Origin of the sequence: Pseudomonas sp. MYb118, assembly GCF_040947875.1 — a bacterium.
Lineage (GTDB): Bacteria > Pseudomonadota > Gammaproteobacteria > Pseudomonadales > Pseudomonadaceae > Aquipseudomonas.
In genome coordinates this window covers 1,026,245-1,139,466 of record NZ_JBFRXN010000001.1, presented here as the reverse complement: position 1 = coordinate 1,139,466, position 113,222 = coordinate 1,026,245, and the positions used below count along the sequence as shown (strand labels likewise).

Annotated in this window: 108 protein-coding genes (2 of these 108 running past the window's edge); 44 read left to right on the top strand and 64 right to left on the bottom strand. The window is 60.9% G+C overall.

The genetic code is table 11. The annotated features are described in order from the left end of the window. From ABVN20_RS05350 to ABVN20_RS05340, 3 genes are all read right to left on the bottom strand, one after another. Nucleotides 1-1,570, bottom strand: the 5' portion of a protein-coding gene (locus tag ABVN20_RS05350) for an efflux RND transporter permease subunit (RefSeq protein WP_368554453.1). Its footprint begins 1,622 nt before the window's first position; the window shows 1,570 of its 3,192 coding nt (coding positions 1-1,570); it begins with the start codon at nt 1,568-1,570; its stop codon lies beyond the left edge, outside the window. 11 nt (nt 1,571-1,581) lie between these two features. Continuing rightward, nucleotides 1,582-2,826 (bottom strand): multidrug efflux RND transporter periplasmic adaptor subunit MexE, encoded by a 1,245-nt coding sequence (mexE, locus tag ABVN20_RS05345; RefSeq protein ID WP_368554452.1) that lies wholly within the window; start codon nt 2,824-2,826, stop codon nt 1,582-1,584. 131 nt (nt 2,827-2,957) lie between these two features. Beyond that, entirely contained in the window at nt 2,958-3,236 is a 279-nt protein-coding gene (locus ABVN20_RS05340; RefSeq protein WP_368554451.1) for a LysR family transcriptional regulator, read from the bottom strand. A gap of 172 nt (nt 3,237-3,408) precedes the next feature. Between ABVN20_RS05340 and ABVN20_RS05335 the strand changes: the two genes are divergently transcribed. After that, entirely contained in the window at nt 3,409-3,981 is a 573-nt protein-coding gene (locus ABVN20_RS05335) for a TetR/AcrR family transcriptional regulator (protein WP_368554450.1), read from the top strand. Nucleotides 3,982-3,985: 4 nt separating this feature from the next. Here the strand turns inward: ABVN20_RS05335 and ABVN20_RS05330 are convergent, their stop codons facing one another. Further along, nucleotides 3,986-4,444 (bottom strand): GNAT family N-acetyltransferase, encoded by a 459-nt coding sequence (locus ABVN20_RS05330; RefSeq protein ID WP_368554449.1) that lies wholly within the window; start codon nt 4,442-4,444, stop codon nt 3,986-3,988. 140 nt (nt 4,445-4,584) lie between these two features. Between ABVN20_RS05330 and ABVN20_RS05325 the strand changes: the two genes are divergently transcribed. Continuing rightward, the gene (locus tag ABVN20_RS05325; RefSeq protein ID WP_368554448.1) at nt 4,585-6,711 is read left to right on the top strand and encodes a TonB-dependent receptor family protein; all 2,127 of its coding nucleotides are present in this window, start codon (nt 4,585-4,587) and stop codon (nt 6,709-6,711) included. 13 nt (nt 6,712-6,724) lie between these two features. Here ABVN20_RS05325 and dsdA read toward each other — a convergent pair whose 3' ends face one another. From dsdA to ABVN20_RS05280, 9 genes are all read right to left on the bottom strand, one after another. Then, nucleotides 6,725-8,086: a D-serine ammonia-lyase gene (dsdA, locus tag ABVN20_RS05320; protein WP_368554447.1), complete on the bottom strand. Its 1,362-nt coding sequence runs from the start codon at nt 8,084-8,086 to the stop codon at nt 6,725-6,727. Nucleotides 8,087-8,104: 18 nt separating this feature from the next. Then, nucleotides 8,105-9,625 carry an amidase gene (locus ABVN20_RS05315; RefSeq protein ID WP_368554446.1) on the bottom strand — a complete coding sequence of 507 codons (1,521 nt, stop codon included), beginning with the start codon at nt 9,623-9,625 and terminating at the stop codon, nt 8,105-8,107. 113 nt (nt 9,626-9,738) lie between these two features. Next, complete coding sequence (locus ABVN20_RS05310; protein WP_368554445.1) at nt 9,739-10,659, bottom strand: LysR family transcriptional regulator; 921 nt, start codon at nt 10,657-10,659, stop codon at nt 9,739-9,741. 94 nt (nt 10,660-10,753) lie between these two features. Continuing rightward, a complete protein-coding gene (locus tag ABVN20_RS05305; protein WP_368554444.1) occupies nt 10,754-11,989 on the bottom strand; it encodes an MFS transporter in 1,236 nt (411 codons plus the stop codon). A gap of 257 nt (nt 11,990-12,246) precedes the next feature. Continuing rightward, nucleotides 12,247-12,405: a DUF2986 domain-containing protein gene (locus ABVN20_RS05300; RefSeq protein WP_368554443.1), complete on the bottom strand. Its 159-nt coding sequence runs from the start codon at nt 12,403-12,405 to the stop codon at nt 12,247-12,249. A 58-nt stretch (nt 12,406-12,463) separates the two neighbouring features. Further along, nucleotides 12,464-13,075 (bottom strand): hypothetical protein, encoded by a 612-nt coding sequence (locus ABVN20_RS05295; RefSeq protein ID WP_368554442.1) that lies wholly within the window; start codon nt 13,073-13,075, stop codon nt 12,464-12,466. A 38-nt stretch (nt 13,076-13,113) separates the two neighbouring features. Continuing rightward, a complete protein-coding gene (locus tag ABVN20_RS05290; protein ID WP_368554441.1) occupies nt 13,114-13,584 on the bottom strand; it encodes a hypothetical protein in 471 nt (156 codons plus the stop codon). Between the two features lie 120 nt (nt 13,585-13,704). Further along, entirely contained in the window at nt 13,705-14,706 is a 1,002-nt protein-coding gene (locus ABVN20_RS05285) for an LLM class flavin-dependent oxidoreductase (RefSeq protein WP_368554440.1), read from the bottom strand. 155 nt (nt 14,707-14,861) lie between these two features. Beyond that, a complete protein-coding gene (locus ABVN20_RS05280) occupies nt 14,862-15,785 on the bottom strand; it encodes a LysR family transcriptional regulator (RefSeq protein ID WP_368554439.1) in 924 nt (307 codons plus the stop codon). A gap of 192 nt (nt 15,786-15,977) precedes the next feature. Between ABVN20_RS05280 and ABVN20_RS05275 the strand changes: the two genes are divergently transcribed. Continuing rightward, nucleotides 15,978-17,084 carry an alkene reductase gene (locus ABVN20_RS05275; RefSeq protein WP_368554438.1) on the top strand — a complete coding sequence of 369 codons (1,107 nt, stop codon included), beginning with the start codon at nt 15,978-15,980 and terminating at the stop codon, nt 17,082-17,084. A gap of 18 nt (nt 17,085-17,102) precedes the next feature. On the opposite strand, the gene ABVN20_RS05270 is transcribed toward ABVN20_RS05275, so the two are convergent. Continuing rightward, complete coding sequence (locus tag ABVN20_RS05270) at nt 17,103-17,900, bottom strand: alpha/beta fold hydrolase (RefSeq protein WP_368554437.1); 798 nt, start codon at nt 17,898-17,900, stop codon at nt 17,103-17,105. Nucleotides 17,901-18,064: 164 nt separating this feature from the next. Between ABVN20_RS05270 and ABVN20_RS05265 the strand changes: the two genes are divergently transcribed. Beyond that, entirely contained in the window at nt 18,065-18,304 is a 240-nt protein-coding gene (locus ABVN20_RS05265) for a hypothetical protein (protein WP_368554436.1), read from the top strand. A 39-nt stretch (nt 18,305-18,343) separates the two neighbouring features. Here the strand turns inward: ABVN20_RS05265 and ABVN20_RS05260 are convergent, their stop codons facing one another. Beyond that, nucleotides 18,344-19,270, bottom strand: coding sequence for a Gfo/Idh/MocA family protein (locus tag ABVN20_RS05260; protein WP_368554435.1), 927 nt, complete (start codon nt 19,268-19,270; stop codon nt 18,344-18,346). Between the two features lie 216 nt (nt 19,271-19,486). Between ABVN20_RS05260 and ABVN20_RS05255 the strand changes: the two genes are divergently transcribed. Continuing rightward, nucleotides 19,487-20,587, top strand: coding sequence for an acyltransferase family protein (locus ABVN20_RS05255; protein ID WP_368554434.1), 1,101 nt, complete (start codon nt 19,487-19,489; stop codon nt 20,585-20,587). Between the two features lie 585 nt (nt 20,588-21,172). Here the strand turns inward: ABVN20_RS05255 and ABVN20_RS05250 are convergent. Further along, nucleotides 21,173-21,625, bottom strand: a complete 453-nt coding sequence (locus ABVN20_RS05250) for a winged helix-turn-helix transcriptional regulator (protein WP_368554433.1) — start codon at nt 21,623-21,625, stop codon at nt 21,173-21,175. A gap of 100 nt (nt 21,626-21,725) precedes the next feature. Here ABVN20_RS05250 and ABVN20_RS05245 point away from each other — a divergent pair, with 100 nt between their 5' ends. Together ABVN20_RS05245 and ABVN20_RS05240 are read left to right on the top strand one after the other, a co-directional pair. Next, complete coding sequence (locus ABVN20_RS05245) at nt 21,726-22,943, top strand: MFS transporter (protein ID WP_368554432.1); 1,218 nt, start codon at nt 21,726-21,728, stop codon at nt 22,941-22,943. Then, nucleotides 22,940-23,836, top strand: coding sequence for an EamA family transporter (locus ABVN20_RS05240; RefSeq protein ID WP_368554431.1), 897 nt, complete (start codon nt 22,940-22,942; stop codon nt 23,834-23,836). Before ABVN20_RS05245 ends, ABVN20_RS05240 begins: the two co-directional genes overlap by 4 nt. 55 nt (nt 23,837-23,891) lie before the next feature. On the opposite strand, the gene ABVN20_RS05235 is transcribed toward ABVN20_RS05240, so the two are convergent. The 9 genes from ABVN20_RS05235 to ABVN20_RS05195 all read right to left on the bottom strand — a co-directional run bounded on the left by ABVN20_RS05235 (nt 23,892) and on the right by ABVN20_RS05195 (nt 32,826). Next, complete coding sequence (locus tag ABVN20_RS05235) at nt 23,892-25,097, bottom strand: CaiB/BaiF CoA transferase family protein (protein WP_368554430.1); 1,206 nt, start codon at nt 25,095-25,097, stop codon at nt 23,892-23,894. A 99-nt stretch (nt 25,098-25,196) separates the two neighbouring features. Further along, entirely contained in the window at nt 25,197-25,994 is a 798-nt protein-coding gene (locus tag ABVN20_RS05230) for an enoyl-CoA hydratase (protein ID WP_368554429.1), read from the bottom strand. A 46-nt stretch (nt 25,995-26,040) separates the two neighbouring features. Continuing rightward, a complete protein-coding gene (locus tag ABVN20_RS05225) occupies nt 26,041-27,120 on the bottom strand; it encodes an ABC transporter ATP-binding protein (RefSeq protein WP_368554428.1) in 1,080 nt (359 codons plus the stop codon). Then, entirely contained in the window at nt 27,117-28,889 is a 1,773-nt protein-coding gene (locus ABVN20_RS05220; protein WP_368554427.1) for an ABC transporter permease, read from the bottom strand. Before ABVN20_RS05220 ends, ABVN20_RS05225 begins: the two co-directional genes overlap by 4 nt. A 57-nt stretch (nt 28,890-28,946) precedes the next feature. Then, entirely contained in the window at nt 28,947-29,987 is a 1,041-nt protein-coding gene (locus ABVN20_RS05215) for an ABC transporter substrate-binding protein (protein WP_368554426.1), read from the bottom strand. Nucleotides 29,988-30,049: 62 nt separating this feature from the next. Beyond that, a complete protein-coding gene (locus ABVN20_RS05210; protein WP_368554425.1) occupies nt 30,050-30,799 on the bottom strand; it encodes an SDR family oxidoreductase in 750 nt (249 codons plus the stop codon). Next, nucleotides 30,796-31,251 (bottom strand): MaoC family dehydratase, encoded by a 456-nt coding sequence (locus ABVN20_RS05205; RefSeq protein ID WP_368554424.1) that lies wholly within the window; start codon nt 31,249-31,251, stop codon nt 30,796-30,798. The genes ABVN20_RS05210 and ABVN20_RS05205 overlap by 4 nt, the downstream gene beginning before the upstream one ends. Continuing rightward, the gene (locus ABVN20_RS05200) at nt 31,248-31,649 is read right to left on the bottom strand and encodes a Zn-ribbon domain-containing OB-fold protein (protein WP_368554423.1); all 402 of its coding nucleotides are present in this window, start codon (nt 31,647-31,649) and stop codon (nt 31,248-31,250) included. The genes ABVN20_RS05205 and ABVN20_RS05200 overlap by 4 nt, the downstream gene beginning before the upstream one ends. A gap of 10 nt (nt 31,650-31,659) precedes the next feature. Next, entirely contained in the window at nt 31,660-32,826 is a 1,167-nt protein-coding gene (locus tag ABVN20_RS05195; RefSeq protein WP_368554422.1) for an acetyl-CoA acetyltransferase, read from the bottom strand. Nucleotides 32,827-32,982: 156 nt separating this feature from the next. Between ABVN20_RS05195 and ABVN20_RS05190 the strand changes: the two genes are divergently transcribed. From ABVN20_RS05190 to ABVN20_RS05180, 3 genes are all read left to right on the top strand, one after another. Next, the gene (locus ABVN20_RS05190) at nt 32,983-33,927 is read left to right on the top strand and encodes a LysR substrate-binding domain-containing protein (protein WP_368554421.1); all 945 of its coding nucleotides are present in this window, start codon (nt 32,983-32,985) and stop codon (nt 33,925-33,927) included. Nucleotides 33,928-33,958: 31 nt separating this feature from the next. Further along, nucleotides 33,959-34,408 (top strand): thioesterase family protein, encoded by a 450-nt coding sequence (locus tag ABVN20_RS05185; RefSeq protein ID WP_368554420.1) that lies wholly within the window; start codon nt 33,959-33,961, stop codon nt 34,406-34,408. Between the two features lie 148 nt (nt 34,409-34,556). Beyond that, nucleotides 34,557-35,504: an alpha/beta fold hydrolase gene (locus tag ABVN20_RS05180; protein WP_368554570.1), complete on the top strand. Its 948-nt coding sequence runs from the start codon at nt 34,557-34,559 to the stop codon at nt 35,502-35,504. Nucleotides 35,505-35,512: 8 nt separating this feature from the next. Here the strand turns inward: ABVN20_RS05180 and ABVN20_RS05175 are convergent, their stop codons facing one another. Next, complete coding sequence (locus tag ABVN20_RS05175) at nt 35,513-36,325, bottom strand: molybdate ABC transporter substrate-binding protein (protein ID WP_368554419.1); 813 nt, start codon at nt 36,323-36,325, stop codon at nt 35,513-35,515. Nucleotides 36,326-36,345: 20 nt separating this feature from the next. After that, on the bottom strand, nt 36,346-37,116 hold the full coding sequence (locus ABVN20_RS05170; RefSeq protein WP_368554418.1) for a type 1 glutamine amidotransferase domain-containing protein: 771 nt from the start codon (nt 37,114-37,116) through the stop codon (nt 36,346-36,348). A 176-nt stretch (nt 37,117-37,292) separates the two neighbouring features. On the opposite strand from ABVN20_RS05170, the gene ABVN20_RS05165 reads away from it, so the two are divergent. Continuing rightward, nucleotides 37,293-38,195: a LysR family transcriptional regulator gene (locus ABVN20_RS05165; protein ID WP_368554417.1), complete on the top strand. Its 903-nt coding sequence runs from the start codon at nt 37,293-37,295 to the stop codon at nt 38,193-38,195. Nucleotides 38,196-38,410: 215 nt separating this feature from the next. Here ABVN20_RS05165 and ABVN20_RS05160 read toward each other — a convergent pair whose 3' ends face one another. Further along, a complete protein-coding gene (locus ABVN20_RS05160) occupies nt 38,411-39,430 on the bottom strand; it encodes a hypothetical protein (RefSeq protein ID WP_368554416.1) in 1,020 nt (339 codons plus the stop codon). A 265-nt stretch (nt 39,431-39,695) separates the two neighbouring features. On the opposite strand from ABVN20_RS05160, the gene ABVN20_RS05155 reads away from it, so the two are divergent. The 5 genes from ABVN20_RS05155 (at nt 39,696) to ABVN20_RS05135 (ending at nt 45,177) form a co-directional block, all read left to right on the top strand. Continuing rightward, nucleotides 39,696-40,856 carry a nucleoid-associated protein gene (locus ABVN20_RS05155; RefSeq protein ID WP_368554415.1) on the top strand — a complete coding sequence of 387 codons (1,161 nt, stop codon included), beginning with the start codon at nt 39,696-39,698 and terminating at the stop codon, nt 40,854-40,856. After that, nucleotides 40,849-41,979, top strand: coding sequence for a hypothetical protein (locus ABVN20_RS05150; RefSeq protein ID WP_368554414.1), 1,131 nt, complete (start codon nt 40,849-40,851; stop codon nt 41,977-41,979). The genes ABVN20_RS05155 and ABVN20_RS05150 overlap by 8 nt, the downstream gene beginning before the upstream one ends. Before the next feature lie 106 nt (nt 41,980-42,085). Next, nucleotides 42,086-42,778 carry a hypothetical protein gene (locus ABVN20_RS05145; RefSeq protein WP_368554413.1) on the top strand — a complete coding sequence of 231 codons (693 nt, stop codon included), beginning with the start codon at nt 42,086-42,088 and terminating at the stop codon, nt 42,776-42,778. Between the two features lie 659 nt (nt 42,779-43,437). Continuing rightward, entirely contained in the window at nt 43,438-44,238 is an 801-nt protein-coding gene (locus ABVN20_RS05140) for a retron St85 family effector protein (RefSeq protein ID WP_368554569.1), read from the top strand. 66 nt (nt 44,239-44,304) lie between these two features. Beyond that, nucleotides 44,305-45,177: a retron St85 family RNA-directed DNA polymerase gene (locus ABVN20_RS05135; RefSeq protein ID WP_368554568.1), complete on the top strand. Its 873-nt coding sequence runs from the start codon at nt 44,305-44,307 to the stop codon at nt 45,175-45,177. 182 nt (nt 45,178-45,359) lie between these two features. On the opposite strand, the gene ABVN20_RS05130 is transcribed toward ABVN20_RS05135, so the two are convergent. After that, the gene (locus tag ABVN20_RS05130) at nt 45,360-45,686 is read right to left on the bottom strand and encodes a hypothetical protein (RefSeq protein WP_368554412.1); all 327 of its coding nucleotides are present in this window, start codon (nt 45,684-45,686) and stop codon (nt 45,360-45,362) included. Nucleotides 45,687-46,421: 735 nt separating this feature from the next. On the opposite strand from ABVN20_RS05130, the gene ABVN20_RS05125 reads away from it, so the two are divergent. Together ABVN20_RS05125 and ABVN20_RS05120 are read left to right on the top strand one after the other, a co-directional pair. After that, entirely contained in the window at nt 46,422-46,706 is a 285-nt protein-coding gene (locus ABVN20_RS05125; protein WP_368554411.1) for a DUF3077 domain-containing protein, read from the top strand. Nucleotides 46,707-47,754: 1,048 nt separating this feature from the next. Continuing rightward, on the top strand, nt 47,755-50,769 hold the full coding sequence (locus tag ABVN20_RS05120; protein WP_368554410.1) for an RNA-directed DNA polymerase: 3,015 nt from the start codon (nt 47,755-47,757) through the stop codon (nt 50,767-50,769). A 184-nt stretch (nt 50,770-50,953) separates the two neighbouring features. On the opposite strand, the gene ABVN20_RS05115 is transcribed toward ABVN20_RS05120, so the two are convergent. The 9 genes from ABVN20_RS05115 to ABVN20_RS05075 all read right to left on the bottom strand — a co-directional run bounded on the left by ABVN20_RS05115 (nt 50,954) and on the right by ABVN20_RS05075 (nt 59,835). Further along, on the bottom strand, nt 50,954-51,700 hold the full coding sequence (locus ABVN20_RS05115) for a 2-keto-4-pentenoate hydratase (protein WP_368554409.1): 747 nt from the start codon (nt 51,698-51,700) through the stop codon (nt 50,954-50,956). Further along, a complete protein-coding gene (hydA, locus tag ABVN20_RS05110; protein WP_368554408.1) occupies nt 51,697-53,133 on the bottom strand; it encodes a dihydropyrimidinase in 1,437 nt (478 codons plus the stop codon). Before hydA ends, ABVN20_RS05115 begins: the two co-directional genes overlap by 4 nt. A 106-nt stretch (nt 53,134-53,239) precedes the next feature. Beyond that, nucleotides 53,240-54,373, bottom strand: coding sequence for an aminotransferase class V-fold PLP-dependent enzyme (locus ABVN20_RS05105; protein ID WP_368554407.1), 1,134 nt, complete (start codon nt 54,371-54,373; stop codon nt 53,240-53,242). A 100-nt stretch (nt 54,374-54,473) separates the two neighbouring features. Beyond that, complete coding sequence (locus ABVN20_RS05100; RefSeq protein ID WP_368554406.1) at nt 54,474-55,370, bottom strand: allantoinase PuuE; 897 nt, start codon at nt 55,368-55,370, stop codon at nt 54,474-54,476. A 54-nt stretch (nt 55,371-55,424) separates the two neighbouring features. Beyond that, nucleotides 55,425-56,294 carry a MurR/RpiR family transcriptional regulator gene (locus tag ABVN20_RS05095; protein WP_368554405.1) on the bottom strand — a complete coding sequence of 290 codons (870 nt, stop codon included), beginning with the start codon at nt 56,292-56,294 and terminating at the stop codon, nt 55,425-55,427. A 35-nt stretch (nt 56,295-56,329) separates the two neighbouring features. Further along, a complete protein-coding gene (locus ABVN20_RS05090; RefSeq protein ID WP_368554404.1) occupies nt 56,330-57,565 on the bottom strand; it encodes a cysteine desulfurase-like protein in 1,236 nt (411 codons plus the stop codon). Nucleotides 57,566-57,586: 21 nt separating this feature from the next. Beyond that, nucleotides 57,587-58,321 (bottom strand): amino acid ABC transporter ATP-binding protein, encoded by a 735-nt coding sequence (locus ABVN20_RS05085; protein ID WP_368554403.1) that lies wholly within the window; start codon nt 58,319-58,321, stop codon nt 57,587-57,589. Next, nucleotides 58,318-58,995 carry an amino acid ABC transporter permease gene (locus ABVN20_RS05080; protein ID WP_368554402.1) on the bottom strand — a complete coding sequence of 226 codons (678 nt, stop codon included), beginning with the start codon at nt 58,993-58,995 and terminating at the stop codon, nt 58,318-58,320. Before ABVN20_RS05080 ends, ABVN20_RS05085 begins: the two co-directional genes overlap by 4 nt. 63 nt (nt 58,996-59,058) lie before the next feature. After that, nucleotides 59,059-59,835, bottom strand: coding sequence for a transporter substrate-binding domain-containing protein (locus ABVN20_RS05075; protein WP_368554401.1), 777 nt, complete (start codon nt 59,833-59,835; stop codon nt 59,059-59,061). 280 nt (nt 59,836-60,115) lie between these two features. On the opposite strand from ABVN20_RS05075, the gene ABVN20_RS05070 reads away from it, so the two are divergent. Continuing rightward, on the top strand, nt 60,116-62,242 hold the full coding sequence (locus ABVN20_RS05070) for a c-type cytochrome (RefSeq protein ID WP_368554400.1): 2,127 nt from the start codon (nt 60,116-60,118) through the stop codon (nt 62,240-62,242). A gap of 9 nt (nt 62,243-62,251) precedes the next feature. On the opposite strand, the gene ABVN20_RS05065 is transcribed toward ABVN20_RS05070, so the two are convergent. Next, nucleotides 62,252-63,289 carry a GlxA family transcriptional regulator gene (locus ABVN20_RS05065; RefSeq protein WP_368554399.1) on the bottom strand — a complete coding sequence of 346 codons (1,038 nt, stop codon included), beginning with the start codon at nt 63,287-63,289 and terminating at the stop codon, nt 62,252-62,254. A gap of 108 nt (nt 63,290-63,397) precedes the next feature. On the opposite strand from ABVN20_RS05065, the gene ABVN20_RS05060 reads away from it, so the two are divergent. From ABVN20_RS05060 to ABVN20_RS05040, 5 genes are all read left to right on the top strand, one after another. Further along, nucleotides 63,398-64,447 carry an ABC transporter substrate-binding protein gene (locus ABVN20_RS05060; protein WP_368554398.1) on the top strand — a complete coding sequence of 350 codons (1,050 nt, stop codon included), beginning with the start codon at nt 63,398-63,400 and terminating at the stop codon, nt 64,445-64,447. 15 nt (nt 64,448-64,462) lie between these two features. Then, entirely contained in the window at nt 64,463-65,530 is a 1,068-nt protein-coding gene (locus ABVN20_RS05055; RefSeq protein WP_368554397.1) for an ABC transporter ATP-binding protein, read from the top strand. Next, nucleotides 65,527-66,369 (top strand): ABC transporter permease, encoded by an 843-nt coding sequence (locus ABVN20_RS05050; RefSeq protein ID WP_368554396.1) that lies wholly within the window; start codon nt 65,527-65,529, stop codon nt 66,367-66,369. Before ABVN20_RS05055 ends, ABVN20_RS05050 begins: the two co-directional genes overlap by 4 nt. After that, nucleotides 66,366-67,154, top strand: a complete 789-nt coding sequence (locus ABVN20_RS05045; protein WP_368554395.1) for an ABC transporter permease — start codon at nt 66,366-66,368, stop codon at nt 67,152-67,154. The genes ABVN20_RS05050 and ABVN20_RS05045 overlap by 4 nt, the downstream gene beginning before the upstream one ends. Nucleotides 67,155-67,226: 72 nt before the next feature. Then, complete coding sequence (locus ABVN20_RS05040) at nt 67,227-68,240, top strand: proline racemase family protein (RefSeq protein WP_368554394.1); 1,014 nt, start codon at nt 67,227-67,229, stop codon at nt 68,238-68,240. Nucleotides 68,241-68,431: 191 nt separating this feature from the next. Here ABVN20_RS05040 and ABVN20_RS05035 read toward each other — a convergent pair whose 3' ends face one another. Further along, nucleotides 68,432-69,175 carry an SDR family oxidoreductase gene (locus ABVN20_RS05035; protein WP_368554393.1) on the bottom strand — a complete coding sequence of 248 codons (744 nt, stop codon included), beginning with the start codon at nt 69,173-69,175 and terminating at the stop codon, nt 68,432-68,434. A gap of 114 nt (nt 69,176-69,289) precedes the next feature. Here ABVN20_RS05035 and ABVN20_RS05030 point away from each other — a divergent pair, with 114 nt between their 5' ends. After that, nucleotides 69,290-70,219, top strand: coding sequence for a LysR family transcriptional regulator (locus ABVN20_RS05030; RefSeq protein ID WP_368554392.1), 930 nt, complete (start codon nt 69,290-69,292; stop codon nt 70,217-70,219). A 3-nt stretch (nt 70,220-70,222) separates the two neighbouring features. Here the strand turns inward: ABVN20_RS05030 and ABVN20_RS05025 are convergent, their stop codons facing one another. After that, nucleotides 70,223-71,446, bottom strand: a complete 1,224-nt coding sequence (locus tag ABVN20_RS05025; protein ID WP_368554391.1) for an MFS transporter — start codon at nt 71,444-71,446, stop codon at nt 70,223-70,225. A gap of 104 nt (nt 71,447-71,550) precedes the next feature. Here ABVN20_RS05025 and ABVN20_RS05020 point away from each other — a divergent pair, with 104 nt between their 5' ends. The 8 genes from ABVN20_RS05020 (at nt 71,551) to ABVN20_RS04985 (ending at nt 78,075) form a co-directional block, all read left to right on the top strand. Next, nucleotides 71,551-72,483, top strand: coding sequence for a LysR substrate-binding domain-containing protein (locus ABVN20_RS05020; RefSeq protein ID WP_368554390.1), 933 nt, complete (start codon nt 71,551-71,553; stop codon nt 72,481-72,483). A 107-nt stretch (nt 72,484-72,590) separates the two neighbouring features. Next, on the top strand, nt 72,591-73,151 hold the full coding sequence (locus ABVN20_RS05015) for a carboxymuconolactone decarboxylase family protein (protein WP_368554389.1): 561 nt from the start codon (nt 72,591-72,593) through the stop codon (nt 73,149-73,151). Beyond that, complete coding sequence (locus ABVN20_RS05010; RefSeq protein ID WP_368554388.1) at nt 73,148-73,930, top strand: ABC transporter ATP-binding protein; 783 nt, start codon at nt 73,148-73,150, stop codon at nt 73,928-73,930. The genes ABVN20_RS05015 and ABVN20_RS05010 overlap by 4 nt, the downstream gene beginning before the upstream one ends. After that, the gene (locus ABVN20_RS05005; RefSeq protein WP_368554387.1) at nt 73,927-74,763 is read left to right on the top strand and encodes an ABC transporter permease; all 837 of its coding nucleotides are present in this window, start codon (nt 73,927-73,929) and stop codon (nt 74,761-74,763) included. Before ABVN20_RS05010 ends, ABVN20_RS05005 begins: the two co-directional genes overlap by 4 nt. An 8-nt stretch (nt 74,764-74,771) precedes the next feature. After that, nucleotides 74,772-75,710: an ABC transporter substrate-binding protein gene (locus ABVN20_RS05000; protein WP_368554386.1), complete on the top strand. Its 939-nt coding sequence runs from the start codon at nt 74,772-74,774 to the stop codon at nt 75,708-75,710. Between the two features lie 333 nt (nt 75,711-76,043). Next, a complete protein-coding gene (locus tag ABVN20_RS04995; RefSeq protein ID WP_368554385.1) occupies nt 76,044-76,742 on the top strand; it encodes a hypothetical protein in 699 nt (232 codons plus the stop codon). 13 nt (nt 76,743-76,755) lie between these two features. Further along, entirely contained in the window at nt 76,756-77,424 is a 669-nt protein-coding gene (locus tag ABVN20_RS04990; RefSeq protein WP_368554384.1) for a hypothetical protein, read from the top strand. A gap of 105 nt (nt 77,425-77,529) precedes the next feature. Further along, the gene (locus tag ABVN20_RS04985; protein WP_368554383.1) at nt 77,530-78,075 is read left to right on the top strand and encodes a hypothetical protein; all 546 of its coding nucleotides are present in this window, start codon (nt 77,530-77,532) and stop codon (nt 78,073-78,075) included. A 43-nt stretch (nt 78,076-78,118) separates the two neighbouring features. On the opposite strand, the gene ABVN20_RS04980 is transcribed toward ABVN20_RS04985, so the two are convergent. Both ABVN20_RS04980 and ABVN20_RS04975 read right to left on the bottom strand, forming a co-directional pair. Beyond that, nucleotides 78,119-78,754 carry a hypothetical protein gene (locus ABVN20_RS04980; RefSeq protein ID WP_368554382.1) on the bottom strand — a complete coding sequence of 212 codons (636 nt, stop codon included), beginning with the start codon at nt 78,752-78,754 and terminating at the stop codon, nt 78,119-78,121. Nucleotides 78,755-78,989: 235 nt separating this feature from the next. Beyond that, the gene (locus tag ABVN20_RS04975; protein WP_368554381.1) at nt 78,990-80,078 is read right to left on the bottom strand and encodes an NADH:flavin oxidoreductase; all 1,089 of its coding nucleotides are present in this window, start codon (nt 80,076-80,078) and stop codon (nt 78,990-78,992) included. Between the two features lie 267 nt (nt 80,079-80,345). Here ABVN20_RS04975 and ABVN20_RS04970 point away from each other — a divergent pair, with 267 nt between their 5' ends. Beyond that, nucleotides 80,346-81,620: an MFS transporter gene (locus tag ABVN20_RS04970; protein WP_368554380.1), complete on the top strand. Its 1,275-nt coding sequence runs from the start codon at nt 80,346-80,348 to the stop codon at nt 81,618-81,620. Nucleotides 81,621-81,701: 81 nt separating this feature from the next. On the opposite strand, the gene ABVN20_RS04965 is transcribed toward ABVN20_RS04970, so the two are convergent. The 3 genes from ABVN20_RS04965 to ABVN20_RS04955 form a co-directional block, all read right to left on the bottom strand. Then, nucleotides 81,702-82,469, bottom strand: a complete 768-nt coding sequence (locus ABVN20_RS04965) for an SDR family NAD(P)-dependent oxidoreductase (RefSeq protein ID WP_368554379.1) — start codon at nt 82,467-82,469, stop codon at nt 81,702-81,704. Nucleotides 82,470-82,516: 47 nt separating this feature from the next. Then, the gene (locus tag ABVN20_RS04960; protein WP_368554378.1) at nt 82,517-83,215 is read right to left on the bottom strand and encodes an NADPH-dependent F420 reductase; all 699 of its coding nucleotides are present in this window, start codon (nt 83,213-83,215) and stop codon (nt 82,517-82,519) included. A gap of 178 nt (nt 83,216-83,393) precedes the next feature. After that, on the bottom strand, nt 83,394-84,317 hold the full coding sequence (locus tag ABVN20_RS04955) for an NADPH-dependent F420 reductase (protein WP_368554377.1): 924 nt from the start codon (nt 84,315-84,317) through the stop codon (nt 83,394-83,396). Between the two features lie 12 nt (nt 84,318-84,329). On the opposite strand from ABVN20_RS04955, the gene ABVN20_RS04950 reads away from it, so the two are divergent. Further along, nucleotides 84,330-85,229 carry a LysR family transcriptional regulator gene (locus ABVN20_RS04950; protein WP_368554376.1) on the top strand — a complete coding sequence of 300 codons (900 nt, stop codon included), beginning with the start codon at nt 84,330-84,332 and terminating at the stop codon, nt 85,227-85,229. Nucleotides 85,230-85,332: 103 nt separating this feature from the next. On the opposite strand, the gene ABVN20_RS04945 is transcribed toward ABVN20_RS04950, so the two are convergent. The 4 genes from ABVN20_RS04945 to ABVN20_RS04930 all read right to left on the bottom strand — a co-directional run bounded on the left by ABVN20_RS04945 (nt 85,333) and on the right by ABVN20_RS04930 (nt 90,346). Next, on the bottom strand, nt 85,333-86,739 hold the full coding sequence (locus ABVN20_RS04945; RefSeq protein WP_368554375.1) for an APC family permease: 1,407 nt from the start codon (nt 86,737-86,739) through the stop codon (nt 85,333-85,335). An 82-nt stretch (nt 86,740-86,821) separates the two neighbouring features. After that, nucleotides 86,822-87,616: an SDR family oxidoreductase UcpA gene (gene ucpA / locus ABVN20_RS04940; protein WP_368554374.1), complete on the bottom strand. Its 795-nt coding sequence runs from the start codon at nt 87,614-87,616 to the stop codon at nt 86,822-86,824. 82 nt (nt 87,617-87,698) lie between these two features. Continuing rightward, complete coding sequence (locus tag ABVN20_RS04935) at nt 87,699-88,697, bottom strand: helix-turn-helix domain-containing protein (protein WP_368554373.1); 999 nt, start codon at nt 88,695-88,697, stop codon at nt 87,699-87,701. 188 nt (nt 88,698-88,885) lie between these two features. After that, complete coding sequence (locus ABVN20_RS04930) at nt 88,886-90,346, bottom strand: PLP-dependent aminotransferase family protein (RefSeq protein ID WP_368554372.1); 1,461 nt, start codon at nt 90,344-90,346, stop codon at nt 88,886-88,888. A gap of 99 nt (nt 90,347-90,445) precedes the next feature. Between ABVN20_RS04930 and ABVN20_RS04925 the strand changes: the two genes are divergently transcribed. Further along, nucleotides 90,446-91,075, top strand: a complete 630-nt coding sequence (locus ABVN20_RS04925) for a LysE family translocator (protein WP_368554371.1) — start codon at nt 90,446-90,448, stop codon at nt 91,073-91,075. 41 nt (nt 91,076-91,116) lie between these two features. On the opposite strand, the gene ABVN20_RS04920 is transcribed toward ABVN20_RS04925, so the two are convergent. From ABVN20_RS04920 to ABVN20_RS04900, 5 genes are all read right to left on the bottom strand, one after another. Beyond that, nucleotides 91,117-92,274 (bottom strand): CynX/NimT family MFS transporter, encoded by a 1,158-nt coding sequence (locus ABVN20_RS04920; RefSeq protein WP_368554370.1) that lies wholly within the window; start codon nt 92,272-92,274, stop codon nt 91,117-91,119. 176 nt (nt 92,275-92,450) lie between these two features. Continuing rightward, nucleotides 92,451-93,575, bottom strand: coding sequence for an alkene reductase (locus tag ABVN20_RS04915; RefSeq protein ID WP_368554369.1), 1,125 nt, complete (start codon nt 93,573-93,575; stop codon nt 92,451-92,453). A gap of 108 nt (nt 93,576-93,683) precedes the next feature. Further along, a complete protein-coding gene (locus ABVN20_RS04910) occupies nt 93,684-95,138 on the bottom strand; it encodes an aldehyde dehydrogenase family protein (protein ID WP_368554368.1) in 1,455 nt (484 codons plus the stop codon). Between the two features lie 197 nt (nt 95,139-95,335). After that, nucleotides 95,336-96,013 (bottom strand): type 1 glutamine amidotransferase domain-containing protein, encoded by a 678-nt coding sequence (locus ABVN20_RS04905; RefSeq protein WP_368554367.1) that lies wholly within the window; start codon nt 96,011-96,013, stop codon nt 95,336-95,338. 26 nt (nt 96,014-96,039) lie between these two features. Further along, on the bottom strand, nt 96,040-96,636 hold the full coding sequence (locus tag ABVN20_RS04900) for a TetR/AcrR family transcriptional regulator (RefSeq protein WP_368554366.1): 597 nt from the start codon (nt 96,634-96,636) through the stop codon (nt 96,040-96,042). A 204-nt stretch (nt 96,637-96,840) separates the two neighbouring features. Here ABVN20_RS04900 and ABVN20_RS04895 point away from each other — a divergent pair, with 204 nt between their 5' ends. Then, nucleotides 96,841-97,779 (top strand): GlxA family transcriptional regulator, encoded by a 939-nt coding sequence (locus ABVN20_RS04895; RefSeq protein ID WP_368554365.1) that lies wholly within the window; start codon nt 96,841-96,843, stop codon nt 97,777-97,779. Nucleotides 97,780-97,835: 56 nt separating this feature from the next. On the opposite strand, the gene ABVN20_RS04890 is transcribed toward ABVN20_RS04895, so the two are convergent. Then, nucleotides 97,836-98,594 carry an SDR family NAD(P)-dependent oxidoreductase gene (locus ABVN20_RS04890; protein WP_368554364.1) on the bottom strand — a complete coding sequence of 253 codons (759 nt, stop codon included), beginning with the start codon at nt 98,592-98,594 and terminating at the stop codon, nt 97,836-97,838. 119 nt (nt 98,595-98,713) lie between these two features. Then, nucleotides 98,714-99,364, bottom strand: coding sequence for an NADPH-dependent F420 reductase (locus ABVN20_RS04885; protein WP_368554363.1), 651 nt, complete (start codon nt 99,362-99,364; stop codon nt 98,714-98,716). 144 nt (nt 99,365-99,508) lie between these two features. On the opposite strand from ABVN20_RS04885, the gene ABVN20_RS04880 reads away from it, so the two are divergent. The 3 genes from ABVN20_RS04880 to ABVN20_RS04870 all read left to right on the top strand — a co-directional run bounded on the left by ABVN20_RS04880 (nt 99,509) and on the right by ABVN20_RS04870 (nt 102,420). Then, on the top strand, nt 99,509-100,093 hold the full coding sequence (locus ABVN20_RS04880; RefSeq protein WP_368554362.1) for a TetR/AcrR family transcriptional regulator: 585 nt from the start codon (nt 99,509-99,511) through the stop codon (nt 100,091-100,093). A 268-nt stretch (nt 100,094-100,361) separates the two neighbouring features. Next, entirely contained in the window at nt 100,362-101,378 is a 1,017-nt protein-coding gene (locus ABVN20_RS04875; protein ID WP_368554361.1) for a nitrilase-related carbon-nitrogen hydrolase, read from the top strand. Nucleotides 101,379-101,457: 79 nt separating this feature from the next. Beyond that, complete coding sequence (locus tag ABVN20_RS04870; RefSeq protein WP_368554360.1) at nt 101,458-102,420, top strand: AraC family transcriptional regulator; 963 nt, start codon at nt 101,458-101,460, stop codon at nt 102,418-102,420. A 27-nt stretch (nt 102,421-102,447) separates the two neighbouring features. Here ABVN20_RS04870 and ABVN20_RS04865 read toward each other — a convergent pair whose 3' ends face one another. After that, on the bottom strand, nt 102,448-102,684 hold the full coding sequence (locus ABVN20_RS04865) for a cytoplasmic protein (RefSeq protein ID WP_368554359.1): 237 nt from the start codon (nt 102,682-102,684) through the stop codon (nt 102,448-102,450). A gap of 31 nt (nt 102,685-102,715) precedes the next feature. Then, nucleotides 102,716-103,528: a YggS family pyridoxal phosphate-dependent enzyme gene (locus ABVN20_RS04860; protein WP_368554358.1), complete on the bottom strand. Its 813-nt coding sequence runs from the start codon at nt 103,526-103,528 to the stop codon at nt 102,716-102,718. 110 nt (nt 103,529-103,638) lie between these two features. Between ABVN20_RS04860 and ptsJ the strand changes: the two genes are divergently transcribed. Continuing rightward, the gene (ptsJ, locus tag ABVN20_RS04855; protein ID WP_368554357.1) at nt 103,639-104,934 is read left to right on the top strand and encodes a transcriptional regulator PtsJ; all 1,296 of its coding nucleotides are present in this window, start codon (nt 103,639-103,641) and stop codon (nt 104,932-104,934) included. Nucleotides 104,935-104,948: 14 nt separating this feature from the next. Beyond that, the gene (locus ABVN20_RS04850) at nt 104,949-105,671 is read left to right on the top strand and encodes a type 1 glutamine amidotransferase (protein WP_368554356.1); all 723 of its coding nucleotides are present in this window, start codon (nt 104,949-104,951) and stop codon (nt 105,669-105,671) included. Nucleotides 105,672-105,728: 57 nt separating this feature from the next. Here ABVN20_RS04850 and ABVN20_RS04845 read toward each other — a convergent pair whose 3' ends face one another. Next, nucleotides 105,729-107,762: a TonB-dependent receptor gene (locus ABVN20_RS04845; RefSeq protein WP_368554355.1), complete on the bottom strand. Its 2,034-nt coding sequence runs from the start codon at nt 107,760-107,762 to the stop codon at nt 105,729-105,731. A gap of 247 nt (nt 107,763-108,009) precedes the next feature. On the opposite strand from ABVN20_RS04845, the gene yghU reads away from it, so the two are divergent. Continuing rightward, a complete protein-coding gene (gene yghU, locus ABVN20_RS04840; protein WP_368554354.1) occupies nt 108,010-108,876 on the top strand; it encodes a glutathione-dependent disulfide-bond oxidoreductase in 867 nt (288 codons plus the stop codon). A gap of 14 nt (nt 108,877-108,890) precedes the next feature. Beyond that, on the top strand, nt 108,891-109,499 hold the full coding sequence (gstA, locus tag ABVN20_RS04835; RefSeq protein WP_368554353.1) for a glutathione transferase GstA: 609 nt from the start codon (nt 108,891-108,893) through the stop codon (nt 109,497-109,499). A gap of 39 nt (nt 109,500-109,538) precedes the next feature. Here the strand turns inward: gstA and ABVN20_RS04830 are convergent, their stop codons facing one another. The 4 genes in view from ABVN20_RS04830 to ABVN20_RS04815 are tightly spaced (at most 22 nt apart) and all read right to left on the bottom strand, a layout consistent with a single transcriptional unit that may run on beyond the window. Next, nucleotides 109,539-110,450 carry a LysR substrate-binding domain-containing protein gene (locus ABVN20_RS04830; protein ID WP_368554352.1) on the bottom strand — a complete coding sequence of 304 codons (912 nt, stop codon included), beginning with the start codon at nt 110,448-110,450 and terminating at the stop codon, nt 109,539-109,541. Between the two features lie 15 nt (nt 110,451-110,465). Further along, nucleotides 110,466-111,554 (bottom strand): NADH:flavin oxidoreductase, encoded by a 1,089-nt coding sequence (locus tag ABVN20_RS04825; RefSeq protein WP_368554351.1) that lies wholly within the window; start codon nt 111,552-111,554, stop codon nt 110,466-110,468. 22 nt (nt 111,555-111,576) lie between these two features. Next, on the bottom strand, nt 111,577-113,091 hold the full coding sequence (locus tag ABVN20_RS04820) for an efflux transporter outer membrane subunit (protein WP_368554350.1): 1,515 nt from the start codon (nt 113,089-113,091) through the stop codon (nt 111,577-111,579). Next, nucleotides 113,088-113,222, bottom strand: partial view of an efflux RND transporter permease subunit gene (locus tag ABVN20_RS04815; protein ID WP_368554349.1) — the 3' end only. It continues 3,066 nt past the right edge of the window; the window shows 135 of its 3,201 coding nt (coding positions 3,067-3,201); its start codon lies beyond the right edge, outside the window; the stop codon is at nt 113,088-113,090. The genes ABVN20_RS04820 and ABVN20_RS04815 overlap by 4 nt, the downstream gene beginning before the upstream one ends.

The window sequence follows — 113,222 nt, the reverse complement described above, 5'->3', positions numbered from 1 at the left end:
GTTTGAACAACCAGCCGCCCAGCAGGCGATCGAGCACTTTGGAAAAGCGGTCCTTGGGTGCGCTGTGGGCCTTGAGCAATACCGCCGCCAGCGCCGGCGACAAGGTCAGCGAGTTGAACGCCGAGATCACCGTCGAGATGGCAATGGTCAACGCGAACTGCTTGTAGAACTGCCCGGTCAGGCCGGAAATGAACGCTGCCGGTACGAACACCGCGCAGAGCACCAGCGCCGTGGCGATGATCGGCCCGGTCACCTCGCCCATGGCCTTCTGTGTGGCCTCGGCCGGTTCCAGCCCGGACTCGATGTTGCGCTCGACGTTCTCCACCACCACGATCGCGTCATCGACCACGATGCCGATGGCCAGCACCAGGCCGAACAGTGACAACGCGTTGAGCGAGAAACCGAACAGGTGCATCACCGCAAAGGTGCCGATCAGCGACACCGGCACCGCCACCAGCGGAATGATCGACGCGCGCCAGGTCTGCAGGAACAGGATCACCACCAGCACCACCAGCACCAGTGCTTCGAACAGCGTGTGCACCACCGCCTCGATGGAGCTGCGCACGAAGATCGTCGGGTCATAGACGATTTCGTAGTCCATGCCTTCCGGGAAGTTCTTTTTCAGCTCGGCCATCTTCGCCCGCACCTGGTCGGAGATGTCGATGGCGTTCGAGCCCGGACGCTGGAAGATCGGCATCGCCACCGCTTCCTGGTTATTGAGCAAAGCGCGCAAGGCGTATTGATTGGAACCCAGCTCGATGCGGGCGATGTCTTTCAGGCGGGTGATTTCGCCGTTCGGGCCGCTGCGGATGATGACGTTTTCGAATTCCTCTTCGCTGACCAGCCGTCCCTGGGAGTTGATCGACATCTGGAAGCTCGTGGCATTCGGTGCCGGCGGCGAGCCCAGCTGCCCTGCCGCGACCTGACGGTTCTGCTCGCGCACCGCGTTGACCACGTCGGTGGCGGTCAGGTTGCGCGAGGCCGTCTTGTTCGGGTCGAGCCAGATGCGCAGCGAGTAGTCGCCGATGCCGAACATCTTCACATCGCCGATGCCGTTCAGGCGCGCCAGTTCGTCCTTCACATTGAGGATGGCGTAGTTGGACAGGTAGAGCATGTCGTAGCGTTTGTCCGGCGACACCAGGTGCACCAGCAACGTCAGCTCGGGCGAGGCCTTGTCCACGGTGATACCGATGCGCGTGACTTCCTCGGGCAACTTCGGCTCGGTGCGGGTCACGCGGTTCTGCACCTGGACCTGGGCGTTGTCCAGGTCAGTGCCCAGGGCGAAGGTCACCGTCAGGGTCAATCGACCATCGGCAGTGGACTGCGAGGACATGTACAACATGTTCTCGACCCCGGTGATTGCCTGCTCCAGCGGCGCGGCGACGGTTTCACCGATGACCTTGGGGTTGGCGCCGGGATAGTTGGCGTGCACCACCACGGTCGGTGGCACCACCTCCGGGTATTCGCTGATCGGCAATTGAAACAGCGAGATCGCGCCGGCGATCAGAATCAACAACGACAGCACGGCGGCGAAGATCGGGCGCGTGATAAAGAACCGGGAGAACTTCATGTCGGGGCTCCTTATCCGCGAGGCGCAGCGGCAGATTCGGCTTTCACCAGGGCGGGTGCCTGACCGGCGACCGGCTGATTGCCGGCCTCGATGGCCTGACGCTGACGCGCCAGGGTCGCGACGGTTTCCGGGCTGGCCATCGGCGCGTCCTGGACCTCGACGACGGCACCGGGGCGCACGCGCTGCAGGCCATTGATGATGATGCGGTCATCCTTGTGCAGGCCGCTGCGCACGATGCGTAACCCTTCGAGCTTCGGCCCCAGCTCGACACTGCGATAAACCGCCTTGCGCTCCTGATCGACCACCAGCACGAACTTCTTGCCCAGGTCGGTGCCGACGGCTTCGTCCTTGATCAACAGACCGGGATAGGCGGCGCTGCCCACCAGCTTCAGGCGCGCATACAGGCCCGGGGTGTATTGGCCGTCCGCGTTGTCGAACACCGCGCGGCCACGGATGGTGCCGGTTTTCGGGTTGACCTGGTTGTCGACGAAGTTCATCCGGCCCAGGTGGCTGTTGCCCTCCTCGTTCGACAGGCCCATGTACACCGGCGTGGTCTGCCCGCGTTGACCCTGGCGGGAAAGCTGGTGGTACTTGAGAAACAGGCGTTCGTCAGCGTCGAAATAGGCATAGACCTTGTCGGTGGACACCACGCTGGTGAGGGGCGTGGTGTCGGCGGTGACGAGGTTGCCGGCGGTGATTTCCGCGCGGCTGACCCGGCCGGAAATCGGCGCGGTGACGCGGGTGAAACTCAGGTTCAGGCGGGCCAGGTCCAACTGCGCCTGGATGGCATCGACCCCGGCCCTGGCTTCCTGGGCGGTGGTGGTGCGGGTGTCGGCCAGCTCGGCGGAAATCGCGTTGCTGCTCAACAGACGCTGACCGCGCTGGGCTTCATTGCCGGTGCGCACCAGGGTCGCACGGGCCTGCTGCAACTGCGCCTCGATGCGATGCACTTCGTGTTCGAAGGGTCGCGGGTCGATCTGGAACAGCAGATCGCCCTTCTTCACCAGCGCACCGTCGGTGAACGCCACGCGCTCGATCTGACCGGAAACCCGCGGGCGGATCTCGACGGTTTCCGGCGCTTCCAGGCGCGCGGTGACTTCGTCCCATTCGGTGATGGGCTGCTCGAGCACCTGCGCCACGGTGACATGCGGTGCACCCGGCGCCTGGGCGGTATCGGGTGTGCGTTCGCACGCGGCCAGCAGGGTCAATGCCAACGCAGCGAGGGGGTAACGCAAGGGTTTGAGTGACTGTTCCATGGGGTGGGTCCGCCAGACGGTTGAAGAGTTTCCGGATTCTCGAACTCGCGCGCGATGGCGACGAATCGAATGGAGTGAACGTGGACATCATCATTAATGATGGCTGTCATGTTTAAGGTCAAAAAAAGGGATCAGACGCGTTTGCAGGCCAGCACCGTGCACACTGAGTCCAGTACCGGCCCCAGGATCTGCGCAGCCTTCAAGGCCCGCGCGGTGGGCACCATGCGGTGGCCGATGCGCTCGAACAACGGGTCGTCAAACAGCTTGCGCAAGCGCACCAGCGCCCCGCTCACGGCGGGCTGGCCCAGCGACAGCCTGGCGGCGGCGCGGGAGACGTTGCACTCCTGGATCAGTGCTTCGAACACCACCAGCAGGTTCAGATCGACGCTGCGCAGGTCATTACGGTTCATGGGTCCGGTCCACGTTGAGATTTATGACTTGAGCCACAGGCTCGGGATCCGCCAGACTTGCGCCGATACGCACAAAGCCGTTGCAACGACTTTATATGACGAGCATCATCAATACCAGCTTTCCGGCAAAGCTTTTTCCAGGCACCGCCGACCTGGCCACAGGAGCAGTCTCATGAAAGTCACGAAAGACCAGGCCGCCGCGAACAAGGAAGCGATCCTCAGCGCCGCGTCCCGCCTGTATCGGGAGAAAGGCATCGACGGCATTGGCATCGGTGAACTGTCGCGCTCCGTGGGCCTGACCCACGGCGGTTTTTACGGACAGTTTCCAGGCGGCAAGGAACAGCTGGCCGCAGAAGCCGTCAGTCGCACCTTCGAGACCAATATCCAGGACTGGCGCGACGCCCGGTCCATTCCCGAACTGATCAAGGGCTACCTGACCCAGGCGCATCTGGACAACTGGACCCAGGGTTGCCCCATTCCGGCCCTGGGCGCCGATGTGGCCCGGGCCGGCGGCACCGTCAGCGGTTCGTTCACCCGGGGTGTGGAGGAATTGATCGACACGCTGATGCCGCTGGTCGAAGGCGAAACCCACGACGAGAAACTTCAGGAAGCGCTGCGCATCCTGTCAGCGATCACCGGCGCCATCCTGATCGCCAGGGCGCTGAACAACCGGACACTGGCCGGACAGTTCCTCGACTCGGTGATCAATGGCTGGCCCGTCGTCGCGCACGAAGAGCCGGCGTGAACGCTCACAGGGTCTTTTCAAAGTAGACCCGATCAAAGCCGTCCTCCGAGCGCCGCGCGATCTCGACGTATCCGAGTCGCGGATAAATCGCCAGATTGGCGCTCATTTTCGCGTTGGTGTAGAGCTGCACACTGGCCAGCCCCAGGCGCAGCGCCGCCGCCTCGCAACATCGCACCAGCGCCTTGCCGATGCCCTTGCCCTGCCCGGCCGCTGACACCGCGACGTTTTCCAGCAGCATGTGCCGGCCCTCGGCGTAGAACACGATGAAGCCTTGCAACTCGTCTTGCTCGCTGGCGGCGACGTAGACCTGGCCGGCGGCGATCTGCGCGCGGTAGTCAGCCAGCATCGGTGCAGGCTTGCGGCCGATCAGCTCGACGTATTGCCGATAAGCCTGTTCGGCGCAAGCGCGTATGGCAGCTTCATCGCTGGCGACAGCTGGGCGGATCCGGGGCAATTCACTCATGGCGACTCCTGATGAACCTGCGTCTGCGGCCAATCACGCCGCCGAGCCAGGCAAAAAAACAAAATTACCATGTGTTTCCTTCGTCCCTCCCTACGTCGCAGTTTTTCACTGCCTTTTCCCGCACGTCTGGAGTTTTCTCAATGCCCTCGCCCAAATCCTTGCCCGCCGCGCTGCTGGGCCTGGCGCTCGTGTGTCCGACCCTGGTCGAAGCCCAGGGCCTGGAACTGGGCGAAGTGCTGATTGGCGCGGAAGGTCCGGACAGCGAAGAGCAATCCATCGCAGACGCCAAGGCCCGATTGGCCGAAGTGCCCGGCGGCACCAACGTGGTGGACATGCGTCGCCCGCTGCAAGGTCGCGTGGCCAGCAACCAGGATGTGCTGGCCTATCAGCCGGGTGTGTACGCGCAATCAGCGGGTAACGAGGGGGTGAAGATTTCCATCCGTGGCTCGGGCATCAACCGCGCGCCGGGCGCCCACGCCTCAGGGTTGTACACGATGCTCGACGGCCTGCCGCTGACCGGCCCCGGCGGCACGCCCTACGAATTGCTCGAACCGCTGTGGGTCGATCACGTGGAAGTGCTGCGTGGCGCCAACGGCTTCGATCGCGGCGCCCTGGCGCTGGGCGGGGCCATCGACTACGTCAGCCACACCGGCTACACCGCACCGCGCCTGCAAGTGCGCTACGCCATGGGCAGCCACGGCTACCAACAGCGCCAGGTCAGCTCCGGCCAGGTGCTGGGCAACTTCGACTACTACCTGTCGCTGACCGATTCGAATGCCGACGGTTATCAGGATCACACCGCCAGCGAGAGCCAGGGTGTCGTCGCCAACTTCGGTTATCGCTTCAACCCGAACCTGGAAACGCGCTTCTATTTCCGCTACCGGCAGACCGACAACGACCTCGCCGGACGGGTCACCAAGCACTCGATCGAACACGACCCACGGGCGGCCAACCCCGCCTACGTTTCGCGCGACGACAGCCGCAAGCAGCCGGGCAGCACCTTCATTGGCAACAAGACCACGTTCTACCTCGATGACGATTCGAGCATCGAGACCGGCCTGGTCTATCACGACTACCCGATGGACCTGCGCGAAGGCCCCAACCGCCTGAAAGTGGCGTACACCGACGTCAGCGGCACGTTCGACTACAAGCGCCGCGATACCCTGTGGGGCCTGCAAAGCCGCAGCACCCTGGGCCTGCGCGTGACCAAGCACCTGCCCAACGCCGGCGCCAGCGAGCTGGTGCGCATCCCCGGCGGCAACACGGCCGGCTATGCGCCAGGCACGCACATGCGCAACTTCACCTACCAGGGCTCGGACACCGTGTTGCACGTGGGCAATGACCTGGAAATCGCCGACGACCTGTGGCTGACCACCGGCCTGGCCGCCATCTACACCCGTCGTGAAAGCGCCGTGACCTACCCCGACGGTGGCGGCAAGACCAGCCTGGGTGACTGGGACTACGCCCCGCGCCTGGGCCTGCGCTACCAGGTGACACCGGACCTGCAAGTATTCGGCAACCTCAGCCGCTCGGTCGAAGGGCCGCACCCGTGGTCGCTGATCTACAGCGCCAACCAGCGCTTCCCCGCCGGCAGCGGCCCCGCCACCGGCACCCAGCGCGACCCGGTAGAATTGCAAAACCAGACCGCCACCACCCTGGAACTCGGCGGCCGTGGCGACAGCGCCATGGGTCAATGGACCCTTGCCTGGTACTACTCGCAAGTGCGCCACGAATTGCTGTCGGTGTTGCCGGACGCCAACGCCACCACGCCCTACGAACTCAACGCCAGCCCCACGGTGCACCAGGGTGTGGAAGCCAGCCTGCACAGCCGTTTGTGGACGCGTGACGATGGCGGCGAGCTGAGCCTGCGCCAGAGCTACACCTTCAGCGATTTCCATTACCGCGACGACGAGCGTTTCGGCGACAACCGCCTGCCCGGCCTGCCGATGCACTACTACCAGGGCGAATTGCGCTACGACTGGCCGCAAGGCTTCTTTGCCGCCGTCAACACGCAGTGGGCGTCCAAGGTCGCGGTGGATTACGCCAACAGCTACTACGCCGATCCATACGCCATCTTCGGCGCCACCCTGGGCTACAACGCGCCCAAGGATGACTGGCAGACCTGGCTGGACATCCGCAACCTGACCGACAAACGCTACGCCGCCACGGTGACGCCGGGCTACGACGACAAGGGCGTGGACGTCGCCCGCTCCACGCCGGGCGAAGGCCTGGCGGCCTACGTCGGGGTGTCGTGGAGCTGGCGTTGACCGGCCAGCAGACTCAGTCGCCGACTACCAACGAACGCCCGCTGGCCAGGTACTTGTCCATTTCCGCGGGCGGCACCATGCCGCCGCCGGTGGCCCAGATCAGGTGCGTGGCGTTGTCCATCACCTGAGCACTCAGGCCCATGCGCTGGCGGTAACCCTGCTGCTCCTGCAACACCCGGGCGAACCCCGGCGCGCCGGCCAGTGCCGACGGCTCCAGGGCAATGCCCTCGGTCGATTGCATCAGGTACAGCAAGGCGAACATCTCGTCATCGCCCAGGGTGTAGTAGCCGTCGAGCATGCGCTGCATCGAACGCCCGACGAACCCTGAAGGCCGGCCCACTGCCAGGCCATCCGCCGCCGTCTGGTTGCTGATGCCGAAATCCTGCACCGCCAGCTCGTCGTGCAACCCGGTGTAGACGCCCATCAACATGCAGGGCGACTGGGTCGGCTCGGCAAAGATGCAATGCACGTGGTCGCCGAACGCCAGCTTCAAGCCAAACGCGATCCCGCCGGGGCCACCGCCGACACCGCAGGGCAAGTAGACGAACAACGGATGCGCGGCATCCACCGTGATCCCACGCTGCTCGAACTGCGCCTTGAGGCGTTCTCCCGCCACGGCGTAACCGAGGAACAGGGTGGTGGAGTTCTCGTCATCAATGAAATGACAGGCCGGGTCGGCCTGCGCCTCTGCCCTGCCCTGTTCCACCGCCTGACCGTAGTCGCCGGCGTACTCGATGACGCTCACGCCATGGGCACGCAGCTTGTCCTTCTTCCACTGGCGGGCATCGGCCGACATGTGCACCGTGGTCGCAAACCCCAGGCGCGCACTGGCGATGCCGATGGACAGGCCGAGGTTGCCGGTGGAACCGACGGCAATCTTATGCGAGGCGAACAACGCCTGGCACTCAGGCTCGGCGAGCTTGCGGTAGTCATCGGCGATATCCAGCAAGCCGTGACGCAGCGCCAGTTGCTCGGCGTGAAACAGCACCTCGTAGATCCCGCCCCGCGCCTTGACTGAGCCGGAGATCGGCAAATGGCTGTCTTTCTTCAGCAGCAGCTTGACCGGTTGGCTGACGTCGTAGCGCTCACGCAAAGCCTGGGCAAACTCCGGCACCGCCAGCAGCTGCGACTCGATGATGCCGTTGCTCGCCGCCACCTCCGGGAAGGCCTGGGCGAGGAACGGTGCAAAGCGCTGCAACCGGGCGCTGGCGTCGGCGACGTCGGCGGCGCCCAGCACGATGTCGTCCAGCGCGGTGGCAAGGGGCGCAATCGCCGGGTTGAACCAGCTGACCGGCTTGAGTTCGAGCAACGACGCCATCAGGGGAAATTCACGTTTCCAGCTTTTCAGGTCTTTCTGGTAAACCTTGGTGATCATCTCGGTGCCTCGACAGGTTCAGACGGCGGACAGGCCAGCGCTGCTGCTGACGCCATGGGCCAGCGGCGGATGGGTCACCGGCGTGTGCAGGTCGACGGCGCTGTTAAGCAGCGCGCCGATGTCCGGCAGCGGGCGGCGCAACTCGGCGCTTTGCTCGCAATGGCTTTCCAGGGCACGGGCGGCCATCAGCAGTTCCAGGTCGCCGCGGAACTTGCCGATGACCTGCATGCCGAACGGCATGCCCAGGTGATCGACGCCCAGGGGCATGGACAGCGCCGGGTTGGTGGCCAGGGTCACCACGTAGGTCAGCGCCAGCCAGCGGTAGTAGTTTTCCAGCTCCACGCCGTTGATGTGGGTGAGGTATGGCTGCTCCCAGGCAAACGCCGAGACCGGCGTGGTCGGCGACAGGATCAGGTCGTACTGGCTGAACAATTGCTGGAAGCGGCGGAAGATGCGGGTCTGCTCGGCGCCGGCCCACACGCAGTCCTTGAGCGACATTTTGGCGCCCATTTCATAGTTGGCCCGTGGGTTCGGCCCCAGTGCATCCGGGTCTTTCTCGTAAGCGGCCTGCAGGCTGCCGACGAACGCCTCGGCGCGCACCACGTCGAAACAGCGGTGCGCGTGCTGCATGTCGACCTGCACTTCTTCGCACACGGCGAACACGCCCTTGAGGGCCGCGATCTTGTTGCGGAACACCTGGCGGATATCGTCATCGACGTCGCACACACCGAAGTCCTCGGTGTAACCGACCCGCAGCTTGGACAGGTCCACGCCGCCGCTGATCGCGCCGGGCATGCTGAACTCGTAACTCAGTGGGTCGGTGGCGGCGATGCCGGCGGTCGCTGCCAGTTGCAGCCAGGTATCGTCGACATTGCGCCCCATCGGGCCGACCACGGAAATCGGCGTCCAGCCCAGCAATTTGCGCTCGCTGGGCACCAGGCCCGGCGAAGTGCGCAGGCCGACGATGCCGCACTTGGCGGCCGGGATGCGCAGCGAACCACCGGTGTCCGAGCCGCTGCACAACGGCACCATGTCCGCTGCCAGTGCGGCCGCCGCGCCGCCGGAAGAACCACCGGCATTCAGGCGCGGGTTGAACGGGTTGCCAGTCGCGCCCCAGACCGGGTTGCGGGTATTGGCCCCGGCACCCATTTCCGGCACGTTGGTTTTACCCACTACCACGGCGCCCGCCGCACGCAAACGGCGCACCAGTTCGTTGTCCTTGGCCGGCACGTTGCCGCGAAACAGTGGCGAGCCATAGGTGGTCAGCACGCCTTCGGTTTCTTCCAGGTCCTTGATGCCAATCGGCAGGCCGCTGAGCAAACCGCGGGGCTGGCCTTTCATGATTGCCTGCTCCACCGCCACGGCTTCATCGCGGGCACGCTCAAACGATGTGGCGCAAAACGCGTTGATCTTCGGGTTCAACTGTTCGATGCGCGCAATGCAGGCATCGAGCAGCTCGACAGGAGAAATGACGCGAGTGTCCATCAACTGCTTGAGTTCGACGGCGCTTTTTTCGACCAGCTCATTGTGCGTTTGCATAAGGGTTCTCAACCAGGATTCCGGGGCCAATATAAAAATGCGCCCGAGCGCCAACAACCGACATTTTTAGAAGGCAGCGATGCCTTTTAAACATGCCGGGTGCACACGTTCGCTCAGTGCAATTGATGGGTGTCTGGCAGTACGCACTTCATGTATTGGATGAAGGCTTGCAGGTGCTCCGATAACGGCCGCTTGGCCATCGTCTGGATCTCGATGGAGCGCTCGCTGCCGCACATTTCCGGCACGGTCAGGGCCACCAGTTGGCCCTGGCGCAAACGCTCACGCACGAACACTTCGCCGCAGAAGGTCACCGCCGCCCCCGACATGCAGAACGTCAGCAAGGCTTCCAGGTGATCGCTGTCGAGCACGCTTTTGTAATTGAGCCCCTCGCGGCTGCAATACACGTTCAGCAGCTGGCGGATGGTGGTGTCCGGCCCGGGCAGCGCCAGCGGGTGGCGTACCACATCCTTGAGCGGCTGGCTGCCACTGGCGGCCAGCGGGTGATGGGGCGCCACCACCGCGAGGATCGGTGCCGGCTGGCTGAACATCACGCTGATGTCCTTGGCGACCCCGAGGCTGAAGGAAAAGCCGATGTCCACTTCTGCCTCGCGGACCATGCGCGTCACTTCCAGCGCCGAAGCGACCACGATGCGAAAACTGCTCGACGCGCCGCTGTTGCGAAAGCCGACGATGGCGCCCGGCAAGCATTGCGAGGCAAACCCTTCGGTGCAGGCAATGCTAATCAACGACTCGGATTGCTCGCGCAACGCACCGATTTCCTGGCTGACCTGCTCGGCGTCGAGCAAGGTCCGCCTGGCATAGGCGGCCAGCAATTCGCCGGCCGGGCTCAGGCTGACGCCGCGGGACTGGCGCTCGAACAGCACCGCCCCCAGTTCGCTTTCGAGGCGGCTGATCTGCCGGCTCACCGCCGACGGCACCACGTGCAGGCGGGCAGCGGCTTCGCTGATGGAACCGCTGTTGACCACTTGCAGGAAGTAGCGCACGGCGGTTTCACTCAAGGTTCGAGCGCTCATGGGTATAGATGTCCCTGTCCGGTGAGCGGTCGAGCTTACTGCATTGCCATCTGGCTTGCCGAGGAGTCGGGCCATGGACTGTCTCCCGTGTCGATCAGGCTTCGTGGGCGTTGGCTAGTTGCACCGCGCGAATCTTGCTGGCGCTCAGCGTCATGCTGATCAGGGTGGCCACCGCCGTGGCGCCGATCAGGAACAGGAACGCCGAGTTGTACGTCTCGTAGTAGGACACCAGGAAACCGATGACCATGGGCGAAACGAAACCGGCCAGTTGCCCGCCGAAGTTGACCATGCCGATGCCGGTGCCCACCAGGCGCTGCGAGAGGATCTTGGTCGGCAAGGCGAAGGCCGCGGCGAACACGAACGACTTGAAGAAGTAGACCACGGCCTGGTACGCGATGACCTGGGTGGTGGTCTGCGCGGTGTACATGCCGTAGAGGAAGATCCCGGTGAGGATGCAGCTACCCATCATCAGGTACTTTTCCCGGCCGTCGAAGTATTTGACCATCAGCCAGCCGCCCATCGCCGTGGCAATCGCTGCGCTGATGAATGGCAGCGGCACCAGCAGGCCCACGGTTTTCAGGTCCAGGCCACGGGCGGTCAGCAGGTACATCGGCATCCAGGCATCCAGGCCCTTGTTGACCAGACCGAGTGCAAACCAGATGGCGACGATCTTCCACAGCAGGGGCATGCGCAGCAGTTCGCGGGTGCGGGCCTTGCCGGCCGAGCCACCGTTTTCCAGCTGATAGTTGCCATAGGCTTCAGGGCGTTTGACCACCACGGCGTAGATCACCGCGAAAATGATCCCGGCCACACCGATGGCGAGGAACACGTCACGCCAGCCCAGCCAGAGGATCAGCGGTGCGATGATCAGCGGAGCGATGAAGCTGCCGGTGTAATTGGAGGAAATCATCAGGCTGGCCATTTTCGGCCGGTCCTTGCGGGCATAGATCTCCGCCACGCCCTTGATCGCCGAGGACGGATAACTGCCCTCGCCCAGGCCGAATAGAAAGCGGATCACCAGCAACGATGCCAGCGACCAGGCCAGGCCCGTCATCAGGGTGAACACCGACCAGAGGGCGATGGACACGATCACCACTTTCTTCGCGCCGAAGCGATCCGACAACCAGCCGCCGGGAATCTGCATGGCGGCGTAACCCAGGTAAAACGCACTGAGCACCACGCCCAGTTCGGCGGGCCCCAGGTTGAAATCCTTGCCGATGTGCGACAACGCCAGGGAGATGGCCGAGCGGTCGATGTAGGAGATGACGTAACCGAGGTACAACAAAACAAAGACAACGAGAGGACTGTGCAGCGCTTTTTTAATTTTCATTGTTAGCCGCCTGTTCTATGGCTGGATGATTCGTGACCTCATCCTAGGAGCAGCAAAAACAGCGAACAAGTGACGGTTTTAGAGCCAAGCCTTCGCAAAAAATCAAAGCACGGCGACGGTGCAAAGGCCCCGATAAGGGGCGCTATGCGGGCCAGTGAACAGGCGGGTTGCGCACCGATCGAGGGCAATCTGGCCGCCTCGAATCGCCGCAACCGCTCTAGCCTGCGGGTGAAAAAAACAAGGTGGGACCGCCCCGCTCAGCTTTCAGTCGAGGTCGCCACGTCTTCGGCGCCTTGCTCCGCCAGCTTCAAGCGGTCAGCCTTGCTGATGTACTTGGGCTTTTTCGGCGCCAGCTTGGCATTGGCCTTCTTGGCGTGGGCCTCCAGCAGTTGCTTGATTTTCTTGCGGCGGTTCATGTTTTTTACTCAGGTCTTCAAGGTAGGAAACAAGCGGGCGAACCCGCATTGTCCCGCGTTATTGCACCTTGCACAGCCCCTTTCCGAAAACATCCTTGGCTTTCTCATTGGGCCAGCCGGGAAATTGCAGGTTCTCGGACAGGTCGGTGATCGCCACGTTGGCCAGGAACGGGTGGGCTTTCTTGACGTCGGCGACCGCCCTGGCAAAGTCATCGCGGTTGGCCAGGCACATGGTCAGCGCGTTGCCATGGAAGCTGCCGATGTAGACCGCGTCCCCAGGCTTGACGGTGAACAGCAGCGGCTTTTTCAGATCGACGCTCATGCCGTCATAAAAACGGTAGAACCAGTGGGTGACTTCATAGGTGCCGGCCGGCACTTCATAGACGAAGCTGTTGCCCATGATGTTGCGGCTGTCCTGGACTTCGTTGTTCTGGTCCAGCGTGGTCAGCGCGATGCGCGTGGCGGTCGCCTGGGGATTGGGATCCTGATACTTGAGCATCACGTGCAGGCCGTGGGGCTGGGTGAGAAAACCCTCCGACACGTAGCCGACAATGATGGCTTTCTGCGGGTTGATGGGTTTGTTCTCGTCGGCCCGCTCGATCATGTTGGAGGGGCTGACGCAGCCACCCAATGACAGTAGCGCGACGAGCGCCAGTATCCACTTGTTCATCCGTTGTTTCCCTGTGGTGATGTTGCGTATGCTTTTGATCAATCGTTGGTCATGAACATGGTGGTCTGCTGACCTTCCTGTACCACGACGCGCCGGATGATCGAATTCATCTCGACGTAGCCCCAGATGAAGTAGGCCCCGGCAGGCACCGCATCGAACCTGAACTCGCCAGTGCTGGTGCTGAACGTGCGGCGGGTAAGCTTGTCAATCCGCGGGTCCATCTGGTCAGTCAGGCGGATGCCGGCACGCTCGGCCGCCTGGCGTTTTTCCGTGTACGGCGTGGCGGGCCACATCAACATGTTGCTGCCGTTGCCGGGCACCACTCGCCCGCGGCGATCGGTGAAATACAGCTTGCCGGAAATCGAGCCGACACCTGCGCTGGCCTGCGTGGCCATCAGTTGCGCGTATTCGGCTTCGGGCATCGGGGAGATGGGTTTTTCCGAGGGGGTGCTGGCGCAACCGGCCAGGGTCAGGGCCAGCCAGAAAGCGCTAAAGCGGCGTACAGCCATTGGTAACTCCATGTATCGCTCAAATATCGTGCTGGGCTCAGCGGGCGAGATGATACAGGGCTGCGTGGAGAAACCAACCGGCAGGTGAAAGCTTTTTGCCATCATCGCCGGCGCGGTTGTTTATTGCGGTGCCTTCACAACGGTCAAGGCATCACCCATGGCCTCCGCCAGGTATTGATGCGACTTCAAGCGTGCCTGAGGGTCGTAGATCCGGCAGTCGATCATCAGCTCGTCGACCTGAGTCTGCTCGACGAAGTCACGTACCCAGCGGCCCACAACCTCTTTGTCCCCCGCCACCGTGCACGCCATGACCTGGTTGAGCACAGCCGCCTCCTGGGCCGACAGGCTTTCGACATAGCCTTCGCGCGGCTTGGGCAACAACCCCGTTCGACCGACGTGCAGGTCGGTCATCCACTGGCGATGCGAACTGGCATGGTAGTCCGCCTCGGCGCTGGTATCGGCGACGAAGACGTTGGCACCTGCCATGACATAGGGTTTGTCGAGAACCTGCGAAGGCCGGAAGTGCTTGCGATAATGCTCGATGGCTTGCGGCAGGTAGCGCGGCGCGAAGTGCGAAGCAAAGGCGTAAGGCAGACCCAGGGCCGCCGCCAGTTCAGCGCCGTACAGGCTCGACCCCAGAATCCACAACGGCACATCGTGTTGGCCGGGCGTGCCACGTACGGGACGCCGGCGGTTGTCGGCCAGATAATCCGCCACTTCGATCACGTCCTGGGCAAAGTCGCGTTCCGGAGCGCCACGACGCAGGGCCTGGATGGTCGGGCCGCCCGTGCCGGGAGCGCGCCCCATGCCCAGGTCGATTCGCCCCGGATACAGGGTATCGAGGGTGCCGAACTGCTCGGCGACCACCAAGGGCGAATGGTTGGGCAGCATGATCCCGCCCGCACCGACCCGGATCGTTGAAGTGGCAGAGGCCAGGTGACTGATGATCAGCGAAGTCGCCGCCGAGCCGATGCCCGGCATGTCGTGGTGCTCGGCAATCCAGTAACGGCTGTAGCCGTGTTGCTCGACATGCTGCGCCAGCTGGCGCGACTCATCGATGGCATCGGACAAGGTCTTCTCCTCGCCAATCATGACGAGGTCCAGCACAGATAAAGCGGTCATATCCTCTCCCGGTTCAATCAGGTGGCGGCCCAAACGGGCGACGGCAGCGCTGCGACGCAATTCGCCGTAAACGTTGCGCGAAGTCTGATTGAGTCCAGGAGAGAGAAAAACCACTGCGCGGGACCGTGACCAGGTCCAGCTATTCCCCAATCAGATCAGCCGGGCGTGAACGCTTCCCACGGCACACCCGATTGCCAGCGCTCGACCAGCAAGTCGATGAAGGCACGGGTGCGCGGAGACAGATGACGCTTGCTGGGATACAGCAGGCGAATCGGATCTGGGGCAGGACGGTAAGGCTGCAGCACCTCGACCAGGCGACCGGATTGCAGGTCGGCGCCGGTAATGTAGGTGGGCAGGTGAATCAGCCCGAAACCGGACAGCGCGGCGTCGCGCAAACCTTCCGAATTGTCCATGTGCAGGCGTCCCGGCCCTTCGAAAAACTGCGGCCCCTGCGGCAACTGGAACTGCCAGGGCTTGGCCTGTTGCCCGCCCATGAAAAACAGGGTGTCGTGCCCGGCCAGGTCGCCGGGTACCTGCGGGATGCCGCGCCGTTGCAGGTACTCCGGGGAAGCGCAGGTGGCGAATTGCTGCCAGCCGATGGTGCGCGACACGATCAACGAGTCTTCCTTGACGCCGCCAATGCGGATGGCCATGTCGACGCTGTCCTCGACCAGATCGACATAACGGTCAGTGAACGAGATGTCCGCGCGCAACTGCGGCCACTCCTTCAAGAACGCCTCCACCAGCGGCAGGACATGACGCTGGCCGAAGGACAGTGGCGCGGTCAGGCGCAGGGTGCCGGTGGGCGTGCCCTTGCGCAGCGCCATGGTCGCGTCCACTTCGTCCAGGTCTTCGAGGATCTGGCTCCAGCGTTCGTACACCACAAAGCCTTCGTCGGTCAGGCTGAGTTTGCGCGTGGTGCGATTCAACAGACGCAAGCCCACGCGGCTCTCCAGGCGCACGATGCTTTTGCCGACCGCCGAGCGCGTGAGCCCCAGGGATGCCGCCGCGGCGGTAAAACTCCCCGTTTTCACGGCGGCCAGGAAGGCGCTGATGTCACCGAGTCGGTTGGGTTCCATGGTGCCTGACTGCCCTCTTCTCTTTACAGCTGTGAAATGCCGGCCGGCATCCTGACAAGCCAGGGCCGCGAACGCCAGCGCTGACTCGGGAATGACACGACTGAATCTGGGGAATCCGTTTCCCTAATGTAACCGGTAAGGTGCGCACCTGAATTTATAGCGCATCCAATCCATCCGAAACCAGGTATTGCCATGACACTCGACACATTATTCACCCCCCTGACGATTGGCCCCTTGACCGTGCCCAATCGCATTTTCATGGCGCCGCTCACCCGCCTGCGCAGTACCGAACCGGGTGACGTGCCCACCGCAATGATGGCCGAGTATTACCAGCAGCGCGCCAGTGCCGGGCTGATCATTGCCGAGGCCACGCAGATTTCCTTCCAGGCCAAGGGCTATTCCGGCTCGCCGGGCATTCACACGCCGCAGCAGATCGAAGGCTGGAAAGCCGTCAATGCTGGCATCCACGCGGCTGGCGGTCACAGTGCCATCCAGGTCTGGCACACCGGGCGTATCTCCCATGTGTCGCTGCAACCGGATCAACAGGCACCGGTCGCGCCTTCGGCGATTTCGGCCCAGACCCGTACGACCATTCGCGATGAGAACGGCGAAGTGACCCGGGTCGACACCTCCATGCCTCGTGCGTTGGCCATCCCGGAGATCCAGCAGATCGTCGCTGACTTCGCCCAGGCCGCCGTGAACGCGCAGGAAGCGGGCTTCGACTTCATCGAACTGCACGCGGCCCACGGCTATCTGCTGCATCAGTTCCTCTCGCCGGGTTCCAATACCCGCACCGACGCCTACGGTGGCAGCGTGGAAAACCGCGCACGCATCGTCCTCGAGACCGTGGACGCGACCATCGCCCAATGGAGCGCTGACCGGGTCGGCATCCGTATTTTCCCGCTCGGCCCGTTGAACGGCGTCGACAATGGCGAGGATCAGGAAGAAGCAGCCCTGTACCTGATCAAGGAACTGGCCAAGCGTAACCTGGCCTATCTGCATATCTCGGAACCGGACTGGGCAGGTGGCAAGTCCTACAGCGACGCGTTCCGTGTCGCGATCCGCCAGGCCTTCCCTGGCGTGATCATCGCTGCGGGCGCCTACACCCCGGAGAAGGCACAAGACCTGATCAGTCGAGGGCTGATCGACGCCGTCGCGTTTGGCCGCAGTTACATCGCCAACCCTGACCTGGTCGAGCGCCTGCGCTTGAGCGCACCGCTGAACGAGCACTTGCCGCAGTACGATTACGCCAACGGCCCACGGGGTTACACGGATTATCCGCTGCTCGCCTCAAGCTGATTCGCCCAAGGGTGCCGATCAGTTGAGCTGACGTCCCTCATCCAGAAAAGCGACGACCTTGGCCAGCACCGTTTCCGGGTATTCGCGATGAGGGACATGCCCGCAATCGTTCAGGGTTTGCAGGCTTTTACGGGCGCTGACCTTCGCCGCCATGCGCTCCAGATGAGCCAACGAACCGTACTCATCCCGGTCCCCATGCAGGGCCAGCATCGGGCTGCGGATCCGCGATAACTGGGCGTCCAGCGTCCAGTCGCTGAAGGCCTCCGACAGCCAGGTGTCGACCCAGGCCTTGAGCACCCAGTCGGCCTTGTCACCGTGATATTTGTGCAATCGCTCGATCTGCCCTGGCTCGGCGAATTGCCGATCGGCCTGGCGGATACCTTCCAGCGTCAGCGCTTCGACGAAGGTTTGCGCCGACTCGGTGATGACCCCTTCGCAGCGCTGCGGATAAGCCGCCGCACAGCCAATCGCCATGCCGGCGCCAACGCTGTGGCCCAGCACCACGAAGCGGTTCAGATCGAAGTGCCGGCAAACCGCGTCGAAACTGCCCAGCGCTTCATCCTCGACGAAGGTCAGCGGCAGCTTGCTCGAACAGGCCGATGAACGTCCGAAACCCACGCGGTCATAGGCAATCACCGTGCGCCCGGTCGCCTGTGCCAGCCGCTCGGGAAAATCGCGCCACAGCGCCACGCAGCCGAGGGAATCATGCAGCAGGACGATGGCGGTCCCCTGCGCTTCGTGTGGGGTCCAGGACTGCGCGAACACCTGTGCGTTGGCGCTATCAATCCAGTGTTGTTCAGTGGCAATGGGCAGCATCGACCGGCTCCGTTGACGTATCTGCGACACCGCATCATGCCACGGCGACTAACCCTAAAGCAGAACTTGCGTTTCGGCATGCCCGGGATTATTTCTAGCAATACTTGCGCGCCGCCCCTGCGGATGCACAGACAATAAAACCAGGATTTGCCGAGGACCTCTGCTTGAGAACGTTTGACTTGATCCGTGACGCCGTCTTGCCCCAATACCGTGATCGGGTGGCCGAGTACCTGGTCGACTACGAAACCATTCTGGTCAGCGACCGTTCTGCCGATCCCGAGCTGGTGCGGGCGACCGCCAATCAATTGCGCGGCTACCTGCGCGGCTTGAACACCACGCGGGTGTTGGGGATGGCAGACTGGGAGGAACTGGATCGCCGGGTCTTGAACACCTGGCTCGAATGACCGCAGCAGGCCGATGCCTGCCGCAGCCCTCCGTAGCCGTCAGTCGTAGAACGGCGCCACTTGCGTGCGACTGCCGACAAAAAAGCTGTCAGCCACCAGTCGCAGCGGTTGCAGATCCAGGTCGCTGGCCTTGTCGCCAATCAACTGCTGGAAGTGCCGGTACACCGCCGCGTACTCACCCTCCTGCGACACGACCTGGCGCTCACCGTCGATGCTTAACAGCGCACCGCCGTTATCCAGGCGCAAGGTGCCTTCGGTGCAGCGAATCTCGATGCTCCACAGTTCGTCGTGGCCGTGGTCGAAGTCGAATTCGGCGCGAACATCGAGCTGGCGCGCGTCAGACATTTTGATGGATGCGGCAATCGGCGACTGGCAGTTGTCCGGCACGCGCAACTCGGCAGACTCGACGAACAGCGGCAACGGCAGCAGATGCGTGACGATCGACAGGGCATTGATGCCCGGATCGAACACGCCCAGTCCGCCCGGTTGCCAGATCCAGGCCTGGCCGGGGTGCCATTTGCGTACGTCTTCCTTCCAGTCGATCTGCACGCTTTGCAGGGTGCGGCTGGCCAGCCAGTCACGGGCGGCCTCGATGCCGGGGGCGTAGCGCGAATGCCAGGCGAACAAGGCGCTGACACCCTGCTGTCTGGCCTGATCGACCAATGCCATGGCCTCACCCAACGTGGCGCAGGGCGGTTTTTCCACCAGCACGTGTTTGCCGGCGGCGAGCGCCTGTTGCACCAGGGCGAAGCGGCCTTGCGGCGGCGTGCAGAAGGCGATTGCATCGACGGGCGGGCCGTTTTCCAGCAGTTCCCCCAGGGACTTGAAGTTCTCCACCCCGGCGCAGGGCTGCCCCTGAGTGGCGACGGACACCAGCTGGAATGCGGGATTGGCCTTGATCGCCGGCACGTGTTGATCCTGGGCAATCTTGCCGTAACCCACCAGACCGAGACGAATCGGTTGCATTCGATGAACTCCTTGTTGTTTGTCTTGTTTGGATCGGCGAACGGGCACGATACGTCTGTCTCGCGGGGAAGTCATCGCTGGCGTGCCGGGTTTTGCACAAAAGCGCGATGAGTGCCGTCTTGCCGACTTGACAGGCGCTGGCAACTGCTAAGCTTTGGGCTCAGTGGTCGCATTACGACATCACAGAATCCGTGGCGGGGAAAGGGAGTAGCGGGAATGACGGTAATCACCACTGACGACAAGCATCGCCTTGCCTTGGTTGACGCCCTGCGCTGTTTCGCCGCCTTTTGGGTGGTGCTGTTTCACTTGTCCGAAGGTACTCACATCCCCACCCTGCTCGCTGCCCTGCCGCAATGGGTGAAGCTGGCCGTGTTCGATGCCGGACATCTGGGCGTGCCGATCTTTTTCGTGCTGAGCGGCATTGTCATGGCGACCACCACGGCGCGTGTGACCATGAACAATGCCAACGCCGCCAACTTCGTCGCCCGCCGCCTCGTGCGCCTGGCGCCGCCCTACTACGCCGCCATCGCCCTGGGGGTGGCGGTGATCGCCGCCAAGCGCCTGCTCGGCCAGCCTGACATCGAGATTCCGGGGGCTTCGAGCATTCTTGCGCACACGCTGTTCCTGCAGGATTTCCTCGGTATCCGCAACATCATCACGGTGTTCTGGACCCTGTGTATCGAGGTGCAGTTCTACATCGCCTTTGCCCTGCTGATGTGGCTGGCGGATCAGGCCGCCGGCAGCGAGCTGTTCTCCAGCCGCAACCATTTCATCTGGGCGAGCGCGTTGCTGGCGCTGCTCTGGCCCACCGAAATCATTCACTCGATCGGCTGGAAAGGCGGGTTCATTGGGTTCTGGTACAGCTTCATGACCGGTGTGTTGTGCGCCCAGACCTTGTCGGGCACGGCGCAGAGTCGCTATATCGCCATGGGGTACAGCGCCGTGGTGCTGTTGATCGGCGTGCTCGGTGATGATTCGTTTGCCATGGCGGCGGGGTTGACCGGTCTGTCGTTCTGCCTGCTGCTCAATCGGTCGGTTACCCTGGGTTTTCTGACCAGCTATCCGGTGCAGAAGATGGCACTGATTTCCTACAGCCTGTACTTGTTCCATTCCCCGGTGACCGGGACGTTCATGCGTGTTTACCGGCGCTTCATGCCCGAGGGTTTGGCCTCGGACATCCTGGCGACGGTGCTGATCATCGTCTGCTGTATCGTCACGGCCGCCATCGCCTACCTCCTGTTCGAGCGCCCCGCCATCGCCTGGAGCCGGCGCATCAAATTCAAACGCACCGACACCCCGGTACCGGCCCCCCTATAGGAGCGAGTTTACTCGCGATCAAATTCACAGGTACCGGGGGCATCCAGACAGCCCGCGTCATCGTTGAAGACCATCGCGGGCAAGCCCGCTCCCACAGAGAGGATCTCTGGCGGACTTATATTCTGTGTTCACATTGGCTCATTGTGGGAGCGGGCTTGCCCGCGAAAGCGGTGCATCAGCCACATCAACGGTGACTGACACGGCCCCTTCGCGAGCAAGCCCGCTCCCACAGAGGGAATCTCAGGCGGACTTACATTCTGTGTTCACACAGGCCCATTGTGGGAGCGAGCCTGCTCGCGATCAGTTTCACAGACACCGCGGGCATCCAGACAGCCCTGCGTCATCGTTGAAGACCATCGCGAGCAGGCTCGCTCCCACAGAGTGGACCTCAGGTGGATTCACATTCTGTGTTCACATCAGTCCCACAGAGGGGATCTCAGGCGGACTTACATTCTGTGCTCACATTGGCCCATTGTGGGAGCGAGCCTGCTCGCGATCAGTTTCACAGGCACCGCGGGCATTCAGACAGCCTTGCTTCATCGTTGACGACCATCGCGAGCAGGCTCGCTCCCACAGTGGGGGGGATCACTCCGTGACGATCCTCACCCGGTGGCAGTCCGTCGGGCCGAGTTTGCGGCCGTTGGCTGAGCGCACTTCGATTGGCATGACCGGCTGGTTCTGTTCGTCATCGAGCAGCAGGGAGCGCGTTTCGCCGGGGGCGAACAGGAAGCGTTCGCCCCATTGGCGCAAGCTGACGACGATCGGGAAAACTTCCCGCCCCTTTTCCGTCAGGACGTATTCCTTGTAGGCGCTGCCGTCCGACGCCGGTCGTACCTCGAACACCCCCACTTCAACCAGCGCTTTCAACCGCGCAGTGAGGATGTTCCTGGCCACCCCCAGATTCTTCTGGAATTCGCTGAACCGGCGGATGTCGTCGAACGCATCGCGGATGATCATCAGCGACCAGCGATCACCAATGACTTCCAGCGTCCTGGCCACCGGGCACTCGCTGGCTTGCGGTGAGGTGTCTTCCACCATCGCTCTCTCCTCGCACAAATGTAGTTGCATTTTGAAACCTGATCCAGCACCCTGCCAATCAAGTTTTGAATTGAAACCAGTTTAACCGACGGAGCCGCACATGACAGCTCATACCGCCCTCCGACCCGCCAATTCGTCTGTGGGGCTTTCGCCATCACTGACCCTGCTGTTTTCCATGACCTGTGCGCTCGCGGTCGCCAACGTCTACTTCGCACAGCCCCTGCTCGACACCATGGCCCAGGACCTGAAGGTCGAGCCGTCGCGGATCGGCATGGTGGTGACCGCGACCCAGGTGGGTTATGCCTTGGGCCTGTTGTTCATCGTGCCATTGGGCGACCTGCTCGACCGCAAGCGGCTGGTTCTGATGCAAGTGCTGCTATCGGCGGTGGCGCTGACGCTGGTCGGCTCGGCCACACAATGGTTGCTGCTGTTGGCCGCGATGATCGCGGTCGGCCTGCTCGCCGTGGTGGTGCAGGTGCTGGTGGCTTATGCCGCCGTGCTGGCGACACCCGCACAACGTGGGCAGGCGGTGGGCACCGTCACCAGCGGCATTGTCCTGGGCATCCTGATGGCCCGGTTCACCTCCGGGCTGATCGCCGATCTTGCCGGTTGGCGCGCGGTGTATTTCGTTTCATCCGGGCTGATGCTGGTGCTTGCGGTGGTGCTCTACAACAGGACCCCCAACGCTGCGATCCCGCAGGGCAAACACAGCTACCCGTCGCTGATCCGCTCGCTGTTCATGCTGTTTCTGAGCGAACAGACCCTGCGGATCAGAGGCCTGTTCGCCCTGTTCATCTTCGCCGCCTTCTCGGTGCTGTGGACCGCGATGGTCCTGCCCTTGAGCGCCCCGCCGCTGTCGCTTTCGCACACCGCCATCGGCCTGTTCGGCCTGGCCGGCATTGCAGGTGCCCTGGCCGCCAGACGATCCGGCCGCTGGGCCGATCAAGGTTACGGGCAGCGGGTGACCGGACTGTCGTTGGCGCTCCTGACCCTGTCCTGGCTGCCCATCGCCTTCGCCGAAACGTCGCTGCTCGCGCTGATTGTCGGGGTGATCCTGCTCGACTTCGCCGTGCAAGCGGTACACGTCACCAACCAGAGCCTGATTTTCGCCGCACGCCCCGACGCCCAGAGCCGCATGGTGGGCGCCTACATGTGCTGTTACTCGGTGGGCAGTACGCTCGGCGCCGCTGCCGCGACCCAGGCGTATGCAATGTGGGGCTGGCCGGCCGTCAGCCTGCTCGGCGCCCTGATCAGTGCCAGCGCGCTGGGACTCTGGTGTTTCACCTCTTCGACAACCGCTCAAGGACCTTCAGCATGAAGACACGGCACCTGCTGCTCGCCATCTCGATCACCGCCATCTGGGGCCTGAACTTCTCGGTGATCAAACTGGGCCTGAGCACCGTCGACCCGCTGATCCTCGCTGGCCTGCGCTTCACCCTCTGCGCCCTGCCGGCAATCCTGTTCATCGGCAAACCCGATGTGCAATGGCGCTACATCATCGGCTACGGGCTGGTGTTCGGCATCGGCCTGTGGGGCGTGGTCAACCTGGGGATCAAGGCCGGTCTCTCCGCGGGCATCGCCTCGCTGGTGCTGCAGTTCAGTGCGTTTTTCACCATCCTGCTCGGCGCGTGGGTGTTCAAGGAAAAGGTCTCGCGCTCGCAACTGGCGGGCATGGCAATCGCACTGGGCGGCCTGTTGAGCATCCTCTCCATCGTCGATGGCACCGTCACCGCCGCCGGGCTGATCCTGGTGCTGCTGGGCGCACTGGCCTGGAGTGCCGCCAACATCATCAACAAGAAAGCCCGCACCACCCAGGTGTTCGCCTTCCTGGTGTGGTCCAGCGCGTTCTCGCCGATCCCGCTGTTTGCACTGGAGTACGCGGTGAATGGCTCGGCGGGCTACAGCGCACTGCTGCACCAACTGGACTACCGCGCCGTGTTGTCGATCCTGTTCCAGGTGTACCCCAACACGCTGTTCGGTTACTGGGTGTGGAATTCACTGCTCAAGCAATACCCGGTGTCCACCGTCGCGCCGCTGTCGTTGCTGGTGCCGGTGTTCGGCCTGCTGGGCTCGGTGATGATTTTTGACGAGCATTTGTCGTTGAACAAAGTCATCGCCGTGGTGCTCATCGTCGCCGGGCTTGGGGTTGGCCTGTATGGGCAGCGCCTGCTGGGTGCGGTGCGCAAGCGCTGGAGCCGTTGCGCGGCGTGATGCCGCAGCAACGAGCGAAAGGAACAAGGGACCGGAGTCCCTTTTTCCCCAGGCCTCAAATCACCCCTCGAGCCTTGTACGAAACGATCTGCTCCTCGCTGTAGCCCAACTCACTCAACACACTGGCGCTGTGTTGTCCCAGGCTTGGCGAGGGTTGTTCATCGACCATCTCGGTGTAGGGCATGTGCAGGGGATGCTTCACATAGCAATTACCCGATTGCGCCGGCACTTCGACGATCATCCCGCGGTGCTGCACCTGCGGGTCGGCGATGGCTTCGGCCACGGTGTTGATCGGGCTGCACGGCACGTCCGCTGCTTGCAGGGTCTTGAGCCAATGTTCGCGGCCGTAATCGGTCAATCGGGTTTTCATCAAGGGCTCAAGGTGCGCATGGTTCTGCGCCCGCAGCGGGCCGTCGCGCAGCAGCGGGTCGTCGATCCACACTGCGCGATCCATGGCCACGCACATGCGCTGCCACTGTTCTTCGGTGTCCACACAAATGGCAATCGGCTCATCCGCCGTCGGGAAGGCCTGGAACGGTGCAATCAGGGCATGGCGACTGCCGAGGCGCTTGGGCACGTCACCGACTTGCAGATACCGCGCGACGGCGTTTTCCATCATCGCCAACTGGCAATCGAGCATCGAGATGTCGATGAACGCGCCGGTGCCGCCGTTGCGCTCCTTGTCGACCAAGGCCGCCAGCACGCCCACTGTGGTGAACAGGCCCGAGCCGATGTCACCCAGGGAAATCCCCACTCGCGCCGGCGGCCCGAACTCTTCACCGGTGATGCTCATCATGCCGGACATGGCCTGGGCCACCACGTCGAACGACGGCAGATGCTTGTACGGCCCGTCCTGGCCAAACCCGGAGATGGACGCATAGACCACGCCCGGGTTGTATTCACGGACGGCTTCATAACCGAAGCCCAGGCGCTCCATGGCGCCGGCGCGGTTGTTTTCCACGAACACGTCGGCGGTCGACAACAATTGGCGCAGCACCGCCTTACCCTCTTCATCCTTCAGGTTGAGGGTCAGGCTGCGCTTGTTGCGGTTAACGCTGTTGAAATACACGCTGCCATCATCCTTGAACGGTGCGACACCGCGGGTGTAATCGCCGCCATTGGGCCGTTCGACCTTGATCACTTCGGCGCCCAGGCTGGCCAGCAACCAGGTGGCATAGGGACCGGCCAGCATATGCGTGGCGTCGATCACGCGTATGCCATTGAGCGGGCCTTTATTGGAGTTTTGCGTTTTCGTGGACATGACTTCACCCCGCCGGGCAAAAAAGATCACCCGGGCACATTAGGTAGTTGAGTTAGAGAACCAGGTTCCCTGTGTTATGAATCCATCGAGCCGAGTGCGTTAGCGCCCTTGCCAGGCAGGCGCACGCTTTTGCTGAAAGGCCGAAACGCCTTCGCGGAAATCCCCGGACTGGTAGCAGCCCAGCAGCACGTCTTCATCCTGGACATTGGCCACCTGCGCATCGCGCAGACGCCGCAGCACCGTCTTGGTCGCCCACAACGTCAGCGGCGCCAATTGCGTCAATTGTTCGGAAACCCGCTCGGCGGCGGCCTCCAACTGATCCTCCTCGACCAGCTCGCGAAAGGCACCGCTGGCCATCAAGCCGGGCGCATCCACCAGCCGTGCGCTGAACACCATTTCCTTGGTCATCGCCGGGCCGAACAGGTCGATCAGGCGCTGATAATTCAACGCGCTCAGACAGTTGCCGACCGTTCGGGCGATGGGGAAACCGAAGCGCGCCGAAGGACTGATCAGGCGCACGTCGCAGGCCGCGGCGATCAAGGCGCCGCCGCCGACACAAGGCCCGGCAATCGCCGCCAGCGTGGGAAACTTCAGCGCTTCGAGGGCGGCGATCAGGGTTTCGCTGTGGCCTTCGAGCTCGAGAAACTCGGCCTCGGTTTTGGCATCTTCCAACGCACCGAAATCGGCGCCCGCCATGAACGAAGGCCGCTTGCCGGTCGCCCCGGTCAGCACCAGCGCCTTGACCGAGTCGTCCCGGGCCAGGTCGAGAAAGATCCCGGTCAGGGTTTCTTCCATGGCCGGCGACATCGCGTTGAGCGCATCGGGCCGATTGAAAATCACCCATTCGACGCAGCCCCGGCGTTGTCGAACGATCTCTGTGGTTTCACTCACTTTCATCACTGCACCTTGTTCTTGTACCTGACATTTGAATGTGGCGGCGCCTTCAACTGGTGACGCGGCTGCCCGGTTGCAGCAGGTGGCAGTCGTCTTGCGGCAGTTGCAACAACACCACCTGCCCCACCTGATAGTCGATATGCGGCGGGGTGAACGCCCGCACCGTGGCGCCGTTGCCGATGTCCACCAGCACGTCGCAGTACTCACCCAGATACGCCGTGCGCAACACCGTGCCAGGCAAGACGTTGTCCGCGCCCTGCCCCGGCCCGACCACCCGGACTTTCGAAGGACGGATGCACAGGGTGACCTCGTCGCCAGGTTTGACCCCGCTGCGATCGACGCCCTTCAACGCTTGTTCGCCGAACTGCGCGGTTCCACCGGGCGTCATGCGTGCGGGAATCACGTTGTTGCTGCCGATGAAGGCGGCCACAAAAGCGTTCGCCGGTCGCTCGAAGATCTCCCGGGGCGAGCCCAGTTGCTGGACGCTGCCGCCGTTCATGACCGCCACCTGGTTGGCCGTGACCAGCGCCTCGCCCTGGTCGTGGGTCACGTACACCGTGGTCAAGCCGAGCAGGTCGTGCACGCGGCGGATTTCGAAGCGCATTTCTTCCCGCAGGTGCGCATCGAGGTTGGACAGCGGCTCGTCGAGCAAGAGGATGCTCGGCTCGACGATCAGCGCCCGCGCCAGGGCTACACGTTGCTGCTGGCCGCCGGACAATTCGGACGGATAGCGGTCGGCCAGGTGATCGAGGTGCACGGTCTTCAGGGCTTTCTTCAGCTTCTGCTCCAGCTCCGCGCGCGGCACCTTGCGGATCTGCAAACCGAAGGCAACGTTCTCGGCCACGGTCTTGTGCGGCCACACCGCGTAGTTCTGGAACACCAGGGAAATGTCCCGGCGCTCGGGGGGCACCACGCCCTGGGGACTGGAGATCACCCGGTCGTTGACGCGGATCTCGCCACCGCTGGGGGTTTCGAAACCGGCCAGCAGTTGCAGGGTGGTCGACTTGCCGCAACCGGAAGGGCCGAGCAAGGCCAGCAGCGTGCCGTCCTCGACCGTCAGGTCGATGCCCTTGAGCGCCTGGAACTGGCCGAAGCTTTTTTGCAGGTTGCGAATGTGGATCTGGCTCATTGGGCAGCTCCTGGTTGGGTACTGGTGAGCCCAGTACTTGCGCGTTTGTGTTTGGCCAGCTTGACGTTCAGCAGTTGCGCGAGCGCCACCACCAGCATGGTCACCACCAGCAGCAACACGCTGGCCGCAGCCACCGCTTCGTAGTTGCCGCCGTCCTTGTAATTGTAAATCAGCGTGGTCATGACGTTGGTGCTCGGGGTGATCAGGAACACCGCCACCGACAGTTCGCGCATCACCGGAATGAACACCAGCAGCCAGCCGGAGATCAGCCCCGAGCGCATCAGCGGTGCGGTGATGCTGGTGAAGGTTTTCGCCTCGCTCGCCCCCAGGATCCGCGCCACCCGCTCAAGGTCAGGGCTGATGCCTTTGAGGATCGCCCCGCCATGGGAATAGGCAATCGGCAGGAACGTGGCGACGAACGCTGCGACGATGATCGCCGAGGTGCCATACAGGCTCAGCGGCGGCTGCGTGTAGGCGGCGAAGAAGCCCACCGACAACACGATCCCCGGAATGATGATCGGCAGGTTGGTCAGGCCGGCGATCAGGGTCGTGCCCGCCACCAGCCGACGCTCGACGATGTAGGCGATCACCGCACCGAGCAGCACACAGATCGTCGCCGCGCCCGCGGCATAGGACAACGAGTTGAGGATCGCCGCCTGGGTTTCGCCGTTTTCCAGGATCGCCCAGCGGTACCAGTGGAAGGTCAGGTTGGCGAGCGACGGCCCCTGGCCCCAGGCCTTGGACAGCGACACCACAATCAGCGCGAAGTACGGCAGCAGCACCGCCGTCACCGGCACGATCAAGGCGAACGCCAGCCCGCCCCAGCGCCAGCCCTTGAGGTCGATGCGCCGGCCTGCGCGGCTCTTGCCGCCGATCATGACGAAGCGTTTGCGCCCCAGGATCTTCCGGCGCACCCAGAACAAGCCGCCGGTCAACAGCAACAACGGCATGCAGTAGGCCGCCGCCATGTACAGCTCAGGCGGGAACAACTGATAGAACTCGGCCAGTTTGGTGGTCACCACCGCCGTGCCCGAAGGCGTCAGCAGGAAGGCCGGCACCCCGAACAACGTCATGCCCTGGATGAACGACAGGATGAAACCGACGATCACTGCTGGCATGACCATCGGGATGGTCACGCTGAACATCGTACGCAGCACCCCGGCACCGAGGGTCGTCGCCGCATCCTCGAGTTCCACCGCCATGTCATCCAGGGCACTGGCGACGATGGTGAAGGTGTACGGCACGGTGTAGATCGCACAGACGAAGATCGCGCCCCCCATCGAGTAGATGTTCAGCAGCGGTTGCGTGCTGTCGAACAGGTAGCGATACAGCGAGTTGAGCCAACCGGCATTCGGTGCGGCCAACAGGATCCAGCCCAGCGCACCGATGAACGACGGCGTGACGAACGCGCCGAGGGTCAACATGCGGATCAGCCCGCGCCCCGGCATGTTGGTGCGAGCCACCAGCCAGGCCAGCGGCACACCGAGCAGGGTCGAGAACAGCGCCGTGGAAAACGCCAGGATGATCGAGTTGCCCAGCGGCGCCAGCATGCCCTTGGCGGTCACCAGCCGTGCGTAGTTGTTCAGCGTCCACTGCTGTGTCGCGTCATCGTGCAGGCTGTTGTAGACAATCCAGCCCACCGGTTGCGCGACCAGCGCAAACAGGCACAACAGCACCAGCGAGACCACGGTCCAGCGCACCCAGGGTCGGTGTCGCCGGATGCCGGCCCTGGAGGCGGCCGGCGATGAATCTATTGCAAAAACGCCCATGAAGGGTCACTCCTGAATCTGACGACGGTCAATCTGCAGGCCGAAGCCTGCATGGGTTCAACCAATGATTTCTTTCCATTTGGCGATACCCTCGGCCACTTCTGCCGCCAGGTCTTCCGGTGGGTTGCGGTACCACTGGATCTGATCCAGGCTGCGGCCTTCGGCCCAGGGCACATCGGTGCGCAGGGTCGGCCAGAAGTTGGCGGCCAGGATCTGCGAGACCTCCAGGTCGTAGAGGAAATCGGAGAACAGCTTGGCCGCATTCGGGTGGGGCGCCTTGAGCGGAATGGCGTTGAGCCCCAGGTTGAGAATGGTGCCGTCAGTTGGTGGCTGCACATTGATGGGGTTGCCCGCCGCCCTTTGCGTCAGCGAGAAACTGAACGGCGCACCCAGGCCCACCAGACGTTCGCCGGAGAGAATGTCGGTGACGGTATCGACGTTCGACTGGCCGACCTTCGGGTTGAGCTTGCTCAGCTCCTTGAGGTAGTTGTCGCCGTATTTCTTGCGCATCGCCACCAGCCAGGAGGCCACGTCACCGGAAAACGCCGGGCTGCCCACGGTCAGCTTGTTGGCCCACTGGCCGTCGAGTGCCGCCTCCCAGGTGGCCGGGGCCGAGGTGACCTTGTCCGACTGGAAGTTCAGGCACGTCAGGCTGATGGCGCCGACCTGGTACATGTCGTCCTTGTCCAGGCCCTGGAATTCGCTCGGCAGGAACTCGGTGCCGGCCGGTTTGTAGGGCAACAGCGCGCCGATTTTCTTCAGTTCCAGGTAATGCAGGATGTTGGTGCTGCCCAGCGAGTCGCAGTTGGGCGCGTTGTTCTGCAACTCCAGGCGCAAGCGCGTGTAGATGGTCTGCGAGGCCTGGCGCAGCAGGTTGACCTTGATGCCCGGATAACGCTTGATGAAGGCGTCGCGAATGGCTTCGATGGTCTTCTGCTCGTACGAGCCCCAGTACAGGTTGAGCGCCCCTTCTTTGCGGGCGGCTTCATACAGCGATGAGTCGGCGGCAAATGAAGGCCGGATCAAGCCTCCCGCCATCAAGCCCACGCCGGCGATACCGCTGGCCTGCAAAAATTTGCGCCGTGTAAATTCGACCATCTTGAGACTCCTTCGCGTTCAGTGACTGCGATATTTTTAATGGTTATGTGGAATCGGCAGGATCAGTAGTCGCCCGTGGTCGCCCCGCCATCGACGATCAGCACTTGCCCGGTCATGTAACTGGCATCGTTGGACGCCAGGAAAGCCACGACTGCAGCAATTTCCGAAGGTTGTGCCGGTCGCCCCAAGGGCATTCTGGAAATCCATTTCTCCTTTATCCCCTCCGGCACGCTGGCCAGAATCGGTGTTTCAACAATGCCCGGTGCAATGGCGTTGACCAGTACACCATGACGCGCCGCCTCGAGCGCCACGGTGTGGGTCAAGCCCACCACCCCGGCCTTGGCACTCGAATAGTTTGCTTGACCGAACGTACCGAAAATCGCCGTGGAAGCGATATTGATAATTCGCCCCCAGCCCTTCCCGTTCATGGCTGCCAGGCCAAACTGGCAACCCAGCCAGGAGCCCTTGAGGTTGACATCGATGACCGACTGCCACTCTTCGTCACTCATCTTGACCAGTGAACGATCGCGAACGATCCCGGCCACGTTGACCACGATGTCCAGCGCTTCGAAGCCTTGCGGCAGCTCCGCCACAGCGGCCTGCCAACTGGCGCGGCTGGAGACGTCGAGGCTGACCGCGCAGGCCTGGTGCCCCTGCGCAACCAAGGCTTGGGCCAGGGTCTGCGCACCCGGCCCCAGATCGGCGATCACCACTTTTGCGCCGTCTTCGGCCAGACGCTGGCAGATAGCCGAACCAATGCCACCGGCACCGCCCGTGACCAACGCCACATGGCCCTGCAAACGCCCGGTCATGATGACTGCCCTCCCCGGCACGCCACAGCGAAGACATCTTCGCCTTCCTGCACCAGCTCATCGTTCTGATTGAGCAGGCGCATCGACACCCTGGCAATGCCCCGGGCCGGATTGGACTGGCTGCGCCGCAGCTCCTGCACCTGGGCCACGTAATGCAGGGTGTCGCCGGCGAACACCGGCCCCGCGAAACGGCGGCGGGTCTCCATGAAGGCCAGGATCGCCCAGTCATCAATGCTCGAACGCAGGCCGGTGCTCATCGAGTGCGCCAGCATGCCGTGGGCGATGCGCCGCCCGAACAGGTTCTGTTGCGCGGTCTGTTCATCCATGTGCAGCGGGTTGAAATCCCCGGTCAGCCCTGCGAACAACACGATATGGGTTTCCGTCAGGGTAATGCGTGAAGACGTGATCGACTGGTCAGCCGCCAGGTCGTCGAAATACAGCGTTGCACTCATGAGTGGCTCCGAGCCTGGAACACAGGCAATGAGGTGGAAGAATCCAGGGCGGCGAACGCAACCATTACCGGCATGCCGATCGAAATGTCCTCGACGGCCACATCGCGCAGTTGCGACAACATCAGCGGCCCCTCTTCGAGCTCGATCACGGCGCAGACGTAAGGTGCATCCAGGCGCGTGTGCCCGCGATGAATCACCGTGTAGCTGAACACCGTACCGCGCCCGGACACCTGCACCCATTCTGGGGCAACGTCGAGGTCGTCGACGCAATGGGCCCTGGGGTACCACTGCCAGGCGCCGGAAACCGGGTTGCGCTGGATCAGCAGGCGTTGTTGCTGGTTGGCGTCCCACCAGGTGGCGGAGAGGTTGTCGCGCGTCACGGAACTGAAAGTGGCCATGCACAAGTCCTCAAACGGTCAGTATCAGGGTGGCGGCGGCGCAGAACGTGCCGCCCAGGCCATGCACGAGGGCCACTTCGGCGCCCTCGACCTGCACGCCCGGCCCTTCGTTGCGCAACTGGCGCACCCCCTCGATCAGGGCGAGCAGCCCACGCTTGCCGGGGTGATTCGACGCCAGCCCGCCGCCATCGGTATTGCACGGCAACGACCCGCCGATTTTCAGGTGGCCATCGGCGACAAAACGACCGCTCTCGCCCCGCGGGCAAAAGCCCAGGTCTTCCAGCGCCAGCAGCGGCGTGATAGTGAAGGCGTCGTAGAGTTGCGCGACGTCCACGTCCGCCTGCGTCAGCCCCGCCATCTCGAAAGCCCGCGGCCCGGTGCGCGCCGCCGGCGTGATCAATTCACGGGACATCTGGCTGATCTGCGTACGCTGGGTGGCCATGCCGAAGCCCGCGAGGTACACCGGTTTCTGCCGGCAATCCTGCGCCCGCTCGCGGCTGGTCATGACAATCGCGCCACCGCCATCGGTGACCACGCAGCAATCCAGGCGATGCAGGGGCGAGGCGATCATTGACGAACTCAGCACGTCATCGACGCTGATCGGCTTGCTGCCAAGAAACGCGTCCGGGTTGCCAGCCGCGTGCTGGCGGAAGGTCACGGCCACCTCGGCCAGTTGTTCGGGGGTTGTGCCATACAGGTGCATGTGGCGCTGGGCGTACAGGGCGTAGGTGGAAATCAGCGTCGGCGCAAACGGCAGCTCGAATTGTCCGGGCCCGGCGGGCAGCACGAAGGGGTCGAAGGACGGCGTGTCCAGCGGCCACCAACGCGGCGACGCGGCGTAACTGATCACCACCACATCCACCAACCCGGCGGCGATGGCAGTGGCCGCATGAGCGGCGTGAACCAGGTACGAGCAACCGCCCACATCGGTGCTGTCGAACCAGCGCGGCTCGATGCCCAGGTACTCGGCCATCTCGGTCACGCTGTTGACGCCACCGCCTTCGGCCCAGTCGCCGGATGCGACGCACAGGCCGTCGACGTCCTTCAAAGTCAGACCGGCCTGGCTCAGCGCGGCATGAATGCACTCCACCTGAATGGCGAATGGATGCACGCCCTGGGCGTCTCTTCGCGGTGATTCATAGGCGCCGACGATGGCGGCGCGTCCGGAAATATTCAACGTGTGCTCCTGAGTTCGAAAACCGTGGCATCAAGTTCCGTTATCCGAACGCCCTCCAACAAGCAGTTAGAACAGGCGTCATTGGTGCATTGAATGCACCGATACCTGGCATGGGCCTTGCTGTAGCCAAAGGATCCGAGTACCCAGGAAACAACCATGAATCGACGCCTTCCCCCGCTGCTCGCCGTGCGCGCTTTCGAAGGGTTCAGCCGCTGGGGCAGCGTGCGTCAATGTGCCGAGGAACTGGCGGTGTCGCACACGGTGATCTCGCGCCACATCCAGAACCTGGAGAGCGCCGTAGGCACCAAATTGGTGAGGAAATCCGGGCGCGGGCTGGAGATGACGCGCGAAGGCCAGCGCTACGCCGCGCAACTGCGCCGGGCGCTGGACATCATTGCCGACGCCAGCAGTGACCTGCGCCAGGGCGAAGACGCCCTGCACGTCTGCTGCATGGCGGGCCTGGCGTCGCGGCGCCTGCTGGGGCGCCTGGGCGAACTGGAAGAGGCCCTGAACGGCCGCGAACTGACCCTGGAACCCACCAGCACTCGCCCCGACTTCAACCGCAACGAGGCCGATGCCGAGATCGTCTACCTCGAAGAACTCAACCTGGGCGATGAACTGTGCGCCGAACTGTTCGCCCGCCCGCTGATCCGCGCGGTGGCCAGCCCCGCCTTCTGCAATCGCTACCCCGAGGTGCTGTCTGCCGAAGATCTGATCGGCCTGCCGCTGATCCACGAACGCAATACCCAGCGCTGGTCGCAGTGGCTGAGCATCGCCGGTGTCACCGATCTACCCAGGCTGCGCGGCCCGCGCCTGTGGCACGGACACCTGACCCTCGAAGCAGCCTGCATGGGCCAGGGCATCGCCCTGGTCAGCGAGCTGCTGGCCGACGAAAAAATCGCCGCCGGCGAGCTGGTCGAAGTACTGCCGATGACCATCCGCCTGGGCGGCTATTACTTCATCGCCCCCACCCGAAAATGGAACGACCCGGCCATCGTCCGACTGCGCAACTGGCTGCACTCGGTATTCCCCGGCGAATTGGAAAAAGGCGACAAAAACGCACCAGTAGAGCGCTCGCCCAGCGAGATGGCACCGCATTGAAGCCCATGTTGCAAGCAATGGAGACCCGACGTTGAACACCCCACCGACAACCACCAAACCCCATGAACTGGCCGTCGTCAAAGACCAGTGGATCGACCTCTACGGCCACATGAACATGGCGTACTACGTGCAACTGCTCGACGAACTGGGCCACCGCATCCTCGACCGCTTTGGCCTGGGCGAAGGTTACACACGGGAACACAACTGCGGATTGTTCACCGTGGAAGCCAACGTCAAGTACATCAAGGAAGTCCGCGCCGGCGACCCGTTGCGGGTGGAGCTGACGCCGGTGAGTTTCGACGACAAGCGCCTGGTGACCCGGGTGGATCTTTATCATGATGAACTGAATTACTTGAGCGCGAGCATGGTGCAGACGGCGCTGCATGTGGATCTTGGGACGCGCAGGGTGAGGCCGTTTTCGGAGGTTGCGTTGGGGAGGTTGAGGGGGTTGAAGGAGGAATTTGCAGTGAATGGGTGGTGATGGAAACTGCGCTGGCCTGTACGCTCGGCTCTCGTGACCGCCATCATCTACTAATCTGGCGTGAATGGCTGGGCACTACGAGGTGACCATGACACAACCAGGCAAGACCGACTTGATCAGCGATGACGGCACTGGGCATGACGCAGAGATGGCTGTCGACCACCAAGTGCTTGCTGTTAACGGCATTAACCTCAGCATTTACAGCGCTGGCCCTGCTGACGGCCGACCGCTCTGGCTGCTGCATGGCTTTCCCGAGTGCTGGTATTCATGGCGGCACCAGATCGAGCCGTTGGCTCGTCATGGTTATCGTGTGCTTGTGCCTGAAATGCGTGGCTACGGCCAGAGCAGTGCCCCAAGCGAACCTGAAGCCTATGACCTGATTACCTTGTGCGGTGACATCCAGGCGGCAATGGACGCCCTCGGTCACACCGAGGCAGGTGTGATCAGTCACGACTGGGGGGCGGGACTGGCTTGGTACCTGACGTTACTGGAGCCGCAACGGGTCAAGGCGCTCGTCACCATGTCGGTCCCTTTCGGAGGGCGCCCTAAACGACCTGCCATCGACATCATGCGTGAAGCCAATGCAGACCGCTTCAACTACATCGTCTATTTCCAGGACGTGGGCGTTGCAGAAGCGGAGTTGGACGCAGACATTACCCGCAGTCTTCAGCTACTGCTCGGCGGTACGGGAGAGATGTTCCTGCAAGACAAGCCGGCCGATGCTCGCCTTTTCGATGGAATGCCAGAGCCGCAGGGCCTTCCCTCCTGGTGCACGGAGAAGGAGTTCAGTGTCTACCGGCGCACCCTGTCCCGAGGTTTTCGTGGCCCGTTGAACTGGTACAGGAACTTCGGTCGCACCTGGCAGCGCACAGAAGCGCTGGCTGGCCAGTCCATCGTCCCGCCGACACTTTTCCTGCTTGGCGATAACGATCTGGTCGGCAAGCTGGAAAGCCATACGATCAAGCGAATGAACCAGGTGGTTCCGCGATTGGAACATCATGTGCTGGAGAACTGCGGTCACTGGATTCAAAACGAGCGACCAAACGAAGTGAACGCACTGCTTGATGACTTTCTCGGTCGCCACTACAAGGCATGAGTCAACCTCTAAAACGTCGACGGTGCTCTATCCGATACCACCGACGCCCCCATCGGACTGAACCCGAACGCCGCCAACCCCTGCGCGGTTTGCGGACTTTGCAGCAACCGAATCAAAGCCTCAGCGCCCTCGCCTCGCTGAGCATGAGTGGCCACGGCCGCAGCGATGACATTCACCCGCTGCACCTCATCCGGCAGTGGCCCGACGATCTCGATGCCAGGGACCGCCAACAACTCGCTCATCTGCTGCAAACCAACCTGCGCCTGACCGTTACGCAATGCCTGGCCAACCAGTGCCGGCGCCTCGATCAGCACCGTCTTCTCGCGCAATGGCTCAGCGATGCCCAGTGCCGGAAATAGCGAGTTGGCCGCATAAACCCCACTGACCCCGCTGGAAATCGCCACGGACTTTGCCGCCAGCAACGTACGCCGCAGGCCTTCGGTCGTAGCGATATCCGGTTTGGCAGCACCGCCCTGCACCGCCAGCCCCAGCTTCGACGTCGCCAGGTCTCGAAGGGTCTCGGGTCGTACGTGACCCTGCTCGACCTGCGCATCCAGAGCCTCGCGGATCATCACGACAAGATCCGCCCTCTCGCCGTTCCTGAGGCGCACAGGCAGCGCATCCGGCGCATTGCCGTAAGAGGCGCCCCAGGAAAACACCAACCGCTCGCCGCTCACCGCTTCAAACCCGGGCGCCACCTTTTCCAATAGCGGCTTGAGCGCCGTCGAGGCCAACACGTGCAACTCTGCGGCACGGGAACTGCCTGCCACGCCAAGTATGGCGAAGGAGCCCACCGCCACGGCCGCCAGCAGACGCTTCACTCGTCGCATCTGCACAACCCTCATTCGACTGTGGCTCGCAGCGCCTTGACCACCGCCTCGCCCAGCGCGGTTGCCGACGCCGGGTTCTGGCCGGTGATCAGTCGCCCATCGACCACCACCCGGCTCTCGAAAACCGGAGCTTCTTCAAACGTCGCGCCAGCGTTTTTCAGCGCACCTTCAAGCTCGAAAGGCACGATCCTGTCGTACTGACGGGCGATTTCCTCCTCAGCCGTGAAGCCCGTGAGGCGGCGCCCCTCGATCAGCTGGCGACCGTTGCCGAGTTTGACATCGAGCAACCCGGCCGGGCCGTGGCAAACCGCGCTGACGACGCCATCGTTCTCATAGATGCGGCGCACGATACCGCTCAGTTCAGGGTTGTTGACGAAGTCCCACATGGGACCATGACCGCCCACCAGCAACACCGCGCCGTAGCGGGACGGGTCGACGTCGGCGAGCTTGAGGGTGCTCCCCAACTTGTTCCGGTGCTGCGGGTTGGTCCAGAACTTCCGGCTGGCTTCATCTTTCAGGTCGAAACCGTCGAAAGGTGCCAAGCCGCCTTTGGGGCTGGCCAGATCAAAATCGACACCGGCCTCGTCGAACACTTCGACCGGGTGAGTGAGTTCGGGAAACCAGAATCCCCCGACCAGCTTCTCGGTTTTCTTGTCCAGGCTCGAGACAACGATAAGGACCTTCGCGCTTTTCAGACTCTGCTCAGCGAACGCCGTCGAAGGCCCCGCCACGCATGCGAAGAGCGCAGCGCAAACACCGACGATTTGTTGGGTAAAAGACATGTCACTTCCTTGGGTGATGAACGACAGGGCGAACTCTAGCCGTGCCGCTGGAAGTGAAAAACGGGCCTGGCCCGAATGCACTATTTAGTAAAAACACCTAATAACGCGAAATTACCCGTAGGTAATCGAGTAATCTGAGGACTTGCCACACACACCAACACAGCAACGGGACGCGCATGAACCACCCTCCAAGTTTCGATGGACTGCCCGAGTTCCTGGCCGTTGCCAATCGCTTGAGCGTCAGTAAAGCCGCCCTCGACCTGGGCAAGACCGCGGGCTCGGTCAGCCAGGCCCTGCAACGGCTGGAACAACGCCTGGGCATCGCACTGTTCCATCGCACCACGCGCAGAATGTCCCTGACCGAAGCCGGCCATGCCCTGCTGGAAAAGATTGCACCCGCCGCGACAGCCATCGCCACCGGCCTCGAAGACGCCGCCCAATCCGCCCAAGCCCCCTCCGGCACCCTGCGCCTGATCGTCGAACGCCTGGCGCTGCCGCACGTCATCGAACCGGTGTTGCCCGCCTTCCGAAAGGCCTGGCCGAACCTGAAAGTTGAAATCACCGTCAGCAACCGCCACGAACACTTCGTCTCCGAAGGCTATGACGCGGGCATCTTGATCGGCTCCTACATCGCCCAGGACATGATCGCCGTGCGACTGTGCAAACCCTACCAATGGGCGGTTTTCGGCTCACCGGCGTACTTCAAGGCACACGGCAAACCGCAGACGACCCTGGACCTGATACAGCACGAATGCATTCGCTTTCGCCGGCCTGAAAAAGGCGATGTTTATCGTTGGGAGTTCCTGGAGAACGGCTCGACCGTGCGGATAGATCCGGCGGGGGCTATTACGGTCAATGACGGTGAGCTGATGCGTAGCCTTGCGGTGAAGGGTGTGGGGCTTATCTACTCGTCGACTTTTCACACCTCGCGCGAGTTGGCGGCGGGTACGCTGGAGGCTGCGTTGCTTGACTGTTCGCCTAGTAGTGATGGGTTGTTTTTGTATTTTTCGAAAGCGGCGAGGAATCAGCCTAAGCTGCGGGCGTTTATTGAGATGTGTAATAGTGTGCTGAGGTTTTGATTCTGGTGCGGTTAGAGGGTGGTGATTGCTTTTGGTTGATTGCGGTCCCTCCGAATGGCAGCAACCGGCCAAAAGCAGAAGTTACATTAAGAGCTGCTCTTGGCCGATATTTGATAGAGTGGTGGATGCCACCTGCAAACCCTCAACAATCGCATGCCCTCCACGCCTCGCATTATCTATTTTTCAACGCACGCGATTCAGCGCCTACGCCCTCGCTACGCGACTTCTAATAGGCCATTGGTCGCTTTCACATGACTCACCACTGCTTCAGTGATTTGAGGAATACTCCACCCTTCGGCATTAATAATGGTGCTACCTGGATAATGGGTTTGTATGTGCAACACATGGTCATGCAGACATACAAACAACACATCATTATTTTTTAGGCGTGCTTTGAGCTCTATCAAATATTCAGGTGCAGCCTCCGACCCCACCACCATTACACGCGGAGAAGCAAAATTCGCCATTGCAGGACGGTCAATTACGGCTACTGAACGGTTTGACGTGCGAATTGCTTCCAACCAAAAACCGTCTATTAATGATTCAACCAAAGTGAATTGGTTCGTGTCGAAGATAATATCCACAAGCTTTGGGAACCAGGCAACATAGCCGATGGCGGATGGTTTTAGCTCTTCAGTTGTAAAACAGGCCCGAACCAATTCCTCAGCTAGTTCAGTAAGTTTTTTATCAACATACATCAACTTTGAAACCAGCTCATCGTATTCATGCTTTTGTACCGGGTGAATCAGATGCAGTATCTCAACAGGATCAACATGACCGTTACCTCGGCTCGGTTTCAGATCAAAGCCGGTCGCGACATAGGATCTGCGGAGCATCTGCAATTGCTCATCTGAAATCTGACTGAGCGTAATGATCAGGAAACGTCTGCTCTTCCCTTGCACCTCTCCACGACCAATGGCCGAAGCCAGGCGCCCATAGTACTTGGCCTTCTCATTTTCCATATCTGCCATGCAACCTGACAGCAAAGCGGTGTAATCATCAGCTGTCAGGTGCTCCGTGACCTCTGGAGTGACCTCCCCAGCAAAGACGCTTTGGATGAATTCCTGGTAACGTTTTTCAGACCGGCGCTCCATCTGCGCAGCCGCTTGCTTACTAAGCAGCTGCAATCCTTCATAGCCCGCTGTAAGCAAACCTCCTCCGGGAAGCAATCCAATTCCAGCCTTTGCTGCGATGGAGATCAGCTCAGTGAGGGGGTGTTCGGTGTCCTTCGTCATTCCACTTCTCCAGTTGTATGGCTAAGCGCGGCGTCTGCTGCTTTAGGTGCACGTAAAGCGGAACCTGTGCGCAGCCCCTCCCTCGAATCAGGCCCAATCTCTCGCGCAGCAAGCTTTTTGTCAGGATGCCCTAAAGTGGGCGCTCTGACCTGCTATCCGTGAAAGGTCGTGAAACTGACTTGAAATGCTGCCATTATGCTATCATCTAGAGTTTGCAGCTGGCGCCAAGCGTTCAGCATTTCTAGCCACTACGGACGAACTTAACATGGATGATCGCGTTTCAACTTCACCTCAAACGCTCCCTGAAGCAGAGGCCCCGAAACCTGAGGTGAAATCGCTTGTTGTGCTGAACGCATGTGCCGCAAAATTTTTCAAGAAAACGCTTGGCGGCCTGACGTTCTACGATAGCAACAAGGGAAGCAACTGGGACCTGAAATCCCCAGTATGCGTTGATTTCGTCAATTTTATCGGTAAAAAGTTTTCTAAGAGCGGGAGGATCTACGGATACGTGGACCCGGGTATGCTCTCAGCTGCTGCTAACTTTTCAAAATATTCCAGCGATCTGAAATTCGAAGCTTTCGTTAATGGTGTCATGAGTCAACTGTGCGATGAGGCAAACGACCCGGCTCGTCGCTCGCTAAGTGAAGGCTATGTAGTATTTTCACATTACCAAGACCACCGACAAGTGGACCACCTATTAATTGTAATGCTGGGTAAAAAAGCTGGCTATGACTTTGACAATGACAGCAATCTAAATCCGAAGGGCACAGAAAGCCTGAACCTTCAGGACTTCCGCCAAGCTGCGTGCATGGATTTGACAGAATTCAGAAAAGGCTTCCCGCAGAATACGGGTGATTCCTACCTTTACTTTATCAAAGGGAATTCAAAGAGCGAGTTCTTCACCGCTGCTTTGGGCTGCTCAGACTCCATTCCCGGAAAGGTGTGTGTCGACAATTTAAAAAACGCGCTAGGTGCGTATTTCCAAGAAGATGCAAGTTCCCTGACACCAACAGAACGACGCACAATCCATAAGCGCGTCATTGAATACATTGAAAATAAAGCAGGCGAACGCATACACCTGTCAGAAATTCAGCACGTCATCAACAAATGCCTTAAAGAAAACTCGTCTCACCACGGCGGCCTCATCAAATTCATCTCAGAAAACTCTGAACGCTTCAAAGTTAGCGAAGAATTCCAGCCCTCCAGTGTCGCCGCTAAGAGCATAGCTTATGTTGATCTCAAGCTTCCATCAGGGGAATTTGCGGGCCGATTCAAGCTGGATGCCGTAGCCGTCGGCAAAAGTGATGCAGACCTAAGCGTCGACAAGGATTTCGTATATCTGAAGGTCAAGCTCCCAATTGAGGTATCAAACCAGCTGAGAAGCATTAACGCTGACAATCCGTCTTTGGACTCCAAAGATGTTTGAACGCATCTCGCTGTATGATGACCAGCTCATCCTAAACGCGCAATCGCTCGATATGGTAGAGGTGCATGCGTTTCTCAAAACCTACGGTTGTCATACCCCCGAAAATTTGGACCTGATTGGCAGCGATCTTTATCTTTGGGAGTCCTCAGCTTGGAATAACGGCTACGTACCTTTCTTTCCTAGCGCCGAAGCTATGTGGCACGCAGTACGTACCCGCAAAAAAAGACCTGAACATGTCTTTATTATCGGAATGGATGACGTTCAGCAGAAATCCGTTTCCCGGTTGCTAGACCTGTATTTTTTGCTTAGAGAAGCCCTCAAAACGCTCTGTCATAGCGAAGGTGATGACCAGCAAGTCCACAAGTATATTTTCTTCAGTTCGAAAGAATCACTCCTCACAAAACTTGAAATTTCCTACCTGATGACCTGCGATGAACTGTTGGCCATCGACGCGAGCGAGAAAGATTTAAAAGACGCTCAGACGATGCATTCGGCGGTGATGGCCGATGAAGATATTCATTGCGAAGAGCGTCGTCACGTCATGCGCGAGTCGCTTACAGACTTCTTGAAGGATGAGAAAGATTTCAACATTCGCTTGATAATGGCATCCACTTCGAAATTCTACAAAAAGTACAATGAGCGCTACAAAGTCTATGTAAGTAAGTTTTCCGTTAATAAAATCTTGACTGAAATCGAAAGTGATTGCGTTAATTTTTTGGGAAAGTTGCAAGAGGCTATCATGGCACAGCAAACAAAAGCGTTTGCAGTGCCAGGTGGTATCGTAGCGGCTGGAGCTATTCTAAAGCCAGCTACGACTGCGTGGGATTACCTGGTAATATTGGTGGGGCTGATTATCTCGACTTGGATGATCGTTTCTTTGAACCGAAGTGTCGTCAGCCATATCAACCTTCTGACAGAAGAGTTTGAACGCTCCACCAAAAAGTACGACGATATCGTTGTAGGCGTCGAAGAAATCCAGGAAAAAATCGAGGAGTCTCGCAAAAAGCTTTTGGCGTCCTCTAAGTCGGCTAAGTCCAAGCTTAGACTCCTGACCAGGGTGTGCCGCTTAGTATTTGTACTGGTAAGTACAATCCTGCTCAAGCGTTTCTTAGAGACTAATTAACCGGGCATTGAAATTGCTTTAATTAAAGATCAGGCGTGAATTTATTAGTTATCCGCTCAGGCTTTAAGGCTCATAGAGAGTTATATATAAGCTTAAGGAGTCGCTCGTGATTCAAGAAGTTATGGCGCATTTTAACAGTGGTTGGGCCGCAGCTGCTGCACTCGTGGGTATGTTGTTCTTCTTGCCAACAAGAGCCATCAAGCTAATTCATTTGTATGACAGCCTCTTGGCGCGTCGGCAATATAAAATTCTAAAAGAGCTTCGCGCCGCTGAAAGCCCTCATTCTCCTTATGCGCAGTATCTCGATGATGCCATCTATCTCGAAAGCTTTCGTATCGCCAGTGGTGTCAGAGCAGATCGTACTAAAGCTGATTTCCTGATCCGCTTAGCCCGAACTGCTCATTGGAATAACTGGCAGATTCGCCAGATCGCCCGTTTTTTGTGGGTCACGCCGGAGCAGCCTCGTTTAACACTCCGTATTACCGCGCACGAGACCACGGCGGCATGGTTCGTATGCGTGGTCGGCTTTTTATTTATGGGAGTCGGATGTATCACTGGTCTGGCGATCATGTTGAAGGGCGGGAACTTCAGTGCTTTCCTAGCAGGTGCGGGTGTTGAGGTGATGTTCATTTTTGGCGCTGCCTTGATCATGTCTCCCTACAATAGCTACCGCGCCGCGCGCCGTTTCCAGCAGTATTTGGAAACCAATCCTGAGCTCCTCGATGAGCTTGCAACAAAATCCGCCGGCCTACGACGCAAGAGCTCAGTTCCTGAGGTTGAGGATGCCGGTGATGCATAGGATACGAATATTTCACTCGATGTAAGCAGGCTCGCTTGATTGCAGCGGTTGCGGTCACGGGTGAGCATCCATTTTGGTGCCCTCGCCCTGTGTTCGCTGGATCGCTTGACCATAGGAGTAGTGCAGACAACCTATCCTCGTATAGCGAGAATGCAAGCTGGATAGCGGGTGCCCGTTGGAAAATGTGTTTAGAACCTCGCCAAGGATGATTCAGAGGCGTACAGATCACCCGAAAAGTAGGCTTGACAAAAGCTTGCACCCTAATAAGATGGCATCCTCTTTACGCGCTTTAGGAGCTTTCGAGCTCTAGTCCGGTGTATAGCCAGACTCTAATTTATTGAACGGTATTAGTTGCGACGAAGGCTCGCGTGGGCTTCACTCGTCGCACTCGTACCTCGCACTCCTCGCAAAGCCCACGCGAGCCTTCGCCGCTATATCTTTGGTAAAGAGAACCTCCTGGAGACGCAAACAAGTGCCATGGACTAGGGTTGACTAAAGTGACTTTAAAGTTCGATGATAAAAGGCTCGAGTCACTAGCGTATATTTCTCTCGAAAATTCCCGAGTTGTCCTGTCTCATCCAATTCTTTTTCTCTGCGGCGGCCAAGTCGACGTTAAATCGCCTGCGCCGATTTCTGTTAGAGGCGCGCTTGTTTAGTATCTGCATAAAGCCGAATGTCATCTGGCTGAGAGCATCACTCTTGCTGAAGACTTTAAAGACTGGATTCATGATTCTGTTTATAAAGATCTCTTGGCTTTTGAGAGTGACATTGCGCACATATCATCCCTGATAGTTATAATTCTCGAGAGTCCAGGCGCGCTAGCTGAGCTTGGTCTGTTCGTAAAAAATAAAGCACTAAAAAATAAAATACTGGTTTTTGTAAGACAAGATCATTATGAAGAAAGCTCGTTCATAAGGCTCGGACCGTTAAGATATCTACAAAGCGTAAAGGAAAGTAGCGTTTGCTCATACCCATGGGATAACGATGATCTTGTGGGAAGCCTTTCCACGTCACTAGAAGAAATGAGGGAGGATATTTTAGGCGCGATATCTAACCGAGATGGCTCAGAGGCATTCAATATTAAGAATGAAGGACATATCGCCTTTGTAATCTATGAAGTAGTAAAAGTTTTCAGGGCTTTAAAGCTAATGGAAATCGAAACCTATCTTCAGGCCATTGATATCAATCTTTCAAGAGACAAGATCAAAAGACTTCTTTTTCTTCTTGGAAAGTTTAATCTGATTGACAGCTCAAAGCGAGGGCATGTCGAGTACTATTACATTACTCTCGATGTAGTCATGGTGGAGTTTGCGGGTAAATTTGAACCGACCAAAGTAAAGCTTGCAGCTCAGCAGTATTATGCAACTAATGATGGCGAGACAAAAAGAATGCATGTTATTCAGTCAGCCTACGCTAAATCCGTTCCCGAGCCAGTAGTCTTACCAGCAGGGGTGGACTGATGCTAATTCTAGAAGAGCTGGCAAGCAAATTAATGATTAGCACAGCGGAATTAGTAAGCTTTGTGAATACCGCGCCCTATTCAATACAAGGTATATAAAATCCCTAAAAGGAACGGACGAGGGGTAAGAACTATTGCGCAACCTACAGAGGTACTAAAAGTTATGCAGCGCATGGTTCTCGACAGCTACTTGAAAGGGCTTCCAGTCCATGATTGCGCCACAGCATATAGAGACGGAATAAGTATCAAGGAGAACGCAACCGAGCATCTGAATAGCAAATATCTTCTAAAGATGGATTTTTCAGATTTTTTCCCTTCTATAAGCCCGAGCGACCTTATTTCACACTTAGAGAGACACAGAGGAAGTGTTGTTCGAGAAGATGCATATGCAGTAAAAAAGATTTTTTTCTGGACCATAAAAAAAGATCCTTTGCTCAAACTTAGTATTGGGGCGCCATCATCACCTTTTATATCGAACACTTTGATGTATGAATTTGATTGCAAAATTTCTGATGAGTGCACTCACTTAGGTGTCAGATATACTAGGTATGCCGACGACCTTACATTTACCACTAATACTCGAGGCGCTTTGTTCGGGCTTCCCGACATAGTTAATAAGGTCTGCACCGAGATCGCGTACCCAAAATTAAAAATAAACCCAGAAAAGACTATTTTCTCATCAAAAGGTAATAACCGTCATATTACAGGACTTGTACTAACAAATGACAATAAAATATCGTTAGGCCGGGAGAGGAAAAGATACTTCAGATCATTAATTCATAAATATTCTCTTGGGGAATTATCCAGTGAAGATACCTACGCACTCAAAGGGAGGCTGGCATTCGCAAAACATGTCGAACCAACATTTTATAATTCCGTTATTCAAAAGTACGGCGCAGAACTAATCGCTTCCATCATGGTATTTCAAATTTCAAAATAGAACATCTTTCTCAAAATTTTACTTATACATCAACCATCCTCTGCGATAGCCCCTACTCGCTAAAAATTAATATTACAGGCCGCAACATCACCGCGCCAGCATGAACCATAAACATTACCTTCGACTACGGACTGGTGCTACCGACTTAACCCATGAAAACGGTCGCTAATGTGGGAGTTGCCCTATGGCTTCTTAGACTGAAACCACGCGGTCACATAGTTTGCGCCGATCGCACCAACTATGGCTGGAAACATAATGGCCCACAGCGAGTTATTACGTTGGGCGTGCTCAATCATTTCCTCTGTCATTCCCCCTTTGCCTTTTAGAAAGCTAAATATCGAAGAAAGCTCCGTCATCATACCTAAAACCAAAGTAGCCTCAAAAATCAAAATAATGCCAGTTAAAAGCGAGGTGAACCTCCAAGGTTCATGCCCTTTAACCAGCGTAAGTATAAAGAATGCTGGAGCCACCCCCATTACCACTCCAAATATCAGTGGAAAATCTTCCATCTAAAACCTCTACATGCGGAATTATTTAATCAATGATAAATCTTAGGAATATTCACTACCTCATATCTTTCGTCTAGTGGACAGTTCCTAATGAATGTCAGCTTTCGGCCCTTACTGGAGGAAGGCGAAAGTCTATACTGGGCTTCACCCCTAAGAAACACTTGACATAAAATCTTTCTACTAAGTCGCATTTGGCATCACCATAACCAACAAATCATTGAACACGATCCGGCCTCCCAAAGGGATTTTCACGGTTCAGTAGTCCGCGACGCAATATCTACGCCCTGAACTCGAATTGTTCTCAGAAAACACTCCCTGAAAGCTACAACGCCTTGCGTCGTTGCCTACAGATACGCAAGAATCCGCCGGCTTGTGCGTTTTGGGAGTGGGTTTTATCGTTCTCCGGTCACTGAAAAAAACAGCGATCGGGTTTGGTAGCCCGCCTCTCACATGACGCATAGCATCACCAAATGCAGATGCCTCTTCGGCATCTTCGACGGTGGCCATGCGCAGGGCGCCTAAAGGCGCGCCGGATTTTCCATGTGGGCCGGTCTACCAACCTTCGTATGGCCGCCACCCTTCGTTTGGTAGCGAACGGTGATGGCTCCTCTACCCATATGGAGATCTATCTATGCCCAAGCCAACACTCAATCCCCAAGAAATCGACCCAACCTCCCCCTCCGAAAGCATCGGTCACACCTCGAGCGAACGTGGCGTCACTTATGGAGGTGGCTTATGAGCGACGATCCTAGGTTGACGACCATCGGCCTCACCCCTTTTCACTACTGCAATAACGAACCGCTATTCCGAGTAAACCGTGGCGTGCCCATTGTGGATGCCCTGGAGCAAGTGTCAGATTTGCTGTTCCTGGCGAAATTATTGACCGTCGACGCGGCGTACTCCAGGGACAGCGACCGTCATGCATGGGCGGCACATCATTTAACGTCAATGAGCAAAGCGGTGATCGATGATGTTCAGAAGGTGCTGAGCAGGTGGCCACCGATGAAAACTGCCGGCTAGCAAGCGGACGCGATGCCCCGATGTCGCTTCATTCGCCAAAAAAAAGGGCAACTGAGAGGCTGCCCTTTTTCGTTTGAATCCCTGTGTTGGTGCTTTTCGAAGATGGGATGAAAAGGTCTCACCTTCCAACGATGTAAGTGGTTTGGGCATTGAACAGCTCTGCCCGCAAGCTGCCTGTGCAGACGTGGTATGGGAACCATGCCGCTTCTGCGCAGGGAGCCGACTAGGCCGAAGGCCGCGTCAGTGCCGTAGGCCCAGATCAGCATGCCTTTATCGCCGTTCCCAGGCCGGTGGGGCAACGCAGAACCACCGAATGGGGCGTCACTGCCGCCGCAGTGACGCCCCCCTCCGCGCCCCAGAGATTGCGGGCATATCCTGAATCCTAAAAAGTGGGGCGCGCATGATGATGCCCCCTTACACTGACATGGCAAAAACCAAAGACGACCGGTTCGAGCGTCGTCACTCCAACAGCGTAGGCTCCTGCGAGCGCAGGTCCATTAGGATGGAGCCATCCAGGTATGCAAGGTTCCAACAGCATACCGACCCCTACCCATGGGGCGGAGCCACTACTGTCCATCGGATTTATTCCATCATGCTCATGCAGCGTCCAAGGCCGCAGCTTTGTGCAATGCACCGAACTGCCTCCACCTGACTATCACATCCACTTCTTGGAGAACTCATCGACGCTAAAAGCTCGTTCATCCCGTTACACCTCCGCCCCCGCCTTCCACCAGGAAGCAAGTCGGAGCTCTCAGTCGAGACTCTAGTGATTCCTGAACACTATGCCCCTGCCCTTATGGGATCTCGCTTAGCGAGTTGGCAACAACACTTACCAATGATTTTTCAGGAAATTGAAAAAATTAGCAGCCGTCCTGACCGTCAACTATCGGCCAAAAGCGGCCCGTTAAAGCGTCCAATAGATAGGGGCGGCTCAGTGGTCCAGTCATGACTATCGGTGATACAGATAGCGCGCCTTACAATGCTTTAGCCCATTCATGCTTGCTTTCGGTAATATTCCGGATATCTCAGGATTGCCGAAGGTTAAGAAATGGACGTCATCCGGATGTCGTTATCGCTGCACGACCTTGGTCTCGCCTATCGCAAGGCTAAGGTTGACCTCTACTACTCAACCAACCCGTCGCTGTTCGACATTGCTAACTATGAAGACGACCTGAGCAAAAACCTCACTCGCCTGAAGGATAAGATCGAAGCGGTGAACGAGGATTGGGTAAAAGACCCTGCATTCCTCGGCACTTGGACGCTGGCACCAAAAGAAATTCAGATTGTGAAAGGAAAGCAGGATCAAAGTCTGATCTTTGCCTCACCGGAAGCCGAGTGGCTAAGCGCGACTAAGGTCGGTAACCATCCCACTGCCGTATTCCGCCTCATGGCCCGCTGCAGCATCGACTTTCATGTGCTGTCATCACTATGGATGATGGAAGTCGGCGATCTCTTCGACAAGCAGCTCAGCAGCAACGTCTTCGGCAGCCGTCTACGCCGCAACCGGCACGATGAGATCAACACGTGGGCCCTTGGATCATTCAAGCCCTATCTGAGACCCTTCCGTGAATGGCGCGATGTTGGCATCAAGGCGATGCGCACAGCGCTCAGCGAGAAGAAAAAAGTACTGGCACTCACAGCCGATGTAAGCAGTTTCTATCACGAGTTAAGCCCCGGCTTTATGGTCGACGATAGCTTCCTCAAACTAGCCGAAATTGAACTGAACGAATCGCAGTCCAAACTGAACCGCCTGTTCATTGCCGCATTGTTGGCCTGGGCACAACAAACGCCGCTACGAAAAGGTTTACCTGTAGGTTTGCCTGCATCTGCTGTGGTCGCAAACGCGGCGCTAATCAGGCTCGACCAGTTCATCGAGCAACAAGTAGTGCCACTCTATTACGGTCGTTATGTGGACGACATTCTGCTGGTTATGGAAAACGCGAGCGATATCAAAACCACTGAGCAGTTTTGGGAGTGGATCTTCAGTCGTGACGGCGGCAAGGACCTGCTCAAAAAAGATAACGGCAGCATCCTCTTCAAGCCTAAATACCTCAAAGAAGACCGCATCGCTTTTGAAAACGGCAAAAACAAGCTATTCATCCTTGCAGGGGATGCAGGTACTGCTCTGGTCAACGCCATTTCTGAACAGATTAACCAACGTGCAAGCGAATGGCGCGCGTTACCCGACCTGCCGAATTCACCCAACACCGTGGCTACGGATTTGCTCAAAGCTACCAACCTTGCAGGAGAGCAAGCAGACAATCTGCGAAAGGCTGATGCACTGACGCTGCACCGCGCCGGTTTTGCCCTTAGCCTCCGCGACTACGAAGCCTTCGAACGCGACATCCCCCCAAAGGATTGGCAAGCACACCGCCATGCCTTTTTCGCCGCAGTCATCGAGCATTTGCTCACCCCAATTAAGTTTTTCGAACTGGCTCAATACCTCCCGCGCATCATCCGCATGGCAACCGCCTGTGAAGATTTTGAATACCTAGAAAAAATCATCAATGCACTGGGTGGCCTGATCAATAAAGTAGAGAGCGACTGTACTCTGGCGATCAAAAGCCTTGCTGCAGCCAACGTGCCAGCAGAAGCCCGACATTTATGGAAGCGATCCATCTGGGAAGTGACAGCGCAGAGCATCGTCTCTGCGTTTCCGCCTCGCCTTAGCAAATCGGGGACTACCGCCTGGAAGAACCAAATGACCGGTCATATGGAGAGCCTTGCCTTCGTCATCTGGAATAACTTCCTGGACAGGCCAACGAACATCACCAGCCAGCACATACAGAAGATTCAAGCTCGGCTGTTCAGCTTCGATCTCGCCCATATCCCCTTTCGCTTTACAGGCCTGCCTCAGGAAATGGTCAGCCAGCGCGGAATTCCACTCCGTAAAAACCTCACAACTTTTGACGCAGAAGAGCTATTGCCTGACGAGATGACCGACGGCATCGCCACACTGGCGAACTGGCTCAGGCTTAAACGCGGCCCCCCAACTGGACTAACCTTCGCCACTCGCCCATTCAGCCTCAATGAGCTCTACCTCATCGCTCCGACTCCTTTTGCAGCCTCCAGCCGCCAAACACTAGGGTTGGTGGTGCAAGCACTGCGAGGTTTTGAGCTGACTGCGCACAAGATGCCACACCTCGACAAAAAGCAGGTTTTGCATATCCCGGACGGAAACCCCAAAGCCAAACAGACCATCGCTGTGGCCAGTTTGGAAACCAAAGATGAAAGCTTTACCGCCGCCATCATGGGGTTGCCCGACCCGGACAGCCTGCACCGTTACCAACGCATCAATCGTCTGATCAACGAACTTATCTCTCGGCCTGACGGCGCTGGTTACTTGATCCTCCCGGAAGTCTCTCTACCGCCCCAATGGTTTATGCGTATCGCCGACAAGCTAAAGGGCCGTGGCATATCTTTGATCACCGGGGTGGAGTACCTCCACGCGCCGAGAAAATATGTGCGCCACCAGGTTTGGGCTTCGTTAACGCACGACGGTCTTGGGTTCCCTTCGCTGATGCTCTATCGACAGGATAAACAGCGTCCAGCATTCCATGAGGAGCAAGAACTCTTTCGCCTAGCAGGCGTGCAGATGCAGCCGACTCAAGAGCAAAAGTGGCAAAAGCCTCCGGTAATCCAGCATGGTGATTTCCGCTTTGCCATCATGATCTGCAGCGAGCTGACCAATATTCGTTATCGTGCGGCTCTACGCGGTCAGGTCGACGCACTGTTTGTTCCAGAGTGGAACAGCGACACTGACACATTCAACGCACTGGTGGAGTCTGCCGCCCTGGATGTTCATGCTTACATCATCCAGTGCAACAACCGCCGCTTCGGTGATAGCCGTATCCGCGCACCTTACAAGGAGCGCTGGAAGCGCGACATATTACGAGTCAAGGGAGGTAACCACGACTACTGCATTACAGGAGAAATCGACGTACTGAGCCTCCGCCAGTTCCAGTCCAGCCACCGCTCGCCAGCCTCAGGTTTCAAGCCTGTACCAGATGGCTTCAACGAGGACATGGCATCGGATCGGAGAGTATTACCCAAAGGTGCCTAGACCTGGCTCGATCAAGCAGGGGTACTGTTTTTCATCCGTGCCGATCTAAAATCGCGCCGAGTTGCCCGGGCACCTCTGAACCTCATATCGGTCAGCAGTGCCTAGCGCAAATACGTCCGCTTTTGGCCGATTGCTGCCGTTCGCGACCAACGGCAATCGACCAAACCAAAACGGGTATCCCCCGTCAAGCCACCAACCCAACCCGCCCAACCCCCGCAAACTCAACCTCCACCCGCCCCCCACCCTTCGCCCAATAAATCCCCGTCCAACTACCACAAGCCACCGAATCCCCAGCCCGCAAAGGACTACCCAACGCCGCCGCATGCCGAGCCAACCAAGGCAACGAACTCAACGGATCACCAAATGGATGACTACCAACCCCGCTGAACTCGACCACCCCATCCACCCGCAACACCACCGACTGCTTCGACCAATCCGGCAAATCCACCAGTCTCTGCGGTTCACCCAGCACCAACCCACGATTGAGCTGCTGATCCGCCAACCGAAGCAACGGCCCAGCCTGATCCCCCTGCAACCAGCGGGTGCCACACAGTTCGATACCAGGCATCCACGCATCAACCGCCTTACGAGCAGTGTCCAGGTCCGTGTTCGGGTCAAGGTCGCGGGACAGCCGCACAATCAGTTCACCTTCAATCCCACAACCAAAGGCATCCCCCGGCGGCACCTGCCACCCCGAAGGGTGCACCGCCCCTGCCGGTACGCCCGCCGCGCTGATCATCCCGCCTGGAGCACCGCCCAGTTTCCAGGCCGTTGGCGGCCCGTCGGCAAACCAGCCAAGCGCCTCCGCCACCTCTCGCTGCACGGCGTAAGCTTCGGCTTCGTTGGCCAGTTCAACGGTGGGCAACGGTTGCTGGCGCCCCTCCTGCCAGGCCCGAATCAGGCTCGCCGCCACCCTCGCGACCGTACTCACAGTGGCAACTCGGTTTTGCGTCGACGCAACTGCGCAGGCGCCGGACGTTCGCACGGCAGGAAGCGGCCGCGCCCCCTCTCCCCGCGCGGCTCGCCGTCCCACACCACTTCTCCGCGGGACAGGGTCATGGCCGGCCAGGCGCTCAGGGTCATGCCTTCGTACGGCGTGTAGTCGACGTTGTGGTGCAGCTTTTCGTTGCTCAGGTGCACCGGCTCGCCTTCGTTCCAGATCACCAGGTCGGCATCGGCGCCGATGGCGATGCTGCCCTTGCGCGGGTACAGCCCGTACAGTTTGGCGGCGTTGGTGGAGGTCAGCGCGACGAAGGCTTGCGGGGTGATGCGTCCGCTGCGTACGCCTTCGGACCAGAGCAGGGCCATGCGGGTTTCGACACCGGGTATGCCGTTGGCGACCCGGTCGAACGACACGCTTTCGCCGTGGGCCTTCTTGCCGTCCGGGCCGTCGAAGCGAAACGGCGCGTGGTCGGACGAGAAGATTTCGAACGAGCCATTCTCCAGGCCATCCCAGATCACTTGCTGGTTGGCGGCGTCGCGCGGCGGCGGGCTGCAGATGCATTTGGCGCCTTCGAAGCTGTCGTCGCAGCCCAGCGAGTCGGCGGTGAGGAACAGGTATTGCGGGCAGGTTTCGGCGTAGACCTTGAGGCCCTGGCTCTGGGCCCAGCGAATCTGCTCCACGGCCTCGCGACCGGACACGTGCACGATCAGGATTGGCACGTCCACCAGTTCGGCCAGGGCGATGGCGCGGTGGGTGGCCTCGCGCTCCACCAGCATGGGTCGCGACGCCGCGTGGTAGCGCGGCGCCGTCAGCCCGGCGGCCAGCAGTCGCTCGGTCAGCCAGGCGATGCAATCGCTGTTTTCGGCGTGGAGCATGACCATGGCGCCCTCGCGCCGGGCCACCGACAGGGTCTCGAGTATCTCGCGGTCGCCCAGTTTCAGCGCGTCGTAGGTCATGTAGATCTTGAACGATGTGTAACCCTCGGCGATCAAGGCCGGCAGTTCTTCACGCAGCACCTGCGGGGTGGGGTCGGTGACGATCAGGTGGAAGGCATAGTCGATCACCGGCTTGTTCCCCGCCCGGCGATGGTAGTCATCGACCGCCGCGCGCAGGCTCTCGCCCTTCTGCTGGCAGGCGAACGGAATGACCGTGGTGGTGCCGCCGCAGGCCGCCGAGACCGTGCCACTGAAAAAGTCGTCGGCCATCACCGAGCCGTCGCCGGTCGGCTGGTCGAAGTGCACGTGGCTGTCGATGCCGCCGGGGGTGACGTGCCGGCCGGCCGCGTCGATTTCCCGCTGACCGGGCGCCAGGTCGATGCCCAGGGCGACGATGCGCCCGTCACGAATGCCGATGTCGCTGGTGAAGGTGTCCGCCGCGGTGACCACGCGGGCGTTGCGAATCACCGTGTCAAAAGCTTGCATAGCCGATCTCTTCCAGAAGTGAGCGGCCACAGCCGCTCAGGCGCCGGGTGACGGCGCCATGGTTAAAAACGTGCCTGAGGGCTGCGGTAAGGGGGTCGAGGCTGGCTCAGTGAGCCATGACCTCGTCCAGTGCCTGTTCGAGGGTGCTGACCGTGCGCTCGATGTTGTTGAGTTTCTCCAGCCCGAACAGGCCGAGTCGGAAGGTCTGGAAGTCGGCCGGCTCGTCGCATTGCAGCGGCACGCCGGCGGCGATCTGCAAGCCCTGGTCGGCAAATTTGCGGCCGTTCTTGATGTCGGCATCGTCGGTGTAGCTCACTACGACGCCTGGGGCCTGGAAGCCGGCGGCGGCGACGCTCTTGATGCCTTTGCCGGTCAACAGGGCGCGCACCCGGTCGCCGAGGGTTTGTTGCTCCTGGCGGACCTTGTCGAAGCCGTAGGCCTGGGTTTCTTTCATCACCTCGTTGAACCGCGCGAGAGCGTCGCTGGGCATGGTCGCGTGGTAGGCATGCCCGCCCTGCTCGTAGGCCTGCATGATCTGCAGCCACTTTTTCAGGTCGCAGGCGAAGCTGCTGCTCTGCGTGTGCTCGATGCGCTCCAGGGCCAGGGCACTGAGCATGACCAGGGCGCAGCACGGGGAAGCGCTCCAGCCTTTTTGCGGTGCGCTGATCAGCAGGTCGACGGCGCATTTGTGCATATCGACCCAGATCGCGCCGGAGGCGATGCAGTCCAGCACGAACAGGCCGCCGACCGCGTGCACGGCGTCGCCGATGGCGCGCAGGTAGTCGTCGGGCAGGAGGATCCCCGATGAGGTTTCAACGTGGGGGGCGAAGACCACCTGCGGCTTGTGCGCGGCAATGGCGGCCAGCACTTCATCCAGCGGCGGTGGCGCGTAGGCCGCCTGGCGCCCGGCTTCGACCGGGCGGGCCTTGAGCACCGTGGTGGCCGCCGGGATGTTGCCCATGTCGAGGATCTGACTCCAGCGGTAACTGAACCAGCCGTTGCGGATCACCAGGCACGGCTGGCCGGTGGCGAACTGTCGCGCCACCGCCTCCATGCCGAACGTGCCGCTGCCCGGCACCACCGCGACGCCTTCGGCGTTGTACACCTGTTTGAGGGTCGCGGAGATGTTGTTCATCACGCCTTGGAAGGACTGCGACATGTGGTTGAGAGACCGGTCGGTGTAGACCACCGAGTACTCGACCAGCCCTTCAGGATCAATACTGGGATAGAGCTTTGACATGGTGTGACTCCTTTGGCAGGGATGTCAGGGGGAGCGGCGGCTGGCTGTTCCCCTGAAACCATTTACCCTAGCGCAGAACAGCGACTTGAGCGCCAGGCAATCAGCTGCGTTCCAGCCAGGCACGGGCGATTTCTTCGCGGGTGGCGAACCAGACACCGCCATGCTGCCTGGCGTATTCGATGAACTGCTTGATCGCCCGGACGCGGCCAGGACGGCCAACCATGCGTGGATGCAGCCCAATCGACATCATGCGCGGCCCTTCCGCCGACTCCTCATACAGGACCTCGAAGCTTTCCTTCATGTACTCGAAGAAGTCCGAGGCCTGCGACAGACCCGGCGAGTTCCAGTAGCGGAAATCATTGACGTCCGCGGTGTACGGCACCACCAGGTGGCGCTTGCCCTCGACTTCGACGAAGTACGGAACATCGTCGTTGTAGGCGTCGGAGTCGTAGAGAAAACCGCCTTCTTGCGCCACCAGGCGGCGGGTGTTGACGCTGGCGCCATAGCGGCAATACCAGCCCACCGGACGCTTGCCGCAGGTGCGTTCGAACGACTCGATGGCCAGGCGCATGTGCTCGCGTTCTTGCTCTTCGCTCAGGCGAAACACTTCTTCCCAGCGATAGCCGTGACTGCAAATCTCGTGGCCACCGGCAACCGCAGCGCGGGCAACGTCGGGGTTCTGCTCGAAGGCGAGCGCGCAGGCATGGAACGTGGCACGCACCGCTTGCTGGTCGAGAATGTCGAGGATGCGCCAGATCCCGACCCGGGAACCGTATTCGTACATCGACTCCATCGCCAGGTTGCGCGTGCCGTCAGGTATCGAATAGCTGCCCCATTCGGTCATCGACTCCTGGTCCGGGTCGCCCATGGCGAGCGAGCGCTCGGAGCCTTCTTCGTAGTTGATCACCAGGCTGATCGCCAGGCGTGCGCCATTCGGCCAGGTGCCTTGCGGACGTTGTCTACCGTAACCGACTAAATCGCGTGCAGGTGAAACCATCGGGATGTTCTCCTGAAGTGACGGATTAAAAAGTTGAGGTGCGAAGATCGCGGCTTAGCAGTCGATCTCTTTCAGCCGGTCATGACTGAAGGTGCTGTCTGATTGCCATTCGCTGAAGGCCAGCCCCATCGCCAGGGTCTGCGCAATGCAGAACGACGCGGTGAGCGAGCGAAAGCCCAGCAGTTCGGCGTCGTTGACCTCGATCACCGTGTCGGCCATCTGCCCGATGGGGCTCAGCACACTGTCGGTGATCGCCACCAGCGTCACGCCGGCCTGGCGCGCCTGGCGACAGGCTTCGACCGTGTCATGGGCGTAGGGTGGAAAGCTGACGGCGATCAGCAGGTCATCCTCGGCAATGGCGCTGACCTGCTCCGGCAACGTGCCGCCGCCGCCGCTGATGTGCACGGCGCGCCGGCCCACCCGGCTCAACGCGTAGCTCAGGTAAGCCGCCACCGGGAAAGCGCGGCGCATGCCGATCACGAAGGTCGTGCGCGCTTCCTGCAAATGCGCGATGGCGGCTTCGATGTTGGCCTGCTGGTCGCCTTCGGCCAGGTGTTCCAGGGAGACGATGTTGGCCTGGCTGAACTCGCGCAGAATGGCGCCGACATCGCTCGGGTCCTCGAGCAGGGTTTCGCCGCCATAGTGGCGAATGCGTTCGCTGTGGGTGTCGGCCACCTGTTGCAGCGGTGCACGAAACAGCCGCTGCAAATCCTTGAAACCCGCAAAGCCCAGGGCCTGGGCCAGCCGAATGTAGGCGGCGGGCGCGATGTTGGAGCGCTTGCCCAGTTCGGCAACCGTGCTGAGGGCGATCTCATGCGGGTTGTCGATCAGAAATCGGGCGGCATCGCGCAGGCGACCGGTCAGTTGCTCGTGCTGGGCCGTGATGCAGTCGCGCAGCTCGGCGAGGGTTTCAGGTAAGGCCATGATGAAGGCTCGTCAAATTGAAGTAGGTGCGCCTGTCAACGCAACGCGTTGATGGCTTGATCCAGCGCCATTATGAGGCGGTCGACTTCCTCCAGCGTGTTGTAATGCGCCAGGGACACCCGCACTACCCCGCCATACTGGGCCAACCCGAGGGCTTCGATAAGGCGCCGGGCATAGAAGTCACCAAAACGAATGCCGATCCGGTGTTCATCGACCCGGCGCACGATCGCCTCCGACTGCACGCCCTCGACCACGAAGCTGATCGTTGGCACGCGATTACGGGTTGTCGCCTTGCCAATGATGCGCACGCCTTCACGCTCACGCAAAAAGGCCAGCAGGCGCTCGGCAAGCAAGTCTTCCTGCACCTCGAAGGCATCGAACGCCGCCTGCATGCACTCGCGCTCACTGCCCTGAGCGCCGAGCCGGGTACTGATGTCGAGCAGGTAGTCGGTAATGCCGATGCAACCGAAGGACAACTCGTAGTTGACGTTGCCCGGTTGCAATTTGTACGGCACCACGTCCTGGCCGATGAAGAAGTGGTTGAGGCTCGGCAGTTCCAGCAACAGCTCGCGACGCCCCCAGAGCACGGCGAAGTGCGGGCCGAAGGTTTTGTAGAAACTGTAGACGTAGAAATCGGCACCGCTGGCCTGGACATCCACCAGGCGGTGCGGCGCATAGGCAACGGCGTCGACGCACAGCTTGGCGCCCACGGCATGGACACGGCGCGCCACCTCGGCGACCGGGTTTACCGAACCGAGAATGTTCGAGGTGTGGGTCATGGCCACGTAGCGGGTCTTGTCGTTGAGCAACACCTGCAGGTCATCCAGTTCCAGCTCGCAGCTGTCGAGATTGACCTGCCACACGCGCAGGGTCGCACCGCGGCTTTCGCACAGTTTGACCCACGGGCCGATGTTGGCCTCGTGATCGCAGTTGGTGACGATGATTTCATCGCCGGGGCCGATCGACGGGGCGATGGCGCGGCAGAGGATTTGCAGCAGGTGGGTGGTCGAGCCGCCCATGATCACTTCTTCGGGGTGCGCGGCATTGATCAACTGCATGACCGAGTGACGCGCCTGCATCACCCGCTCGCCAGCGACCACCGAAGGCCCGTACGAGGCGCCGAGCTGCACGCTGTTGTTCAGCAGGTAAGTGCAGATGCGCTCAGCCACGGTGTTGAGGACCATCGAGCCACCGGCGTTATCCATGTAGGCATAACCATCGGCCAGAGCCGGGAACTGCTTGCGAACATAATTGATATCGAGAGGATTCACGCGACTTTCTCCAGCCTGGGGTCAGTGGTGCAAGATGGCCTGAAGGAACGCTTTCGTGCGAGGTTCCTTGGGCGCCGTGAAAAAGGGTTCGGGGATGTTCTGTTCGACGATGCGCCCGCTTTCCATGAAGATCACCCGGTCGGCGACACGACGGGCAAAGCCCATTTCGTGGGTCACCACAACCATCGTCACCCCGGAGCGCGCCAGGTTCTGCATGACATCCAGCACTTCGCCGACCATTTCCGGGTCGAGTGCCGAGGTTGGCTCGTCGAACAGGATGGCGCGAGGTTCCATGGCCATGGTGCGGGCAATCGCCACACGCTGCTGCTGGCCGCCAGACAACTGGCTGGGGTACTTGTGGGCGTGATCGCCCATGCCGACCTTGACCAACAACTCCTTGGCCCTGGCGTGGGCATCACGCCGACTCAGCCCGCGAACACGGATGGGCGCCAGCGACACGTTGTCCAGCACCGTCAGATGCGGGTAGAGGTTGAAGCCCTGGAACACCATACCCACTTCACTGCGGATGGCGCTCAGTCGCGGGCCGTTTTCAACGCGCTCGCCGGCCACGCGGATATCGCCCTTCTGGTAGTCCTCCAGCAGGTTAATGCAGCGGATCAAGGTCGATTTGCCCGAGCCGGACGGGCCGAGGATAACCACCACCTCGCCCTCTTCCACCTGCAGGTTGATGTCGCTCAACGCCTTGAAGTTGCCGTAGTACTTGTCGAGTTTTTCGATGTCGATCAAGGTGCTCATGCGGTTTTTCCTCCGGAGGCATTACGCCGCTCGACCCAGCTGACCATCTGCACCAACGGCAACAGCAGCAACAGGTACAGCAAGGCCGCCCCTACCAACGGCGTCGGGTTGGCCGCCAGTGCCTGGGCCTGGGTGGCCTGCTTGAGCAGGTCAGGCATCGCCACCACCGAGGCCAGCGCGGTGTCCTTCATCACGTTGATGCAGTTGCTGGTCATGGGCGGCATGACGATGCGAATGGCCTGCGGCAACACGACGTCGCGCATGGTGTTGAAGAAGCTCATGCCCTGGGAGGCCGAGGCCTCGAACTGGCCACGGGGAATGGCCTCGATGCCGGAACGGAAGATCTCCGCACTGTAGGCGCAGGACACCAGCGACAGCGCACTGGCCGCGGCGGCAAAGGACGACAGGCGAATGCCGACAAAAGGCAGCGCGTAGTAGATCAGGACCAGCAACACCAGCAAGGGAATGGAACGCATGATGTCGATGTAGATACGTGCCAGCGCCCGCACCGGTGCGTAGGAATACAAGCGCAACAATGCCAGCAACAGCCCGCCCACCAGGCCCAGGGCAATGCTCACTATCCCGAGCAGGATGGTCACGCCCAGACCGCGCATCATCAACGGAAGCGAATCGACGAGCACGTTCCAGTTAAAGAATGTCTGCAAAAGATCCATGGGGTACCTCGGTCAATACAAGTGGCGGGCAGTGGTCGCCACTTGACGCAGGTTCGGCAAGGCTTACTTGAGGACGGCGGTCACTTTCATGGTGCTCGAATCCTTGTCCGCTTCGCTGCCGAACCACTCCTTGTGGATCTTGCCGAGGGTGCCGTCTTCTTTCATCTTGCTGATGATGTCGTCGACCTGGTCGCTCATGGCCCAGCCCTTGGCGTGCATCAGCGAGTAGCGCTCGCCGGTGGGAATGCGCGCAACGATGGAATATTGCGGCTTGTCCTTGATGTAGTAGAGCACCGCCGGAATGTCGCTGAGGTAGCCGTCGATACGCCCCGAACCCAGGTCGAGCATGGCCGGGGACAACCCTTCGTAACGGGAAACGTCGGCGAACTTGTACTCGTCCTTGTGCTGGCCGATCCACATGTCGCCGGTCGAGCCAGTGTCTACGCCCACCACCTTGCCGTTCATGTCGGCCAGGCTCTTGACCTTGGAAGTGGTCAACGCGGTGAGGGACTGGTCACTGTCGAAGTAAGGCTGGGCGAAGGCGACCGACTCCAGACGCTTGGGCGTGATGGTGATCGAGGAAATGGCGATATCGACACGTTTGGACTGCACGGCACTGAACAGGCCGTTGAAGGGAATATTGACGAACTCGACGGATTTGCCGGCGCGCTTGGCCACTTCCTTGACCACATCGACTTCGAAGCCGACGAACTCGCCCTTGGCGTTCTGGAACTCCCAGGGCACGTTGCCGACGTTGGCGCCCACGGTCCAGTCAGCAGACCAGGCGGGCAGTGAAACGGCGGCCGTCATGAACAATCCCAACATCACTTTCGCTTTCATGTTTGCTCCCGATTGTTTGTTTTTTTTAGGTGCTAACAGCGGTTGATCGCGTACAACGTGAGGTCGAGATTAATGCAGTGAAATATTTATTTCAATAGATTATTGGAGTGAATTATTTACTCCATTGCGACCTTCATTTTTCCCGGGAAATCACTGCCTCCCCCACTTGATTGACCAAGGTCATCACCTGCCCCCGTAAAAGAACAGACCCTGAAGGCATAGGCGAAACACGCGTTTCGCCCGTCGCCGACGTTCAAATCAAAGGATCTGGTTCTTGACGATGACTATTCCAATACCCCCCATACGTACGCTGTGCTTCGCGCTGCTCGCCACCCTCGCCAGTGCCCATGCCCTGGCCAGCGACAGCCCCAACAACGCCATTGCCCCGCAGATCATCGACGACCTGCCCGCCGCCTACACCGCCGACCTCGACCCCGCTACCCGCCAACAGATCGAACGCGGCCGCTATGTCGCCCGGCTGGGTGATTGCGTGGCCTGTCACACCGCCAGCGACAAGACCAGGCCCATGGCCGGTGGGCTGGCGCTGGAAACGCCGTTTGGTGTGTTGTATTCGACCAACATCACGCCGGACACCGAAACCGGCATCGGCCGTTACTCGTTCGAGCAATTCGACCGGGCCATGCGCAAGGGCGTCGCGGCCGATGGGCACAACCTGTACCCGGCGATGCCCTACCCGTCCTACGCCAAAATCACCGCCGATGACATGCAGGCGCTGTATGCCTACCTGATGCAAGGGGTCAAACCGGTGCACCAGGAGAACCGGCCGGTGGAGATGGGTTTCCCGTTCAACCAGCGCTGGGGCCTGGCGCTGTGGAACTGGGTGTTCCTCGACGATCAGCTGTTCACGCCGATTGCCGAGCAGACCGAGCAGTGGAACCGCGGCGCGTATATCGTCCAGGGGCTTGGGCACTGCGGCGCCTGTCATACGCCGCGGGGCATCGGTTTCCAGGAAAAAACCCTGACGGAAACCGGCAAGTTCGGCAGCTACTTCCTCGCCGGTGAAACGGTGGAAGGCTGGCGGGCGCTCAGCCTGCGCAACCTGTGGACGCCGCAGGAGACCGCCGAGATGCTCAAGACCGGCAGCAACCGCCATGGCACGGTGTCCGGCAACATGGTCGACGTGGTGCAGCACAGTACCCAGTACATGGCTGACAGCGATCTTGAGGCCGTGGGCGTGTACCTGAAATCGCTGCCCTGCTCGGAGCACGACAAACCCATGCAGGTCGCCCAGGGCCCGAACCCCGGGATCACGCCGGCCTTTACCCCGGTCAACCTGCTAACTTCGCGTGGAGGCCTGGGTTATCAGCAGTTCTGCAGCGATTGCCATCGCGCGGACGGCGCCGGCGTCACGGGTGTGTTCCCACCGCTGGCGGGCAACCCGGTGCTGCGCTCGGCAGACCCTTCCACCCTTGTCCACATCACCCTCACCGGCTGGCGCTCGGCGCAGACTACCCACAATGCCCGGGGCCTGACCATGCCGTCGTTTGCGCGCCTGGGCGACCAGGAGATCGCCGACATCCTCAACTTCATGCGCAACGCCTGGGGCCGTCCGGTCGCCCGGGACATTTCGCCGGCCGTGGTGGCGGACATGCGCAAGCGCCTGGATGTCAGGCAACTGGACAACTCGACCTTCGACACCCCGCGCCTGGCCAGCCTGCTCAAGGAGCCCAATGCCGAGCAACTGGTGCTGGGGGCGCAGCTCAACGCCAACACCCGCGACATGCTGCCCGCAAATGTCGGCAATGCGCTCAATTGCGCCAGTTGCCACCTCAACGCTGGCACCGTGGCTAACGGTTCGCCTTATGTCGGCGTGTCGGCGTTCTTCCCCAGCTATGCGCCGCGTGCGGGCCGGGTGATCAGCCTGGAAGACCGGATCAACGGCTGCTTCCTGCGCTCGATGAATGGCAAGCCCTTGCCGGTGGAGTCCGTGGAGATGAAAGCCATGGTGGCGTACTTCGACTGGATGAAGCGCGAAACCAAGCCCGCCGACAAGGTCGAAGGCCGCGGCGTCGGCAAGATCGACCCGAGCATCGTGCCTGACCTTGCGAACGGCGAGAAAATCTATGCCGTGCAATGCGCGTTGTGCCACGGCAAGGATGGCGAAGGCATCAAAAACGCCAAGGGCAATTGGGTGTATCCGCCGTTGTGGGGCGAGCAGTCCTTCAACCTCGGCGCCGGCATGGCGCGCACCTACACCGCCGCGGCGTTCGTCAAACAGAACATGCCGATCGCCTTCCATGACCGCTTCCCGCTGGGCCAGGGCGGCCTGACGGACCAGGAAGCGGTGGATGTGGCCGAGTACTTCAGCCATAAACCGCGGCCGGATTTCGCCGGCAAACGCAAGGACTGGCCCAAGGACAAGAAGCCGGTAGACGCCCGCTACTGAGCCTTGGCCCTACGCCCGCGCCTCGTTCTGATACTGGCGCGGGCACTTGTTGAAACGGGCGCGGAATTCGCGGGAAAAGTGCGCGCCGTCGGAGAACCCGCAATCCATGGCGATCTGGGTGATGCTGCTCTGGCTGTTCACCAGCAGCCACGCGCCGTACTCGACCCGCAGCGAACGCTGAAACTCCATGGGTGACAGCCCCAGCGACTGCTGGAACGCCCGGGTCAACTGGCGCCGGCCGAGCCCGACATAGCGGGCGATGGCGTCGAGCGTCGGCAGGCTGTCCATGCGTTGTTCAATGTAGTGCGCGGCCTGGCGCACGCGCTCATCCTTGATGCTTTCCAGGTTGGCGTAGAAATGCGCCTGCGGTTGGCGCCCCTGGCGAATGCCCTGCAACATCATGTGCCGCACCGCCTGCTGGGCCTTTTCCCGACCGCAATGGCGGGCCACCAGGTACAGCGCCAGGTCGATGGCGGCGGTGGAGCCGGCGCAGGTGATCAGGTCGCCTTCGTCGATGAACAGGTGATCGACCGCCGCCGGGGTCTTGGGGAACCGCGTGCGAAACGCGTCCAGCACGTTCCAGTGCACACACACCGAACGACTGCCCACCACACCGGCCTGTGCCAGGGCGAAGGTGCCGGTGCAGATGCCGAGCAGGCGCGTGCGGCTCTTGGCCACGCGCTGCAACCAGTCGCGCAGGTGCGTGGGCATGCTGCTGTTGAGGTAATCGTTGCCGCCGCAGATGGCCACGTAATCGAACGCGTCCAGGTCCTCCGCCAGGCCGCCGGACACCTCAAGGGTGATGCCCGCGCTTGAAGTTCGCGGCAAGCCGTCGACACTCATCACCTGCCAGGTCGTATGAATCTGCCGGCTGCCACCGCCCAGGTCACCGGCCAGGCGCAACACGTCGATGAATCCGGAAAACGCCGCCAGGGTGAATTGATCCAGCAGGACAAAGCCGATGGATAACTGCGGGCGAGCGCTCCCGCCACCGTGGGCAACGGCGGACGGTTGGCAATCGGGAGTGACCTGCGTCATTTTTTGCATGACCTAACTATTCAACTTTAAGACCCCGCAGTGCAAGCGCTCGAATCGGCGAAACGAGCAAGATGCAGACAAGGGGAACAGTCCAATAACAACCCTAGGGGACACACGATGAAACTGAAGACAGCTCAGACAATCAGCGCCGCTCTATTGGTTACAGGCTGCATCGCCGCGCCGGCCGCCCTGGCCGACTCGCAAAAACTCACGGTGGCGTTGTACGGCGGTAACTGGGGTGATGCGTTCCTCAAATGTGTTGCAGAACCTTTCACGAAGGCCACCGGGATCGCCGTCGCCTCCGAGGTCGGCACCTCCACGGTGACCCTGGCCAAGCTGCAACAACAGAAAAACAGCCCGACCATCGACGTCGCCTGGATGGACGGCGGCATCAGCGAAATGGCCTATGACGCCGGCGTGGTCGCCGACCTCGACCCGGCCGCCATTCCCAACCTGAACAACGTGCAGGACAAGGGTATCTACCGCAACGCCGGGCACACCTTCGCCGTCAGCAGCGGTTACTACTCGTTGGGCCTGACCTACAACACCAAGGATGTGAAGGAAGCGCCCACCAGTTGGAAGGACCTGTGGAACCCCGAGTACGCCGGCGCCATCGCCCTGCCCTCGCCCGCCAACTCGTCCGGTGTGCCCTTCGTGTTTTTCATGGCCGATGTCTGGGGCATCGACCGCGCCAATCTGGAGCAGGTCTACACCAAGCTCGGCGCCCTCGATACCGCCCTGTTCTTCGACAGCTCGGGCGCCGCCACCAATGCCTTCCAGAGCGGCGAAGCGATCATCGGCGCGCACTTCAACGTCGGTGCCTGGGACCTGATCGACAAAGGCGCCCCCATCGGTTTCACCATTCCCAAGGAAGGCGTCTGGGCCACTGACGCGCGCCTGCACCTGATCAAGGGCGCGAAAAACAGCAAGGCCGGCGAGCAGTTCATCAACACCGCACTGACCAAAGAGGCGGCCTCGTGCCTGGCCAGCAAGTTGTACCTGGGCCCGGCGGTGAAGGATGTGCAAGTGGCGCAAGACGTGGCGCGCAAGCTGCCGTGGGGCGTGGACGGTTCGATCGACAGCCTGCGCCTGTTCGACTGGAGCCAGATCAACGCCGAGCGTGCCAGCGTCACCAACGACTGGAACCGCAAAGTCACCGCCAAGTAACCGATGGGGTCTGCAATGTCAGTATTGTTGAGCATCGACCGCGTCTGTAAGCACTTCGGTCCCTTCAAGGCGCTGGACAGCATCCAGCTGGACATCCAGCAGGGCGAATTCATCGTCCTGCTGGGCCCCAGCGGCTGTGGCAAGACCACGCTGCTGCGTTCGATCGCCGGGTTCATGCAGCCCGATTCGGGCACGATCGCCATCGACGGCCAGGACGTCAGTCGCCTGCCGCCCTACCGTCGGCCGCTGAACACGGTGTTCCAGAACTACGCGCTGTTTCCGCACATGACCGTGCTGGAGAACATTGCCTACGGCCCGCGGCGCCAGGGTGTCGGGCGCAACGAAGCGAAGAGCCAGGCCCGCGAAGCCCTGGCCATGGTTGGCCTGGAGGCCCTGGAAGATCGCTTCCCCCGTGGCATGTCCGGCGGGCAACAGCAGCGCGTGGCCCTGGCCCGTGCCATCGTCAACCAGCCGAAATTGCTGCTGCTCGACGAACCGCTGTCGGCGCTGGACATGAAGTTGCGCAAGCGCATGCAGCTGGAACTCAAGCACTTGCAGGCCAAGCTGGGGATCGCCTTCATCTTCGTCACCCACGACCAGGAAGAAGCGATGACCATCGCTGACCGCATCGTGGTGATGAATGCCGGGCGCATCGAGCAGGTAGGCAGCAGCGGCGAGATCTACAGCAAACCGGCTTCGCGCTTCGTCGCCGACTTCATCGGCGAAGCCAACCTGATCGGCTACGAGGCCCGCGACAGTGGCGAGATTCGCCTGGCGGTGGCGCACACACCGTTCCTGCACATGGCGAAGAATCTGATGCCCAAGGGCACGGCGGTGCTGCGCCCGGAGCATGTGCAAGTGCTCGACGCGTCGAGCCCGGCCAGCGCCAGCCGCAGTGAAATGCACGGCACGGTGACGGATGTGATCAGCGTCGGCAGCCACACCATGGTCCACTCGATGATCGACGGCCAACCGGTGGTAGCGCGGACCATGGGCCTGCCGCGGGCCGACCTGCTGGCCGGCAGTGCCGTGCGCCTGGGCTTCGATCCGGCGCACCTGCACCTGATCGGGGAATCGGTATGAAACGCACCGCACTCGCGCCGTCGCTGATGCTGTTCGGCGCCCTGGCGTTCTTCACCGCGTTCTTTCTTGCGCCCTTCGCGGTGGTGATCTTCGCCAGCCTGACCAGCAGCGCCGACCAGAGCTTCACCCTGGAGCACTACGTCAAGGTGCTGGGCGACCAGTATCACTGGGACGTGATCCTGGTGACGTTCCGCATCGCCGCCCTGACCACGCTGATTTCGCTGCTGCTTGGTTACCCGCTGGCGTGGTACCTGGTGCGCGTCGTCAAGTGGCGGGCGTGGCGCCGGGCCTGCGTGATCCTGCTGGTGGTGCCGATGTTCACCAGCAACATCGTGCGCTCGTTCGGCTGGATGGTGCTGCTGGGGCGCAAGGGCCTGGTCAACGAAAGCCTGATGGACGTCGGCCTGATCGACTCGCCGATCCGCTTTCTCGGCACGGAGCTGGGCATTCTGATCGGCATGGTCTACATCCTGCTGCCGTTCATCGTGCTGGCCGCCGGCAATGCCCTGGCGCAGGTCGATCCGGCCTATGAACAGGCCTCGGACGATCTTGGTGCGAGCCCGCGGGCGACGTTTTTCCATGTGGTGTTACCGCTGACCATGCCCGGCATCATTTCCGGCTCGATCATGGTCTTCACCCTGGCGGCGAGTGCCTACGTGACCCCGGCGCTGTTGTCCGGCGGGCGCATCTCGGTGCTGTCGATGCTGATTTTCCAGCAATACAGCTCGGTGTTCGATTTCAACTACGGCGGCGCGCTGAGCGTGGTGCTGCTGATCTTCACCCTGGTCATGGTCGGGATCGCCGGCCGCGTGGGCAGCATTCGAGGGAGCAACCCATGATCACGTCAATCCTGGTCAGGCTGGTGGCCTGGTCCGTGCTCGGCTACATGCTGCTGCCGCTGGTGGTCATCCTCGGCGTCTCGGTCACCGCCACCTCGTTCCTGGCATTCCCGCCCCAGGGCTGGACGCTGGACTGGTACGCGAAGATGCTCAGCGACCCGAGCTACGTGGCGTCCTTCGCCACCAGCACCATCCTGGCGCTGGCCGCAACCTTCGTCGCGGTGCTGCTCAGCGTGCCGGCGGCGCTGGCCATGGCCCGCTACGAGTTTCGCGGCAAGGGCACGATCCTCGCGGCACTGACTTCGCCGCTGGTGTTCCCGCACATCGTGCTGGGCGCGGCACTGTTGCAGTTCGGCGGCTACTTCGGCCTGACCCGCAGCTTCCTCGCCCTGCTGATCGGCCACACCATCATCATCTCGCCGTTCGTGTTGCGCTCGGTGCTGTCGATGCTGACGCCGGAGCAACGGGCCCTCGAAGAGGCATCGAGTGACCTGGGCGGTACACCCTGGACCACGTTCTTCCTGGTGACCCTGCCGCAGATCCGGCCGGGGCTGGTGACCGGGTCGATCTTCGCCTTCATCTCGTCGTGGATCAACGTCGAGCTGTCGATCTTCAACACCACGCCGGACCTCAACACCATCCCGGTGAAGCTGTTCAACTACGTGCAATACACGGTCGATCCGACCATCGCCGCCGCCTCGGGCGCGACCATCCTGGTCGTAGTGGTCGCCGTGATCATCCTCGACCTGTGTATCGGTCTGGACCTGTTGTCCGAGCGCAAATAGCCAAGCCACACAACCGCGACACCCCAACAACACACCCAACCTCATACGTCCCGAAAAACCAGGAGTGCACTCATGCGCATGCAAGATACGTTCGATGTCATCTACACCCATACCGAAGGCGAACCTTTGTGCATCGTCCACAGCGGTATTCCCTACCCGGCCGGTTCCAGCATCCTGGCCAAGCGGGCCTTCGTCGAGCAGAACTACGACTGGCTGCGCAAGGCCCTGATGCAGGAGCCGCGCGGGCACAAGGACATGTTCGGCGTGTTCCTCACCCCGCCGTCCAGCAGCGAATACGACGCCGGCCTGATCTACATGGACGGCAGCGTCTACTCGCACATGTGCGGCCACGGCACCATCGCCGTGAGCATGGCCATGGTCGCCCTGGGCCTGGTGCCACGCGGCAAGGACGGCATCACCAAGATCCGCTTTGAAACCACTGCCGGGCTGGTGGTATCGGAAGTGAAGTCCGAAGGCGACAAGGTGCTGTGGACCCGCTTCGAAAACGTGCCGGCCTATGTGGCGGCGCAGGACATCCCGATCCAGTTGCCGGGTTACGGCGACCTCAAGGCCGACCTGGTCTGGGGCGGCAACTACTTCGGCATCGTCGACCTGAGCCGCAGCGACCTGCGCATCAGCCCGGACAACGGCAGCGAACTGTCGCGCATGGGCTTGATTGCGCGGGAGCAGATCAACAAGCAGCTGAAGATCCAGCACCCGACCGAGGCGCATATCAACGACCTCAACTTCATCACCTTCTGGCACCCGGCGACCATCGAGGGCGCGTTCTACAAGAACGTCCATGTGTTCAGCGCCGGGCAGTTGGACCGCTCTCCTGGCGGCACGGGCACCAGCGCGATGATGGCGATGTTCGAGGCGCGCGGGAAACTGGGGTTGAATCAGCCGATCCTGTCCGAGGGGTTGTTGGGCAGTGGCACGTTCGAGGGTTGCCTGCTAGGTGAAGTGGATCTCAACGGCACCCGCGCGGTGCGTCCGACGGTGAAAGGCACGGCGAGTATCCTGGGGACGGCGCGGTGGGTGATTGACCGGGATGATCCGGTGGGTGCGGGGTTTGTCATCAAATAAATGACCGGCCCACACACCCCCTGTAGGAGCGAGCTTGCTCGCGATGGCGGTGTATCAGGTTCGCAGATGGTGACTGACACTCCGCCATCGCGAGCAAGCTCGCTCCTACAGGGGCCGGTGTTTCAATGAAGAAATGGCGGACACCGGTTGCCCGGTGCCCGCCATTGGTTTTTACAACTTGGGCTTTGACCTCAAGCCGCAAAGCCGCCATCAATCAACAGATCGCCGCCGGTTACGTACGATGCTTCGGGGCCGGCGAGGTAGGCGACCATTGCCGCGATTTCATCGGCTTTGCCGTGGCGACGGATGGCCATCAGGTCGTGCATGGTCGCGCCGAATTCTGCGCTTTCCGGGTTCATGTCGGTGTCCACCGGGCCGGGTGCCACGTTGTTGACCGTGATGCCGCGTGGGCCCAGGTCCCGTGCCATGCCCTTGACCAGGCCGATCAGTGCCGACTTGCTCATGGCGTAGGTCGCGCCGCCGGCGAATGGCATGCGCTGGCCGTTGGTGCTGCCGATGTTGATGATGCGCCCGCCTTCTTTCATGTGTTTTGCTGCGGCCTGCGAGGCGACGAAGACGCCGCGGACGTTGACGGCCAGGGTGCGGTCGAAGTCTTCCAGGGAGAAGCCTTCCACGGAGCCGGTGATCAGTACGCCGGCGCTGTTGACCAGGATGTCCAGGCGGCCGAACTGTTCGGCTACGCTGTCGATGGCGCGGGTCAGGCTGACCGGGTCGGCGGCGTCCGCCTTGATGGCGATGGCCTGGCCGCCGCTGGCCTTGATTTCCTCGACCAGGGCTTCAGCGGCGATGGCCGAGGCGAAGTAGCCGATGGCGACCGTGGCACCTTCACGGGCCAGGCGGCGGGCGGTGGCGGCGCCGATACCGCGGGAACCGCCGTTGATGAAAGCGACTTTACCGTTGAGTGGAGTGTTCATGGTGTTTTCCTTTTGGGGAGTGGGTTGGTGTGAACACATGATGGTCGCCGGCACCTGGTCGCGGTAGTCGCAAAAATGCGTGCTCAGTTTCAACCAAAGGTATAAAGTGCGGACATGAATACCGAACTCAGCAGTTACCTCGACGCCTTCATCTGCGCCGCCGACGAAGGCAGTTTCTCGGCCGCCGCGCGGCGCATGGGGTTGACCCCGGCCGCCGTCAGCAAAAGCGTGGGCCAGCTGGAAGCGCGGCTCGGCGTGCGCCTGTTCCAGCGCAGCACCCGCAGCCTCGCGCTGACCTCCGAAGGTGAACGCCTGTATGGCCAGGTGCGCCTGCCGTGGAGCGAGATCGGCGACGCGCTGACCGACCTGCGCCAGGGCGCTGGCAAACCGGCGGGCACGCTCAAGGTTTCGCTGGCCTACACCGTTGGCCGCGAGTACTTCGTGCCGCTGCTGAATGAGTTCGTGCGCCGTTATCCGGACGTGGTGCCCGACCTGCATTTCGATAACCGCCAGGTCGACCTGATCAACGAGGGTTTCGACGTGGCCATCGGCGGTGGCATCGAGCTGACCGACGCCCTGATCGCCCGCGAACTGGCGCGGGTGCGCATCGTGCTGGCTGCGGCGCCTTCGTACCTGAAGGACCACCCCGCGCCTACGCATCCGCAGGAACTGACTCGCCATCGCGGCCTGCTGCGCCGCTCACTGAGTACCGGACGCCTGCTGCCCTGGAGCCTGAAAAATGCCGCTGGTGAACAAGTGGTGGCCGGCGTGCGGCCGGTGATGGTGCTGGACGACCCGGAAGCCATCGCCCGCGCAACGGCGACCGGCATGGGCATCGCCCTGCTGCCGATACCCCATGCCCTGCCTTTTCTGGAACGCGGCGAACTGGTGCGCGTACTGCCGGAGTGGTACGCCGAAGCGGCGCCGCTGTCGATCTACTACACCAGCCGCAAATTGCTGCCGGCCAAGGTGCGGGTGTTCGTCGATTACATCGTCGAAGAATTCCGCGCCAGCGGCAATGCGGCGCGGTTTCAGCAGCAATGAGCCTTACTGATCGAACAGACCCGGATGCCGCAAGCTGACGATCGTCACCGGCAAGAACGCAACCGCCGCCGTACCGGCAATGATCAGCACCGCCGCCGTCACGCCCAGGTGGTCCCCGGCAAACCCGTACAGCACCGGCGCCAGGGCCCCGGCGCCGATGGTGCCGGTGTAGAACACCGAGTAGCTTTTCTCCAGGGTGGCCGAGTCCACCACATCGGTGACCGCGCCGTACAACACCGACGAGGTGCCGTTGAGCACTACCCCGAGGAACGGCAAGGCAATCATCGCCCACGCCAGCGGCGCCATCAGCACCACGGCGATCAAGGCCGCCGTCAGCAGTTCGGTGAGCAGGATGGTTCTGGCGCTGCCCAGCACATCGGCGAACCAGCCGCAGCAGAACTTGCCGACCGCCCCGCCGATGAACACCAGCGTCAGGGCGAAACCGGTCTGCGCCAGCGAGCCGCCCTGGGCCTTGATGATGAAGGGCAGGAAGGTGAGAAAGCCCATGCGTACCGCGCTGTCCAGCACCGCCGTCGACAACAGGGCCTGGAAGCCGCGCCCCAAGGCCTTGCTCTTCGCGCTGTCATGCACGGGCGCCTTGGCAGCCTTGGCCACTTTGGAAGGATCCGGTGTGACGACATTCCTCACCAGCGTCCAGATCAGCAACGCGGCCAGCAAGCCGACACCGGCGCACACCATCACCACGCTGTGGTAGGTGCCGTAGGTCAGCAGCGCCGCCGCCACGGCCGGCAACACCGACTTGCCGATATCGCCCGCGAAGTTGTACAGCCCCAGGGGCCGTTTGGCGGCGCTGCCATAGGCGCGGGCAACCATGGCCGAGGCGATGGGATGTTGCACGCTGGCGCCGATGCCGGCAATCACCAGCGCGCCACCCAGGGCCAGCGCACTGCCGGCCAGCCCCGCGAGAAACCAGCCGAGCGCGGTCACCAGCGTCGAGATCACCAGCAGGTGCGCCGGGCGGACCTTTGCCGACAAGGTCGCCGCCGGGATCTGCAAGGTCGCCAGGGTCAAGGCGTAGGCGCTGCGCAGCACACTCAGCCACACGTAGCTGAGGGCGAACATGTCCTGCCAGACCGGAAGAAACACGTACACCAGATCGCTCAGGCCATCGTGGGCCGCATGGGCGGTACAGGCCGCGACCAGGGTGTTTTTCTTCGTGGTACGTTGCGTATCGGCAACGCCGGAGGCAGGAACGGTGGAGGCCATGGGTTCATGTCGCGCAAGAGTGAAGGTACATTGTGTCTGGATGTAACGCCTGCCGGTTAATGAAAGGATTTGATGCCCCATGAGATTGTTTGCAAGGCCAGACCATGGCCATTAGGAAATTCCCCTCGATGACCGCGTTGCGCGGCTTCGAAGCCTGCGCGCGGCACCTGAACTTTTCCCAGGCGGCGCTGGAATTGCACATCACCCAGAGCGCGATCAGCCATCAGATCAAGCAGCTGGAAGAGGTCATGGGCGCGCAGTTCTTCGATCGCAATGCCGGGGCGATGACGCTGACCAAGGCCGGTGCCGAGTTGCTGCCGACGGTGCGCAGTTTTCTCAAGGACATCAACGCCCTCGCCGGCCGTTTCGAACGCGATGCCCAAGGCCAGTCGATGGTCGAGCTGTTCGTGCACGATTCCTTCGCCAACACCTGGCTGATCCCGCGCCTGCCGAGGTTTCATGCGGCCCATCCGGACATTCGCATTCAGCTCAACACCCACGAATTTTCCCGCTTCGACCACCCTGCCGGACAGGCCGCCATCCGCCTGGGCGAGGACCACGCGGCGTGGCCGGGGCTGTACTCGGAGTTCATCCTGCCGGAGAAAATCTTCCCGGTGTGCAGCCCAGCGCTGATCGCCCGCCTGGGGCTGCCCGACAGCGTGGCGGACGTGCTGCGGTACCCGATCATCCTGCGCTGGCGCAGCCTGCTCAATGGCGAGATGGTTTCCACGCCGTCGTGGGATTACTGGCTGGAGAAAAACCAACTCACTGCGTTGCCGTTCGACTGCTCGCTCACCGTTCCCCATTCCAGCATGGCCGTGCTGGCTGCCATACGTGGCCTGGGCGTGGCCATGGCGCGCACCTCGCACATCTCCGATGAACTGCAAACCGGAGTCCTGCAAAAGCTGGTCGATGAAGAAATGGATTGCGGCACCGGGTATCACTTCCTCTGCGCACCGGGCAAGGAGCACACGCCGGAGATCCGCAGGATCCTGGAATGGTTTCGCAGCGAGAGCCTGCAACCGACGCATCAGTGATGGCAGTGTGCCGTGCCGTACGCATAAGCTCATTCCAACACGATATTTAGAGCCCGATCCGGACCCTGCCTAGAATCGGGCTCTTTTGTCAGTGGATCCAAGACACGATGTCGCGCCTTACCCCCCTCGATCGCCAGCACCTCGAACCCGCCACCGCCCACACCCTCGACCGCCTGCTGACCGACTACGGTCCCTATGCCAGCCTGCTCGGTGCCTTCGCCCATCGCCCTCCGGCGCTGGAGCATTTGTTCGGTTACCTGGTGCAGTCCAAGCGCGATGCGCTGATCTCGCCGCGGCACCTGGAAATCGCCTTGCTCACAGCGTCCAAGGCCCACGCCTGCCACTACTGCATCGTCCTGCACGAACCGAAACTGGCGGCCCAGGGCATCAGCCAGGAAGCCATCGAACACCTGCTCGACGAGCACGTGCCGGGGCTGGATGAACAGGACCTGCTGGTGCGCGACTACGCCCGCCTCGTCACCTTGACCCCGGACCGCATCGGCGACGACGTGCACCGCCGCTTGCGCGAGTACTACAGCGAGGAACAGGTGGTGGAGCTGACCATTCGCATCGCCCTGTGCAGTTTCTTCAAGCGTTTCAACGAAGCCCTCGAAGTGCCCAACGAAGACATCGTCGCCGCTGAACTGCACACGGCGGCGGCGGTATGACCGCCAAGCTGGCGATCAGTCACCTGCGCAAATCCTTCGACACCGACGGCCAGCTCGTGCCGGTGCTGGACGATATCAACCTGCAGGTCCAGGCCGGCGAATTCGTCAGCATCATCGGCCCGTCGGGCTGCGGCAAGTCGACCTTGTTCAACATCCTCGCCGGCCTGCTCGAACACGACAGCGGACGCATCGCCCTGGATGGCCACGAGGTGCCGCACCTGCGCGGCCGGGTCGGCTACATGCTGCAACGTGACCTGTTGATGCCCTGGCGCACGGTGCTGGAAAACGTGATCGTCGGCCTGGAAGTCCAGGGCGTGGCGCGCAGCGAATCCATCGACCGCGCTCGCGAATATCTGCAGGACTTCGGTCTGCTGCCCTTCCAGAACAGCTACCCCAAGGCACTGTCCGGTGGCATGCGCCAGCGCGTGGCATTGGCCCGCACCCTGCTGCCCGATCCGGACATCCTGTTGCTGGACGAGCCCTTCTCGGCGCTGGACTACCAGACGCGCCTGTACCTGGAAGCCATGCTGGTGGACACCGCCAGCCAACAGGGCAAGACGGTGGTGCTGGTGACCCACGACATTGATGAAGCCATCGCCCTGTCACAACGCATCTATGTGCTCAGCGCCCGCCCGGGCCGGGTCAAGAGCGAACAACGCATCGACCTGCAAACCCGTTCCCCCCTGGAGGCGCGACACGACCCGCGCTTTGCCGGTTACTTCGACCTGCTGTGTCGAGAGCTGGACATCCAGACTGCCGTCAGGAAACAGGCCTCATGAACACCACCTCTTCAACCGCCACACTGGCGACTCAAGCGACTGCGCAAAACAGCCGACGCCGCCTGCCGGTCAGCCTGGTGCAATTGGCGATCTTGCTGTTGATCGTCGGGGCCTGGGAGTACGGCGTGCGCGCCGGGTTCATCTCCGCATTCCTGTTCGGCTCGCCCAGCGGCACCGCATTGGCCGGCTGGAAGTTGATACAGTCCGGGGAGTTGTGGGAGCACGCCTACTACACCTTGTGGGCGTCCATCATCGGCTTCGTCGCCGGCACCGTGCTGGGCACCGTACCGGGTTTGCTGTTGTGGTACTCGCCCTATGTGGCGCGGGTGATCGAGCCGTTCCTGGTGGCGATCAACAGCGTGCCGAAAATTGCTTTCGCGCCGCTGGTGATTCTCTGGTTCGGCACCGGCCTGGTGTCGAAGATCGCCCTGTCGATCTCGCTGACCTCGATCGTCGCCCTGCTCGCGGCGTTCCAGGCGGCCAAGGACACCGACCCGGACCTGCAAAAAATGCTCATCTCGCTGGGCGCCAGCAAATGGCAGATCTTCGCCAAGGTGGTGGTGCCCTCCGCCCTGCCCTACGTGATCAGCACCTTTCGCATCAACATCGGCTTCGCCCTGGTGGGCACCGTGGTCGGCGAGTTCATCTCGTCCAGCTACGGCATCGGCCATGTGATTTTCGTCGCTTCCTCGCTCTACGACCTCAACACCGTGTGGGTCGGCATCTTCAGCCTGATGGCGCTGGGCTTTGTGCTGTATGCCGGCGTCGAGCTGGCCGAACGCAAACTGCTGCGCTGGAAAGACCAGACCTACGCCACGAACTTCAAACTCTAGGAAATCCCATGTTCTTGTCTCGTTCCATTCGTTTGGCCGGCTTCGCCCTGGCCGCTTCGCTGTCCGTGGGCGCTGTGGCCCAGGAACAAACCGTGGTTTCGGCCGCGTTCAAGTCGGTGTTCTACCTGCCGGTGTATTTCGCCGAGGAGCATGGCTACTTCAAGGACGAAGGCCTCGATGTGCGCATCGACGTGGCGTCGTCCTCGACCAACGCGCTGGCGGCGGTGATCGCCCGCAGTGCCGACTTCTCGCTGCATGGCCCCGAGTGGACCGCCATTTCCTTCAGCCGCGGCGCACCGGTGAAGATCGTCGGCGGCACCCTCAACCGCCTCGGCGTGTGGCTGACCTGCAAGGCCGACGTGAGCTTCAACGGCTTCGCCAGCCTGGCCGGCAAGACCATCTCCACCGGCACCATGCCCACCACCAGCACCTCGGCCTTCCTGCGCCTGGCGCAACAAGCGGGCCTGGATACCAAGAAAGACCTGAACATTTTGCAGGTGCCGATGGGCAACGAAATCGGCCCGCTCAGCTCCGGCCAGGCCGATTGCGCCGTGCTCTACGAACCGGGCGCGTCGCAGGCCGAGGCGCAGGGTTACAAGGTGGTGGCCGCCTTCTCGAAACAGATGGGGCCTTACACCTTCTCGGCGATCTCCACGCGCAAGGACATTGATCCGCAGGTCTCGCGCAAGTTTGTCAGCGGCATTGATCGGGCGCTCAAGACCATTCACAAGGATCCCGAAGCGGCGGTTGCCAGTGGCCTGAAGTTGTTCCCCAACCTCGACCCGGCGGTGGTGCGTGCTTCGGTGCTGCGCCTGATCAATGACGGAGTGTTCGCCGACTCGGTGGCCATCGAGCCCAAGGCCTTGCAGGATGCGTTGGCAACGCAGGTGGACCTGGGGAATCTGGAGCGGATTCCCGAGGACACAAGCTGGATTGATTTGCGCTGAACACTGCCCCCCTGTAGGAGCGAGCTTGCTCGCGATGACGGTGTGTCTGTTACGGTTACTAACCTGACACACCGCTATCGCGAGCAAGCTCGCTCCTACAGGCTTTGCGTCGATCCACCATCGCGCGGCGTGCCCAGGCCACTGTGGGAGCGGGCTTGCTCGCGATGGTCGTCAACGATAACGCGGGACGCCTGAATGCCCGCGGTGTCTGGGCTACCATCGCGAGCAAGCTCGCTCCTACAGGGGATTGTGGGCAGCGGGAAATTCAAATTGGTGTGGATTCGGCCGATACAGGGAATGCCCCGACTTGGGCCATCGCAGAAAGGACGCCTGATGCTGCACGCTTTCAGCCACAAGAAATCCAGGCTCTATCGCCGCTATCTGGGCCATAGGGATGAAACCACCGAACAACGGGTGGCCGAGGAAGATGAGATCACGTCGACGCTGATGGGCCCGCTGGCCTTTCTGTCGCCTGCGGCGATCGCCACTTTCTGGGGCGCGGTGGTGCGCCATCGCAATCCCGAGCATGCCTTCCCCACCGGCGCGCCCACCCATGCCGAAATGGAGTTCTGGCCACGTAGCGGTCGCATCGAGCCGGACCTTCTGGTGACGCTGACCTGGGGCGCGCAAACGCAGATTTTGCTGGTGGAATTCAAATGGCGAGCCCCCTTGAGCGGTGACGATCAGTTGCACATTCAATGGGAAAAGTATCTCGACAAGCACCGGCGGGATCATGCCCTTCATCTGTTTATCGGCCTGGATACCAGCGCCGCCAGCAATGCCCTGAATCACCGCGACTGCTGGAAAGGCAAGCTGATCATGCGCTCGTGGTTTGACATCCTCGACGCCATCGCCGCTATCCCCACGGGTCCCGGACTTGAGCTGCAACGCTGGATCGACCAGGTCCGCAAGTGCTTGAAGCTCATGGCCGTGGAACCCTTCAATGGCTTCGAAAAAAACCTGACAAAGCCAAAGCTTCCCAGCGTTTGCGATCATGTGTTTTTCGCTCACCCCCTGCCGCCCCAATCTTGAGAGTGCATTGCCAATGAGTGAAACCGGCCAAGCCATCACCGCCTCCATCGCGTTCGTCTCCCAAGTGGCCAAGGAATGCGAAGCGCTGGCGAAACTGATCAAGCAAGAGATCAGCCAGCTGTTCAGCCACGGACCAATGGACACCGTCTACACACCCGGCCAGTGGTGCAGCAGCTACAGGACCGACACCAGCGGCTGGATTTACAGCGATGTCGCCTGGACCTTGCCGCTCACACCGACACGCAAACGCAAGCCGACGGCGCACCTCGCGTTCCAGATGAGTTTTCTCTGCAATAACCTCGAGGGAGGCCTGAGCCCGGAGCCCCTGCTTCATATCAACCTGTGGGATGTCCCGACCAACGTAAGGTCCGAGGACTTCATGGGCTTCAAAATGTCCGGGCTGGCGCCCGCCACCATGACCCGACTGAGAGACGGCACCGCGCGCCTTTTTCGGTGGGAAGCGGAAAACGGCGCAGCAGACCACTGGACGTTCAGCTTGCCGCTTGCGCACATCAACAAAGCGGATGATGTCCGCGAACAGATCTGCACGTTCATCAGCCTGCTGTTGGCCGACGTGGATGCGGGTGAAGCTGCGCTCGAAGACGCACCGAGCGTTGTACGCTGGTCGGTGCTGGAAGAGACCTATGAAGATCGAAACGATTACTACCGGGTCGTTCTATAGCTCGACTGATCGTCCCCGCACCCTGATGGACACCAGCATGCGCACTTGATGGCGCAACGCTATCAATTGATAATCGCGCTCCCTCTTCTCACGCAAGGATATGCCGTGAAAAAGCTCTACCTCGCCCTGCCCGTCTGCGCATTGCTGTTGCAAGGCTGCGGTGTGACCATGACCCGCTACGAACCCAACTTTCAGAATGTCCAGCAGCTCAAGCAAAACGCGCCGTTGCAACCGGTACGCGATGCGCAGGTGAATGCTGATTCTGGCCAGGGTTCTCTGATGGTTCGCCTGAATCCGATTTCTTCGCCCGAGGGCAGTGTGCCGTTGCACATTCAGGCCGCGATCAGCGATGAGCTGCGTCACGCCGGGTTGCTTGACCCTCGTGCCGAACGGCAGTTGCAGATCCAGCTGGTCAAGAGCCAGCTCAACACCGGCGTGATCACCGGCCATGGTGAACTGGCTGCACGCTTCACCCTGCGCAAGGGTGACCAGGTGTTGTATGAAACCACCAAAGACGTGCAGCGTGATTGGGACAGCAGCTTCTTCGGACCGATCGCCATTCCTGCGGCGGCGAACAATTACAACCCGATGGTGCAGGCGCTGCTCAAGAGCCTATACAGCGACCCGCAGTTCGTTCAGGCACTCAAGTAAGCAAAAAGAAAGAGCCGCAAAAGCGGCTCTTGTCTGTTCGATGTCAGCCGCGAGGAATGCGGGCATCGACAGCGGAATACTTCATGCGGTTGCTGTCGACCCAGTTCTTCAGCAGCGCATTGACCTGACGGCTGAAGGTATCGGTGACAGCCGCTTTGGGCGTATTGCCCGCGAGCGGCAGGAACCAGATGCCCATCCAGGTATTCACCGCATCGTGGTTACTGGTTTTGCCCAATGACTGGCCACGGTCGTCCAGGGTTTCCAGGCTCATGGTGTATTGGTCGGTCGCCAGCGCAGGGATGATCGTGAGGGTCAGGCCACTGATGAACGCCAGCGCCATCTGCCCGCCACCCGGTGCGTGGTTGTACACCTTCAACCGAAGGCTGTAGTCACCTGGCTGCTTGTCGAACTCGTCGAAGCTGACACGACCGAAAAGACCGGACTCGTTGAACGCGCGCTTGAGGTCGGGCTTGAGCATCTCCCGCGCCTGTGGAACCTCGTTGGCCTGAGCGTTGCCGGGGTCGCCCTGGTAGAAATCGAAATCCACATAGACGTTGGGCTTGTTCGCGTAGCTGGCCATCGAGGGCAGATCGACCCGCGCCACTTCATCCTTGGTGAAGCTTGCGCATCCACCGAGACTCAATGCCAGGGCAAACGCCATGGCTTTTCCAAATTGCATATCGACTTCCTTGCTGATTCAAGAGCGCAGTCACGTTGGCTGCGGGGGCTGATTCTAGAGCGAATTCAGTAGAAGCAAAAGGCCATCAGCCAGTGATTCGACACACAGCCCCCTATGAAGCAGTATCGTCTGCTGCGCTTTTCAGCGCGCAACCTCTCTATCTGCGTCAGTAAGCCGCTGCGGCTGCCATCCGTTGACTCTCCCGTTAAGGGCACACTCTATGCGACCCGATCCCTCAAATGCTTTCCGGTAAAACCACACTCGGCCACTCACACATGTAATTGAAGAACCGCTCACTCAGCCCGCAGGTACGCAGGTACTCGGCGGTGACCGGCAGTTGCGGGCTTTCGTATTGCGGGTTGGCCCTGACCTGGCGCGGAAAATCGGTCTTGAGAATGCCCGCCCTGCCGATCAGCACGAAGTCGCACCCCTCTTCCAGCAGTTGCGCCGCTCGCTGCGCGCTCATGACCCGGCCCGCCGTGCCGACCCGCACGCCGCGACGGCGCAGGTTGGTGAAAATGCTGAGCATGGCCTGCCCCTTGAATGTTCCTTCCTGGACGATCTGGGCAGAGTCCCACAGGGCAAGGTCGAGGTAGTCGATCAGCTCGCGGTCGAAAAAGTCGGCGGCGATTTCCCGCAATTCGTCGAGTTGCAGGCCGTAGCGTTCGACAGACAGGCGCCAGCCGATCTGAAATTGGGGACCGCAGACGCGCCTGATGCCTTCGATCACCTCGACGGTCAAACGTGCACGGTTCTCGACGCTGCCGCCAAACCGGTCGGTGCGGTCATTGAGCAGCGGGGACATGAACTCAGAGAGAATCCAGCCAAAGGCACCATGCAGGGCGACGCCGTCGAATCCCGCCAGCTCTGCCCTCCTGGCGGCAGCGACGAAGCTGTCGCGAATGCGCTCCACCTCTTCGGTGGTCAAGGCCTTGATACCCGGCAAGGTGGATGCGGAAGCCGGCGCGGGCACACCGCCGAATTGCGCTCGGGCACGGTGACCGGCGTGGTGCAGTTGCACCGCCGATAATCCGCCGCCGCGGCGAATCGCGGCGGCCATCTGGCTCAGGCCACGCAGATGGTGATCGCTGTGGATCCCCAATTGACGTTCGAAGGCGATGCCACTGGATTCCACCGTCGTGGCGCAGGTTTGAATCAGCCCATAGCCGCCCTGGGCCACCTGTTCGATCCATTGTTGATCGAACTCGGAGGCGCAACCATCGCGCTCGCTTTGTTGATTGGTCAGCGGGGCCAGCATGAAGCGGTTGCTCATCGCCGGGCCATGCAGCAGCGAGAGCGGTTTGAACAGGTCTGAAACAGCCATGAATGATCTCCGGATAGCACACTGAAGCCATCCTCGGACAAATGCATGGATGTAGAGAATCTCTTGAAAACGCAATTGATTATTGCAGATAATGAAATTACCCAGCCGAACATCGGCCCGCTGGAAGATGCCTCGAAAATCTTCCGGCCGCAGTCTTCAACAGCGCGCTCATGCCCGCTAAGATGCGCGCCCTGAGTTGCCCGCTGCACAATTCCAATAAAGCCCATGCCAGCAACGATGCCTATCTGTTTGATCACTGAGGTCGTTATGTCTGTGCAATTGCTGTCCATGGCGCTGGCTCCGCTATTGGGTTTGTTCATCATGAGCATCAGCAGCGCGCTGATGTCGTCGCTGACGACGCTGCGCCTGGATGCCATGGGCTTCTCCGCGACGATGGTGGGGGTGGTGTCGTCGGCGTATTTCATCGGCCTGACGTTGGGGTCGGTGTTCAACGAGCGGCTGATTTCGCGCATCGGCCATATTCGGGCCTACAGCTGCTTTGCCGCGCTGATCGCGGTGACCATTTCCCTGCAAGGGCTGTGCAGCGACCCGTGGATCTGGTCGGCCCTGCGCCTGATCAACGGCTGGGCCATCGTCGGTGTGTACCTGGTGGTGGAAAGCTGGCTGCTGCTGGTGGCCGAACCAAAAATTCGCGGGCGCCTGCTGGCGCTGTACATGATCGCGCTCTACAGCGCCGGCCTGCTCGGCCAGTTGAGCCTGGGCACGGTGATGGGGGCTGGCGAAGCGGTGCCGTTTACCATTGCGGCCATGCTGGCATCGCTGTCGCTGGTGCCGATCGTCATGCTGCCCAAGGTCACGCCGCTGGTGGAGCGCGCCGAACCGTTGCACCCGGGCAAGTTGCTGAAAATCACCCCGACGGGCGTCATGGGCTGTTTTGGTTCCGGTGTGGCCATCGCGGCGGTGTACACCCTACTGCCGCTGTACCTGCAGAAAGTCGGGCTGAACGTGACTGAGGTCGGGCACATGATGGCGGCGGTGATTTTCGGCGCCATGGTCCTGCAATACCCGGTCGGACGCTGGTCGGACCGCAAGGACCGCCAGAGCGTGCTGATCATCCTGGCCGCCGCCTGCGCCGTGCTATCGGTCACTGCCGTGTTGTTGCCACCTTCGGGTTGGCCGATGTTGCTGGTGATGTTCCTGCTCGGTGGCGGTGTGTTCGCCGTATACCCGGTGGCGGTCAGCCACGCCGCCGACAGCGCGCCGGACGGAGCGCTGGTGCGCATGATCCAGGGCCTGCTGCTGATCAACTCGCTGGGCTCTGCGGTCAGCCCGATGGCCATTTCCCCGGTCATGACCTGGGGCGGGCCGTCGGGGCTGTTCTGGGCGTTTGCGGTGATCAACCTGGCGATGGTGGCATTCTTCGTCTGGCGTCGTCGCGAGCACCCGGTGCCAGTGGCTTCGGCGCCGTTTGCCGCGGCGGCGCAGTATTCGGCGACGGGCGTCGAATTGCGCATGACCGAAGACCTTGCGCAGGCGGTGCAGGCTCACGAGGCCGAAGACGACCTGGCCAAGGCCGGTTGAGTGATGTCGGGCTGGCGGGTTGCATCACGCCAGCCCGACAGCCCGGTGAGGACTGTTCAGTCCCGAAAACAGCGGACGGGTTTATAGCTTGTAGCCGCCACTTGCCTCAATGATCTGAGCCGTCACCCATCGGCTTTCATCGCCCGCCAGATACGCCACGAGTGCGGCGATGTCGCCGGTCTCTCCGAAGCGGCCCAGTGCGGTGTCGGCCTCGATCATTTTCACCATGTCGGCGTTTTCACGCACGGCCGCGTTCATATCTGTTCGTACCCAGCCCGGCGCCACGGCATTCACCGTGATGCCGTAGGGGCCCAGTTCCTGGGCAAGCGCGTGGGTCAGGTTATTGATACTGGCTTTGGCCATTGAATAGATTGGCACTGCCGACATGGCCCGCGAGCCAGCACCGGAGGTGATGTTGATGATTCGCCCGTTATCGCGCAGACGACTGAGCGCCGCTTGAACAACGAAAAACGGCGCTCGGGCGTGGACCGCAAAAATGGCATCCCAGTTGTCCGGGGTTGCGTCGCGGAAACTGCCCCAGCCGGAATTCCCGGCATTGTTGACGAGAATGTCGAGCGCTTTACTGCCGTTTCGGTCGCTGAGCTCTCGGTCCAGCTGTTCGAACAATGCCGGTATGGCCTGCACATCAGCCAGATCAGCCTGTAGCGCGAAGGCGCTGCCTCCGGCACTCCGGATTCCCTCGACCACCTCATCGGCGGCGGACTTGTTGGCGTTATAGGTCAAAGCGACCGTTGCGCCTTCTCGCGCCAGGCGCTCTGCTATCGACCGACCGATTCCCCGCGATCCACCTGTGACCAGGGCGGTTTTTTCCAAAAGCGATTGTGGCATCTGAAACTCCCTAAAAACTCGAATGCTGGTTGGGGTGAGCAGGCGCTTCAGGCCATTCGCTCGCGCACGATGGGTCCTGGAATCGCCTCGACAATCGAGACACCCAGCCGAATCAAGTCGGCATCGCCGTTGTATTCGTGCTCGGCAATGTGGTGCAGCAGAACGCCAAGCTGCTCCAGTTGGCGGGCGGCCTGCAAAGAACCCGCATTGATCGGCGTGAAGCCTGCGTCTTCAATCAAACGGCGTACGACCTGGCCGGCCTCCTGGTCATTCGTCGCGTAGAAAACGTTGGGCCTGGATGGCGAGGACGACCAGGCCGCCTCCTCCAGCACCGGCGCAGCCAACAGGCTGAATGCCTTGACCACCCGTGCGCGCGGCAGGCGTTGTTGCAGATACTCGGCGGTCGAGTTGTCACGCATGAAGGCGTGGTCATGGAAGTGCACAAAGTTGTCAGTGACGCCGAGCGGATTCATGGTCTCGATCACGATCTTGCCGTCGAGCGCGCTGCCCACCGCGTCAATCACGGCGTCTGCCCGGGGCCAATAGACCGAGAACAACACAGCGTCGCCAAACTGAGCCGCCTGTTCAAAACTGCCCAGGCTGGCGCGGTCACCCAGTTCGGCAAGCAACGGCGCAATCTTGCGATCCTCGCCATCCTTGGCGAGCACCAACTGATGATCGGCAGCAGCCCAGGCCCGCGCGAGCCGGCTGCCAACGTTACCGGTGTTCAGTATTCCTATCTTCATTACAGCCTCTCTTTCTCACAGTGAAAGACATCACTGTAGGGAGGCATGAAAAATAGATAAATAGCATGGATAACGACAGACTGTTGTCCTTGAAGACATCAATTTCACTGCACGAGTAAAACCGGCGCCCCCTCAAGATCACCGGACGCCAGCCAGGCTGGCGTACGGTGTAGAGGTCTCAGCCCTGGACAGTGTTTGCGCTGGCCAGCTCAAGAAACAGGGCAATGTGGATGGGTGGAAGACCTTCCAGCGTCCCGCCGATAGGCGATGGGCTCTTGGTAGTGCTGATCAACTGACGAGCCTGCTCCGGCGACATCGGTTTGCCCCGTTGACGGTAGACATTTTTCGCCTCTTCCTCGGTCAGGCCATCGGGAACGGCAGGCGCATAAGGCCAGAAGTAGATCGGCGTGTTGGGTTCGATACGCCAGCTGTCAGCGAGTGAACCGGCATCGACCACGTTGTATCCGACAGTCTCGATGAAACGCGTGACGGTTTCCTTCGCCGCGGTGTCGTCACCCGCGATCGGCAAGGTCGTACGTTCGGCATCCCCCTTGGGACGAGCGTTGTATTGCATGTGGATCCAGCCGATGTTGTGGATGCCCTTTACCACCTTCGCACCTTTGAGGTGTTGCTGGACCAGTTCGCTCGACGTCAATTGACCGTGATCGAGATCGGCCCGACGAAAATCGCCCATTCCCGGGTAGTAATTGGTTTGATCGAGCACCACCTTGCCGACGAACTGGTCGGCCGGCAGGGTTTTGAAGTTCGCCAGCGGAATGGCCAATGAAACGATATCGCTGGCGGCGATCGCCTCCGCCACCGAGCCTGCACGGGCAAGAGGGCCCAGTTCCTGTACCAACCCGGAAAGGGATTCAGGGCCGCGAGAATTGCTGATCACGACGTTGTAGCCTGCTGCAACCGCCAGATGAGCGACTGCCTTGCCCACCAGGCCGGAGCCGATAATGCCGATGGTTTGGGTCATCTTGAATCTTCCTTCTATGGCAATTCGGCGGTAGTGCGCCGAGAGACGTTCAGCACCACGTGGTGCCTGGGGCGCACTGTAGATTCGCTCGGTCGATTGATAAATGGAGTCCAAAGTCACAGACTGTTGTCCATGAACACATCAATTGATTTACCGGAAATGAGAGTCTTCGCCGCCGTCGTCACCGATGGCTCTTTCACGACGGCAGCGGACCGACTTGGCACGGATAAGGCTCGAGTCAGCCGCATCGTGCGCCGCATGGAAGAAAAGCTCGGCGCACAATTGCTCATCCGCTCCACGCGCCGGCTGAGCGTGACGGAAGTCGGACGCGACTACTTCGAACGCGCCATGTGCATCCTGACTGCCGCCGAGGCCGCTGAAGCGGCCGTGGCGCAGCAATCCAGGGAGCCGAAAGGGCTGCTTAAAATCACCGCCGGTTCTGAGTTCGGCACCATGGTCGTGGACCGCTGGATCGCCGCATTCCTGCGCCAGGCCCCGAAGGTGACGGTGGAGGCGGAATACACCAACCGTTTGGTCGACATCATTCATGAAGGCTTCGATGTTGCCATTCGCGTCGGCACACTCGAGGATTCAGGACTTTCGGCGCGCAAGCTGGGCGAGGTGTCCTACGGGCTGTACGCGACCCCTGATTACTTGAAGCGAGGGCCTGGGATTACTGCTGTCAGCGATCTGAAGCAGCACGACCTGATCATGAAGACAACGCGCGGCCGCTCAAACTGGAGCCTGGTGAACGGCGCGAACCTGGAGAAAGTCACGGCCACCCCGCGCTGTGCCGTCAACAGCACGATCGCGGCGAAGAATCTCGCGCTCGAAGGCCTGGGAATCGCGCAATTGCCTCGTTTCATGGCTGAGCCGTATGTGGCCGACGGCAGGTTATCCTGCGTGCTGCCCGGGTGGGCGGAGGTCCCTGCCCCCGTCCACGCCGTCTTCGCTTCGAGCCGCTACATGGACCCCAAAGTGCGCAGCTTCGTGGACTTGAGCTTGAGCGCGTTCAAGGGTGGCGACGCTTGAGCGCCCCGGTTAACCACCCTCGTCTCATCACCGCATCAGTCATTGCAGTCACAACGCGCGACTTGACCCGATGCGGTGCCAATGCGTGTGGCGAAAGGCTCAATCAAGCATTGCGGGAAGACCCTTTCATCACGCCGTAAAAGAACAGCACCACCAGAAACAACGGTGTGCCATTCACCCATCCTGACTCACTCCCGGTCAGCAGTCCGTAATTCTCGTAGATCAGATACACCGCGCACCCCAGCCCCAGCAGTGCCACCAACGGGCTGATCAGGACCTTGAGGTAGCGGCGATCACCAACTTTGTTGAAATGGGCAACGACCGCGAGCGAAATGAATGCCTGGAGACCGATGAGCCCCAGCGTTGCCAACGCCAGCGTGACCGGGAAAAGGAAAACGAACGCGTCGTAGCCCAACAACGTCGGGATGGCAATGCAGGCTGCAACCAACACGGTGACCAGAAGGCTCGCGTTGGCCGGGGAGTTTCTCCGGGGATGGATGTTCGACAGCACCTTCGGCAAATGTTGATCCTTGGCCAGGACATGCACGTAGCGAGTTGCCGCATTGTGCAGGGACAACAAACAGGCAAAGTTGCTCGTACACAACATGATCGAAACAAGGGTTGCCGTTGTGGCGCCCAGGCGCGTCGAGAACAGGTTGATGATCAGTTCGCCTTGAGCCGTTGCCGCTTCGCCCTTGATCGCCCCTGCCCCGATACCACCGACGATCAGCCAGATGATTACAAAGTAGGCGACTGCCACCAATGCCACCGCGAGACGCGTGGCACCCGGGATGGATTTTTCCGGCCGCCGGGCTTCCATTGCATAGAGCGCCGCAGACTCGACACCCAGGAACGCAGCCAGTGCGACCATCAGCCCGACGCCCATGCCAGGCGCCGTTACGGCTTGCATTGATACCGCCTCAACGGGAAAAGCCGAGAGTCCCTTGTCCATGAAAATGGAGATACCCAGCAAAAACAGCATGAAGAACTCTGCCAGCACCAATGGCACCAGGATCTTCGCGGCACAATCAATATTCGCCCGCCCCAGGTAGGACGTCAGCGCCATGAACACCACCGTCCATGTCGTCCAGCCAAGGTCCACGCCAAAGGTTTTCAGGGTCAAATGGGTGTAGTAGCCGGACACAATCGCCAGGGCAATGGTAATTGCCAGATAGGAGGCCAGTGCCACCCAGGCTGCTCCCACACCGACTCGGGGCCCGAACACCACCGACAGGTATTTGTAGAATGCGCCGGCGCCTGGAATGGCCCTGATCAACTCGCCATAGCCCATCGAAAAGCAGACCATCAGGATTCCCGCCACCAGAAATGTGCCGGCGAGCCCCGGACCATTACCGAGCTGGAACCCGATGGGGGCGGCCGTGAGAACGGCGCCCAGGGGTGCTGCGGCGGCAATCACCAGCAAGGCAATCTGCCAGGTGCCCAGATTGCCTGTGAGTTTTTCGCTCGTTGAAGGCGCGTTTTCATGCAGGGATTCGGCTAGCTCTGTCATCACAAAAGCTCCACTCTTTTATTTTTATGATTTGTGCAATGGGGTCGATGTCGTAGCGTCCCTGCTGAAACCGCAACGTTTCTTACATGCCGATGCTGACCGTTTCGGGAAGTGTGCTGGCACCGTCGATGACGATTTGCGCACCGTTGATGTAACTGGACTCGTCGGAGGCGAGAAACGCCGATAACTCACCGATTTCATCGGGCCTGCCGAGGCGTTTCATGGGGATGGCCGTGGCCAGCTCATCGAGCACCGACTTCGGATCTTGCGGATTGACCTGCCTGGCGACCTGTTCGGCCATCGGCGTCCAGATAAAGCCCGGGCAAATGGCGTTGACCCGAATGTGATGGGGGGCCATCTCCACCGCCAAGGCTTTGGTAAAGCCGATCAGCGCGGACTTGGACAAGGCATAGGCCACCTCTCCCGGGTCGGCAGTCATGTCACCGGTGACCGATGACATGACGACCACGGTCCCCCCGCCGGAGTCGATCATGTGCGGCAGAACCGCCCGTGCGCTATGCCAGGCACCTTTGACGTTGACGTCGATGTGCAGATCGAGATCGGCGTCGCTGGAGTCGAGAAACTTCGCAAGACGGCAAACGCCCGCATTGCAGACCAGCGCGTTCAACTGGCCAAAACGCTTCATGCCGGTTTCGGCGATCAGGCGCATGGACTGCGGATCGGTCACATCACCGACTTGCGCAAGCACTTGAACGCCGTAGGTGTTCTGGATTTCGGCCGCCACCTGATGAATGGATTCGTCAAGATCAACCAGGATCAAGTTGGCCCCGTACTTGGCGTAAATACTGGCGTGGGATTTACCCATTCCTTTTGAAGCCCCGGTAATCAACGCCACTTTGCCGTGTAACTTACTCATGTTGCCCTCCGGTTTTTTTGAACAAAGCGATCCCGTCATACGCAGGTCGTTACACCCGGCACGCTGTTTAAAAATTGGGTTTTCAAGTCATGGCGACAGTACGATGATTTCTCAGGGTGTCGGACGGCCGTTCACCAAACAGGTGTTTGTAGTAGACGCTGAACATGCCCATGTGCCAGAAGCCCCACTTTGCGGCCACTTCACTCACCCGGATCGGCCTGGCACTGGACACCAGCTCCGCCCTGACGCCGTTCAAACGGATGTAGCGCAGATAAGTTACGGGGCTGATACCCAGGACTTTATTGAAGGCGTAGTGCAACGAACGATGACTGGTGCGCAGCCCTTCGCATAAATCGGTCACCGTCAGCGCTTCACTTTTTCTCGAAAGAATATAATCGCGCGCACTGTCTACCACGTGACGATGGATGAACTGCTCGGCATGAGAGCGCTTGGACACGGGCAAGTCCGCGGTCATGCCAAGGAGTAACTGCATGATGTCGAAGGTCAGTTGTTTTCTGGCTGGCGCCGACTCGAGAATGAGAGGGTTGGTCTCGACGGCACGAAAGAAACTGTCGAACCGATCTCTGAAAGCCGCGCATTTTTCGGGTGCCAGCGCACTGACTTCGCGGGTCTGTGCGATCAGGTTTTTTTCGTCGAACTCATCGTCCAGGGAATAAGTCCTGAACGCTGCAACATCGACGGATGCACCATAGATATCGGAATAACCCGGCGTCTTGAATTTGAGCTCGGCATCCGGCCGCAGAAAGAACACTGAATCAATGCAATCGAGCGCTTGGCCACACCAGTAACCGTGACCACGCAATGCGATGGGAATGCCCAGGGCAAACTTGCCAGGCAGGGTCTGCCCATGCTGATCCACGGCCTGATTGATCACCTCGCGGAAGATCTGCACCACCCCCACGGAAATCTCGGTCACCGAACCTGCGAATCGCCCGGGGCTGATCTGCAGATATTGTTGCTGCCAGTCCGATAAAGAGTTCGCCAACACGCTGGCGTCGCACACGGAAACGCTCTGTAAACCTGCTGGGTGAGGTTTTTGCTGGACCGACATCGCGCTCATGGCCTGTCTCCCGGACGCATCAGTTTTTTCTTATTATTCGAAACGGCGTGTGCAACGCCGATCAAGCCTGCATCTCGCGTCCCATGCTCGATGGCTACGGTTTAAATCTACACGATGCTTGCGGGACCGGGGGCGAGATGCCCGAGATTGCGCATTTTCTTGATAGCCCCGTGACCACGGGCGGTGATTCAGCGCAGCAGTTGCGCAAGTTTTTGCGCAGCGTGTCTGGCCTGTGCCCGAGTCAACGCGGCAAAACCGAGCACGAACGCAGGCGCCAGGTTGATCTCACGACAGGAATGGCGAAGAGGCTGAAGGGTCAATCCAAACTTGCGCGCGCCGTCGATCAGGGCGTCTTCATCCTGATCCGGTAACAGCCACAGCACAAAATGAAAACCCGCGTGCTCGCCACTGACTCGATAACGCCCGGGCGCTTGCGCCTTGAGGGTTTCGAGCACGATGTCACGCAACGTCAGATACTCCTGCCGGGAACGGCGCATATGCCGCAGAAAACCGGGCCTACTCATGTAATGCGCCAGCCCCAACTGTTCCGACACGCCCACACTGCGCCCGACGGTATGCCACAAGGCGAGGATGCGCTGGTGCAGTTCCGGCGGCGCCAGCAGGTAGCCCAGCCGCAGGTTGGAAAACAGCGCCTGGTTGAAGCTCCCGCAGTAGACGACACGCTGCATCGAGTCGATGGATTTCAGCGCGGGCAGCGGCGCACTCTGGTAGTTGAACTCACTGTCGTAGTCGTCCTCGATGATCCAGGCGCTCTGGCGCTGGGCCCAGTCCAGAAGTTCAAGGCGTCGCGTGGCGGACATGATCACGCCCAGCGGTGACTGATGGGCAGGCGTCACGTAGGCCAGACGGCACTCGATTGAATCGGGCAGGTCGCGCAAATCCAGCCCTTCGTGATCAATGGGAACGTGCACCAGGTTGGCACCCGCCTCCTCGAAAATCCGGTGGGCGGCGGGATAGCCAGGGTCCTCGACACACACGTAATCGCCGGGTTGGAGCACAGCACGCGCCACCAGGTCGATGCCATGGCGAATGCCGTTGGTGATGAGCAACTGACCGGCATGGCAGTCGATACCGCGATGGAGGCGCAGATAGCTGGCGATCTGTTCACGCAGGGCCAGCGTCCCTTGCGGCTCGACACGACACATCTGCTCGGGCGTCATCGCCGCCATCGCCCGTTGCAGATGCGCCGCCCATTCAGCCGGGACGATCAGTCGCGGATTGGCCAGGCGCGCGACGAAAGGCACGCCCACCTGCGCCTGATGTGCGGGTGGCGGTCGCTGGGGCACGTCGTGCATTTTGGCCGGCTGCGTGTCATGTGACGTCCGATTATCGTTGATTGCCCTCTGGTAGCTGTCGGGGATGACTGCGCACACATGGCTGCCGGAGCCTACCTTGCGCACGATGTATCCCTCCAGTTGCAAGCGCTCAAAAACGCTTTCCACGGTACCGCGCGCAATCCCCCAACGTTGCGCGAGTGCCCGGGTAGACGGCAATCGTTGCGCGCCTTGTAACAGGCCATTGAGGATCGCATCACGCAAGGTGTGATAGGCGCGCTCCTGCTTCGTCGCACCGCCCGTTTGCGCTGGCAACGGCAGATCAACACCGGACGTGTATTTACCCTTGCTCATAATGGTCCATACCAATTCGCTGCAAATGGCCCTGCTCGGTAATCCACTTTACACGGAAAATGGCCACTTCCCACCGACCGGATTGACCACGAGCCCAGCATGTCTCTGACCGACTATTCACTCTTCGCGCTGATTGCGGCCGTCCAGGTGGGTTCACCAGGACCGTCTACCATTTTTCTGATCAACAACGCGCTGGTCTATGGCGCCAAACGTGCCATCTGGATTCTCACCGGCGACCTGGCTGCGATTGCGATACTCGCCAGTTGTTCACTGCTGGGCATCGACGCCTTGCTGCTGGCCAACCCACGCGTCTTCACGCTGGTCAAAATCGCCGGTGCTGCTTACCTGCTGTGGCTGGGTTTGCAGCAACTGCGGCTGGCGAGCAGCAACCGAGTCAACACCGCACAGGCGGTGCCGCGCGAACCCCTGCCGACGCTCTGGGGCAAATCGTTCATGGTCGGCATCAGCAATCCCAAGGCGATTCTGTTTTTCTCGTCCTTGTTGCCGCAATTTGTCGGCAACCCGAAAGACTCGAACCTGGGTGCCCTGCTCTCACTGATCCTGCTGTTCGTATTGATCAAACTCCTGGTGTCGAGCGCTTACGCCGTGACGGCGAAAACCATGGCGACCAGACTGGCCAGGCCAGGAGCGGCAGTCTGGGGCAAACGCATGACCGGCGGCGTACTGATGATTTTCGGCACACTGATGGTGGTCAATGCTTTCGAGTAACCACCGTGTGCACACGCAGGCCATCAGAATGCCCACTTTGATCAATCCGCAACGTGGCGCCGATGATGGCTGGGTTTCAGCAGCGGTGTAGTGCCCAACATCACCACACTGACCCCGACCATCAGCCACAAGGGCAGGTTGAAGCCGCCGGTCAGATCACGCAGGTAACCCATCAATAGAGGTCCGGCTGCCGCGATGACGTAGCTGAACAGCAACACGAACGCGTTCCAGGCATTCGCTTGTTCGGCGTTTTCGGTGTTGTCCAGAGGCAAGGTCAAGGCCAGCGTGAAGGCTCCTCCCGTGCCGAACGCGATCAACGGCACCGAGACCATGGGCATTGCATCGGGATCCAGGGCCAGTGTCAGAGTGCCGAGCAGAGCGATGGCGGAACTGACGGCCAACGCCACGCGGCGATCTTCGTTACGGCTGAGCACCCCGAACAACGGATTGGAGATCATGAATGCCAGGGTGAAACCGGCCAGGATCAACCCGGCGCAAGTGGTCGACCTGCCGAACTCGACATACATCGGTGCCGTCCATGAAATGAAGGCATAGAAAATGATGTTGTTGCAGGCGAAGAACAGTGCGATCAGCCAGGCCGTCGGGATACGCACGGGCATCGGATAGCTGATCGCTGCCGTTGCTCCCCGGCCATCCGCGGTGCCCTGGCGCCTGATGTAAAACCAGGCGGCGATGGCGATGATCACGGGCAACATCCAAAAACTCGCGCCCAGCCGCCAACTTGCCGCAGCCGTGGTAATCGGGCCCGTAGCGGCAGCGGCTATCGTGCTGCCCAGCGCCAGTGCCGTGGCATACAGGCTCATCAGCAACGCTGCGTGTTTCGGATAACCACCTTTGACGAATCCCGCCAGCAACGCCCCCGCCACCGCAATACCGGCGCCGATCCCGACGGTGGTCAGAAACAGAACGCCGATCGACCCGGCAACAGCGCGCAGCCCGGTCGCCGCGAACAGCACGACCAGCGCACCGAGGATGACCGCGTCACGGCCAAACCGCCGCGCCAGCCAAGGTGTCGGCAGCGCCATCAAGCCCATCAGCAACGTCGGAATGGCCGTCAGAAGCGATGCCTGCGTGTGGGACAGGCCAAAGTCCTCGATGATTCCTGGCAACAAGGGGCCGACCGAGACGATGGCGGGCCGCAGCGTCAACGCCACCAGCACGATGCAGATTATCGCCATCCACAGCGACGGCGGGTTGTGCGGTGGGCTCGCAGGCCTGCAAGGACGTACAGGCGGCGTTGTTTCAGCAGCCGACACGGGCTCGGCGAGCGGAACCTTCGAAGTCACCAACATAGTTGCATTCTCCAGCGCAGGCCGGACGTGCGACGGGCGCAGTCCGGCCGACAGGTCCGCGATCAGCCCGCGTAGGTCGGGTAATCAGTGAAGCCCGCCGCAGTCCCGCCATACAGTGAGGAAGGGTTCAGCGGATTGAGCGGCCAGCCGTTGACGATCCGCGCCGGCAGATCGGGGTTGGCGATGAAGGGCCGGCCAAAAGCGACAAGGTCGGCCAGGCCCGCTTCGACCAGGCGAGCACCCCGCTCTGCCGTATAGCGGCCCGCGTAGATGATGCGGCCACTGAACGTGTCGCGGACATCGCGGCGAAATGACTCGGGCAAGTCGGGCGCGTTGTCCCAGTCGGCTTCGGCGATCGACACGTAGGCAATGCCGGATGCCTCGAGCACCTTGATCGCTTCGATGTAGGTTTCATGCGGATCCTGCTCGACCAGGCCGATGTACACGCGATCCTGATCGGTGCTGGTGAACAGCGGCGTGAAGCGCACGCCCAGGCGATCGGGACCGACCACCGCCACCACCGCCTCGACGACTTCGCGCAGGAATCGCAGGCGGTTGTGCAGCGAACCACCGTACTCGTCATCCCGCTGGTTGGCATGCTCGGAAATGAACTGGTTGATCAGGTAGCCATTGGCGGCATGGATCTCGACGCCGTCGAAACCTGCCTCGATCGCATTGCTCGCCGCACGAGCATACAGGGCGACCAGTTCCTTGATCTCGGCCACGGTCAGGGCGCGAGGCATGGAGGGTGCGACCAGTTCACCGGTGCCGACACCGGTCTCGATAAAGGCTTTGGCATTGGTGGCCTGGATCGCGGATGGCGCTACCGGTGCCGCGCCGTCTGGCTGCAAGCCATGATGCGAGATGCGTCCCACGTGCCAGAGCTGAGCGAAGATCACACCGTGCTCGGCATGCACGGCGTCGGTGACTTTGCGCCAGCCCTCGATCTGCGCCTGGGTGTAGATCCCCGGGGTCCAGGCATAACCCTGGCCGCGAGGTTCGATCTGTGTTCCCTCGCTGACCATGAAGCCTGCCGAGGCGCGCTGACAGTAATAGACCGACATCAGGTCAGACGCGATATCGCCCGGCTGCGCGCTGCGCTGGCGAGTCAGCGGCGGGAAGACAATCCGGTTTTTCAGTGTGACGCCACCCAGTTCTACCGGGGTAAACAGTGCTTGATGTTGCATGCGATCAACTCCCAATCAAGTGAATACAAAAAGGCCTGGCCGCCTGCACGGGGCAGGCCTGCGAAGGCATCCGAAAATGCGCGGCCCCATGGGAGGCCGCGCTTGGCGTCACTTCTTGATCAGCACGGTTTTCGGGTTGGTGAACAACAGTCGGCCTTCATGGCCACCTTCGGTGCCCACTCCGGATTGCTTGTGGCCGCCGAACGGAATGTCCACGCCCTGGGTGTGCATCTCGTTGACCCACACCATGCCCGTCTCCAGGCGATTGGCCACCGCCACCGCTGCCTGGGTATCGCGGCCCCAGACCGAGCCCCCCAGGCCGAACGGGCTGTCGTTGGCGCGTTCGATCACATCATCGACGTCGTCGTAAACGATGATCGGAACGATCGGCCCGAACTGTTCTTCCTGGACGATCTTCGAGTGCTCCGGCGGGTTATCCACCACGGTCACAGGGATGAAGTAGCCCGACTGGCTCTCGTCCACCTCCCCTCCCAGGACGATCTTCTGACCATTGGCCTTGATGTCGTCGAGGAAGGTGCGAACCTTGTCGAACTGCATTTTGTTTTGCACCGGGCCGACCGTGACGCTGGGGTCAAGGCCGTCACCGAGCTTCTGCTGGCGGGCGTAATCAACGAATGCCGAGACGAACTCGCTGTGGAACGAGCGGTGGATGTACAGGCGCTTGATGCCCACACACCATTGACCCGAGTTACCGATCGCGCCCCAGAACAATTGCGCGATTGCTGCCTTCCAGTCGGCATCGGGCAGGACGATTGCCGCGTCGTTGCCGCCCATTTCCAGAGTCAGGCGCTTGACGGTGCCGGCAGCCGAACGGATGACATGCTTGCCGGTCTCCGTGGAGCCCGTGAAGCTGATCTTGGCGATATCCGGATGGGCCGTCATTTGCGGTCCCAACTCGTTACCACCGGAGACGACCGACAGCACGCCGGCGGGGAATACCGACTGCGCAATCTGCCCGAAGCGCAGCGTGGTCAGCGGCGTGAACGGCGATGGCTTGATCACCATGGTGTTGCCGGTGAGCAACGCCGGGGCGACTTTCCAGAGCGCCAGCAGCACCGGGAAATTCCAGGGCGTGATCGCGCCAACCACGCCCAACGGGGTGTGATGCAACTCGACGATGTGGCTGTCGGTGTCCTCAAGGATCTCGACAGGAATGCGCCGTGCGGCAATCTGGCGGATCCAGGAAATGGCCTGGTCGACTTCCGGTTGCGCGCCGGACTTCAGCGGTTTGCCTTGCTCCAGGGTGAGCAGGCGAGCGAGTTCCTCGCGATGGACTTCGAGCGCATCGGCATAGTCATCCAGATACTTCTGGCGCTGATCGTAAGTCAGCACGGACCACGTCTTGAAGGCTGACTTGGCTGCAGCGACTGCCTCGTCGAGTTGCTCGGCAGTGGCCGCCGGAGCACGAGCGAACTCGGCGCCCGTGGCCGGGTTCATCACCGCGAAAGAATCGCTGGTTTCCAGCAACTTTCCGGCAACACTGATGTAATAAGGACCTTCAAAGAGACTGCTCGACAATACGCGGGGCGATACACTGTTCATGACATCATCTCCAGTAAACAAAACAATAAACAGGTTATTTAAATGAGCGCTTGAACAGCGCTCGAACTTTCATTGGGCAACACTGATCCGTCCAGCCAAATAGACTGACGAACGGGCAGACTATCCAGCAGGATGTTATCGAGTTGATTGACGCGTAATCAGACGGCTAATGACGCCGTTACAGGCAGAGCATTAAGTTACAACAACAGTTTCAAAAGTACTTTCGCAACACCTTCGGAACTTGCCGGGTTTTGCCCGGTGACCAACAAGCCGTCTTCAATAACAAACGGTTGCCAGTCAGCGCCTTTTTCATAGTGTCCGCCGAGTGCCTGGAACTCATCCTCGATGAGAAACGGCACCACCTCGGTCAGACCTACGCCCGCCTCTTCGGAGTTCGCGAAGCCGGTTACGCGACGACCCTTGATCAACGGCTCTCCCGAGGCGGCCTTGACATGGCGCAATGCACCCGGCGCGTGGCAGACAAAGCCGATGGGTTTGCGGGCACGCTCGAATGCTTCAATCAGCGTGATCGAGGTGCGTGACTTTGCCAGGTCCCACAACGGGCCATGTCCACCGGGGTAGAAAACCGCGTCGAAATCGGCGGCGTTGACTTCGCCCAGTTTTACCGTATTGGCCAGAGCCTGTTGGGCTGCGGGGTCCGCCGAAAAGCGGCGGGTGTAATCCGTCTGGAAATCCGGCAGGTCACTGACAGGATCCAGCGGCGGTTGACCACCAGCGGGTGATGCCAGCACGACATCTGCGCCCGCATCCTTGAAGGTGTAGTACGGCGCCGCGAACTCTTCGAGCCAGAACCCGGTTTTCCTGCCGGTGTTGCCCAGTTGATCGTGTGAAGTCAGAACCATCAGTACTTTCATTTTTCGTTCCTCTGTAGACGTGAGTTTTAACGGGGTAGCGTGTCTTGCAGTACCGTTCGAGTCAGCGCCATGGCTTCGTCGAATGACGTCGATGTACGGGTGATTTTTGCCATGACGCTGGCCCCCAGCCACAGTGCGTACAACCGCAACGCCACCTGCTTCGGGTTGTCCTCCAGCGTCAGTGAACCGTCCTCGATGCCACGCTGCAGCGAGGCGCAGATCACCTCGATGATTCGTGAAGTGCCTCGATCGAGTGCCAGCCTCATGGGCTCCGAGAGATCGGCGACTTCTGCGCCCAGTTTGACCGCCAGACATTTTCCCGCATCGGTCTGCAGCGTCTGGTTATCAATCCAGCATTGCCAATAACTCAGCAACTTCTGTTGTTCCGATCTATCTGCCGCGTTGAAAAGCTTTTCCATACCCTGAAGATAACCATCGAAGTAGTTATCCAACAGCGCGACACCAAAGGCATCCTTTGAACCGAAGTAGTGATAAAAAGAGCCCTTTGGAACTTCGGCAGCCTGAAGCACTTCATTCAAGCCAACGGCGGAAAACCCTTTATTACTTACAATCAATTGCGCGGCATGCAGAATCGTCTGCTTTACGCTCTTGGTTTCATTCATATTCAAGTCCAACCGAATCAGTAGACCAGTCGTCTAATCCGTTGGAGTGGATATTAGGAGCCGCCCAAAACATCCACAATGTCAAATCCGCAAGGATTCCGGACATGGATCCGACATTGACCGGATTTCGCGGAACGCACGTTGCCGTTTACCCCACCAACGCCGACAATCGCTTTCACGTCGCCGCCGTCCCGGAGTGTTTTCATGCATAGCGTTGCATTGGTCGTTTATCCGAATTTCCAGTCACTGAGTCTGTCCCTGGGTTCGGTGTTCGAGTGCGCGAACCTGTTTCGAGGCGAGCCGGCCTATGAGTTTCACCTGGTGTCGGAGACGGGCGGAGCGGTCATGTGTTCTCAGGGGTTCTCCGTGAACACCACGCCCATGAGAGCCGAGGGTTACGACACCGTGATCGTCAGCGGCTATCTGGAGTACCACTTGCCGGAAACCCATCTTCAGGAATTCGTTAAAGCGGCATCGGCGCAGTCAAGACGTGTCGTGGCGCTGTGCACCGGTGTGTTCGTCCTCGCCGAGGCGGGCTTGCTGGAAGGAAAACGCGCGGCGACACACTGGCTGCACGCACCGGCGTTCAAGAAGCGCTACCCGGAAATTCCCATGGAGGAAGACAAGTTGTTTCTGGTCGATGGCCAGATATGGACCGGGGCCGGGATGACCGCCGGTGTGGACCTTGCACTGGCCATGGTCGAGAACGATCTGGGCAGCGACCTTGCCCGCAGGGTCGCGCGCAAGCTGGTCATCTATCAGCGCCGGGGCAGCGAGCAATCGCAATTGTCGGCATTGCTGGAACTGGACCCCAAATCCGACCGGGTGCAATTGGCGATGGCCTATGCGCGAGAGAATTTGACTGATGATCTTTCGGTCGAGGCGCTCGCCGCTGTCGCTCGGCTCAGCCCACGCCAGTTCAGCCGGGTGTTCCGTGAGGAGACCGGGCAAACGCCGGCCAAGGCCATCGAAAGCCTGCGGGTCGAGGCGGCCCGCATCATGATGGAAACCAGTCGCCATCCCATTGAGGTGATCGCACGGGAGTCAGGGTTCGGTGATCGGGAACGGATGCGCCAGGCGTTTCTGCGGGCGTTCGGACAACCGCCGCAAGCCATGCAGAATGCGCTTTTCAACGTGGGGTAAAGCGATTGCTGCCCCTCCCTGCCGGGCAGCAACCGCGTGTGGGTATCGGTCGGTTATCAGATACCCAGGCCACCGGCCATGTCGATGGCGCCACCGGTGATGTAACCGCCATTCGGCCCGGCGAGGAAGCAGACCGTGGCCGACACCTCTTCCAGCGTGGCGATGCGGCGGATCGGATGCATATCCAGAACGGCGTCAGGCACCTCATCACCCAGTACACCGGTCATCATGTCGGTCGGCATGATGCCGGGCTGGAGAACGCTGACTGCGATATTGCGCGGCCCCAGGTCCCGGGCAACCCCCTTTGCGTATCCCGCGATCGCCGCCTTGGTGCCTGAGTAGTCGGCGGCCCCCGAGAAGGGAACGCGACCGCCCATCAATGAGCCGATGAAGATGATCCGCCCGCCATCCGTCAGCACTCGGGAAGCGGCACGCGTGGTCGCCACGGCGCCCAATACGTTGACTTGCCACTGGCGATCGAGATTGACGGTGTCCAGGTTGGGGTCATCGACCGTCTGGCCTTGCACCGCGATGGCCGCATTATTGATGAGGATGTCGAGCTTGCCGAAATGAGCGATGACTTCTTCAACCAACGGTCTGGCAGCGGACAAATCGGCCTGATCGCTTCTGATCGCCACCGCGCGAACCCCTTTCGCCTTCAATTGCTCGACGACGGCTTCTGCTTTCCCGGCGGACGCCACATAACTGATGGCAACGTCAGCGCCCTGTTCGGCCAGCGCCTGTGCAATGGCCGCACCGAGCCCCCTTGAGCCGCCAGTGACCAACGCCACCTTGCCTGCCAATGTCTTGTGCATCAACGAATCCTCTTCATTCAGGACGAGAGCGTCCGGTTCTTGTGGTTTATTCGTAACGGCCATTACGCTAACGAACGTTATGGAATTAACCCGCACCTGTCAAGCACCGGGGAAATGCTTCAGCTCTGGGTATTTCGCCGGGCGCTGGCGAGGTTGGATGCCAGCTCCAACCGGGTCTGTCGCTCTTGTTTCCAGGCTGGCTGGCCGGGAGCGTTGCGCCAGGATTCGCTGAGGGGGCTGTGATCGACCGCATCGAAACCGAATTGGTCGTACAGGCGAGTCACCAGGGCCACCGCCTCCGGAAAATCACTGGAAACCGCCAATGCCAGACGGTCGGGAACACCGCCTGCCATTCCCCAGGTGAGAATGCGCGGTGCCTGGATGTGAGTGAATGCCTTGACCACTCTGGAGGCCGGCAGCTGTTCCTGGCGCAGTTCGTGGACGGTCTTCTCGCCCGAGTCGACCATTGGAAAATGGCCATCGCGCCAGGTCATGTAGTTGTTCGTATCAATCACGATTTTCCCCGCCAGCGCGGCCACGGGCATGTCATTGATCAACTTCAGGGGAACCGCGATCACGACGAAATCTCCGGCCCTGGCAGCGCCCTCCGCCGTTGCGGCCCTGGCTGCCGGCCCCAGCGCTTGAACAAGCTCGCTCAAGGTGTCCGGGCTTCGCGAGTTGGCGATCACTACGTGGTAACCCTGAGCGATAGCCGCGCGCGCGAGGTGTGTACCGACCTCTCCCGCGCCGATGATGCCGATGGTTGTCATAGCGTTTGTTCCTCGATGTTCGGGGTTGATCTTGAAGAAGGCAGGTATGCGTACTGATCGTTACGCATAACGATCGTTATGCAATAGAGCGTGACCCGTCAAATGGTTTAATATCGGTCATTACGAAAAAACCGAGGCGGTTCGATGGGAAGGCAACGAGAGTTCGACGTGGAACAAGCGCTGGATGCCGCACTGTGTGTGTTCTGGCGCAAGGGCTATGAAGGCGCGTCGTACACCGACCTGACGCAAGCGACCGGTGTCGAACGCCCGGCACTCTATTCCGCGTTTGGCAACAAGGAAGCGTTGTTCCGCCGGGCGCTGGAACGCTACTACGAGCACTACCTGGACTTCTTTCCCGCAGCGCTGGAGTTGCCGACTGCGCGGGAAGTCGTCGAACGCATCCTGCGCGCGTCAGTCGAGCTCAATACACGTTATGCCGATCGCACGGGCTGCCTGGGAATCCACGGCGCACTGGCAGGCTCGGATGATGCCGCGCCTATCCAACACGCCCTGATCGAGGCGCGTGCAGACGGCGAGAAGTCGCTACGTGAACGCCTCGAACGAGCCCGCGACGATGGCGACCTGCCGCAGACGGTGAACTGCGCCGTGCTCGCCGCTCTCGTGCTGGCCGTGCTGCATGGCATGGCCGTACAGGCCAAGGCCGGATTCAGTCGGGAGGTGCTGGACTCGGTGGTCGAGCAGTTCCTGTCGACCTGGCCATCGGCCTGACACGGCGTATCCACGCAGAAGCGGGAGAAGCACTGGCGGGCACGCAGACTTGCGACAAAGAAACAGCCACGTCGTTATTGAGCCGATCGAGCAAAAGAATGACTCTCCAGAGCATGGGGAGAATCAGACCGCGTCCCTAGACTGGTGGCCGACCTAGCGACTTCTCGCTATGTCGCCCCTTCGAAGCGTTCGACATCACCAGCCCAGTGCGGTCTGGCAATGGACGAGCCGACGAAGATCCCAACCACCTTTCAGGCGCTCATTCACCATGGCTCAAGATCACTCGCAATCCAGAACCGTCCGCGTTGCGGCCGTCCAGTACGCACCGGACCTGAACAGCACCGAAGGAACGCTGCAACGGGTCCTCGGCGCGGTCGCCGAAGCCGCCGCCAAGGGAGCCCAACTCATCGTCTTCCCGGAGGCGTTCATTCCCTACTACCCGTACTATTCCGCGGTGCTGCCTCCAGCCGCCATGGGCGCCGAACAAAACCGGCTCTACGCCAATGCCGTTCGCGTACCGGGCCCGGTGACCGAAGCGCTCAGCGAGGCTGCGCGCCGCCATCGGATCGTCCTGGCAGTCGGTGTTACCGAGCGCGACCACGGCACGCTCTACAACACGCAACTGATTTTCGACGTGGATGGCTCGCTCATCCAGAAACACCGCAAGATCTCGCCGGCTCCCCATGAGCGTCTGGTGTGGGGCGAAGGCGACGGCACCAGTATCAAGGTCGTGGAAAGCACTGTCGGACGCCTGGGTGCCCTGACGTGCTGGGAGCACTACAACCCGCTGGCGCGTTTCTCGCTCATAGCTCAACATGAGGAAATTCACATTTCCACGTACATTGGCTCGATCTTTGGCCCGGTGTTCAGCAATCAGACCGAAACCCAGCTGTTGAACCATGCCCTGGAAAGCGGCTGCTTTGTGGTGAACGCCACGGCTTGGCTGACCGATGAACAGCGTGCCAGTATCGTCGGCGATACGGGAATGCAGAAGGTACTGACCGGGGGTTGCATGACGGCAATCATCGGTCCGGATGGTCAGCATGTGGTGGCGCCGCTGACCGAAGGTGAAGGCATCCTGATCGCCGATCTGGATTTCTCCGAAATCACCAACTCGAAGCGCATCAGGGATTCGGTGGGTCACTATTCGCGCCCCGATCTGTTCAGCCTTGCGGTGCATAGCAAGCCGACACCGCATCTGCGCGGTGTCAGCAGCTGCGGCGCCGCCAGCAGGGAGAACGTCGAGGCGGCGCAAGTGCCCGCCACTGCCGAAACAGAGGCCTGAACGCTGGCCGCACTGGCGTGTGTGTTCACGCACGCCGGTGCGGCACAGGCCGTTCGACGATAAACGATTGGGTGAACCCATGTTGCTTGCTCAAGATGCACTCAGCCAGCTGCTCCTGCTGCATCCGGTACGGGCAGAGTTGAACACACGCTGCAGTTTCCGTGCGCCATGGAGAATGGAACACCCGCTGGCGACAGCAACCGTCGCCCCTTATCACCTGGTGGTCGAGGGCACGGCGATGGTCGATATCGAGGGCCACGACACCCTCGCGCTGCACGCCGGCGACATGCTGGTCTTTCCCCGCGGCCACGCCCATCTCCTGTATACGCCTGATTGCGACGATCGAACGCCGCTGTACACGATGTACCGCGAGACGCCTCTGGCACGGCTGGCCAACGAATCCGGGGGACCGGCGACCGACATTCTGTGCGGGCAATTCCACTTCGACGCCGCAGGCTCGCGCACCCTCGTCGACGCGCTGCCGGACGTTGTGTTGATCCGCACCGCCGGTCGCTCCGAGTTTGTCGGGCTGCAGGCCCTGGTGCAGTTGTTGAGAGATGAAACCAACGAGCCTCGCCCCGGTGCCAGTGCGGTCGTATCGCACCTTGCGTCGGCACTGTTGTTGCTCTTGCTGCGCGCCTGGCTGGAACAGGCACACACGGTGCCGGGCCTGTTTTCGTTACTCGCCGAGCCTAAACTCAATCGCGCGCTGCACCGGATGCTGGTCGAGCCAGGCAAAGCCTGGACACTCGAAGACCTGGCACAGCAGTGCGGCATGTCTCGCGCCACGTTCGTACGTGCGTTCCGCACTGTCGCCGGCACGACACCGGCAGAGCTGCTTCTCTCGATACGCATGACCCAGGCGGCCCAATGCCTGGAGCGAACCCATCGCAGCATTGGCGACATCGGCGAAAGCGTGGGCTACCAGTCGGAAGCGGCCTTCAACCGGGCGTTCAAGCGCCACTACCAAATGGGGCCGGGGCTTTTTCGGCGCGCACGCATGGCCGAGCGCAGCAGCCGGGCAAACAAACAACAACCCTGAGCACCCGCCTGCCTGGCCAGTGTGCGATCAAACGCTTGTGACGCTGACAAAAACAGGCTCACTGCTGAGCAGTCGAATGCCCTCAGGACCGCTTTCCAGCAGGCGTCGCTCCTGTTCAGCCACAAAAAACTCCAACTCGAACCCCTCGGTTTCAGTGAATCGAGAGGCAATCTCCCGAACCGCGCTCGCCGCATTCGGCGTGTTGGAATCAAAATGCCCCAATAGCTTGCCGTGTCGTCGAATGACCAGTCTGTGAGTGTGCATGGCGTGTGTCCCTGTATTGAATGAATTGAGTTCAGTCAGCCTTCGAGGCAGAGGGCCAGTAATGGGAATCGGGCGTGCTGCGCGCACCGAAAATCGCCTGCCCGACCCGCACCACCGTGGCGCCTTCCTCGATGGCAATTTCGTAATCGCCCGACATCCCCATCGATAACTCATCGAGCGTCATACCGCCCGGAAGGTCCTGGCGCAGTTGGTCGCGCAGCTCACGCAGCCGCTTGAAGCAGCAGCGAACCTGCGCGGGCTCCGCCGACAGCACGGCCAGGGTCATCAAGCCGCGCACGCGCAGCGCAGGAAACGCCGGCAGCTCGCGCAGGAACGCCGCGACGTCTTCGGGGCGCAGCCCGTATTTGCTGTCCTCGCCCGATGTATTGACCTGGACGAACACATCCAGCGACCTGCCCGCCTCCTGTAGATGGCGATCCAACACCGCCGCCAGGCGCAGGCTGTCGAGCGCCTGGAACTCGTTGGCAAACTGCGCCACCCCCTTGGCCTTGTTGGTTTGCAGGTGACCGATCACCGACCAGCGCAACGCCGTCAGGTCGCTCATGGCCTGCCACTTCCTGCTGGCTTCCTGGACCTTGTTCTCGCCGAGCAGGTTGCACCCGGCGGCATGGGCCAGGCGTATGCGCGCCTCGTCCACGGTCTTGCTCACCGGCAGCAGGCGCACGCTGTGCTTGTCACGCCCGACACGGGCGCAGGCCGCCTCGATGCGGGCGTTGACCGTGGCCAGGTTGCGCCGGAAATCTTCGACGGTCTCGGCAACCGGCCACAAGCCATGCTGGTCATGGCGGGTCTGGGTGATGGAATCGGCACTGCGCTCGTTCATGTCAGTTTCTCCTGATCATCCGCAGCGGAGCCTGCGTCGCTTGCTCATATCCAAGCGCTTTCATCTCCGCTACACTTTGTCTGTGTCTAAATAAATATTGGCATAGGACAATGATCAAAATCAAAGGAAAATCTGCCCAGGAGATCGCCGACTGCATTCGCGCCCTGGTGCAGAACGGTGAACTCGCGCCCGGTGCGTCGTTACCACCGGTGCGGGAACTGGCCGAAGAGATCAATGTGAATCGCAATACGGTTGCGGCGGCGTACCAGCGTCTGGTGACAGCCGGCATCGCCCTGACCCAGGGCCGCCACGGCACGACCATCTGCCAGGCGCCCCAGGCCGGCGAACAGGAAGGCTTGAGCAGCGGCACGGCGCTGATCGACCTGGCCGATGGCAACCCCAATCCGCTGTGGCTGCCCTCGGTGGCGTCGCTGCTGGCCGGCGCGCTTCCCCGCCCGTATCTGTACGGCGACGACACCGTCCTTCCCGAGCTTCGCGCGCTGGGGCAACAATGGCTGGCCGCTGACTGCCCTGCCCTGCCCAGCATTGAACTGACCCATGGCGCGGTCGATGCCATCGAGCGCCTGGCGGCTGCGCTGCTGGTTCCGGGGGATGGCGTGGCAATCGAAGACCCCGGGTTTCTCGGCACGATCAATGCGCTGCGCCTTGGCGGCATGCGCACCCTCGGTGTCGAGATCGACCGGCACGGCATGACCCCTGCTTCGCTGGAGGCAGCGCTGGTGAAAGGCGCAAGGGCGGTGCTGATCACCCCGCGCGCCCACAACCCGTCGGGTTGCAGCCTGTCCAGCAAGCGGGCGCAGCAGCTGAAAAAGGTATTGGCCCGATTCCCCGAGGTGGCGGTGATCGTCGACGACCACTTCGGCCTGCTCAATGAAACGCCCTACTACTCGGTCATCCCCGCCAATACCCCACGCTGGGCGCTGGTGCGCTCGGTATCCAAAGGGCTCGGGCCGGATCTGCGGGTGGCGTTTGTCGGTTGTGACAACGACACCGCCGCGCGCCTGCGCACGCGGCTCACCTCGGGCATGAGCTGGGTCAGCCACATACTTCAGGCGGCGGTGATCACGGGCCTGACGTCCGCCGAATCGCTGGCCCGAATGGAGGAAGCCCGCGTCGGTTACGCACGCCTGCGCAATGAGCTGTGCACGGAACTGGCCCAGGCAGGAGTCGCCACCACCGCACCTGAAGGCGGGTTCAACGTCTGGATCGCATTGCCCAGGGATGCCAAGGACGTGGCCTATGAACTGGCGAAAAAAGGCTGGTTGGTGCGCCTGGGTACGGCCTTCGACATCGAGGGGTATTCGCGGGCAATCCGGGTCACCGTTTCGCACCTGAAGAACGATCAGGCAAAAGCATTCGCGCAGGATCTGCAAGCCTGCCTCTGACTGGAGAAAGAAAATTGAACGTACATTTCGTGGTCCATGAAGCCTTCGAATCGCCGGGCGCCTATGAAACCTGGGTCCAGAGCCGCGGTCATCAGGCCAGCTATTCGCGCGTTTACTTGCATGAGGCGCTGCCCGAAAACCTGGATGATATCGACTTGCTGGTCGTCCTCGGTGGCCCGCAAGGTCCTTCGACCACCCTCGAAGAATGCCCGCACTTCGATGCAGCGGCCGAATGCGCACTGATCGCCAGGGCCGTGGCCGCGAACAAGGCGGTGGTAGGTGTCTGTCTGGGCGCTCAATTGATGGGTGAGGCACTGGGTGGGAAATGCGTCCATAGCCCGGAAGCGGAAATCGGCAACTTCCCGATCACCTTGACCGAGGCCGGCAAGGCCAACGCCAAATTCGCTGATTTCGGCGACACCCTTGAGGTCGGCCATTGGCACAACGACATGCCCGGCCTGACCGCCGACGCCAAAATCCTCGCCGCCAGCGAAGGCTGCCCGCGGCAGATCATCGAGTACGGCAAGCTGGTGTACGGCTTCCAATGCCACATGGAGTTCACCCCCGAGGTCATCGAGCTGCTGATTGGGGCGTCCGGGGAGGATCTGGTGAAACTCTCGCAACGACGCTTCGTGCAACAGCCGCCGACCTTGCGGGCGAATGGCTACACGGCGATGAACCAGAAGCTGTTTGGCTTCCTCGATGCGCTGGTCAGCGACTACAAGGCAACGCGCTAGCGGCGTGCTTGAGCGCCTGCCGCCGAAACGGCAGGCGCGATTGCAGACGGCAGCTGATTAGAACGTCGTGCGCAAACCGACCTGAACGCTGCGCCCCTCGGCGGGTGCGATATCGCGCAGGATCGAACTGGCATAGCGCACGGTCTGGTTGGTCAGGTTCTGTGCATCGACGAACGCCAGCCATTTGCTCTGGCCGACATCAAAGTGGTAGCCGACATTGGCCCCCAGCGTGGTGTAGCCGTCGGTGCTGCTTTCGTTGGCCGGAACCCGGTGCTGCGAACTCGCATGCTCGACGTCGATCCGTGCCTGCCAGCGATCGAGGTTCCACACCAACCCGCTGTTCAGCCTCAGCGGTGCGATACGCGGCAGGTCCTCGCCGGTGTCCAGGTTCTTGGCGCGGGTGTAGTCGCCCGAAAGCTCCAGGGCAAATTGTCCATAGGCGCCCTCGCCGAGCGCCCAGCGATCCTGGGCTTCGATACCGCTGAAACGTGCCCTCACCCCCGTGTAGGCATATTCGGGGATACCGTCAGCATCCTCCTCGCCTTCTTCGTTCAACGTCCGGCCAGTGCCGAGCAGGCCGATGTAGTTGGAGAAGTGGCTGTAGAAGACGCCCACGCTGCCCTTGTGCGTGCCATTGTCAAAGCGCAATGCCAGATCGCTGGAAACTGCTTTTTCCTTGGAAAGCCCGGCATCGCCGACTTCGAATGTGCCCGTCGCGACGTGCGCACCATTGGCATACAACTCATAGAACGTTGGCGCGCGCTCGGTGTACCCCAGGGTAGCCGCAATCGACCAGATCGGCGTGAGCGTATACACCGCGCCCGACGACAGGCTGCCCGCGGTAAAACTGCTGGACCGATCGGCGCCGACGAAACGCTCGTTGCCCTTGGCGTCCGGGTCGACACGGGTATGCTCGAGGCGCCCGCCCAGGCTCAACAACAGTTTGTCGGTGGCTTGCAGTTCTTCCAGCACGAACAGGGCCCCGGCATCGGTATCCGTTTGTGGCACGAATGCCTCTTCGCCCAGCGCCGAGAACTCGTTGCGGCTGACCTGCACGCCGACCACGCCATTCAACGGACCGAGCGGCTGGTGGCGAGCTTCCACCCGCGCTTCGTAGCCCTTGTTCTTGAAGGTCGTACCGACCTCGCCGTCCTCGATTTCGCGGTGCTCGTAATCGGTGTATCCGGCGTCGAGCTTGATCGAACTGAACGGCCCGTCCAGGTTGCGAATTTCCGAGGCGAACGCATAGTGATCCTGCTGCATGCGGATACGCACATCGTCCTCGGCCGGTGAGCCATAGTTGGAGTCATAGTTGCTGTACGACAGCCCGGCGTAACCATCATCCCAGGTGTAGGAGCCACCCACGGCACCGCCGTCCTGGCGCCCGTCGCTGTTGGCCAGTCGGTGCTTGCGCCCCTCGTCATCCCCGGCCCGCTCACGGCTGGTCCTGGCGTAACCGGGGATTTTCAGGTCATTGAATTCACGGGCACTGGCATCCAGGTGCAAGGCAAATGCACCGTCGCCGGCCTCGAGCTTGCCGGCGCTGCTGCGGGTGGTGTCGGCACCGCCGTAGCGCAACTCTCCCGCGCCGTGAATGCCTTCGATCGCCTCGGTCGGGATGCGGTTATCGAAGGTATTGACCACCCCACCGATGGCGCTCCCCCCATACAGCAGGGCCGCGGGGCCACGCACGATTTCGATTCGATCGACGTTGACCGGGTCCAGCGGCACCGCGTGGTCATAAGACAGCGAGGAAGCATCCAGTGCCCCCACACCATTGCGCAGGATGCGAATGCGATCGCCATCCAGCCCGCGAATGATCGGACGACTCGAACCCGGGCCGAAGTAGCTGGACGATACGCCAGGCTGTTTGTTCAGGGTTTCGCCCAGGCTGCCTCTGGTTTGCAGGGTCAATTCGTCACCGCTGAGCACCGTCGAAGGGGATGCGAGGGACTGACTTCCGAGCGGGTTGCCCGTGACGACTTGCGGTTGCAGCTCCAGAGGTTCAGCGGCAAACACGGGCGAAGCCATGAGCAACGCAGCAGCCAAAGGCGTCAGGCGTCGGTAACTCGGCGAACAGCGGGAAGGCATTTGATGACTCCAAAGGATGATGAACGAAAATTTATGTTACATAATAACATTTCCTTCAGTCATCAAAATTCGTCCTTTTTTTTGCTTGTGCTGCTCAAGAACAGGCATTTGAGGGCGGCATGGATTGTTCAGATCCCCGAACACTCAATTCAATTTCCCCACCTATATCCCCTGCCAAGCCGTCGCTAGAGTTTGCCCAGACACTTTCGCCATCACTGCGAACGCCCTGAATCTCAAGGAGGCAACGATGAGCAACAGCCCTCTGGAAAACCAGCCCGCCGGCTACCTGCCCGCCAAGGTCTGGAGCCCGAAGACCGCGTACGGCGGCCAGTTCGCCAGCATCAACCGGCCGGTCTCCGGCGCGCGCTTCGAACAGCCCTTGCCGGTCGGCAAACACCCCTTGCAGCTCTACTCCCAAGGCACGCCCAACGGACAGAAGATCACCATCCTGCTGGAAGAATTGCTGGCCGCCGGGCACACCGGGGCCGAGTACGATGCCTGGCTGATCGACATCTTCAAGGGCGATCAATTCGGCAGTGGTTTCGTCGAGATCAACCCCAACTCGAAGATTCCGGCACTGGTCGATCACTCGGCAGCGCCCGCCATTGAGCTGTTCGAGAGCGGTTCGATCATGGTCTACCTGGCCGAGCGTTTCGGCGCGTTCCTGCCCACCGCTCCCCAGGCACGGGCGCAGACGTTCAACTGGCTGATGTGGCAGATGGGGTCGGCACCGTTCGTGGGGGGTGGCCTGGGCCATTTCTACGCGTATGCGCCGATCAAGATCGAGTACGCGATCGACCGCTACACCATGGAAACCAAGCGCCAGTTGCATGTGCTGGACACGCACCTGGCCAGCCACGAATTCCTCGCCGGCGAGCAATACACCATCGCCGACATGGCGGTGTGGCCGTGGTACCCCGGCAGCCTCTACGGCGTGTATGGCACCCACGAGTTCCTCGAGGTGGAGAACTACACCCACCTGCTGCGTTGGTACAAAACGATCGCCGCGCGCCCGGCCGTGGCGCGGGGGCGGATCGTCAACCGCACCTCGGGCGCGCCCGGCGAGTTCCTGCGCGAACGCCACGCCGCCACAGATTTTGACCTGTTGTCCTGAGAGAGGAAGTACCCATGAAGTTGTATTTTTCGCCCGGTTCCTGCGGGCTGTCGCCACAAATCGCCCTGCGCGAAGCCGGGCTGGCCTTCGACCTGATCAAGGTGGATTTCAATACCAAGCAGACCGTCGAAGGCGACTATTTCGAGGTGACGCCGAAGGGCTTTGTCCCGGCCCTGAAACTCGATGACGGCCAGGTCCTGACGGAAGGCGCGGTCATCCTGCAATGGATCGCCGACAAGTTCCCGGAGCGCAATCTGCTGCCAGCCTCGGGCACCCGCGAACGCTACAAGGCGCTGGAGTGGCTGAACTACATCGCCACCGATCTGCACAAGGGCATGGCGGTGATGTTTTCATCGTTCATCGACGACGCCTCGAAGCGGCATTTTGCACAGGGCAACCTGGCCGAACGCTTCCAATACATCGAAGAACATCTGGCGGGCAATGACTACCTGCTGGGCGAGAAATTCTCCCTGGCCGATGGCTACCTGTACAACGTCCTGTCCTGGCCGCCACGGGTGAACATCGACATTTCCCACTACAGCGCCATCCAGACGTTCATGGCGCGCATGGAACGCCGTCCCAGCGTCCACGCCGCCATCGAAGCCGAACAATCGTTCGCCTGATCGACGCAGCGCGGCAGGTATCTGCCTGCCGCGCACCGGCTAAGCCAGGGTCGGGTGATGGGCAAACAGCTGCGTGACCCATTCGACAAACACCCGCACCTTGGCCGACAGGTAGCGGTTTTCCGGGTACACCACGTGGATCGGCAGCGGCTCATTGGTCCAGTCACCCAGCACCGACACCAGCCGCCCGTCCTCGATCATCGGCGCCATCAGGAAGTCGGCCATCTGCACGATGCCCAGTCCATTAAGCCCCGCCGCCGTGTAGGCATAACTGTCGCTCAAGGCGATATGGCTGGCCAGGGTCACCTGGACGCGCTCGCCGTCCCGGGTGAAATACCAGTCGAACATCTTCCCCGTACGCGATGCGAAGTAATTGACGCAGCGATGCTGCACCAGATCGTTGGGGTGCCGGGGTACGCCGTGGCGCTCCAGATAGGCTGGTGAGGCACAGGTCACGTAACCCATGGCGCCGACGCGGCGCGCGATCAGCCGCGAATCGGGCAAGCGACGGTCGCCGCGAATGGCGCAATCCACACCCTCTTCCACCAGATCCACCTGACGGTCGCTGCAACCCAGCTCCAGGCGAATGTCGGGGTAGCGCGCAAAAAAATCCGGCAGCGCCGGGATGATCACCGCGCTGGCCAGGCCGGTCGGCGCGTCGACACGCAGGCGACCGGAGGGACTCAGGCGGGTCTGCGACAGCGAATCCTCGGCATCGCGCACCTGCGACAGGATCATCACGCAGCGTGCGTAGTACGCCGCGCCGTCAGCCGTGACGCTGACATGGCGGGTGCTGCGATTGAGCAGCTTGACCGCCAATGAGGTTTCCAGCGACTGGATCAAGGTGGACACCGTCGCCTTGGGCAACTTCATGTGCTCGGCCGCACGGGTGAACCCGCCGGCATCCACCACCTGCACGAACACTTCCATCGCCAGGAATTTATTCAACACGGTTCCTCCTCGATATCACAGGCTCCCTCGGACCACGAAACTTTGCCATCCACGCATGTGATTGATAAAGCGCTCACTCATGCCGCCCGAGCGTAAATACTGCGCCGTCACCGGAAGTTTCGGGCTGTCGTAGTGCGGATTGGCCTGAACCTGCAGCGGAAAATCGCGCTGCAGAATGCCGGCACGGCCAATCAGGACGAAATCGCAGCCCTCCTCCAGCAGCTGCGCCGCACGCTGGGCGCCCATGATCTTGCCTGCCGTCCCCAGCTTCACGCCACCCCGGTCAAGGCGGGTGAAAACGCTGAGCATGCTCTGCCCCTTGAACGTCCCGTCCTGAACGATCTGCGCCGAATCCCACAGTGCCAGATCAAGGTAGTCGATCAGTTCGCGCTGAAGGATATCGGCGGTGACCTCGCGCAGTTCCTCCAGGAGCAGCCCATAACGCTCGACCGACAGGCGCCAACCGATCTGGAACGCCGGACCACAGCGCCTGCGGATGCCTTCGATCACCTCCAGGGTGAGGCGAGCGCGGTTTTCCAGGCTGCCGCCATATTTGTCCGTGCGGTCGTTGAACAGCGGCGACAGGAACTCCGAGAGAATCCAGCCGAACGCACCATGGATAGCGACACCATCGAAGCCGGCCTGCTCCGCGCGCACTGCACCGGCGATGAAGTTGTCACGAATGCGCTCGACTTCTTCGGTGGTCAACGCCCGCACGCCCGGTACCGTGTAGTGGGAAGCCGGTGCGGGAATGCCGCCAATCAGCGGATTGGCGCGGTGCCCGGCATGGTGCAATTGCACCGCAGATAAACCACCGCCCTGGCGAATCGCCGACGCCATGGCAGTCAGGCCCGCCAGGTGTTCATCACAGAAAATGCCCAACTGCCGTTCGAAGCCTATGCCGCTGGCCTCGACGTGGGTGGCACAGGTCTGGATCAAGCCGTAGCCGCCTTGTGCCAGTTGCTCGATCCAGTGCTGGTCGAATTCGGACGCACGTCCATCGTGTTCGCTTTGCTGATTGGTCAGCGGTGCGAGCATGAAACGGTTGCGCATGGCTGGGCCATGCAGCAGCTCCAGGGGTTTGAACAGATCGGAAACGGACATGGAACACCTCCAGATGACGAGATCAATGCGATACGGCCAGCGCCTCGGCGCCAGCAACCTCCCAGCCTCCGCCGAGCGCGCGCACCAGGTCCACGGTCGCCCGCGCACGGGCGCCTTCGGACTGGATCAGTGACTGGCGACTGCGCAGCAGCGTGCGCTGGGCATCGACCACCTCCAGGTAATCGACATCCCCTTCGTCGAACCTCGCCTGGGCCGACTGGGCGACCCGTGCCGACGAGTCCTGCGCGCCACGCTGGTGAACGATGCGCTGGTCGAGGGTGCGCAGCGAGGCCAGTGAGTCCTCGACCTCGCGAAAGGCCTGGAGCACCGTCTTGCGGTACTCAGCCACGCGCTGTTCGTAGACGGTGCGGGCGCGGCTGATGTCGGCCTTGCGCCGCCCGCCATCGAACACCGGCAAACTCAGCGCGGTTCCCACCAGCGGGCCCAGCAGGAAGGTGCGCTGGGACCAGTCGGCCAGGTGGCCCAGGTCGTTGGATTCGTAACCCAGGGCGCCGGTCAGCGACAGTGAGGGGAAGAAGGCAGCCTTGGCCACGCCGATCCGCGCATTCTCGGCGGCCATCGCCCGTTCGGCGGCGGCGATATCCGGCCGGCGTTCAAGCAGCGTCGAAGGCACGCCTGGGGGAAGCTTGACCGTGACACTTTCCAGCGGTCTGGCCTCGAGCGAAAACGCTGCCGGCGGCTTGCCCAGCAAGGTCGCCAATGCGTGGGAGGTCAACGCCAATTGCTGCGCCACCGCCAACTGTTCAGCCCGAGCGGAAAACAGCTCGGTCCTGGCCTGATCGACCACATGACTGGGCACCGCGCCGTCACCCAGCTTGCGCTCCAGCAACGACGCTGCGTCTTCTCTGAGCTTTACGGTTTCCTGCAACAGACGCTGCTCACCTTCCAGCTGCCGCAGGCTGAAGTAGGTCGTGGCCACGTCGGCCTGGACGAGCAGCAGCATTTGATGCGCCAGCGCCTGTTGCTGCGCGGCATCGGCCCGCGCGGCGGCAACACTTGCCGACACGCGGCCGAACAGGTCGACTTCGTAGGCGACCGTGGCCTGGGCACGCCACAGGGTTTGCGTGGTGCCGGGGACACCATCGCCCTCGCCGTCGGCCGCCGCTGAGGTGCGCTGACGGGTCGGGCCGAAGCCCGCATTCACGTCCGGCCAACGCGCCGATTCGCTGCGCGACGTCAAGGCACGCGCCTGCTTTAAGCGGGCCATGGCCAGGCTGACATCGGGGTTGGCCGCCAGTGCCTGCTCTTCCAGGCGCATGAGCACCGGGTCGCCCAATACCGTCCACCACGGCGAAGGTTTCTGCTGGTCCGCCGGTTCTGCCGGCTGCCAACGGCCGATGGCTTCGCTGGCTTGCAAGGGTTCGATGGCACGTTCATCGGCTTCGACAAACTGTGCCGGCAACGCCATATCAGGTCGTTGCTCAACGGGCGTCAGCGAGCAGCCCGACAACAGCCACGCAGCGATTGCCACGGCGATTGCATTGAGCGACAGGCGCATTGGGGTCTGACCGGTCATACCTGGCCCTCCGACGATTCAACAGCATGAGGCGCGAGCGAGGGTGCGTCGTGATGCGTGGCGGAGTGCAGCGCCCGGGCACCGCTCAACTTGCGCACCACCACGTAGAACAGCGGCGTCAGGAACAAACC

Excerpts from the sequence above, each read along its gene's own strand:
- ABVN20_RS05055 (WP_368554397.1), top strand. The coding sequence starts at position 64,463 with ATGTCAGTATTGTTGAGCATCGACCGCGTCTGTAAGCACTTCGGTCCC.
- ABVN20_RS04980 (WP_368554382.1), bottom strand. The coding sequence starts at position 78,754 with ATGCAATTTGGAAAAGCCATGGCGTTTGCCCTGGCATTGAGTCTCGGT.
- ABVN20_RS04965 (WP_368554379.1), bottom strand. The coding sequence starts at position 82,469 with ATGCCACAATCGCTTTTGGAAAAAACCGCCCTGGTCACAGGTGGATCG.
- ABVN20_RS05285 (WP_368554440.1), bottom strand. The coding sequence starts at position 14,706 with ATGACCGCTTTATCTGTGCTGGACCTCGTCATGATTGGCGAGGAGAAG.
- dsdA (WP_368554447.1), bottom strand. The coding sequence starts at position 8,086 with ATGATCACCAAGGTTTACCAGAAAGACCTGAAAAGCTGGAAACGTGAA.
- ABVN20_RS04870 (WP_368554360.1), top strand. The coding sequence starts at position 101,458 with ATGTTGCTTGCTCAAGATGCACTCAGCCAGCTGCTCCTGCTGCATCCG.
- ABVN20_RS05300 (WP_368554443.1), bottom strand. The coding sequence starts at position 12,405 with ATGAACCGCCGCAAGAAAATCAAGCAACTGCTGGAGGCCCACGCCAAG.
- ABVN20_RS04970 (WP_368554380.1), top strand. The coding sequence starts at position 80,346 with ATGTCTGTGCAATTGCTGTCCATGGCGCTGGCTCCGCTATTGGGTTTG.
- ABVN20_RS05030 (WP_368554392.1), top strand. The coding sequence starts at position 69,290 with ATGAATACCGAACTCAGCAGTTACCTCGACGCCTTCATCTGCGCCGCC.
- ABVN20_RS05240 (WP_368554431.1), top strand. The coding sequence starts at position 22,940 with ATGAAGACACGGCACCTGCTGCTCGCCATCTCGATCACCGCCATCTGG.
- ABVN20_RS05275 (WP_368554438.1), top strand. The coding sequence starts at position 15,978 with ATGACACTCGACACATTATTCACCCCCCTGACGATTGGCCCCTTGACC.
- ABVN20_RS05255 (WP_368554434.1), top strand. The coding sequence starts at position 19,487 with ATGACGGTAATCACCACTGACGACAAGCATCGCCTTGCCTTGGTTGAC.
- ABVN20_RS05230 (WP_368554429.1), bottom strand. The coding sequence starts at position 25,994 with ATGAAAGTGAGTGAAACCACAGAGATCGTTCGACAACGCCGGGGCTGC.
- ABVN20_RS04990 (WP_368554384.1), top strand. The coding sequence starts at position 76,756 with ATGAGTGAAACCGGCCAAGCCATCACCGCCTCCATCGCGTTCGTCTCC.
- ABVN20_RS05305 (WP_368554444.1), bottom strand. The coding sequence starts at position 11,989 with ATGAAAATTAAAAAAGCGCTGCACAGTCCTCTCGTTGTCTTTGTTTTG.
- ABVN20_RS04865 (WP_368554359.1), bottom strand. The coding sequence starts at position 102,684 with ATGCACACTCACAGACTGGTCATTCGACGACACGGCAAGCTATTGGGG.
- ABVN20_RS04920 (WP_368554370.1), bottom strand. The coding sequence starts at position 92,274 with ATGGCGATAATCTGCATCGTGCTGGTGGCGTTGACGCTGCGGCCCGCC.
- ABVN20_RS05080 (WP_368554402.1), bottom strand. The coding sequence starts at position 58,995 with ATGGATCTTTTGCAGACATTCTTTAACTGGAACGTGCTCGTCGATTCG.
- ABVN20_RS04915 (WP_368554369.1), bottom strand. The coding sequence starts at position 93,575 with ATGCAACATCAAGCACTGTTTACCCCGGTAGAACTGGGTGGCGTCACA.
- ABVN20_RS04895 (WP_368554365.1), top strand. The coding sequence starts at position 96,841 with ATGCATAGCGTTGCATTGGTCGTTTATCCGAATTTCCAGTCACTGAGT.
- ABVN20_RS05220 (WP_368554427.1), bottom strand. The coding sequence starts at position 28,889 with ATGGGCGTTTTTGCAATAGATTCATCGCCGGCCGCCTCCAGGGCCGGC.
- ABVN20_RS05095 (WP_368554405.1), bottom strand. The coding sequence starts at position 56,294 with ATGGCCTTACCTGAAACCCTCGCCGAGCTGCGCGACTGCATCACGGCC.
- ABVN20_RS05070 (WP_368554400.1), top strand. The coding sequence starts at position 60,116 with ATGACTATTCCAATACCCCCCATACGTACGCTGTGCTTCGCGCTGCTC.
- ucpA (WP_368554374.1), bottom strand. The coding sequence starts at position 87,616 with ATGAGTAAGTTACACGGCAAAGTGGCGTTGATTACCGGGGCTTCAAAA.
- ABVN20_RS05100 (WP_368554406.1), bottom strand. The coding sequence starts at position 55,370 with ATGGTTTCACCTGCACGCGATTTAGTCGGTTACGGTAGACAACGTCCG.
- ABVN20_RS05335 (WP_368554450.1), top strand. The coding sequence starts at position 3,409 with ATGAAAGTCACGAAAGACCAGGCCGCCGCGAACAAGGAAGCGATCCTC.
- mexE (WP_368554452.1), bottom strand. The coding sequence starts at position 2,826 with ATGGAACAGTCACTCAAACCCTTGCGTTACCCCCTCGCTGCGTTGGCA.
- ABVN20_RS04905 (WP_368554367.1), bottom strand. The coding sequence starts at position 96,013 with ATGAAAGTACTGATGGTTCTGACTTCACACGATCAACTGGGCAACACC.
- ABVN20_RS04875 (WP_368554361.1), top strand. The coding sequence starts at position 100,362 with ATGGCTCAAGATCACTCGCAATCCAGAACCGTCCGCGTTGCGGCCGTC.
- ABVN20_RS05310 (WP_368554445.1), bottom strand. The coding sequence starts at position 10,659 with ATGAGCGCTCGAACCTTGAGTGAAACCGCCGTGCGCTACTTCCTGCAA.
- ABVN20_RS05020 (WP_368554390.1), top strand. The coding sequence starts at position 71,551 with ATGGCCATTAGGAAATTCCCCTCGATGACCGCGTTGCGCGGCTTCGAA.
- ABVN20_RS04845 (WP_368554355.1), bottom strand. The coding sequence starts at position 107,762 with ATGCCTTCCCGCTGTTCGCCGAGTTACCGACGCCTGACGCCTTTGGCT.
- ABVN20_RS04900 (WP_368554366.1), bottom strand. The coding sequence starts at position 96,636 with ATGAATGAAACCAAGAGCGTAAAGCAGACGATTCTGCATGCCGCGCAA.
- ABVN20_RS05050 (WP_368554396.1), top strand. The coding sequence starts at position 65,527 with ATGAAACGCACCGCACTCGCGCCGTCGCTGATGCTGTTCGGCGCCCTG.
- ABVN20_RS04885 (WP_368554363.1), bottom strand. The coding sequence starts at position 99,364 with ATGACAACCATCGGCATCATCGGCGCGGGAGAGGTCGGTACACACCTC.
- ABVN20_RS05270 (WP_368554437.1), bottom strand. The coding sequence starts at position 17,900 with ATGCTGCCCATTGCCACTGAACAACACTGGATTGATAGCGCCAACGCA.
- yghU (WP_368554354.1), top strand. The coding sequence starts at position 108,010 with ATGAGCAACAGCCCTCTGGAAAACCAGCCCGCCGGCTACCTGCCCGCC.
- ABVN20_RS05260 (WP_368554435.1), bottom strand. The coding sequence starts at position 19,270 with ATGCAACCGATTCGTCTCGGTCTGGTGGGTTACGGCAAGATTGCCCAG.
- ABVN20_RS05085 (WP_368554403.1), bottom strand. The coding sequence starts at position 58,321 with ATGAGCACCTTGATCGACATCGAAAAACTCGACAAGTACTACGGCAAC.
- ABVN20_RS04910 (WP_368554368.1), bottom strand. The coding sequence starts at position 95,138 with ATGAACAGTGTATCGCCCCGCGTATTGTCGAGCAGTCTCTTTGAAGGT.
- ABVN20_RS05060 (WP_368554398.1), top strand. The coding sequence starts at position 63,398 with ATGAAACTGAAGACAGCTCAGACAATCAGCGCCGCTCTATTGGTTACA.
- ABVN20_RS05065 (WP_368554399.1), bottom strand. The coding sequence starts at position 63,289 with ATGCAAAAAATGACGCAGGTCACTCCCGATTGCCAACCGTCCGCCGTT.
- ABVN20_RS05340 (WP_368554451.1), bottom strand. The coding sequence starts at position 3,236 with ATGAACCGTAATGACCTGCGCAGCGTCGATCTGAACCTGCTGGTGGTG.
- ABVN20_RS05205 (WP_368554424.1), bottom strand. The coding sequence starts at position 31,251 with ATGAGTGCAACGCTGTATTTCGACGACCTGGCGGCTGACCAGTCGATC.
- ABVN20_RS05155 (WP_368554415.1), top strand. The coding sequence starts at position 39,696 with ATGGATGATCGCGTTTCAACTTCACCTCAAACGCTCCCTGAAGCAGAG.
- ABVN20_RS05225 (WP_368554428.1), bottom strand. The coding sequence starts at position 27,120 with ATGAGCCAGATCCACATTCGCAACCTGCAAAAAAGCTTCGGCCAGTTC.
- ABVN20_RS05290 (WP_368554441.1), bottom strand. The coding sequence starts at position 13,584 with ATGGCTGTACGCCGCTTTAGCGCTTTCTGGCTGGCCCTGACCCTGGCC.
- ABVN20_RS05035 (WP_368554393.1), bottom strand. The coding sequence starts at position 69,175 with ATGAACACTCCACTCAACGGTAAAGTCGCTTTCATCAACGGCGGTTCC.
- ABVN20_RS05170 (WP_368554418.1), bottom strand. The coding sequence starts at position 37,116 with ATGTCTTTTACCCAACAAATCGTCGGTGTTTGCGCTGCGCTCTTCGCA.
- ABVN20_RS05200 (WP_368554423.1), bottom strand. The coding sequence starts at position 31,649 with ATGGCCACTTTCAGTTCCGTGACGCGCGACAACCTCTCCGCCACCTGG.
- ABVN20_RS05010 (WP_368554388.1), top strand. The coding sequence starts at position 73,148 with ATGACCGCCAAGCTGGCGATCAGTCACCTGCGCAAATCCTTCGACACC.
- ABVN20_RS05040 (WP_368554394.1), top strand. The coding sequence starts at position 67,227 with ATGCGCATGCAAGATACGTTCGATGTCATCTACACCCATACCGAAGGC.
- ABVN20_RS05120 (WP_368554410.1), top strand. The coding sequence starts at position 47,755 with ATGGACGTCATCCGGATGTCGTTATCGCTGCACGACCTTGGTCTCGCC.
- ABVN20_RS05180 (WP_368554570.1), top strand. The coding sequence starts at position 34,557 with ATGGCTGTCGACCACCAAGTGCTTGCTGTTAACGGCATTAACCTCAGC.
- ABVN20_RS04890 (WP_368554364.1), bottom strand. The coding sequence starts at position 98,594 with ATGCACAAGACATTGGCAGGCAAGGTGGCGTTGGTCACTGGCGGCTCA.
- ABVN20_RS04945 (WP_368554375.1), bottom strand. The coding sequence starts at position 86,739 with ATGACAGAGCTAGCCGAATCCCTGCATGAAAACGCGCCTTCAACGAGC.
- ABVN20_RS05105 (WP_368554407.1), bottom strand. The coding sequence starts at position 54,373 with ATGTCAAAGCTCTATCCCAGTATTGATCCTGAAGGGCTGGTCGAGTAC.
- ABVN20_RS05295 (WP_368554442.1), bottom strand. The coding sequence starts at position 13,075 with ATGAACAAGTGGATACTGGCGCTCGTCGCGCTACTGTCATTGGGTGGC.
- ABVN20_RS04995 (WP_368554385.1), top strand. The coding sequence starts at position 76,044 with ATGCTGCACGCTTTCAGCCACAAGAAATCCAGGCTCTATCGCCGCTAT.
- ABVN20_RS05130 (WP_368554412.1), bottom strand. The coding sequence starts at position 45,686 with ATGGAAGATTTTCCACTGATATTTGGAGTGGTAATGGGGGTGGCTCCA.
- ABVN20_RS05325 (WP_368554448.1), top strand. The coding sequence starts at position 4,585 with ATGCCCTCGCCCAAATCCTTGCCCGCCGCGCTGCTGGGCCTGGCGCTC.
- gstA (WP_368554353.1), top strand. The coding sequence starts at position 108,891 with ATGAAGTTGTATTTTTCGCCCGGTTCCTGCGGGCTGTCGCCACAAATC.
- ABVN20_RS05210 (WP_368554425.1), bottom strand. The coding sequence starts at position 30,799 with ATGACCGGGCGTTTGCAGGGCCATGTGGCGTTGGTCACGGGCGGTGCC.
- ABVN20_RS04860 (WP_368554358.1), bottom strand. The coding sequence starts at position 103,528 with ATGAACGAGCGCAGTGCCGATTCCATCACCCAGACCCGCCATGACCAG.
- ABVN20_RS05160 (WP_368554416.1), bottom strand. The coding sequence starts at position 39,430 with ATGACGAAGGACACCGAACACCCCCTCACTGAGCTGATCTCCATCGCA.
- ABVN20_RS05250 (WP_368554433.1), bottom strand. The coding sequence starts at position 21,625 with ATGGTGGAAGACACCTCACCGCAAGCCAGCGAGTGCCCGGTGGCCAGG.
- ABVN20_RS04820 (WP_368554350.1), bottom strand. The coding sequence starts at position 113,091 with ATGACCGGTCAGACCCCAATGCGCCTGTCGCTCAATGCAATCGCCGTG.
- ABVN20_RS05025 (WP_368554391.1), bottom strand. The coding sequence starts at position 71,446 with ATGGCCTCCACCGTTCCTGCCTCCGGCGTTGCCGATACGCAACGTACC.
- ABVN20_RS04930 (WP_368554372.1), bottom strand. The coding sequence starts at position 90,346 with ATGAGCAAGGGTAAATACACGTCCGGTGTTGATCTGCCGTTGCCAGCG.
- ABVN20_RS05190 (WP_368554421.1), top strand. The coding sequence starts at position 32,983 with ATGAATCGACGCCTTCCCCCGCTGCTCGCCGTGCGCGCTTTCGAAGGG.
- ABVN20_RS04960 (WP_368554378.1), bottom strand. The coding sequence starts at position 83,215 with ATGAAGATAGGAATACTGAACACCGGTAACGTTGGCAGCCGGCTCGCG.
- ABVN20_RS05015 (WP_368554389.1), top strand. The coding sequence starts at position 72,591 with ATGTCGCGCCTTACCCCCCTCGATCGCCAGCACCTCGAACCCGCCACC.
- ABVN20_RS05075 (WP_368554401.1), bottom strand. The coding sequence starts at position 59,835 with ATGAAAGCGAAAGTGATGTTGGGATTGTTCATGACGGCCGCCGTTTCA.
- ABVN20_RS05235 (WP_368554430.1), bottom strand. The coding sequence starts at position 25,097 with ATGTCCACGAAAACGCAAAACTCCAATAAAGGCCCGCTCAATGGCATA.
- ptsJ (WP_368554357.1), top strand. The coding sequence starts at position 103,639 with ATGATCAAAATCAAAGGAAAATCTGCCCAGGAGATCGCCGACTGCATT.
- ABVN20_RS04975 (WP_368554381.1), bottom strand. The coding sequence starts at position 80,078 with ATGGCTGTTTCAGACCTGTTCAAACCGCTCTCGCTGCTGCATGGCCCG.
- ABVN20_RS05005 (WP_368554387.1), top strand. The coding sequence starts at position 73,927 with ATGAACACCACCTCTTCAACCGCCACACTGGCGACTCAAGCGACTGCG.
- ABVN20_RS05330 (WP_368554449.1), bottom strand. The coding sequence starts at position 4,444 with ATGAGTGAATTGCCCCGGATCCGCCCAGCTGTCGCCAGCGATGAAGCT.
- ABVN20_RS04950 (WP_368554376.1), top strand. The coding sequence starts at position 84,330 with ATGAACACATCAATTGATTTACCGGAAATGAGAGTCTTCGCCGCCGTC.
- ABVN20_RS04880 (WP_368554362.1), top strand. The coding sequence starts at position 99,509 with ATGGGAAGGCAACGAGAGTTCGACGTGGAACAAGCGCTGGATGCCGCA.
- ABVN20_RS05280 (WP_368554439.1), bottom strand. The coding sequence starts at position 15,785 with ATGGAACCCAACCGACTCGGTGACATCAGCGCCTTCCTGGCCGCCGTG.
- ABVN20_RS05245 (WP_368554432.1), top strand. The coding sequence starts at position 21,726 with ATGACAGCTCATACCGCCCTCCGACCCGCCAATTCGTCTGTGGGGCTT.
- ABVN20_RS05215 (WP_368554426.1), bottom strand. The coding sequence starts at position 29,987 with ATGGTCGAATTTACACGGCGCAAATTTTTGCAGGCCAGCGGTATCGCC.
- ABVN20_RS05315 (WP_368554446.1), bottom strand. The coding sequence starts at position 9,625 with ATGCAAACGCACAATGAGCTGGTCGAAAAAAGCGCCGTCGAACTCAAG.
- ABVN20_RS05150 (WP_368554414.1), top strand. The coding sequence starts at position 40,849 with ATGTTTGAACGCATCTCGCTGTATGATGACCAGCTCATCCTAAACGCG.
- ABVN20_RS04825 (WP_368554351.1), bottom strand. The coding sequence starts at position 111,554 with ATGTCCGTTTCCGATCTGTTCAAACCCCTGGAGCTGCTGCATGGCCCA.
- ABVN20_RS05125 (WP_368554411.1), top strand. The coding sequence starts at position 46,422 with ATGAGCGACGATCCTAGGTTGACGACCATCGGCCTCACCCCTTTTCAC.
- ABVN20_RS05000 (WP_368554386.1), top strand. The coding sequence starts at position 74,772 with ATGTTCTTGTCTCGTTCCATTCGTTTGGCCGGCTTCGCCCTGGCCGCT.
- ABVN20_RS05045 (WP_368554395.1), top strand. The coding sequence starts at position 66,366 with ATGATCACGTCAATCCTGGTCAGGCTGGTGGCCTGGTCCGTGCTCGGC.
- hydA (WP_368554408.1), bottom strand. The coding sequence starts at position 53,133 with ATGCAAGCTTTTGACACGGTGATTCGCAACGCCCGCGTGGTCACCGCG.
- ABVN20_RS04925 (WP_368554371.1), top strand. The coding sequence starts at position 90,446 with ATGTCTCTGACCGACTATTCACTCTTCGCGCTGATTGCGGCCGTCCAG.
- ABVN20_RS04935 (WP_368554373.1), bottom strand. The coding sequence starts at position 88,697 with ATGAGCGCGATGTCGGTCCAGCAAAAACCTCACCCAGCAGGTTTACAG.
- ABVN20_RS05165 (WP_368554417.1), top strand. The coding sequence starts at position 37,293 with ATGAACCACCCTCCAAGTTTCGATGGACTGCCCGAGTTCCTGGCCGTT.